This window comes from Marivita sp., assembly GCF_020055675.1.
In the GTDB taxonomy this organism is placed as follows: Bacteria; Pseudomonadota; Alphaproteobacteria; order Rhodobacterales; family Rhodobacteraceae; genus Marivita.
On sequence record NZ_JAIPUS010000011.1, the window covers coordinates 1 to 108,618 of the forward strand.

Genomic DNA, 108,618 nt, shown 5'->3' on the forward strand with positions numbered 1-108,618 from the left:
GATGACGCCGGCGTGCTCCTGGCACCCGAGGATATCCAGTTTCTGGCCGGGTGGCGCAATGGCCGGGCTGCCGCCTATCGCCGGGTCCGCCGGGCGGTGGCATATCCGGCCTATGAATTTGACGCCGAGCCAAGTTCGGAAAGGGTATTCGCGGATATCGCGCTGATCGAATTGCAGCACCCGGTGCGCAACACCACGATCATCCCGTTCGTAACGGGTGAACGGCCCTTGGTCGGGGACAACGTGGGCGTTGTGTCCTATGCCCATGACCGGTCCGAGGCGCCATCGATGCAAGACACCTGTGATGTGATGTCGGCCCAGCCATCCGTCTTGGTCATGTCCTGTTCGGTGGATTTCGGCAGTTCGGGTTCCCCGGTGTTTTCCTTCCACGACGATCAGCCCCGGATTGTCTCGGTTGTCTCGTCCAAGGCAAAAAGCGGTGGCCAGCCAGTGTCGCTTGGCGCACCGCTGGAGACGCAAATCGACACCATCCGCGCGCTGATGAACAATGGTGTCGGTTTTACCGAAGGGACGGTCTTTCGACCGTTTCGCGCCCAGAAGGATGCACGCAAGGAGACGGGAGCGAAATTTATTCGCCCACGGGAATGACTTTGCCCTCTTGAATCGCGGATCAAGCGCTCCCAGATTTCAGACTGTCGGGATGCCCAGGTGGGGCCCGGCACCTTAACCGAGCCTGTCCAAGCTGGAAGGCTTTCACATCTGGTATCGCTCAATGGAGGATGACCTATGCGAGGATATGATTTCGCACCGCTTTACCGTGCTACTGTCGGCTTTGACCAAATTGCCGACCTGATGGATCGGGTTATGACCAACGAGGTCAGCCAACCGACCTATCCCCCCTACAACATCGAAAAGACCGCAGATGATGCATACCGCATCTCGATCGCCGTTGCCGGGTTCTCCGATGACGACCTGAGTGTCGAGGTCAAGGACGGCGCGCTGAATGTGTCGGCCAGAAAAGTTGATGAAAACGAAGAGCGCACCTATCTGCACCGTGGCATTGCCACCCGCGCCTTCCAGCGCAGGTTCCCCTTGGCCGACCATGTTCGCGTGATCGGGGCGAGCCATGAGAACGGGATGCTCCACATCGACTTGCAGCGCGAAATCCCCGAAGCGCTGAAGCCGCGCCGGATCGAGATCGCGAAGGCCGATGCGGTCGAGACGGACAAGGACGTGGTTGACGCGCAATCTGTGAACTAAGCACAGGACGGGTCACCGACCCCCCAAACGCTTTGACGCATTTGAGCCTTGACACAAGCGGCCCGGCAGAAGACCTGCCGGGCCGTTTTTTGTCGCAGACCAAGACCGGCAATCGTGCTGGTCGTTGATTCCTGTCGTCCGCGTCGGGTTCACGCAGACGACAACGCCAGATCGCGGAGACTATCCCCGCCGCGCGTGTCGATGGCGTCTTTGACCTTCTCGACCCGGGGAAAGACACAAGCTCAGACGCTCATGCAAACGTATTTCATCTCGAGAAAATCATCGATGCCGTGATGGCTGCCTTCGCGGCCAAGTCCGGATTGCTTGACGCCGCCGAAGGGCGCCACCTCGGTCGAGATGATGCCGGTGTTCACACCGACGATGCCGTATTCCAGCGCCTCGGCCACCTTGTAGACGCGGCTCAGATCATTGGCGTAGAAATAGCTGGCGAGACCGAAGATCGTGTCATTGGCCAGTTCGATCACGTCGTCCTCGGTCTCGAACTTGAAGAGCGGGGCAAGCGGGCCAAAGGTCTCCTCGGTCGCGAATGCCATGTCCCTGGTCGCGCCGGTGACGATTGTCGGACCGAAGAAATTGCCCTCCTTGCGATGCTCTTGCTCGCCAAGGATGACATCGGCCCCCTTGGACTTGGCATCCGCGATGTGGTCCTGCACCTTGGTGAGCGCATCCGCATTGATGAGCGGGCCAAGGTCGGTCCCCTCTTCAAGCCCGTCGCCCACCTTCATGCCGGAGACCTTGTCTTTCAGCTTTTGGGCGAATTCGTCATACACCCCCGCCTGCACATAGATCCGGTTGGCACAGACGCAGGTCTGGCCGTTGTTGCGGAACTTGCACAGGATGGCACCGTCGACCGCCGCATCGATATCGGCATCGTCGAACACGATGAAGGGCGCGTTGCCGCCAAGCTCCATCGAGCATTTCATCACCTGGTCGGCGGCCTGGCGCAACAGGATACGGCCCACCTCGGTCGAGCCGGTGAAGGTCAGCTTGCGCACCGCCGGGTTCTCGCACATTTCCTTGCCCACGTCCGAAGACGAGGAGGACGGCACCACGTTGAACACGCCTGCCGGGAGACCGGCGCGTTCGGCCAGCACCCCCATGACGATAGCCGAAAGCGGGGTTTCCGCCGCCGGGCGCGCGACGAAACTGCACCCCGCCGCCAGGGCCGGACCGGCCTTGCGGGCGATCATCGCGTTTGGGAAATTCCACGGCGTGATCGACCCGACAACGCCAATGGGCTGTTTCATCACCATGATGCGCTTGTCGCGCTGGTGGCCGGGGATCGTCTCACCATAAACGCGCTTTGCCTCCTCGGCAAAGAACTCAATGAAAGACGCGCCGTAGCCGATTTCTCCCTTCGCCTCGGTCAGGGGCTTGCCCTGTTCGGCGGTCAGGATCGTGCCCAGATCCTCCTGATGTTCGATCATGAGGTCGAACCACTTGCGCAGAACGGCAGCCCGTTCCTTCCCAGTCCATTTTGCCCAGTCCTTCTGTGCCGTTTCAGCAGCGGCAATGGCCTGGGCCACTTGGGCACGGGACAGGTCGGCAACCTCGGCGATGGTGTCACCACGCGCCGGGTTGTCGACCGCGAACGTGCCATCGTCCCCGTCAATCCAGCTGCCGTTGACATAGGCACGGATCTCCAAAAGCGTTGGGTCCTTGAGCAAGCTGGCAAGGTCGGTTGTCTGGTCGAGCATGGGTCTCTCCGTTTTTGGTACTGACAAAGGCGGATCATTTGATAGATGCAATGGCAAGGATCAACACGGGGTGAACCAGTGGATTGGGACGATGCTTATGCCAATGCGGCGTATATTCCCGGCGCGGATATGTATCCGGACCGGTGGCGCTCCGATGCCGATGACTTTCGGACACGACTGGCGGTCCTGAACCGCGCACGTCTTGGTGTCATGTATGGGCACGGAACGCGCGAAATCGTCGATCTGTTCCAGCCCGACAAACCGGCGCAGGGGACAATGATCTTTGTGCATGGCGGATATTGGCGGCGCTTTGACGGTTCGCTGTGGTCTCATTTCTCGCAGGGCGCTTTGAACAGCGGCTGGACGGTTGCGATGCCCACCTATGACCTCGCCCCGCGCGTCCGAATCGCGGATATCACCCGTCAAATCGCACAGGCAGTCTGTGTCGTGGCGAATGAACATCCAGGGCCTTTGCGTCTTGTTGGGCATTCCGCGGGCGGGCACCTTGTCGCGCGGATGCTGGACCCGGAGGTGCTGCCCCCCGAGATTTCCACCCGCATCGAAAAAGTTGTGCCGATCTCGCCAGTCTCCGACCTGCGCCCGCTCTTGAACACGACCATGAATGATGACTTCAAGATGGACGAGGCCGCCGCCAAAGCCGAAAGCCCGGTGTTCATGGCCCCGCCCTCAACACCGGTGACCGTCTGGGTCGGGGCCGACGAAAGACCCGTATTCCTAGACCAGGCGCGCTGGCTGGCCGACGCATGGGGATGCGAGCGCATCGAAGTGCCCGGAAAGCACCATTTCGACGTGATCGATGGATTGAAGGACCCTGACAGCCCATTGATGCGGTCAATTCTCGCATCCACCGCTTGACACTCGGTCTTGATCGGCATGGCGTGCTGCCATGGCGATGTCTTTTTTGGACCCGGGTTTGACCAAAAAGGACAAGCCGTTTCGTTTTGAGCCGCGCAAGGTTCACGGTGAAGGAGGCGTTGAACATGCGATACTCAGGCTTTCGGGTCATCAAGGAGGCTCTGACCGGTCATCGCGGCTGGGGACCGGCATGGCGCGATCCCGAACCGCAGCCCCGGTATGACTACATCATCATCGGCGGCGGCGGCCACGGTCTGGCGACCGCGTATTATCTTGCCAAGCACTTCAAGCAATCGCGGATCGCGGTGCTCGAAAAGGGCTGGATCGGTGGCGGCAATGTCGGACGCAACACCACGATTGTGCGATCCAACTACATGCTCGATGGGAATGAGCCGTTCTACGAGTTTTCGCTCAAGCTCTGGGAAGGGTTGGAACAGGATCTGAATTACAACGCCATGATGAGCCAGCGCGGGGTTATCAACCTCATGCATTCAGACGCCCAGCGCGATGCGTATGTCCGGCGCGGCAACGCGATGATCCTGAACGGGGCGGATGCGGAATTGCTGGATCAAAAGCAGGTGGTTGCGAAATATCCTTTCCTGAACGTCAAAAACGCACGCTTCCCGGTGATGGGCGGCTTGCTGCAAGCGCGGGCTGGCACCGCCCGGCACGACGCGGTGGCCTGGGGCTTTGCCAGGGCTGCGGACCAATGCGGTATCGACATCATCCAGAACTGCGAGGTGACCGGGTTCAAGATCGAGAACGGCAAGGTTCAGGGAGTCGAGACATCACGCGGGTTCATCGGAACCAAAAAGGTCGGCGTCTGCGTGGCCGGATCATCCTCGCGCGTGATGGCGCAGGCCGGGATGCGCCTGCCCATCGAAAGCCATGTCCTGCAGGCCTTCGTGACGGAAGGGCTGAAGCCCGTCCTGCCGGGTGTGATCACCTTTGGCGCCGGTCATTTCTATTGCAGCCAGTCCGACAAGGGCGGGCTGGTCTTCGGCGGCAATATCGATGGCTACAATTCCTATGCATCACGCGGCAACCTGCCGGTGGTCGAGGATGTGATCGAGGAAGCCATCGCCATGTTCCCGATGCTGGGTCGCGCGCGTCTGTTGCGCATGTGGGGCGGCATCGTGGACATGTCGATGGACGGCTCTCCGATCATCGACAAGACATCTGTGGACGGGCTCTATTTCAACGGCGGCTGGTGTTACGGCGGGTTCAAGGCAACGCCGGCCTCGGGCTTTTGCTATGCGCACTTGCTGGCAACCGACACGCCACATGAAACCGCAACGGGATACAGGCTGAACCGTTTCGAGACGGGGCACATGATCGACGAAAAAGGAGTGGGCGCGCAGCCCAATCTGCACTGATGATTATCACCCACCCCATCCTAGGCCCGCGCGACAGCAGCGAATTCGTTTATCTGGGCGATGCGACGCTTCTGGATCGCCCGGATTGGCAGGCCGACGATGCCTTGCACCAATTCACCCGGTATCAGCACAGTCGCGACAACCCGGCCGGGCTGCACCGCGAGCTTTGGTTTCACGAACAGGGCGATCGGTCCTGGCTTGTCGTCACACGCGATACCGTCACGCATGAGATCATGCAGGTTGAATTCGCCAGTGACATGGCGCGGAAGGAGCGGTCGTGATGAGCCAGAAAAACCGTTTGGACGACGGGCTGATCGACCGGTCAGAGACCTTTTCCTTTCGCTTCGACAGTCAGTACTACAAGGGTCACAAGGGCGATACGCTGGCCTCGGCGCTGCTGGCCAACGGTGTGCGGCTGATGGGCCGCTCGTTCAAGTATCACCGTCCGCGCGGCGTGATGACTGCCGGCTCCGAGGAACCGAACGCCCTGGTCGAACTGCGCGACGGTGCACGGAAAGAACCGAACACGCGGGCGACCACGGCGGAGCTGTTCGACGGGTTGAGGGCAGAATCGCAGAACCGCTGGCCGTCACTGGCGTTTGACGCCATGGAAGTGAACGATCTTCTGTCGAGCTTCTTCGCCGCCGGGTTCTATTACAAGACCTTCATGTGGCCCGCCGCGTTCTGGGAAAAGATCTACGAGCCGATCATTCGCCGGGCAGCCGGTTTGGGGTCACTCAGCACGCGGGACGACCCGGATGAGTACGACAAAGGGTTCCTGCATTGCGATCTTCTGATCATCGGCGGGGGGCCAGCCGGGCTGGCCGCAGCCTTGACCGCCGGCGAAAGTGGCGCGCGGGTTATCCTCGCGGACGAGGATTTCCTTATCGGGGGTCGGCTGAACCTCGAAAGCCACGCCCTTGGCGGCATGTCCGGCCCCGCCTGGGCGGCAGAAATGGGTGCACGCCTTGGTGCCATGCCGAATGTACGGGTCATGCCACGCACCACGGTAATGGGCGCGTTCGATCACGGCGTTTACGGCGCTGTGGAACGGGTGAGCGACCACCTGAAAGTTCCGGAGGACGGCAAGCCGCTGCAAATCCTCTGGCGCATCACATCGAAGCGCGCGATCCTCTGCGCGGGGGCCACCGAACGACCCATCGTTTTTGAAAACAACGACCGCCCCGGCATCATGCAGGCCAGCGCCATACGCGCCTACGCAAACCGTTGGGCCGTGACACCGGCGCGGCAGGTGGCGATCTTTACCAACAACGATGACGGGCATCGCACTGCGTCCGATCTGGTGGCCAAGGGCGTGGACGACGTGTCGGTGATCGACACGCGCACCGATGCGCCCTCGTCGTCGGATTATAACGTGATCGCCGGGGGCGTGATCGACCAGACATGGGGGCGGCTTGGCCTGACACAGATCGAGGTGAAGATGCCCAGGGGCGGCATTCGCAGGATCAAATGTGGCGCTTTGGGTGTGTCTGGCGGGTGGAACCCGAACGTGCACCTGACATGCCACCAGCGGGGGCGCCCCGTCTGGAACGATGCGATTGCCGGCTTTGTGCCCGGCGAAGCGTTGCCAATGGGCATGACAGTCGCTGGCGCTGCAAATGGCGTGTTTTCCACCCATGGCGCGCTGAAAACCGGTGCCGATGCCGCGAAAGGGGTCCTGTCCGACTTGGGGCTGACGGCCAAGACGCTGCCCCTTCCCGAGACCGAGGATGCACCCGCCCGCGTCACCCCGTTCTGGCATGTCAAAACCGCAAAACGCGCATGGGTGGACCAGCAGAACGACGTGACCGCCAAGGACATCAAGCTGGCACATCAGGAAAACTTCCGATCCGTCGAGCACCTGAAGCGTTACACGACGCTGGGGATGGCGACGGACCAGGGCAAGACATCGAACATCGCCGGCTTGGCGATCATGGCCGAGGTGGCAGGCACATCCATCCCCGAGGTCGGCACGACCATGTTCCGCCCACCCTACACGCCCACCGCGATGGCTGTTTTCGCGGGGCGCGCCCGGGGCACCGAAACGCGCCCGACACGCCTGACGCCAAGCCACCGCTGGGCCGAAGAACAGGGCGCTGTCTTCACAGAAGCCGGGCTTTGGTTGCGCGCACAGTGGTTCCCCAAACCGAGCGAGACGCATTGGCGCGAAAGCTGTGATCGGGAAGTCCTGCAAACCCGCAAATCGGTCGGTATCTGTGACGTCACCTCACTGGGCAAGATCGACGTGCAGGGCTCTGATGCCGCGGCGTTCCTGAACCTGGTCTACTGCAACGGATTTGCCAAGCTGCCGGTCGGCAAGGTGCGCTATGGCCTGATGCTGCGCGAGGACGGGATCGTCATGGATGACGGCACTGCGGCGCGATTGGCCGAAGATCATTTCATCGTCACGACAACGACCGGCAACGCGCTCGGAGTCTACCGTCACATGGAATTCGTGCGGCAATGCCTTTGTCCCGACATGGACGTGCAACTGATCTCGACCACCGAGGCCTGGGCGCAATTCGCGGTCGCCGGTCCCAAATCCCGCGCACTTCTGCACAAGATCGTGGATGACGAGTTTGATCTGTCCAACGCGGCGTTCCCGTTCATGGCCTGCGCCGAGACAACAATTTGCGGCGGCCTGCGCGCGCGGCTGTTCCGGATTTCGTTCTCGGGCGAGCTCGCCTACGAGATTGCAGTGCCGACGCGGTACGGTGACGCCCTGATCCGGCGATTGATGGACGCAGGCAAGGAATTCGACGTCGTACCCTACGGGCTTGAGGCGCTGAATGTCATGCGCATCGAGAAGGGGCACGCGACGGCAAACGAATTGAACGGCACCACCACGGCGCTGAACCTCGGGATGGGGCGAATGGTCTCGAAGAAGAAGGACTCGATCGGATCCATTCTGTCAGAACGGCCGGGCCTGACTGAAGCCGACGCTCTGAAGCTGGTTGGCCTGAAGCCGGTCGATCCCGAGAACCCGGTGCCTGCCGGTGCCCACCTGATGACGAAAGATGCAAAGGCGACTGCATCCAACGATCAGGGCTACGTGACCTCAGCCTGTTATTCGCCCAACCTCGGACACCACATTGCGCTGGGGTTCCTGAAAGCGGGCGACGCACGGCTGGGCGAGGTGATCGGGCTGGTGAGTCCTTTGACGGGCATCAATCATGATGTTGAAGTCGTCAGCCCCCATTTTCTCGATCCAAAAGGAGAGCGTCTGCGTGCATGACCTGGCCCCCCTTTGCGCCCTTGGCGGCACTGACCCCGCGATTGAAACGCTTGCCGGCGTCACTTTGACCGAATTTCCGGACCTGGCGCTCGCATCGGTCTCTGCCCGAAGAGGCTCGGAAGCGGCCTGCAGGGCACACTTGAAAGGCCTACTGAACAGCGCAGTGCCAAAGCCCGGCAGAGCCGTGTTCAAGAACCCCGAGGCGGCTTTCTGGATCGGGCCAGATCAATGGATGGTCAGCGCGCCCCATGCCAGCCACGCGGACCTGACCGATCAGCTAAATTCCCGCTTCCTGAACACCGCGTCTATCACGGAGCAAACCGACGGCTGGGTCTGTTTCGACTTGCGCGGGGAGGGCGTTGAAGAGGTGATCCGTCTTTGCGCAAATATCGATATCGACCAGATGCAAACCGGCGATGCCGTGCGGACCGTTGTTCACCACATGGGCGTTTACATCCTGCGCCTCGATCCGGCGAACGCGCTGCGCATCTTCGGCCCTCGATCCTCGGCCAAATCGCTGCACTTGGCACTCAAGACGGCAATGGGTGCGGCGCTCTAGCGCAGCGGGTTCGGGTTTGGAACAACGCCATGGGTCGGGAGTTGTCCGGGCAGAAAGGAGGCACGTATGACAGCAGAATTCGCAGTCCCTCTCTTGGCCTTGATAACGATGCTGGCGGCAATCATTTTCGCCTTGGTCAGCAAGCAGCGCACTGACCAAAAGATGGCCGATCCAAACGCATCCAAATCACGATTGGCCGAGGACGCGCCGAACCACTGAAGGCGACCCGTTTACAAAATCAAAGCGCGCTTTGGATATCCAAGGCGCGCTTTTTTGCGCGCAAATCGTGGACCCTATTCCGGTTCAAACGACTGATATTCAAACGTCATGGTCACACCGCGCCGGTCGTCTTCGTCGATCTCGTTCAGGTTGGCATCGAGCTGGGCGGCGAAGGCAAGGATCAGGCGTTTGCCAAGGCCCGTACCATTTGTCCGTTTCATGGTTGGATCGACGCTGTTTTCGATCGTCAGACGCACGCTGGTCTGGTCTCCGTGCGTTTCTTCCTTCAGGTCGACTTTCAACCGGAACACACCATCGCGACCGGGACCGCCATATTTGAACGCATTGGACAGAGCCTCGGTCGTGACCATGGCAATCGGACTGGTCTGGTCGGGCAAGAGCGTTACCGGATCGAGATCAAGCGTCACCGTAGGAGCGTGCTCCTTGGCACCGCCGACAGCTTCCACTTGTTCTACCAGATCGCGCAACAGGACATCGCACCGAATATGCGTCAGCGACGGCTCCTGGTACAGCGCGCGGTGGACGGTCGCGAGACTGGTCACGCGGTCCTGAAATTGGCGCAAGGCCGAAACCGCTTCGGGATTGGCCACCTGTCGCACCTGCATGTTGATGATGGACGAGATGAGCTGAAGATTGTTCTTGACCCTGTGGTGCACTTCTTTCAGCAGCACCTCGCGTTCGAAGACGGCGTTTTCCAGATCGGCTTCTTCACGCAAGAGCTGGTCGGCCATCGATTCGAACGTGCCATTGATCATCTGGATCTCGCTTGGCGCATCCGCGATGTTGTTCGAGGTTTCAACATTGCGATAAGTCGCGAAATGCCGCATCCGACGCCCAAGATCGCGGATATGGTGCAGAACGAGACGGTTGAGCGAAATCACCGCAACGGCGATCCCGACCATCCACATAAGGAAGGGAAACAACAGCGTGGTTGCCGTGAACCACGGAGCGGTCGTGCGTTGCAGCGCGGTGCGCCCCCAACTGCCAAGCGCATAGACCTCGTCTTCAAGGACCGGCACGACTGAAATCAGACGTGTATCGCCCATCCGCGAGGTTGCGGTGAAGAAGGTGTCTCCCTGCGTGGCAAACCCTTCAAGCGACAAGCCCTCGGGCAGATATTCTTCGATCGGGCGATCGGGGGTCGCGCTGGACAGGACTTGCCCGAACTTGTTGAACGTCACCAAGGCAATATCCGGGTTGGACCCCAGGTCACTGTCTTTGCGCAAAAGCGGTTTTGTCTCGAAAGACAATGTCGTAAGGCCGAGAAGTGTTCCATCCGGGCGGAAGGCCGGATGTGCGATCATGATAACCGGGCGTTGGCTGACCTGCCCGCGCGGATTGAAGGCGATATAGGGTTCGGGATTGTCAAACAAACCCTCGGATTGCGGATCAGGTGAAAATTCGATCCGGTCTCCGGTGTTGTTGCATGTCGAGACAAACCCGTCGTCCACGACACCCGCAAAGCTCACGCGAGGGTTCGAGTCGAGAATGCGCCGCATGATGGCGATGCATTGGTCATTGGACAGATCGACCTCGCCCAGCGTGTCGGACAAGGTGCGAGAAACACCCAGCTTGGACAAAAGCTGGCGGCGTTCAGGTTCGACAAGCGTGCTGGTGCGCGCGTGGATGGATGCTTCGAGATAGGAATTGTTGGTGCTCAGCGCCCGCCAGCTTTGTCCCATGGCAACAAGGCCGATCGGCAGGAGCGCGAGCGACAACAGGAACGCGATACGCACGACAAGACTTCCGCTGGACGTTGCGGGGTACAAGTCTGCGTCGTCACGACCACCTTGACTGGGCTGCGATCCCGACATCTGCGCTTACGATGTTTGCATCGGCGCACCGCAGCGCACGGGCACGGGCAAGGACACGGGCACGGGCACGATTGATCTTGAACTCACTAACTCGCAGGTCGACATGGATTTGTTGCCTGTTTGTGTCGAAGATGGGTTGCTTCTTGAACGTGTCGGGACACGCATGGTTCCCTGTGGACAGTCCAGAACGAATGCCAGGCGCCCTTTCGGACCTGCACTATGCTCAAATGACAGGGCGCGCCACACCATGCTGGCTCCAACCGGGGTGTCGATTTGACAAGTTGCGTATCGTGCGCCGAAATTCCGGCCACACCGGCATGTCCGATACAGAACATGGCCGTGCGTGGTCTGTCAAAAGAATCGGACCCGACAAGAGTCCAGATCGAACGGAGATCGGACTTGTTGCACGTCAGACCCTCCGTAGCGCATACCCTGGATCGGCCTCGGCTCCGCGAAAGGCCGTCCTGTCCGGAGCCCAGTTGGATTATCGAAGAAACGCTTTGCTTGAAGAACCTGCGCCGATCCGCAACGATGCAATCAGGTGTTTCCGGCAGCGAGACACGAAGCGGAGGTGGACTATGCTCGCACTTGGACGGCTGTTGATCATCGGGTTCCTTGTCCTGAGCGTGGTCTATATCTGCCTGTCGCTCTATTCCCGCGCGGTGCGGCGTGACAAGCTGGAGCGCGAATGGGACGAAGAGATACAGCAAGGGGATCGCGCCGCCTTTGTCGAGGCGGGCCTGAGCGCATATGATGGCTCCCTTCGCCGCAAGCTGATTCTGGGGGTGTATATCGTGCCGCTGACAGTTATCTCTGCCATCATCTATTTTACGAATTTCCACTAGGAGACGACGCCGTGGGGTATATCAAGTGGACCGTTATCCTGACCTTCTGGGTCCTGTTTGCGTCGTTTCTGCATTACACGCTGCCGCAGCACGACGTGGCCCGGATTACCGACACCGAAGTGCGGCGCGTTGATCCGGGCGAGAACAGTTTGTTTTGGGCCCAGGCTGATGTCGGCAATGACGGGAGCGTGTCGAATCGCGATGTCTTCTTCATCTCGGCGGTGCGCGACAGCGGTGGTGTCATGGTCTACCGCAACGAGGATACGGGTTGGGGTTGGCCTCCGTATTTCAAGTTCGACACCTCCAACCTTCAGGCCGAGGCCGCCGATCTGCGCAGCACGTCGGCAAATCCGCAATGGGTGGTGATCAAGCATTACGGCTGGCGCAACGAATTCCTGACGATCTATCCGAATGCCATCAGCGTGCGCCCGGTGGATACGCCGGATGTGCAGATCATCCCGTGGATCAACATCATCATCCTGACGCTTCTCGCGGCGACGTTCTGGGCGATCTGGGTCCGTTGGCGGCGGTTTCGTCGAGCGCGGATCGATCCGGTGATCGAGGATGTCGGCGACGGATTCGAAGCGGTGGGGGACGATTTCGCTCGCCGGCGCAGCGGCATACGGCGCTGGTTCGACCGCTGGCGCTCCAGCTAAGATACCACGCTTGCCAAACCGGAGCTGATCCGCCACCGTCATGCGACCGCATGCACGAAGGGGTCATGGCCGGTGCGCATCCCGAACAGGCAGGTGTGCGCCGCGCCCCCGATCCAGTCAAGAGACCGGCAAGGCGCGGCTATACATCGGCCCGGTGGTCGTCAAACCCCGGCACGACGGGGATACTCAGCGCATTCCGTAGTACAGGCCGACCACGTGTTCCGCCTCGGCAAAGAAAAGCCAGCGCGACACCAGGACCCCGGCGACATGACTGAGAAGCGCCAACACAGCCCCGACGTGCGAGAAGGGCAAGAGAAGCAGAACCACAGGCAGAAGCAACATCAGGAACAGCGAAATCAGGCGCAGTTTGCGCGCGTGCCGGCGGGCCACGGTATACACCATTTCATTGAGAAGGTAGTTCGTCCCGGTATGCGGCGGCTCGAAAGCGCGCACCTCGCCGATCGTGCCAAGGCCGGTCGCGGACTTCATGTCCGTCCCGCTCTTGGCAAAACGCTTGTCGCCGATTTGCCACCAGACAAGCTGAATCAGCCCCGCGATCAGCAGCAGGACAAGCCCGATGGCAACCCGCCCGGACAAGAGCGCACCACCCGCCACTGACAGGGCCAGGAACAGGATGCTGGTCAGCACCGTGTTCCACCGCGGCACCGTCTTGAGCTGGGCATAGATCATCGAGGTGGTATAGACCGTCATGAGGCAGAAGAAGGCGCCAATCGCGCCAAGCAATCTGATCTGCGTGTCGAAGAACACCAGAAAGAGCCCGTAAACACCCATTGTCACAAGGGCGGCTACGGCGCACCATGCCTCGCGGCTGAGCCAGCTTGTCTGCCATTGGGTGAATGCCTTGAGCGCGCGTTCCGGGCGGCCAAGATGGAAGGTCGACGCCACCAGCCCCCCCACTGCCAGCAGATAGCCAATGGCGAAAAACGCGAAGGCGACCCAGCCGGTCGGTGCGGAAGAGGCGACGCCGAGCCAGAACAACAGCCCAAGCCCAAGGCCCGAGAACGTGCTGAAGGCGATAATAGAGGGAGCTGGATGCATCAGATCTTCTCCAGCGTCTTGTCCAGCCAGCCAAGAAAGCCCTTCGGCTCTTCCGCGACAGGCGCGAGCAAGGGGGCAAGCATGTCAACCTCCTCGTTCAACTGGTCCTTTGGACGGGGCGGCAGGTATTTGTTGACAGGCTTGGTTCCCTGCTCAGGCATCAGGTCCATGCCGCCGCGTTCGGCGACCAGTTGGCTGACCGCGCTGTCGGGGTCCCCCAGATCGCCGAAATGGCGCGCATTGGACGGACAGGTGCGCACGCAGGCTGGCTCGCGATCTTCCTCGGGCAGATTCTCGTTATAGATCCGATCCACGCAAAGAGTGCATTTTTTCATCACCCCTTCGGCCTTGTCCATTTCCCGCGCGCCATAGGGGCACGCCCAGGCACACAACCCGCAGCCAATGCAGTCTGTTTCGTTGACCAGAACGATCCCGTCCTCTGTGCGCTTGTAGCTGGCACCCGTCGGGCAAACGGTCACGCAAGGCGCATCTTCGCAATGCAGGCAGGACTTTGGAAAATGGATCAGTTGCGCCGGGCCCTCCTCGGGTTGCACCTCGTAGGAATGAATGCGGTTCAGGAAGGTGCCGGACGGATCGCCGCCATAGGGGTCTTGATCGGACAGGGGCGCGCCGTAATTTTCGGAATTCCAGCCTTTGCAGGAAATCACGCAGGCATGGCATCCGACGCAGGTATCAAGGTCGATGACCAAACCCAATTTGCGTTCTGTCTTTTCCGGTAGCTGCGTCATGCGACCTCCATCGTCTGTACCGCCTCGGGGGGTGTCTGCTTCACGATCGGCTCCTCCGCATCTCTGTCCCATGTCGCCACGAACCAGATGAAGGATACGGCCATGCCGCCAAGAACCAGACCGATCGCCAGAAGCGTCACCATCGTCGCGCGGTTCATGTTCCCACCTTCCAGCGCAATTCGTCCGGACCTTGACCCACGGGCGATGTGATATCGTCGTGCACCGGGTGGGCTTCGTCCGGGGCGGGCACTTTCTCAATTTTCACGCGCAGGTCGAACCATGCCGCCTGCCCGGTCACCGGATCGGAATTCGACCAGCGCAGACCATCGCCCTTAGGTGGCAGCAATTCGTGAATCAGGTGGTTCAGCAGAAAGCCCTTGGTCGCTTCCGGCGCAGTCTTGTCGAGCGCCCATGCCCCCTTGCGCTTTCCAATCGCGTTCCATGTCCAGATCGTGTTCTCGTTCAGCGCGGCCATATGCGCCACCGGGACGGTGATCTTGCCATGCGCCGAGGTGACCAAGGCCCAGTCGCCGTCCTTGAAGCCATGCTGCTCCCAGAGCTTGGTCGGCAGGTACATCGGGTTGCGCCCATGGATTTGCCGCAGCCACGCGTTCTGCGAGCCCCAAGAGTGATACATCGCCATCGGCCGTTGCGTCAGAGCGTGGACCGTGAATTCCTCGGGATCGACATGGCCATCCTCAAGCGGCGGGTACCAGATCGGAAGGGGATCGAGCGTCGCCTTCAATCGCGCGCGCAGATGCTCTGGCGGTTGGCGCTCACCATGCCCTTCGGCGGCAATCTGAAACTTGCGCATCGGCTCGACATAAAGCTGGAAAAGGAATGGCGCCGGCGCGTCATAGAGACCGATCTCGACCGCCCAGTCCTGATACGCTGTGTTCCACGGTTTGTAATACAGCCCTTCGTCCGGGACATGCGACGACCAGAAGCCGCCATTCGCGATGTAGCTGTCAAGCTGCGCTTCGTTCACGTCGCCGCGTCCGCCGGTCAGCCCATCCTCGCCCATACGCCAACCCGCCAACGGACCGATGCCCGGCCGGCGCTGGTGGTGGGTCATGTAGTCTGCATAATCCGCGTATTTCTGGCTGCCATCCTCGGTCACGAACCCCGGCAGATCGAGCTGCGCACCCAGGTCGCACAACACCGACTGGAAGCCCCGCACATCGCGATCTGGTTCCACCACCGGCCAGCGGATCGCATCCGCCGCCGCGTCCGCCTCGCAGATCGGACGGTCGAGCAATGAAATGCAATCGTGACGTTCCAGATAGGTCGTATCTGGCAGGATCAGGTCGGCATAGGCCACCATTTCCGAGGAATAGGCATCCGAATAGATGATCCGCGGGATCACGTATTCGCCGTTCTCGTCGGTGTCGGTCAGCATGTTCATCACGCCACCCGTGTTCATCGACGAGTTCCAAGACATGTTGGCCATGTACATGAACAGCGTATCGATCTTGTAAGGATCGCCGGCATGCGCGTTCGAGATGACCATGTGCATCATTCCGTGTGCGCTCATCGGGTTGTCCCAGGTGAACGCCTTGTCGATGCGTGCAGGCGTGCCATCCTCCTTGAGGCACAGGTCTTCCGGGCCCTGTACAAAGCCCAGATGCGGCCCGTCCAGTGGCTGGCCAGGGGTCACCTTGCAATGCGGCTTTGGATGCGCGGTCGCGGGTTTTGGATAGGGCGGTTTGAAACGGAAACCGCCGGGCGTCTCGACAGAGCCCAGGAGGATTTGCAACACATGCAGCGCGCGGCAGGTCTGGAAGCCGTTGGAATGGGCGCTGATCCCGCGCATCGCATGGAAGCTGACGGGGCGGCCGATCATCTTGTCGTGTTTTTCACCGCGGAAATCGGTCCAGGGCTGGTCTATCTCGATCGCTTCGTCAAAGGCCACTCGCGCGATCTCGACGGCGATGCGCTTGATCTTGGCAGCAGGCACGCCGCAGGTCTCGGCCACGTTTTCGGGGGCGTACTCCGGGTCGAGATAGCGTTCGGCCATGAGGTGCATCACCGGCTTGTGGGTGATCCCGGCATGGCGATAGCTGGCGGAAAGGTCTGGCTTGGTTCCCGGCTGATCGAACGGTGTCAACTTGCCCGTCACGCGGTCCATGACCAAAGGCTTGCCGTTATCATCCTTGAGGAACAACCCATGTTCGGGTGATTTCGGGTCGCCGTTCACCAGCACGGGCGCGTTGGTATAACGGGCGAGGTAATCAAGGTCGATCTTGCCGGCCTTCAGCAGTTCGTGAACCAGCGCGAGAATGAACAACCCATCGGTTCCGGGCGTGATGCCGACCCAATCGTCGGCGATCGCGTTGTAGCCGGTGCGGATCGGGTTCACCCCGATCACCTTGGCCCCGCGCTCCTTGATCTTGCCAAGGCCCATCTTGATGGGATTGCTGTCGTGATCCTCTGCCACGCCGAACAGCATGAACAGCTTGGTGTGATCCCAGTCGGGCTGGCCGAATTCCCAGAAGGCACCGCCCATCGTGTAGATACCGGCAGCCGCCATGTTGACGGAACAAAAGCCCCCGTGCGCGGCATAGTTCGGCGTGCCGAAATTCTGCGCCCAGAAAGAGGTAAAACTTTGGGACTGGTCACGCCCTGTGAAGAACGCGAGCTTCTCGGGCGCTTCGTCACGCAGAGGTTTCAACCACCCTGTCGCGATCTCCAGCGCCTCGTCCCAGGAAATTTCCTCGAATTCACCCGACCCGCGCGGGCCGACCCGCTTGAGCGGTGCGCGCAGACGGGATGGCGCGTTGTGCTGCATGATCCCGGCGCTGCCCTTGGCGCACAGAACACCCTTGTTCACCGGGTGATCGCGGTTGCCCTCGATATAGGCGACCTTGCCATCCTTTATGTGCACGTCGATCCCGCAACGACAGGCGCACATGTAGCAAGTGGTCTTGCGCACCTCGTCCGACACCTTGGGCGACAGATTCAGGTCTGGTTGGACATGACCCATGTGATTCCTCCCTCTCGCGATAGGATGGCCCCCTATCCGGTCTGGCGACAGTGTTCCCGTTTCCATCTCAATCGTAAAGGTGCAAACCGCAAGCGTTTTTCAGCAGGCTCCCCTGCCTGGTTGCGGCAGAGATCCGAACGGGCAGTCCAGATACGGCCCGCAAAAACGCGATGTCGGCCATTGCAAAAGCCGGTCTTTGCGAAACACGCCTTCCACTTGGATCACCACATCGCCGCCAAGGATCCGATCGCGGACAATCCCGCGTCAATGACCAAGGTCAGCCCATCAGGTGTTTGGCCCCTCATGTCAGGCAACAGTCTGCGGACGCATGTCCGCCGGATCGATTCCCGCAACAGCAACCGGCGCCTTCATGGCGTCGCGGCGGAACGGCTCACCCAGTTCCTGATTGATCATCGCTTCGATCAGCGTGGTGGTGCCGTTCTGCATCTGATCCGTGATCGCGGTATTCAACGCGTCTGTCAGGTCGGCCATCGTCCGGACCTGAATGCCCTTGAGGCCGCAAGCCGTTGCGACGCCCGCGTAGCTGACACCTTCGTCGAGTTCCGTGCCGACGAAATTGTCGTCATACCACAACGTCGAGTTACGCTTTTCGGCGCCCCATTGGTAGTTGCGGAAGACGATCATGGTGATCGCCGGCCATTCCGGGCGACCTATGGCGGTAAGTTCAGGCACGGCGATACCGAAGGCCCCGTCGCCCGCGAAACCGACAACTGGCACATCAGGGCAACCAATCTTCGCCCCGACGATGGACGGCAGCCCATAGCCACAGGGACCGAACAGGCCGGGCGCAAGGTATTTGCGCCCCTCCTCGAAGGACGGATAGGCGTTGCCGATGGCGCAGTTGTTCCCGATATCGGACGAGATGATCGCCTCTCTCGGCAATGCAGACTGGATCGCGCGCCAGGCCATGCGGGGACTCATCCAGGCCGGTTTTGCCGCGCGGGCGCGTTCGTTCCAGGTGGTGCCGGGATCGTCGTCTTCGTGATCCATGCTGGACAGTTGCTGCGCCCAGGTGGATTTCGTTTTCGCGATGGTGGCTTGCCGGTCGTCACGGCCCTCGTCGCCTGCCGTATCCGACAGGCGCGCCAGAATGCCCTCGGCCACCTTTTTCGCATCGCCGACAATGCCGACGCTGATGGTCTTGGTCAGGCCGATGCGATCGGGATTAATGTCGACCTGAATGATTTTCGCGTCCTTTGGCCAGTAGTCGATCCCGTAACCCGGCAAGGTCGAGAACGGGTTGAGCCGCGTCCCGAGACACAGCACCACGTCCGCCTTGGAAATCAGCTCCATCCCCGCCTTCGAGCCGTTATACCCCAACGGCCCTGCAAACAGCGGATGTGAGCCGGGAAAGGCGTCGTTGTGCTGATAGCCAACACAGACGGGTGCCGTCAGTCGTTCGGCAAGCTCTATCGAGGCCGGGATCGCCCCGGCAAGGACGACACCCGCGCCGTTGAGGATGACCGGGTTGCTGGCGTTCGACAGCAGGTCCGCCGCCTGTTGGATCGCGCCATCGCCGCCCGATGGACGTTCGAATTCCACCACTTCGGGCAGCTCGATGTCGATCACCTGGGTCCAGAAGTCGCGCGGCATGTTGATCTGCGCCGGCGCCGAGGCACGCTTGGCATTCAGGATCACGCGGTTGAGAACTTCGGCCACGCGGGAAGGATCGCGGACTTCTTCCTGATAAGCGACCATGTCTTCGAACAGTTTCATCTGCTCGACTTCCTGGAAGCCACCCATCCCGATTGTCTTGTTGGCCGCCTGCGGCGTCACCAACAGCAACGGGGTATGGTTCCAGTAAGCGGTTTTCACAGCCGTGACGAAATTGGTGATACCGGGGCCGTTCTGGGCGATCATCATCGACATCTTTCCCGATGCGCGGGTGTATCCATCCGCGATCATCCCGCCGGAGCCTTCATGCGCACAATCCCAGAAGGTGATCCCCGCCTTGGGAAAGATGTCCGAGATCGGCATGAAAGCCGATCCGATGATCCCGAACGCATGTTCGATACCGTGCATCTGGAGGACTTTGACAAAGGCTTCTTCGGTGGTCATTTTCATTGCGGCTCTCCCAACGATGCACGCCGACCATGCGGCCAGCACAATTCGCCACGATCCTAGCCGCCGCCACGGACACCAACTAGGACCAGTTTGGAAGGCCACCTATAGCCAAAATCGCGGGCTGACTCGCTGCAGTCTTCTTGTATTGCCCTGACCGGGATCACGTATTTGCTGCATTCCAGAGCCATTTATGCCGGATTTCAACTGCAGTATGTTGTAAGGCAGGGTTTGAGATATCCCGCTTGACGAGACGACGAGCCGGCCTCACGCACGTTAAACGCCCGGACAAGGGAACAAACAGGATCCTGAATGCCAAACGCATTGGCAACACTGGCACTGGCCCTCTGGCCAATCGTCACGGTGGCTTTCTTTCAGAAACTGCCGCCGGGCCGCGCCGTGATTGCGACATTGTTGATTGGCTACCTGTTCTTGCCGGAACCGCCTGCCGGATTCGATTTTCCATTGATTCCACCCCTGACCAAACACACCATCCCGGCGTTGAGCGCATTGGCCATGTGGGCGGTCCTGTATTCGCGAAACTTCAATCTCTTGCCGAAATCACCGGTCACGAATTTTCTCTTCGCGCTGTTCATATTCTCGCCTATCGTCACGGCGATTTTGAACCCCTATCCGGTCTTGTGGGGCGAATTCGTGATCCCGGCAATGTCCTTCAAGGACGGCATCGGGCTTGTCATTCAGCAGGCCTTGCTGATCATCCCGTTCCTTCTGGCACGCCGGTTCCTTTACCGGGCAGAGGACCAGCGCGATCTGCTTTTTGCCTTCGTGATCGGCGGCGTGGTTTATTCGGCCCCGATGATTGTCGAGGTTGTGCTGTCCCCACAATTGAACAGGTGGATCTACGGCTATTTCCAGCATGAGTTCGCCCAAACGATCCGCTTTGGCGGATATCGTCCGATGGTGTTCCTCTATCATGGGATCTGGGTGGCGTTTTTCATGTTGCTGGCCATCCTTTCGGCTTTCGCCCTTTGGAAAACGCGGCAGCTCGAAACGAACTGGCACCTTCTGTTGGTCGCGCTCTACCTGACCGGCATCCTCGTGCTCGCCAAATCTCTGGGGGCCTGGTTGTACGCCGGGGTTTTGATCCCGATGGTGGCACTGGCCGGGCAGCGATGGCAGATGCGGCTGGCCGTTGTCATCGCCGCCTTCACGATCGCCTACCCGGCGCTCAAGGGTGTGGACCTGATCCCACAGGGCAAGATCCTCTGGGCCGCAGAAAGCATAGATTCCGAACGCGCGGCATCACTGGCCTTTCGCTTCAACAACGAAAACCGGCTTCTGGAGCGTGCAAAGCAAAAACCATTGTTCGGCTGGGGCAGCTTCAACCGTAACCAGATCATCGACACGGCCACCGGCGAGGCCGAAACGGTAACCGACGGACGCTGGGTCATCCTGATCGGGCAATTCGGCTGGCTGGGCTTTCTTGCAGAATTTTCGCTGATCGTGCTTCCGGTCTTTTTCCTGTGGCGTGAAATCCGGCACCGGGATCCGAAAGACTATTCTCCCTTCATCGTACCGCTGTCCTTGATGCTCGCGGTGAACGCATTTGACATGCTGCCCAACGCGACACTGACACCCCTGACTTGGTTGATGGCGGGGGCGCTGACCGGCTATGCCGAAACCCTGCGCCACGGTCGCAACGCATATCTGTCCGCGGATCGGCTGCAATGGCGGCCTGTCCTGTAACACGTGAGGTACGGAATGACTGACCCCTCGAGCATCCGACCCCGCGTGCTCGCCATAGCCGAGGCCGCGAACCCAGAATGGGTGAGCGTGCCGCTTGTTGGCTGGTCCTTGGCGCAGGCGCTGCGCGAGGTCGCGGATGTGCACCTCGTTACGCAGATCCGGAATCGCGACGCGATCCTGCGGGCCGGGCTGGTCGAGGGTCGCGATTTCACAGCCATAGATTCCGAAGCAGTCGCCCGCCCTCTTTGGACCTTGGCCGAGAAATTGCGGATGGGCGAAGGAAAGGGCTGGACCACGCTTCAGGCATTCAATGCCCTGATCTACCCATGGTTCGAGCATCTGATCTGGAAGGAATTCGGAAACGCGATCAAGGCCGGAGAGTTCGATCTGGTCCACCGGATCACGCCGCTCAGCCCGACCATCACATCTCCGATCGCGAAGAAGGTCGTCAAGGCCGGTGTGCCCTTCGTGCTGGGCCCCCTGAATGGAGGCGTGCCATGGCCAAGCCAATTCGACGCAGAGCGGCGTGCCGAGAAGGAATGGCTGAGCTATCTCCGAAGTGCGTACAAACATCTTCCGGGGCGGGCCAGCACGCTCAAACATGCCGCCACCATCATCGTCGGATCGCGCCACACCCAGAGCGAGGTTCCCGCCAAGCACCAGGGCAAAACCGTTTATATGCCAGAAAACGGCATTGATCCGGCGCGATTCAACCTGGCGTCAGAGCCTGACGGCGGAGTCCTTCGGGCGACCTTCGTCGGGCGACTGGTGCCCTACAAAGGCGCGGACATGCTGATCGAAGCGGCCGCGGATTTGATCGGATCGGGACGCATGACGCTTGATATCATCGGCGACGGCCCGATGCTGGACCAGTTGACCGAACAAGCAAACTCACTGGGATGCGAAAAAGGGTTAACCTTTCACAAATGGATCCCGCATGAACAGGTCCAGTCAATTCTGAGCCGGTCGCATGTCCTGAGTTTCCCGTCGATCCGCGAATTCGGTGGCGGCGTGGTGCTCGAAGCCATGGCGTTGGGTGTGGTCCCGGTGGTCGTCGACTACGCTGGACCCGGGGAGCTTGTGACCCGGGAGACCGGCTTCAAGGTTCCCTGCGGCAGCCGCGACGAGATCATCGAGGGCTTCCGCTCCACCCTGTCGGACGTCGCGGAAAATCCAGCGCGTCTGGGTCCGGTGGCGGAAAACGCGAAACGCCTTGTGCAGTCGCAGTTCCTGTGGTCGCGCAAAGCCGAACAAGTCCGGCGCGTCTATGACCGGGCCTTGGCGAAGGACAGGCCGGATTAGGGCTTGCACCCTAACCCGACCTTTTTGTGGCGCGCAGGCGTCACCCGGCATAAAACCCCGTTTGACATATTGTTTCTGCATTGATCGTTGCCAGGGCTGCACCCCGGCTGTTATGCGTCATCCATGGCGTGGGGGCGCTTAAGATAGAATTGTGTCGCTTTGCCTGCCCGATCGCAATTAAAAGTTTGGAACCTGTTCCGGATCAGAGACACGGACTCTGCACGCTCTGAAATGCGGCAGTTCCTGTTCGCGATGGCGTGCCTCGCATTCCTGTTGTCGGCCCTCGGGTTTGGGAGCATCAGCGCGAACATCTTTGCTGCCGACATCGTACTCGTATTCTGCGGCGCATGGTGCGCCAATCAACTGATCCGTGGGCCGCAGATATTCAAAGCCCAGGCGATCTGTGTCCTGCAAGCCTATTTCATCGGCGTCTTTTGCATTTCGACCCTGCTCTACGTTGCGGGGTGGTTCTTGTTCCTGCCCGTCGAGTATCAGAACCTCGGTCACGCGCTCTTGCTGGCGGCCACGTTTTCAACCAACCTCGGATTGGTGTTTTTCCCGGTCGACAGCGGATTGCGCTTTGACGGGTTGTTCCATCACCTCTGGCTGCCTGCCTTGATCGCGCAATGCTGCGCCATTCTGTCGTTTATCTTCTGGCGCCTTTACCGCAACCAGATCCGGCTTCTGGTCGTTCTGGGGGTGATCGCCTGCCTGTCGCTGGTGTTGTCGCTGATTGAAACGCAGATGGTGAAGATGCTGCCAATCGGCGGCCTGTGGGCCTTCCTGTTCGGGGCGGTACCGTTCATTGCCACGCACCGGTTCCAGGTCCTGAAATACGCGTCGATGATCGGGGCTATCAACCTCATTGCCGGGATCATGGCGATCACCGCGACGGGCGATACGATCTTTGCGCGCGCCCTTGTCGCGCTCGGTCTGTCTTTCCTCTATGTCGGCAGTCGCCCTCGAGAGATGGACACCGACGCCACGATGCAACGCCGCCGCTGGTTCGGGATGATGTTGCACACGTTTCTCTGGGCGGTGCCGCTGGCACAGTTGAATGCCGGGCTCCACATCCTGACGCCGGGCCAGGCCGATGTGCTGCTGCTGATATTCCCTTGCCTCGTCTTTGCGATCTTTTCGTGGACCATCTGGCAACATGTCGAGCAAAAGGCAGGGCGGAACCGTTTCTTCATCAGCGCGTCTGTATCGATTGTTCTCGTCATCAACGGGCTGATCGGCGCAGCGACGCAGGGAGCCGCGTTCCGGTTTCCCGAGGTGTCACAAGCCTACCTGACGGCGCTGGATGCACCGGAACCGGCGTTCACCTGCCCGCTTGAAACCGAGGGGCCGCTTGACGGGCTGGCAGTGTGCCACCTTGGCCCCAAGGGCGCGCCAGAGGCTCTGATATGGGGCGATCACCAACTGGACGCCTTGCGCGCCGGCTATTCCGAGGCAGCCCGCCGCACTGATATCCCGACGCTCCTGATCGGGCGAACGGATTGTATACCGCTCGACCGCTTGCAAACGCGGTTCCCGGCGAGCGCCGAACAGTCGGGACGGCAATGCGACCGGCAATCCGCACAGATCCTCCAGGCGCTGCCACACCTGCCCGGCATAAGGCAGGTCACTCTCGTGGGCGATTGGCTCCATTACACGAATACCCGCTCCACCGAACTGTCGCCGCGCGTGCCGATCCGGATTGGGCCCAGTGATGGAACGCCGATCAATCTGGACCATCAAACCGCCTATATCGCCACCGCGGCCGAACACACCACCCGAATGCTGACAGAGCAGGGCATTCGTGTCTCAGTGCTGCGCCAGGTCCCGTCACAGCCCCGGTTCGACGCGGAGCTGGCCGCCCGCGCTGACGTTCCCGGGGCGCAGTTCTACGTCAACCTGCCTCGAATTTCCCTTGGCACTGACAAACAGGCAGCCGCGGCGCGCCACGCCGAAATTGACGGTCTGTTCAATGATCTGGCGGTGAAAGGGCTTCTCAGCTATGTGAATTCATGGCCCGCATTCTGCAGCGATCTGCGCTGTGACGTGCGCGGCGGGTTGTCCAGCGACTATCTCACCTCAACGCGTCTGACTCCCAGCGGTGCACTGTCGCTCAGCGATATCCTTGCCGAAGACCTGAAGCGGGTGAAAACGCACACACCGATCCGGCGCGGGATGGGAAGCTGATCAAGCGGCCTGTGTGGCCATCAACTCCTTCCAGCGGTGGCAGGACACGGCATGTCCCGCGCCGTCGATTTCCAATTGCGGCTCGACCTGTTTGCAATGGTCGATCGCATGCGGACAGCGCGTGTGGAATTTGCAGCCCGAGGGCTGGTTCGTGGGTGACGGGATTTCGCCTGTCAGCTTTTGCACCGCACCCCGATCATCGGGATCAAGCGACGGGATCGCCGAAAACAAGGCCCTCGTGTAGGGATGACGCGCTGCTTCGAAAAGCTTGCGCGTGGGCGCGGTTTCGACCAGCCGGCCCAGATACATGACCGCGACATGATCACAGGTATGGGCAACCACCGACAGATCATGACTGATGAACATGAATGTAACGCCCATGTCGGACTGGATCTGCTTCAAAAGATTCAGAACATCCGCCTGGATCGACACATCGAGCGCGGCGACGCTTTCATCGGCAACGATGAAGTTCGGAGCCGAGACAAGCGCGCGCGCGATCGAGATCCGCTGACGCTGGCCGCCAGAAAATGCATGCGGGAAACGACGCAGATGCTCTAGGTTGAGCCGGCATTTCGCCGCGATCTCGCGCACGCGCTTGTCGGTTTCCTGACGCGTTTTGGTCAGGCCCATCACTTCCAGCGGTTCGGCGATAATGTCGCGCACCGTCATGCGCGGGCTCAAGGCCGCGTATGGATCCTGAAAGATCAGCTGCGCCCGTTTGCGATAATCCTTGAGCTGGTTCTTGGTGATGTTTTCGAGGTCGTATTCCACCTCTCCATCGCTGTAATGCGCGCCGCCCCCTGTGATCGGAACTGCCTTGAGAAGCGCGCGCCCCAGCGTTGTCTTGCCCGACCCGCTTTCCCCGACAAGTCCAAAGACAGATCCCTTTTCGATGTCCAGCGACACGTCATCGACTGCCTTGAGGATCTGCTTGCTGAACAGGCCGGAGCCTATGGGAAACCCGACGGACAGGCTCTTCGCTCGGATCAGTATGTCGCTCACGCCATCTCCTCCGTGTAGATATGACATGCAACACGATGCGACCCGTCAAGATCGCGGTCTTTCGGGTCGACTTGCTTGCAGACATCGCCAACCACCTGGCGACAGCGGGTGTGAAACACACATCCTGATGGCCGTTCCAACGGAGACGGAATATCACCGGGCACAGGGGTCAGCGGCGCATCAATATCATCCAGTTTCGGCAGCGCGGCGATGAGTCCTTGTGTGTATGGATGCTTGGGCTGGCGGATCACATCACGCACCGGACCGGTTTCGATCATGCGTCCCAGATACATCACATTCACCTTGTCGGCAGTCTGGGCCACGACACCCAGGTCGTGCGTGATAAAGACGATCCCCATCTGGAATTCCGATACGAGATCTTTCATCAGGTCGATCACCTGCGCCTGGATCGTCACGTCCAGAGCGGTGGTCGGCTCATCCGCGATCAGAAGCTTGGGCTGTGTCGAAAGTGCCATGGCGATCATCGCGCGCTGCCGCATCCCGCCGGACAACTCGAACGCATATTGATTGAACCGCTTGCCAGCGTCCGAAATCCCGACACGGTCGAGCATCTCGATGGACCAGCGTTTTGCCTGTTCCTTGGTGTAGTCGCCATGCAGTTGCAGCTGTTCGACCATCTGGTTGCCGATGCTGATCGCGGGGGCGAAACTGGCCATCGGTTCCTGGAAAATCATCGAAACGGCGCCTCCGCGCACGATGTTCAACTCCTTCGGCGTCTTCAGCGACAAGACATCGACCGGGCCGGTCTCGGTGTGCAGAGTGATCTTGCTTTCAGGGCTGTAGACCGCGTTCCTGGCATTGAGATGCATCAGCGCCTTGGCGGTGACGGACTTGCCAGAGCCGCTTTCGCCGACCAGCCCCATGACCTCGCTCTTGTCGAGCGAGAAGCTCACATTGTCGACAGCCGTGATCAATCCCTCGTCGGTACGGAATTGCAGCGTCAGGTTTTCAACATCAAGCAAAGCCGTCATTTGTTGTTATCCGAATAGGGGTCGGCTGCGTCGCGCAGACCGTCGCCGACAAACACGAACGCCATCACCAGTGCGATGAAAAAGATCACGGGGATGAAGTACCATTGATAGTTGAGCAGCACATCCGCGCTGGTCACGTTCTGGAGCATGACCCCGAGACTGTTGACCGGATCCTTGAGGCCCAGCCCGATAAAGGACAGCGCGGTTTCCGACAGCACCATGTACGGAAACGAGATCACCAGATCCACGATAATGTAGCTGGTAAAACTGGGCAGCAAATGCCGCCGGATCACATGGCCCGAGGACGCGCCACACAACTGCGCCGCCAGCACGTATTCCTGATTGCGCTCGGTCAGAAGATGCGTCCGCACCCGCCGCGCCAAGGTGGGCCAGCCGATCAGCCCGAGGATCAGGGATATGTAGAAGAACCGTTCCTCTGCCGAAAGCTCTGGCGGCATGAAGGCAGCCACAGCCATGAACAGCGGGATCGCGGGCACCGTTCGGACGGCATCTGTGATCATCTGCAACACGGAATCGATCCAGCCGCCATAGTATCCCGACACACCCCCGATCACGAGCGCCAGGACAAAGGCGATAAAGACGCCGATGGTGCCCACCTGAAGCGAGGTCCAGATCGCGTGGAAGGTGCGCGAGAAGATGTCCTTGCCGCTCGCATCCGTGCCGAAGACATGCACAAAACCCTCTTGGGTGCCAAACAGATGCGTGTCCATCGGGATGAAGCCGAACAGCTTGTACTCCCAGCCCTCGACGAAGAAATAGACGTAGTTCCGCTCGTCCTCGTTCACCGTCGTCACCCAGCGGAAATTCGTTTCCAGGGACCGTTCCCGCTCCACGGCGTGCACGAAGGGGCGCAGGGAACAGCCAGTGTCATCACAGAACATCGGAACCTGCGGCGCGCCGTTGGTGTAATCGTCATTCTTGCCCGCTATGGTCGGATTGTACGGCGACAGGAACGGCGCAAAGAGGCCTGTCAGGATCAAGAAGGCCAGCACGCAGGCGGCGACCATCGCCGACCGTTGTTTCTTGAACCGTGCCCAGATCAGCTGGCCCTGCGAGGCGGTGAAATACGCCTCTTTCGACCTGCGCTGCACCGCGTCTTCTGTTTCGACCACCTGCACATGGGGGCCGGTGGTCTCTGCGAGGTTCGGCTGCAGGGGATCCGGTGTCGTCGTCATGGCGTCACCTCACAATGCTTTTGCGGACGCGCGGGTCCAGAACGGCCAGCATCACATCCGTCAGAAAGTTCAGCGACACGATGGACGCCGTCAGAAGGAAGATGATCGCGCCGGCAAGCTGTTGGTCATTCGACCGTGCCAGCGCCTCGATCAACAGCGCCCCCGCCTCGGTCAGCGTCAGGATGAGGGCCACGATGGGCAATTCGTTGAAGATGCGATTGAGATCGAACCCGAGGCTGTTGATGATCGGCCCGAGCGCATGACGCGCCGGGTAATTCCACAAAAGCCTGCGCCCATGCACACCGCGGGCCGACGCAGCCGTGACATAAAGCTTGCCAATCTCGTCGGACATGAGGGCGCGCACCGTCTGAAGCGCAAAGGCCGTGGCCGACCAACCAAGAATGAAGATGGGAAGCCAAGCATTGCTGAGCAGGTCTTTCATCCGCCCCCAACTCCAGTCCGCATCGCGATATTCGGCGGAAAAGAGGCCGGTCAGCGTGTCCCCGAAATACACGGTCGAGAACAGCATGATCATCAGCGCCAGCAGGAAATTCGGCAGCGCCAGGCCAAGATAGCTGAACAGGCGCAACGAATTGTTCAGAACCGCGTTTTGCGAGGCCGCCGCAATGATCCCGACGGGCAGGGCGATGGCATAGGCAAGCGCCAGAGACGCCAGACACAGGCCAAGCGAGATCCAGAACTTGTCACCCATCAATTGCGCGATATTCACCCGCAGGATGCAGCTTTCGCCGAATTCGCCCTGAAAGGCGTTGACGATCCACTTGCTCCACCGTTCAAGAAACGGGCGGTCAAGGCCCAGTCGCACGCGTTCGGCTTCGATATCGGCCACCGAAATGCCGGAGCCTTGTGTGTTCTTGAAGGCCAGATAGCGTTCGGCACAATCGCCGGGGACAAACTCCATCAGCGAAAACACGACAAGCGAGACGATCACCAATGTGAGCATCGCGAAAACAGCGCGTGTCGCAACAAAACGAGCAAAGTTCAGCATGAAGAACGTCCCTGCAAGATGTCCAAATCCCCGATTGTCACGGGCTGTTTTCCAGACAACACTCAGTCCCTAAACCGCTGCGGACACGCAAAGCCCGCCCGCAGCAGAGTCACACGGGCTTATTCGTCCAGCCACCATTGCGTGGCACGGTACGGATAGGTCCGGTAGTATTCGTAGGAATGCGTCTTGAAGTCGGCAAAGTTCTTCAGATCGTTGTTCTGATAAATCGGTGCCGGAGCATTCACAGTGCCGATGAACATCATGTTCTCGACCATCGCCTTGACCAGATCATTGCCAAGCTGCTCGAACTCCGCGGTGCCTTGGGCGGCGGACTGAAGCGCGTTGATGTCGTCGATCATGTCCTTGGCCCATTGCGGAGGCTCGACACCCTCGGCACCATCGGAATCGATCCACTCGGCCCAGAGCATCGCGTTGCGCACACCGAAGTAGTTTTCATACGGCGGCACCCACAATTCGTTGTTGCCCAGAACAATCGCCAGCGGCTGTGATTTGCGCCACATGGCCACGTCAAGCTGGTTCGAGGACTGCGCCGACCGGTACTCGTCCGGCGTCACTTCCTTGACCACGGACTGGATCCCCACATCGGCCCAGTTCTGTGCCACGAGTTCAACGGTCTGACCGGCCACGCCCTGGGTCGAGAAGTTGAGGTTCAGCACAAGCTTGTCGCCGTTCGGCAATTCGCGGAAGCCGTCACCGTCGGTGTCTTCCATGCCCAGCGCATCAAGCGCAGCATTGGCCGCATCTGGATCATACTCGGCCTTGTAGGTCAGCCAGTCCTGATCCACGAATTCCGGCAACGGCGAGAACCCCACATATTGCTGCGGTGTGCCCTGACCGAAGAAGCCAAGCTCGTTCAGATCTTCGCGGTTGATCGCAACCGACATCGCCTCGCGGAAGGACAGATCGCTGAACACTGCGCGCTTGGCCGGGTCCTCATGCGTGACGTTGAAACCGAACACGCTCTGCGTGATCTCGGAGCGCAGATGAATGGTGTAGTCGCTGCTTTCCTGGTTCTCCAGGAGGATCGGCGCAGAGGCGAGTTGCAGGGATTGAGACTTGTAATCCACCTCACCGTTCACGAGCTTGAGGATACGCACCTCGTTGTCGTTGATATAAAGCTCATCCTGCGTCGAGATATAGGGCAACTGCTGGCCCGTCGGATCGACCTGGAAGAAGTAGGGATTCGCCACCAACTGACGGCCCTCGGTCGTGTCGTTGATGTAGATGTGCGATTCCAGCGTCGGATAGGTCGCCTTGGGCAGATCGTCGACAATATCGGCACGCGACAACATCGGCGTCGGCGTGTCGGTCCAGTCGGAGTTGCCATAATACGCAAGAATGGCGTCATAACCGTCTTCGAACCCGAGGCTCTGCGCATAGCTGTCCGCATCCGGGTTCACATCCGGGTGGAACTGGCCAAGGAAATGCTTCGGCTGGAATGGCTGCGAATAATGCGTCGCAAAATGCGCGATCAAACCGGGCTTCGGTGCCGGCAGGTTGAAGATCACCGTGGTGTCGTCCGGTGCTTCGATGGTCATCGGCTCGCCCGCGACGGTGATGTAATCCTTGGGCGTTTCGGAGATGTTTTCGTCCAGCATCAGGTTGTCGTGGTAGAACACGATATCCGCACTGGTGAACGGCTCACCGTCGGACCACTTGTGGCCTTCGCGCAGCTTGATCGTCAGTTGGGTGAAATCGTCGTTCCAGTCCCATGACTTCGCCACGTTCGGCACGATGGTCTGAAGATCGTCTGAGTAGCGCATCAGGCTGACATGGCGCACCGACAGGAAATCGGACGTGCCCGCCTCGGTCGCGTTGGACAAGACGTTCAGTTCACCGCCATATTCGCCAACACTGTTATAGGGCACCATGACAAGAGGTTCGGCCGGGATCCGCTCGGAGAGCGGTGGAAGCTCCGGGTTGCCCTTGATCTGCGCGTTCAGCGCTTCAATCTCGGGGTTGGTGGAAAACTCCATCACGCAGCCAGCGGCGTCCTGAAAGGCACTGAGCTCGTATTGCTGGGGATATTCGCCGGGCGCGATGCCCTGCATGTCATCCAAGGTGACCGCCGGGCAATTGGCATAGGCCGCTGCCGGAAGGGCAAGCAGGGCAACGCCTGAAAGTAATAGTCGTTTCATGGTCTCTCCTGTTGGTTCCAAGTGTTCATCAGGGGCTGATCCCCCTGTTGTGTCCGGATCTGCCGAAACAGCCGGTCATTCCGGATCTTGATCCATCGCTTGAGTCATTTGTAAGATTCGTATTGGCGATAGAGGGCAGTCGGTCGAAACATCTCCTGTTTTGCATCCGCGCAGGTGCGGACAGCCGCGTTTTGTATCTCTGGCAACCATGACAGATCCATGACAGTCCAACGGGTCACGACGCCACCTTAACGCCGTCATCGGTAATCTTCGTGCGGGAAAACGTGCCATCGGCATGGATCATGCGATGGCGGAGCAAATCCTGCATCAAATCGAGCATTGTCTGCGAATGTGATGAATTTTTCGCCAGGTTTTGCGTCTCGGTCCCACCCGACACATCCATGAGAACAGGGGGCAAGCCCCCGGCAAACTGCACATAGCGCAGAGTGTCTTTGCGCAGCACGGCCAGCTTGGCCTCGTCGATGGACAGGCCATGCGCCGTTTGCCAAGCCGTTGGCGTGATCGGGTCAGCGAAATCAAGCTCGGACACCGAAACCTGTTTCCAGGCCTCCGGAACGGTCCGGTTCAGAAACGGTTTCAGGCTGCGCCCATCCATGGAATGGAGCACCGACAGGCCAAGGCAGTCGAGGATTGTCGGCGTCACATCTATCGACTCTGTCGGCGCCATCACGACATGACCGCGCGCTTGGGCCGCTGGATCGCGGATGATCAGCGGGACATGGAAAGCGGCGTCGTGGAACGTTGTCTTGCCCCAAATACCGTAATCACCCAACAAGTCGCCATGATCGGCAGTCAGGACGATCAGCGTGTCGTCATACTGGCCCGTCTCCCTGAGCCAGCCGATCAGCCGGCCGACATGATGATCGACCTCGGTCGCCAGCCCGAAATAGAGCTTGCGGATCATCTTGGTGGTTTCGTCTGTCGCGGGCAGATCGGGAAACCCGATGACAGTCGACGCGGCAGAGCTTTGCATCCGCGCGGTGGTCAGGAACGGGTGCCAATCCGGGTCCGCAGCCTGTCGCGGCGGGGGCATCCGCGCAGCATCATACATCGCGTTGTAAGGCGCCGGGGCGACAAACGGGGGATGCGGGCGAATATAGGTCAGCAGCGCGAACCAGCCGGAATCGCGCTGCGACAGGTCGGCAAGCGTCCGGTCGGTCAGGAAGGCGGTATCACTGTCGCCGGCTGCGTAAAGGGCCGGAGCGTCAGGCGCATCTCCCGCGGGTCGGTACAGGGCCGGATAGGGCGGGACATCATACCCCTTCTGGCCCAGGTCGGTCTCCCACGCGCGGGAATCGCCTTCCAGACGCATTCGCACCACTTCGGTGAAACCGGGCATCACCTCTTCATAGGAAAACAACCGCGGATCGTCCGGGGGCAGGAACCGGGGATCCTGCGATGTGTCGGTATACCCAAAGAGCAGCGGATCATGCCCCTGCGCGCGCATCACGCTGGCAAGGTTCGGCGTATCCCGCTTGAGCGGCGTCCCGTTGCGGGTCGCTCCGTGGTTCGACGCGTATTGCGCCGTGAGCAGCGACACCCGAGACGGCCCGCAGGGCGAGGTGACGGAATAATGCGACTGGAACGCGACCGAGTCATCGGCCAGCTTACGGATATTGGGCAGGTCAAGATGCTCTGACAGAGCGCCGAAAACGCAATCAGCGCGCAGCTGATCGATTACGATAAAAAGCGTATTCGTCTTGGTTTTTGTCACGGCACATCCCAGAACTGGACGGATGATGCCCTGAACAAATCATATGTAAAGAGAGGCGTTCGCTATACCTCCATAGGTCAAACTTATACTTTGGCCTGCGCAACCACCCGTTTCACAGACTTGAGAAACCCCCGGATCAACGGCACGTCGCACCGCGCGGACAGGGTGACAAGCGATTCCGACATGCCGATGTCCACATCTTCGAACGGTAACGTCAGCAGCCGCCTGTCGTGCCCGACCTCCGCCTCGCTGATAAACCCGATCCCGGCACCAGACGCCACGACTTCGCGCATTGCCTCACGCCCCTCAACCTCGATCGCGGGCATGAGGGACAACCCGAGGCGCATCGCTTCTTCTTCAACAATCGCGCGGGTCCGCGACCCCGCCTCGCGGAAAACAAGTGGATACCTGGCCAGATCCCTGAACCGCAGCGCCCGCGTTCCCTTGCGAAGATACCCCTTGCCCGCAAGGCCAAGGATCGGTGTACGGCCCAGATCGACCGCATCAAGATCGGGTGCCGTGACAGAGTTGCCGATCACGCCGATCTCGGCTTCGTAGTTGCGCAGGCGGCGCAACAAGTCTTCTGTATTGCCGGTCCGGATCGTGACGAACACATCCGGGTTCGAGGCACGAAACCGGCTGACCGCGGCCGTGATATGCATCGCGGAATCGGCCATGATCCGAAGATGCCCGGACAGCGCCGCGCGGTTCTCATCGAACAGCGCGGCGATCCGGTCCTCGACTTCGAACATCTCGCTTGTCAGGCGAAAAAGCGCTTCGCCGGCCTTGGTCATGCGCACCTGCCGCGCCTCGCGCGAAAACAGCAGCACGTCGTGTCGCTGTTCCAGTTGCCGGACCTGATCGGACACCGAGGGTTGCGATATGTTCAGCGCCCGCGCTGCGCTGGAAAAACCGCCATGCAAAGCAACGTGATGAAACGCCCGCAAATGACTGTATCGCATGGATCCCTCCGATTTGATACGAAGACATATAACCAAGGGTTATTGAAGAATAGCAAACAAAGATTTCAAATATGAATGCCCGCATTGCATATCGGACACAGGATCAAATTCGGAACCCCGCCATGTCGTCCAGCCCCCTGCCCATGCCAGCACTCGGCGAACCCTATCTTCTCACCCCCGGCCCGCTGACAACCGCCTGTTCCGTCAAACAGGCGATGCTGAAGGACTGGGGCAGTTGGGACGACGATTTCCGCGCCCTCACCCGCGACATGCGCCGTCGCCTGCTTGCGATGATCGGAGACACCGCGCCGGAGTATGACTGCGTGCCGATCCAGGGCTCGGGCAGCTATTGCGTCGAAGCGATGCTGGGTAGCTTTGTGCCACGCGACGGTAAGGTGCTTGTCCTGGCAAACGGCGCCTACGGCCTGCGCGCGGCGCAGACACTGGATTATCTGGGACGCGCATATCACGTGCTCGACAAGGGCGATTACCTGCCTCCGCGCGGCACGGAGGTGGCACAGATCCTCGCCGAGGACCCAATGATCACCCATGTGTTGGCGATCCATTGCGAAACCTCCAGCGGTATACTGAACCCGTTGGAAGAAATTGCCGAAGCAACGCAAGCCGCCGGGCGCAAGCTGCTGATCGATTCCATGTCGGCCTTTGGCGCGCTGCCGCTTGATCCCGGCGCTCTCAACTGCGCCGCCTTCGTATCCTCGGCCAATAAATGCATCGAAGGTGTGCCCGGGTTCGGCTTCGTCATCGCCCGCAAGGAGGAAATTGACGCCTCCAGGGGCAACTCGCATTCCCTGTCGCTGGACGTGCACGCGCAATGGGCAACGATGGAGAAAACCGGACAGTGGCGCTACACCCCGCCGACCCATGTGGTCGCAGCGTTCCTCAAGGCGCTCGATCTGCACGAGGCCGAAGGCGGCGTGCCCGCCCGTGGTGCGCGCTACACAAACAATCGGGACGTGGTCGTGCAGGGTTTGCGGGATCTCGGCTTTGAAACACTGCTCGAGGATCGCTGGCTCAGCCCGATCATCGTCACCTTTTTCTGCCCCGCCGATACAAACTTCACCTTCAAGGGATTCTATGACTCCATGAAAGCGCGGGGCTTCATCATCTACCCCGGCAAGCTGACCGTGGTGGAGTCTTTCCGCATCGGGGTGATCGGGCAAATGGATGAACACGTCATGCGCCGCGTGGTCGAAGCGGCCCGCGAGGCTCTGACTGACATGAACGTAAGCTGCGCGGCCCCACCCGCAGCCGCCCTCGAAGAACGCAAGAAACTCGCCGCCTGAAGGAAGAGACATGCCCCTCACGAACCCCGTGGTCGCCAATGACCGCACCTACCCCGTGCCCAGAACCTGCGCGATTGCGATCTGTCTGGATGGCTGCGAACCGGAATACCTTGAGGTCGCGATTGCCGAAGGTCTGATGCCGACACTCAAGCGCATCCGCGAAACCGGGACAGACCGTCTGGCCCATTCGGTGATCCCCTCCTTTACCAACCCCAACAACATGAGCATCGCCACCGGCCGCCCGCCTGCGGTGCATGGCATCTGCGGCAACTTCCTCTATGAGCCGGAAACCGGCCAGGAAGTGATGATGAACGACCTGCGCTTCCTGCGCGCCCCGACCGTTTTCTCGAAATTCTACGAGGCCGGTGCGCGTGTCGCTGTCATCACCGCCAAGGACAAGCTGCGCGCGCTTCTGGGCGCTGGGCTGAAGTTCGACGAAGACCGCGCGATTGCGTTTTCCTCGGAACGGTCGGGCGACACGACGAAAGCGGAACACGGGATCGACAAGGCGTCGGACTGGCTCGGCATGCCGGTGCCCGAGGTCTATTCCGCTGACCTGTCGGAATTCGTCTTCGCCGCGGGCGTAAAGTTGCTGAAGGAGTGGAAACCGGACGTGATGTACCTGTCCACGACCGACTACATCCAGCACAAGTTCGCCCCGGACGAACAAGGCGCCAAGGACTTCTACGCGATGTTCGACCGCTACCTGACCGAGCTTGACGCGATGGGTGCCGCCATCGTCGTGACCGCCGACCACGGCATGAAGCCCAAGCATGACGCCAATGGTGACCCGGCGGTGATCTACGTTCAGGATCTGCTCGACGAGTGGCTGGGCGAAGCCGCCGCCCGCGTGATCCTGCCGATCACCGACCCTTATGTCGTGCATCACGGTGCACTTGGGTCCTTTGCCACGGCCTACCTGCCCTCCGGCGCAGATCAGGCCGACATCATCGCCCGCCTGCGCGCTTTGCCGGAAATGCTCGAAGTTGTGGACAAGGCCACGGCTGTCCAGAAATACGACCTGCCCGCCGACCGGATCGGTGATATCGTGATGATCTCGACCGAGAACATGACCATCGGCACCAGCGCCCACCGTCACGACCTTGCCGCACTCAAGGAACCGCTCCGCAGCCATGGCGGCCTGACCGAACAAGAGGTCCCGTTCATCGTGAACCGCAAGATCGATTTGCCCGGCGCGCCCGTCTTGCGCAACTTCGATGCGTTCTTCTACGCCACCGCCGCCGCAGCCCTCGAAGAGGTGGAAGCATGACCGACATCCGCCACGACCAGATGCGCATCGGCGGCGAAAAGGTCGATACCGACGCGCGCATCGAGGTGCGGTATCCCTATACCGACGAGGTGATCGGGACGGTGCCCGCTGGCAACGCAGACCACGCCCGCCGCGCATTCGAGATTGCCGCGAACTACACGCCAAAACTCACCCGGTATGAACGCAGCCAGATCCTGCAACGGGCCGGGCAACTGATCGGCGAACGCCGCGATGACCTCGCCAAATGGCTGGTGCTGGAACTGGGCATCTGCCACCAGCACGCGATCTACGAGACCAAGCGCGCGCAGGATGTCTACCAATTCGCCGCCGCCGAAGCGCTCAAGGACGATAGCGAGGTGTTTTCCTGCGACCTCACCCACAACGGCAAGGCGCGCAAGATCTTCACCATGCGCGAACCGGTGCGCGCCATCAGCGCGATCACCCCGTTCAACCACCCGCTCAACATGGTCAGCCACAAGATCGCGCCATCGATTGCGACCAATAATTGCATGGTCTGCAAGCCGACGGAATTGACACCACTCACGGCGCTGACTTTGGCGGATATCCTCTACGAGGCGGGCCTGCCGCCCGAGATGTTCCAGGTGGTCACGGGGATGCCCGCCGACATCGGCGATGAGATGATCACCAACGAGAATATCGATATCATCACCTTCACCGGCGGTGTTCCCGTCGGCAAACTCATCGCGGGCAAAGCAGGCTACAAACGCACCGCTCTGGAACTGGGCGGGAACGATCCCCTGATCGTCTGCAACGACCTGAGCGATGCCGACCTCGACAAAGCCGCGACCATCGCCGTGGCAGGCGCCACCGGCAATTCCGGCCAGCGGTGTACCGCGATCAAACGCATCCTCGTGCAGGAAAGCGTGGCGGACCGCTTCGTCCCGCTGGTGGTCGAGAAGGCCAAGAAGATCAAATTCGGCGATCCGCAGGACCCGGAAACCGAACTTGGCTGCGTGATCCATGCGCAAGCCGCCGAGCTTTTCGAAAAGCGCGTCACCATGGCCGCAGATCAAGGCGCCAAGGTTCTCTACAATCCCGGTCGTCAAGGCGCGCTGCTGCCCCCCATCGTTGTCGATCACGTGCCCCATGAAAGCGAACTGGTGATGGAGGAAACCTTCGGCCCCATCATCCCCATCGTGCGCGTGCCCGACGATGACACCGAGGTGATGCGCATCTCGAACAGCACCGACTTCGGTCTGTCTTCGGGCGTGTGCACCAACGATCTGAACCGCGCGATCGCCTATATCAACGGCTTGAATGTCGGCACCTGCAACATCTGGGAACAGCCCGGCTACCGGATCGAGATGTCCCCGTTCGGCGGCATCAAGGACAGCGGCAACGGCGTGAAGGAGGGCGTCATCGAAGCGATGAAATTCTTCACCAACGTCAAAACCTACAGCCTGCCATGGCCATGAAGGAGTGACGCTGTCCATTCTCGGGATCGTCCTGACAGCGGCGTTCCTGCACGCGCTGTGGAACGCGCTCGTCAAGGCATCGGGTGACCGTGCGATCACCTTGGGGCTGGTGGCAGCGGGCCATTGCGTGCCTGCGATCCTGCTGCTGCCGATGGCGCCGGTCCCCGCGATGGCGGCGCTGCCCTATATCGTGGCCTCCACGGTGATACACTGGGGCTACTATTACTTCCTGAACATGGCTTACCGCTTTGGCGATCTGTCCCTGATCTATCCCATAGCCCGTGGCGCGGCCCCGGTGATGGTCGCACTGGGCGCGATGGTCTGGGCCGACGAGGGTCTGCCAGTCCTCGCGTGGATCGGGATAGTCACGGTATCCGCCGGGATCATGATCCTCGCAGCCATTCGCCATGCCGACACGCGGGGCATCGCGGCGGCCCTGTGCACCTCGGCTATCATCGCTGCGTATTCGATCATTGACGGCATCGGCATCCGCGTCTCCGGCGCGCCATTGGGATATGTGATCTGGCTCTTCGCCGCAGAGATCTTTGTGGTGTTCTTTGTCGGCGCCACGCGGGTCCAACGCCTTCGGGCGCTGCCGGGCAAGGCAGTGACCCTGGGCCTTTTGGGCGGTGCGATCTCGGGCCTGGCTTACGCCCTTGCGCTTTACGCCAAAACCCTCGCACCCATCGGCATCGTCTCGGCCATTCGCGAAACCTCGGTGATCTTCGCCGCCTTGATCGGTGTCTACTGGATGGGCGAAGGCCCGGCCCGACGCCGGCTCATTGCCGCGTCTGTCGTTGCGCTGGGTGTGATCCTGCTGACGTTCTCATGATGCACCACCGGATCACAGCTTGCGAAAGATTCGCGTCGACTGGAACATCTCCTCCAGCGCCTCGATCCGGTCCAGCGCGGTTTCGGACACACGCGTCTGCACCTCTGCGACAAGCGCCTCGATCACGAGGTTGATCGCCAGCGTCGAATCCCAGCTTGACGGCGCCTCGATCTGCGCATTCACCACATGATCCGCCTGTCGCGAAATCGGGGACCCCCATTGATCCGTGAACAGGATGATCTGCGCGTCGCGATCCTTGGCCAACTCCGCCAGTCGGTCCAGGTCACGCTCATACCGCCGGATGTCGAACAGGATCAGAACCGACATGCGATCCATATCAAGAATGTATTGCGGCCACACGTTGGGGGACGCGCCCAAAAGCGTGACCCCCGGCCGGATGATCTGAAGATGATTGTAGAAATAGTCCGCATTTGACCGGGTAATGCGCCCGCCGGACAGGAACAGCCGCCGCTCCCGATCGGCCAACACGGCGGCAATCGCGTCCACCGTCCCCGGCTCGAGCCGGTCGATGGTGCGGCTCAGATTGTCGAACACGGCTTCGGCAAACGCCTTGAACGCGGCAGAGACCGGCTTTGCGTCGCCCCACCCATCCCGCTTGGCGATGGGCGTCTTGAACTGCGCCGACGCTTCATCGCGCAGTGCGGCCTGCAAGTCCGGGAACCCGTCAAAGCCCAGCTTGCGCGCCAATCGGATCACCGTCGGCGTCGAGACCCCCGCCGCTTCGGCAATACGCGTGATCGATTGCAAGCCTCCCACGGGGTAGTCGCGCATCAAAACACCCGACAATTGCCGTTCTGCAGGCGTCAAGGCGCTTGCAGTGTCATGCAGCCGATCCTTCACTGAAAGTGCTTTTGCCATAAAATGATGCCGTTTGTAGCAATCGTTACATCGTTGCTTGGATTGGTACAAAAATCAACCAAATTTTCTTGACATGGCCCGAAACAGCACGACAAATGAAATAGTGATCCAGAACACCCCACATACGATTCTGACCGCGCAGGATAGCGCCGCCGAGGTGATCCACCCCGAGGGCGCCGCGCCGATCTGCCTTGTCTGCGAACACGCCAGCGCCCGGATTCCTGCGGTGCTGGACGATCTGGGTCTCGCGCCCGAGGACCGCTACAGCCACGCCGCATGGGACATCGGCGCGCGCGATCTGGCCGTTGCACTGGCGCAAAAGCTCGACGCACCGCTTGTCGCGGCGGGCGTGTCGCGGCTCGTCTATGACTGCAACCGCCCGCCAGAAGCACCGGATTCGATCCCGGCACGGAGCGAACTGGTAGAGGTGCCCGGCAATGCCGACCTGAGCAACGACGACCGACAGGCGCGCGTTGCCTCGGTCTACAGACCCTTCCGCGACATGCTGTGCCGCAAGCTCGATCAATTCGAGAAACCTCCGATCATGGTGACATTGCACAGCTTCACGCCTGAATGGTTCGGCGTTCCACGCAACGTTGAACTCGGCCTGCTGCACGACAACGACGACCGGTTGGCAAAGGCAATGCTCGCAGAGGCGCCGCACGACCTGGATACACGGCTCAACGCCCCTTACGATGCCAGCGATGGTGTAACGCACACGCTGCGCGAACACGCGGTCCCGCGGGGGCTTCACAATGTCATGGTCGAAATTCGCAACGACCTGATCTCCGACAGCACCGGGATTGCGCGATTTGCCGATATCCTTGGCGATATGCTGACACGGGCAATGGTCCGGGAGGTGGCGCGATGACGGCTGCCCTCAAGGCTTATGTGCGGGTCATCGACCCGGTCAACCGGATGATCGGGCGCATCGTGATGTACGGCATCTTCGTGATAATCGGCATCCTGCTCTGGTCCACCGTTTCCAAGGCGTTCCTGCTGCCCTCGCTCTGGACACTTGAAATGGCGCAATTCGCGATGGTCGCCTATTACATCCTTGGGGGTCCATATTCGATCCAGATGGGGTCCAACGTGAGGATGGACCTGATCTACGGCGAAATGAGCGACCGCCGCAAAGCCGCCATCGACGCTATGACGGTGGTGTTCCTGCTCGTCTACCTCGGTTTCCTGCTCTATGGCGGCATCGCCTCCACCGCCTATTCGCTGGGCTATTTCGGATCGGAACCGATCAGCTTTTTCGCGGGCCTTGCCACAGGCAGCGCCGAACTTGGCTTCCTCGAACGCAGCCCCACCTCGTGGCAGCCTTACCTTTGGCCGATCAAGACGATCATGGTGATCGGCATCTTCCTGATGCTGCTCCAGGTGCTCTGCGAACTGGCCAAGGACATCCTGCGCCTCAAGGGACATGAAATGGGAGCCAAGGTCTGATGCCTTACGAGGTGATAGCCGCCCTCATGTTCTCGACCATGATGCTGATGCTGCTCACCGGGCAGCGTGTATTCGGCGCCATCGGGTTTGTGGCCGTGATGGCGGCCTTTCTGCTCTGGGGGGACCGGGGCGGATACGACCTTGGCTTCTCGGCGGCGATGAAGCTGATGAAATGGTATCCGCTGCTGACTTTGCCGATGTTCATCTTCATGGGCTATGTCTTGTCCGAAAGCCGCATCGCCGACGACCTTTACCGCATGTTCCACGTCTGGATGGGCGGGCTGTCGGGGGGGCTGGCCGTGGGCACCATCGGCCTGATGGTCCTGATCTCTGCCATGAACGGGCTCAGCGTCGCGGGCATGGCCATCGGGGCCACCATCGCCCTGCCAGAACTCTTGCGGCGAGGATACGACAAACGCATGGTCACCGGGGTGATCCAGGCCGGATCATCCCTGGGCATCCTCGTGCCACCCTCGGTGGTGCTGGTGCTCTATGCGATGATCGCCCGGCAGCCCGTCGGCCAGCTCTGGCTGGCCGGGGTGATCCCCGGCCTGTTCATGGCAGCGATGTTCATCATCTATATCACCGTCCGCTGCAAACTGAACCCGGCGCTTGGCCCGGTCCTGCCTGCCGCCGAGCGCGACATTCCCCGCGCCGAAAAGCTGCGCTTGCTGCGCGCCGGTATCCTGCCGCTTGCGATCTTCTTCATCATGATGGTGCCTTTCGTGAACGGTTGGACCTCGCTCGTCGAAAGCTCGGCCATCGGCGCCATCGCCGCCTTCATGGCGGCTGTCCTCAAGGGACGCATGACACGCCAAGTGTTCGAAAACTCGGTCCGTCAGACCCTTGGCATCTCCTGCATGTTCATGTGGATCATCCTGGCCGCACTGGCCTTCGGCGCGGTGTTCGATGGGCTGGGCGCGGTCAAGGCGATCGAAAGCCTGTTCACCGAACAGCTTGGCCTGAACCCCTGGATGATCCTGATCCTGATGCAGCTCAGCTTCATCATCATGGGCACCTTCCTTGACGACACCGCAATGCTGGTGATCGTGGCCCCGCTCTACGTGCCGCTGGTGGGAGCGCTCGGCTTTGACCTGATCTGGTACGGCATCCTTTATACCATCACCACGCAGATCGCCTATATGACTCCGCCCTTCGGCTATAACCTGTTCCTGATGCGCGCGATGGCCCCGCCCGAGATAACCCTGCGCGACATCTATACATCCATCCTTCCCTTCGTGGCAGTGATGGTGGTCGCCCTTGCGACGATCATGATCTTCCCGGAAATCGCCCTGTGGCTCCCGGGATACGTATACGGAAATTAACCAAGAGACCCCGCAAACGGGGCGCATCAACCCAACCGAGAGGAAATGACATGACCACAAGACGAAAGTTTCTGAAAACCGCTGGCATCGCCGGTGTCGGCAGCCTCGCCGCTCCCGCTGTCGTCAAGGCGCAGGACGCAATCACATGGCGCTTCCAGACCTACGCAGGGGCTGCTTTGGGCGAGCATGTGACCAAGCCGGTGATCGACTACATCAACAACAACTCCAACGGCGAGCTTCAGGTCGAATTGTTCTACGCCGACCAGATCGTCCCCACGGGAGAGCTGTTCCAGGCGCTCCAGCGCGGCACCATCGATGGCGTGCATTCGGATGACGACTCCATGGCATCCCCCACCCCGCTGCGCCAATTCGGCGGCTATTTCCCGTTTGCGACCAAGCATATCCTCGACGTGCCGGTGCTCTTCAACCAGTACGGCCTGGCCGAGATCTGGGACGAGGAATATGCCAAGGTCGGTGTGAAGTGGCTGTCGGCCGCGGGCCAGGACCCGTGCAACTTCAATACCACCAAGGAAATCACCTCGGTCGCCGATCTCGACGGCCTGCGGCTCTACACTTTCCCGACTGCGGGGCGCTTCCTGTCGCAATTCGGCGTTGTCCCGGTCAGCATCCCCTACGAGGATGCCGAGGTTGCGGTGCAGACAGGCGAGCTTGACGGCATGGCCTGGTCCGGCATCACAGAAGATTACACTGTCGGCTGGGCGGACGTGACCGACTACTTCCTGACCAACAATATCTCGGGGGCGTGGATCGGATCTTGGTTCGTCAACCAGCAACGCTGGGCCGACCTGCCCGATCACCTCAAATCCGTCGTCATGGCCGCCACCGAGGCAGGCCATACCTATCGCAACCAATGGTACTGGGGCGGCGAAGCGGCGCTGCGCGCAAACGGTGAAAAGCTGGCGCTGCGCCAGGTCCCCGCAAGCGAATGGGCCGAGGTCGAGAACGCCGCCAAGGAGTTCTGGAACGAGATTGCGGAAGAAGGTGAAGTGCACCAAAAAGTCATCGACATCTTCCGCGAATATAACGGTGTCATCAATCAGGCGGGTGCCCCGTACACGTTCGAGTAAACACATCATGGCGTTCCCCGGCACCGGCCGGGGGGCGCCGACCGCACAGACACACCGCACCGCAGACGCGGTGCGCACCGACCATCCCCGGAGGCCCCGATGACCCTAGACGAGTTGCAAGCCAAAGCCGAGACCGGCGAGATCGACACCGTTCTGGTGTGCATGGTCGACATGCAGGGGCGCCTCATGGGCAAGCGTTTCCATGTCTCGAACTTCCTCGAAAGCGCCTGGAAAGAGACCCATTGCTGCAATTACCTGCTCGCCACCGATCTCGAAATGGACACGCCGGCTGGCTACAAATCCACCAGTTGGGCAGCGGGGTACGGCGATTACGTCATCCAGCCCGACCTTGGCACGCTGCGCAATGTTCCGTGGCTTGAAGGCACCGTCATGGTCCTGTGTGATGTGCTTGACCACCACACCCACAGCCCGGTTCCCCATTCGCCGCGCCAGATGCTCAAGAAACAGGTGGACCGCCTGTCCGAGATGGGCCTGACCCCGATGATGGCCACCGAGCTGGAATTCTTCCTGTTCGAACACAGCTTCGATGACATCCGCAAATCCGGGTTTCGCACCCTGACCCCGATCAGCGGGTATAACGAGGATTACAACATCCTCCAGACCACCCGTGAAGAACACGTCATGCGTCCGATCCGCAATCACCTGGTGGCCGCCGGCGTGCCTGTCGAAAACTCCAAGGGCGAGGCCGAGACCGGCCAGGAAGAGCTGAATATCCGTTACGCCGACGCATTGGCCTGCGCCGACAACCACACCATCGCCAAACACGCGGTCAAGGAAATCGCCCAGATGCAGGGCCACGCCGCGACCTTCATGCCAAAGTGGCGCGCCGACAAGGTGGGCAGCGCCGCGCATGTGCACCAGTCGCTGTTCAAGGGCGACACCAACGTTTTCCATGACGCGGGTGACACGCTCACCATGTCCGACACGATGAAAAGCTATGTCGCGGGCCTGATCAAATATGCCCCCGACATGACCATTTTCCTTGCACCCTACGTCAACAGCTACAAACGCTTCCTGCCAGGCACATTCGCCCCCACCAAGATCGCCTGGTCAGTTGACAACCGGACTGCGGGCTACCGGCTTGTCGGTGACGGGACCAAAGGCGTGCGGATCGAATGTCGCATCCCGGGCTCCGATATCAACCCGTATCTTGCCTGCGCGGCGCAGCTCGCGGCAGGGATTGCCGGCATGGAGGAGAGACTGTCGCTGGCCGATCCGGTGTCCGGCGATGTCTACGGCATGACCGACATCCCCGAGATTCCGAACACTTTGCTCAAGGCCACGGATGTCCTGCGCAACTCCACAATGCTGCGCGCCGCCATGGGCGACGACGTGATCGACCACTACACCCGCGCCGCCGAAGTCGAACAGGAAGCGTTCGACGCCGCTGTCACCGACTGGGAACTCCAGCGCGGATTTGAAAGAGCCTGAACCATGACCAAGACCCAAGACCTGATCTCCCCGATCGACGGATCGGTTTATCTCACACGCGATGTACTGCCCCGCGACGCCGCCTTTGCCGCCGCGAAACGCGCCCGCGACGCCCAGGCCGACTGGGCCGCGCGCCCGGTGGCCGAACGCATCGCGCTGGTCCGCAAGGCCGGCGAGATCATTGGCACGCAAACCGACCGCATGGCGACCGAACTGGCGCACCAGATGGGCCGCCCGATCCGCTACGGCGGCGAATATGGCGGCTTCGACGAACGCCTGACCTACATGGCGGACGTGGCCGAAGAGGGCCTCGCCCCGATGGAAATCGAGGACAGCGCCACCGCCCACCGCGTCATCAAGCGGGTTCCCTGGGGCACCGTTCTGGTGATCGCGCCCTGGAACTACCCCTATATGACCGCCATCAACACCGTCGCCCCGGCCCTGATCGCCGGCAACAGCGTGATCCTGAAGCACGCCGCCCAGACGCTCGCCGTCGGCGACCATCTGGCCGAGGCGTTTCATGCCGCAGGCGTGCCGGAAGACGTGTTCCAGAACCTCGTGCTCGACCACGATACCACCTCTGCCCTGATCACCGACCGCGCGGTCGATTTCGTGAACTTCACCGGATCGGTCGGTGGCGGTCAGGCGATGGAACGCGCAGCGGCGGGCACCTTCACGCCGGTCTCGACCGAACTTGGCGGCAAGGACCCCGGCTATGTCCGTGCCGATGCCAATGTCGACGCGGCAGTCGATGGGCTGATGGATGGCGCGATGTTCAACGCCGGGCAATGCTGCTGCGGAATCGAACGCATCTACGTGCACGAGAGCCTATATGACGCGTTTGTCGAAAAGGCGGTCGCCTGGGTCAACGCGCAGAAACTGGGCAACCCTCTGGACCCCGACACGATGATGGGCCCGATGGCCAACGTGCGCTTTGCCCGCGAGGTTCGCGCTCAGATAGACGAGGCGCTGGCCGATGGCGCCACGGCCCATATCGACACCATGCCTGCCGACGATGGCGGCGCGTATCTCACCCCGCAAGTCCTGACCAATGTCACCCACAAGATGCGCGTCATGCGCGACGAAAGCTTCGGCCCGGTGATCGGCATCATGCCGGTCAAGGACGACGAGGAGGCGGTCAAGCTTATGAATGACAGCCAATTCGGCCTGACCGCCGCGATCTTTTCCAAGGACGCCGATGCCGTCGAAGCCATCGCGGACCGGATCGAGACCGGCACCGTCTTCATGAACCGCTGCGACTACCTCGACCCCGCGCTCTGCTGGACCGGGTGCAAGGACACAGGTCGCGGGCAGGGTCTGTCGAAACTGGCGTATCAGGCTCTGACACGCCCCAAATCCTACCATCTCAAGAAAGCGTGACGACATGAGCCTCACCGGAAACTGGTCCTACCCCACCGCCATCCGCTTTGGCGCAGGCCGCATCTCGGAAATCGCCGAGGCCTGCCTCGCCGCCGGGATCACCAAGCCGCTTCTGGTCACCGACCGGGGTCTCGCGGACATGGAGATCACCACCAAGACCCTGAACCTGATCGAACAGGCCGGGCTGGGCCGTGCGATGTTTTCGGATGTCGATCCCAACCCGAACGAGAAAAACGTCGAAGAGGGTCTGCGCGTCTACCGCGAAGGCGGGTTCGACGGCGTCGTGGCCTTTGGCGGCGGGTCGGGTCTGGACCTTGCCAAGACGCTGGCCTTCATGGCCGGCCAGTCCCGCCCGCTGTGGGATTTCGAAGACATCGGCGACTGGTGGACCCGCGCGGATCCCGCCGGCATTCACCCCATCGTCGCCGTGCCCACAACTGCGGGCACCGGCTCCGAAGTGGGCCGCGCCAGCGTCATCACAAATTCGGAAACCCACGAGAAAAAGATCATCTTCCACCCCAAGATGCTCCCCGCCGTGGTGATCTGCGACCCCGAACTGACCGTGGGCATGCCCAAATTCATCACCGCAGGCACCGGGCTTGATGCCTTTGCCCATTGCGTCGAGGCCTATTCCAGCCCGCATTACCATCCGATGAGCCAGGGCATGGCGCTGGAAGGCATGAAGCTGGTCGTGGAAAACCTGCCCCTTGCCTATAAGGACGGGTCACATATCGACGCGCGCGCCAACATGATGAGCGCCGCCGCCATGGGGGCCACCGCCTTCCAAAAGGGGCTGGGTGCGATCCATGCGCTGTCGCACCCCATCGGCGCGCATCACCAAACGCATCATGGAACAACGAATGCGGTCTGCATGCCCGCCGTGCTCAAGTTCAATGCAGACGCCATCCGCGACCGCTTCGACCGCGCGGCGGGGTATCTGGGTATCGACGGCGGCTTCGACGGGTTCTGCGCCTTTGTCGATCAGTTCAACGACAGTTTCGCGATCCCGAAAACGCTGACCGATCTGGGCGTCACGGACCCGGATCTCGACGTGCTGGTGCGCGACGCGCTCAACGACCCGTCCACAGGCGGCAACCCGGTCACCATGACCGAAGCCAATACCCGCGCCCTATTCGAATCCGTCTTCTAAGGGCGCGCAATTCTTCGAAGAATTGCGGGAGACTTTTCGAAAAGTCTCCCGCCCTCACTCCACCGCCTGATACCACGCCACGATCTGCGCCCGCGCGTCCGCATCCATCTGGATCGCGTTCGGCGGCGGCATCGCGTGGGACCGTCCCGCCTGCAGGTAAATCTCTTCCGCATGCTGCGCCACGTCGCTTTCGGTCTCAAGGTACACGCCCTTGGGGGCCCAGCGGATGCCGTCCCACAAAGGCTCGCGGGCATGGCACATCGAACAATTTCCCTGCACCGCGTTATAGGCGTCGTCGAACCCCTCGGCCGAGGCAAAGCGCATCTCGAAATCGGTCAACGGGCGCTCCGCTGCCTCGTCATAGGTCTCTGTTCCACCCAGCGTCGACAGCCAGGCGATCGAAACAAAGATCACCGCGGTCGCCGCCCAGGTCCAGTTCGGCTGGCCCTTGCCCGCGTGCATGGAGTTGAAATAATGCCGGATCGTCACCCCCATCAGGAAGACCAATGAGGCGATCAGCCACGCGAACTCCGTGCCAAAGGCCAGCGGGTAATGGTTCGACAGCATCAGGAAGATCACCGGCAGCGTCAGGTAGTTGTTATGCGTTGACCGCAGCTTCGCGATCTTGCCGTATTTCGGGTCCGGCGTGCGCCCGTTCTTGAGGTCATCCACGACAATCCGCTGGTTCGGCATGATGATGAAGAACACGTTGGCCGTCATGATCGTCGCCGTGAATGCCCCCAGGTGCAGCAGCGCCGCACGCCCGGTGAACACCTGGTCATAGCCCCAGGCCATCACCACGAGAATGCCGAACAGGATCAGCATCAGCACCGTCGGTTGATCCCCAAGCGAAGATTTGCACAGGGCGTCATAGAGCAGCCAGCCAATGGTCAGCGACAAGGCCGAAATCGCGATCCCCTGCCACAGCGCCAGTTCGGCCTTGGTCGGATCGAGCAGGTACAGCTCTCCGCCCACCCAGTAGACGATCATCAAGAGCGCCGCACCTGACACCCAGGTGATATAGCTCTGCCATTTATGCCAGATCAGATGTTCGGGCATGTGTTCGGGTGCGACCATGTATTTCTGGATATGGTAAAACCCGCCGCCATGGACCTGCCATTCCTCACCAGAGACACCCGCCGGCGCATGGGCGACCTTTTTCAGACCCAGATCAAGCGCGATGAAAAAGAACGACGCCCCGATCCACGCCATCGCGGTGATGACATGCAACCAGCGCACCGCGAAGGCGATCCAGTCCCACAGAACGGCGAAATCATACATGGCTAAGGCTCCGGCTTTGGGGGTTTGCACCAGACTAGCGGCAGGTGCATTCTTCTGCTATTCCAATCAAACTCCAAGCTGTATCAAAAAACTGCGAAGAATGTCCTATCTCGACAACATCAGAACCTTTGTTCGTGTCTACGAATTGGGCAGCATGTCCGCCGCCGGTCGGGATTTGCGCATTTCACCCGCCGTCACATCGACACGTATTGCGCAGCTTGAGGACCACCTGTCGGTCCGCCTGTTCCAGCGCACCACCCGCAACCTGACGCCCACCGAACAGGGGCGACTGTTCTATACCGGTGCGGTCGAGGTTCTGGAAGCGGTGGACGTGGCCGAAGCGCAGGTCGTCGATATTACCGACAACCCGCGCGGATCGATCTACGTGGCCGCCCCCCTGGGCGTGGGCCGCCGGCTGATCGCACCGCAGGTGTCTGCCTTTCTGGACCAATACCCCGAGGTGTCCGTCCGGTTGCGCCTGACGGATCGCAAGGTTGACCTGACCACAGAAGGGCTGGATCTGGCCTTCTTTCTGGGGGAGCCCGAGGACAGCACCTTGCGGATCCGCAAGATTGCCGATGTCGATCGGCTGCTCTGCGCGGCCCCGGACTATATCGCGGCCAATGGCATGCCCGCGTCCGGCGCGGACCTGATTACACAGAACCACGAATGCCTGAACCTGCGTTTTCCCGGCGCAACCGAATTCCAGTGGCGCCTGCAAACCCGTGACGGTCCGAAACGCTTCAAGGTGCGCGGGCGCTTCGAATCCGATGATGGCGATGTGCTCACCGATTGGGCGCTTGCCGGGCATGGCATCGTGCTCAAACCAAAGTTCGAAGTGGCCGACCACCTGCGCACGGGCCGGCTGATCCCTGTGGCCACGACCACGCCACCGATGCCGGTACAGATGGCGTGCCTGTTCACGCATCGGCGCAAACAGGATCCCAAGACCCGGCTGTTCATGGATTTCGTGATCGGGCAGATCGGCAACGTGATCAAGAACGCCTGAGGCCGCGCGCAGATGCGCCACCGCGCCTGACGGGTTCCGTTGACGGAAACGCGCGCCTAGCTGCCCCGATAGGTCGAATACCCAAACGGCGACAGCAGCAGTGGCACGTGGTAATGCGCCTCTGCGTCAGACATGCCAAAGCGGATCGGCACCTCGTCAAGAAACAGCGGTTCGTCCGCCGCCTGCCCCATGGCACGCAGGTAATCGCCCGCGAAGAACACCAGTTCATAAGTCCCAATTTGAAACGCATCCGCGGGCAGGATCGGACTGTCGGTGCGACCGTCCGCGTTGGTCACGGTCTCGGCGATCTGTGCGGTGCCCGCTTGCGTCACGCGGGACAGCGTAATCCTGAGACCTGCTGCCGGGCATCCCTTCGCCGTATCGAGAACATGGGTCGTCAAATAACCGGACATTGCGCGCTCCTCGTAATGCGATGCCTCTTTATGCAGCCAGACCGGGCCAAACCGCAAATGGAACGCGTTTGAGACACCTTTCGGGATTTCTTGAAAAACGGAATGTATTATTCGGAATACAACGACGACCACTCAGGAGGATTCACACGTGCAACGCTACCCCCGCGATATGACAGGATACGGCGCAACTCCCCCCAAGGCCAATTGGCCGGGCGGTGCGAAAATCGCCGTTCAGATCGTTCTCAACTACGAAGAGGGCGGCGAGAACAACATCCTGCATGGCGATGCCGCCTCCGAGGCGTTCCTGTCCGAAATCACCGGTGCGCAGCCCTGGCCGGGGATGCGGCACTGGAACATGGAATCGATCTACGAATACGGCAGCCGCGCCGGGTTCTGGCGTCTGCACCGGATGATGCAGGACCTGCCCATCACGATCTACGGCGTCGCAACCGCGCTGGCCCGCGCCCCCGAACAGGTGGCCGCGATGAAGGACGCCGGCTGGGAAATCGCCTCGCACGGCCTCAAGTGGGTCGAACACAAGGACATGCCCGAGGACGAGGAACGCGCCCAGATCATCGAGGCGATCCGCCTGCACACCGAGGTCGTGGGCGCGCCACCCAAGGGCTGGTACACGGGTCGCTGTTCGAACAACACCTTAAGGCTGGTGGCGGAACACGGCGGGTTCGACTACGTCGCCGACAGCTATGCCGACGACCTGCCCTATTGGTCGCGCTTTGACGACACGCACCAGCTCATCATGCCCTACACCATGGATTGCAACGACATGCGCTTCGGCATCCAGGCGGGGTTCACTACTGGCGACCAGTTCGAAAGCTACCTGAAAGACAGCTTCGACACCCTCTATGCCGAAGGTGCCCAAGGGGCGCCCAAGATGCTGTCGATCGGGTTGCATTGCCGCATCATGGGACGCCCCGGCCGCGCTGCCGCCTTGAAGCGCGCGCTCGACTACATGGCAGGCCATGCCGACGTCTGGTTCGCCACCCGCCAGCAGATCGCGCGGCACTGGGCCAACGAGCATCCCGCGCCGACCGGGCAACGCCCCTCTGACATGACGCGCGAGGACTTCGTGGCGGCCTTTGGCGACATCTTCGAACATTCGCCCTGGATTGCCGACCGCGCCTGCGATTTCGAAACCGGCCCGACCCACGACACGGCCCGCGGGGTGCACAGCCTGCTCTGTCGTGCGTTCCGCAGTGCGTCTGACGAAGACCGGCTCGGCGTGCTGAACGCTCACCCGGATCTCGCCGGAAAGCTTGCCTCTGCCGGTCGGCTGACAGCCGATTCCACATCCGAACAGGCGGGCGCCGGGCTCGACATGCTGACCGACGAAGAACGCGCGACCTTTCAAAAGCTCAACGCCGATTATGTCGCGCGCCACGGCTTTCCCTTCATCATCGCGGTCAAGGACAACACCAGGGCAACGATCCTCGACGCCTTTCACCGCCGTATTCAAAATGATCGCGACACCGAATTCGCCGAGGCCTGCCGACAGGTCGAACGCATTGCCGAGTTGCGCCTGATCGAAAAGCTGGGCGCATGACGATGCAGATCACCACAGACCCGCTGACCGCCGACGCCTTCGCCCCCTTCGGCGATCTGCTGGATTGCGCAGGCGACCCGGACAAGCTGATCAATCAAGGGCTGTGCGGCCGCTATCACGACCGCGCAACGCTCGATTTCGCCGAAGGTCACGCCGGGATCAGCCTGTTCAAGGCCGAATTGCGCAGCCTGCCCTACAGGCTGGACATGATGGAACGGCACCCGCTGGGCAGCCAGGCCTTTGTCCCGATGAGCCACGATCCCTTCCTGGTGATCGTCGCGCCGGATGACGGCGGCCGACCCGGCACGCCCCGCGCCTTCCTGACCCAGGCGGGACAGGCGATCAACATCCACCGCAACACCTGGCACGGCGTTCTGACGCCCCTGTCCGGGACCGGCCTGTTCGCCGTGATCGACCGCATTGGCGCGGGCGACAACCTGCAGGAACACTGGCTCGACACACCCTGCGAGGTGATCGACGGCAGATAACGAACCGGACGCCTTTGAGGAGGGGCCCCGGCAAAACCACTGGTTACGAGGGAGAGAGAACCATGTCAGACGCATCCATCGGCACGCCGGAGCAGCTCCGCGATCCGAATTACACACCCCCGCTTGTCAAGGCGGTCCCACTGGGCATCCAGCATGTGCTGGCCATGTTCGTCTCCAATGTCACCCCGGCCATCATCGTCTGCGGTGCTGCGGGCTTCGGGTTCGGCTCGGACAGCGCCGATTTCCCGCAGATGATCTACATGATCCAGATGTCGATGTTCTTTGCCGGCATCGCCACCTTGATCCAGACCATCGGCATCGGTCCCGTCGGTTCACGCCTGCCCATCGTGCAGGGCACCAGCTTTGCCTTCATCCCCATCATGATCCCGCTGGTGGCGGGCAAGGGCGTTGACGCCATAGCGGTGCTGATGGGCGGCATTGTCGCCGGTGGTCTCTTCCACGCGGTGCTCGGCCTTTTCATCGGCAAACTGCGCTTTGCCCTGCCGCCTCTGGTGACTGGGCTCGTGGTCACGATGATCGGCCTCGCGCTGGTCCAGGTGGGCATCCAGTACGCGGCAGGCGGTGTTCCAGCGATGGATCAACCGGAATACGGCTCGCTGCGCAATTGGACGATGGCGGGGATCGTGATCCTTGTCACGCTTGGCCTCAAGTTCTTCACCAAAGGCATGCTCTCGGTCTCTGCTGTCCTGATCGGCCTGCTCGTCGGCTACGCGGCCGCCTTCCTCATGGGAGAGGTCAGCCTCGGCAACGTCGCCACCGCCGCTCCCTTTGCCCTGCCCAACCCGCTGCATTTCGGACTCGAATTCACCGTGGCCGCGGTCATCGGCTTTTGCCTGATGTCCTTCGTCTCGGCCGTCGAAACCGTGGGTGACGTCAGCGGCATCACCAAGGGCGGCGCGGGACGCGAGGCGACCGACACGGAAATCCAGGGCGCGACCTATGCAGACGGGATCGGAACAGCCGTGTCGGGCCTCTTCGGGGCCTTGCCGAACACGTCGTTCAGCCAGAATGTCGGCCTGATCGCCATGACCGGTGTGATGAGCCGGGGTGTCGTCACCATCGGTGCCGTCTTCCTGATCCTCTGCGGGCTTGTGCCCAAGGTCGGCGCGGTGATCTCGTCGGTCCCCATCGAAGTGCTGGGCGGCGGCGTGATCGTCATGTTCGGCATGGTCGTCGCGGCTGGCATCTCGATGCTGTCCGATGTGAACTGGAACCGCCGCAACATGGTGATCTTCGCGATCTCCCTGTCGCTGGGTCTTGGGCTTCAGCTTGAACCGAACGCGCTGCAATACCTGCCGCAGACGCTCCGGGTGCTCGCCACCAGCGGCATCCTGCCCGCCGCCCTGATCGCCATCGTGCTGAACCTCGTCCTGCCACAAGAGCTTGCCGGAGAATCCACAGAGGAAGTCTCGGGCGGCATGGCCGGCCATGGCACGGGCCTGAAAGGCAAGACAGACGCGTCCGCCGCCAACGTCTGATCCGGTCAGGGGAAATCCACCCGAAAGACCCCCGGCGCCCCGCGCCGGGGGTCTTGTTCGTGGACCCCGCCCAGCTTGCGCGGGACCCGTGGTGCCGGAACGAAACAGGTCCGGCGGCGTTTCTCCGCCGTGAGTGAGATTGAATCACGAACGGCAAAGGAGACCAACATGACCTATTTCACGACCGCAGCCCGCACGGCCACCGCGATCACCCTCGTGGCCGCCATCCCAGCTTTTGCACAGGACAGCGAAAACCAGGACTCCGACGGCGACTCCGTTCAGGTCCTGGCGACCTGGACCTACGCCCCCCTCTATGAAGACGGCTGGAGCGTTGAGAACATGTTCAACGTGACCGATGTCACGGGCCCCGGAGACGAGGTTATCGGCGACGTCGAAAACGTGATCTTCCGCAATAACGGCGAGGTGCTTGGCATTGTCGCGCAGGTCGGGGGGTTCTGGGATATCGGCGACACGCATGTCTTTGTTCCATGGGACGACGTCTCGGTCGGGGACGATCTCTCGCAGGCACAGGTCCCGGTGACGGAAGAGGAGGTCGACGATTTCGATATCTTCGGCGCCACGGAAGGCGATGCCATGGTCGCCGAGAGCGACGCGTCTGATACCAATGTCGTCGATGACGATCTTGTAGCCGGTGAAAGCGTCTTCAAGGCCACCGATCTGATCGGGGATTACGCCTATCTCTCGGATGGGGTGCAATACGGCTATGTCGCGGATCTCATCGTGCAGGATGGCAGGATCTCTGCCGTTGTTTCGGACGCGGCCAGCTACGGACGCAGCGGCTATTACGCCTATCCCTATCAATACGGCCGTGGATCGCCGCGCATGGGGCCGCGCTACCAGATGCCATATGATCAGTCCGAGATCGATACGATCGAGAGCTTCGATTACACACAACTTCAGTCGCGCGCTGAATAACCCCTGGAATCCGCGTCCACAGTCCGGCCGGGATCGGCACGACCGATCAAACGGCCGCTCCGACAAAAGGCCCCCGCACCATCCGGTCCGGGGGCCTTTTTTCGTGTTCATGTCGCGTGCGGGACAGGGTCAATCATCCAGAACAAAGGTCACGGAGAGGTTCACCTTGAATTCGGTGACCTTGCCGTTTTCGATCATCACGTTCTGATCCTTGATCCAAGCACTCTTGAGCCCGCGCAAGGTCTTCGATGCGCGCTCGATCCCCAGCTTGGTGGCGTCGTCAAAACTGTTGGGCGATGTCGCTGAAATTTCAGTTACACGTGCGACCGACATGATATCCTCCTTTTGGTTTCATGTAGCGTGTCAACACACAGACCGGGAACACGTTCCGTAATTCGCCCGGCGCAGTCCGGACGGCCGCCTAAGATGGAGGAACCGGCGGGGGGTCAAATTCAGAAATCCACCTCGATCGCGACGCCACGCTCAATCGCCAATCCAACAACCTTCGACGCAACGGCCAGGTCCTGCAGCCCCACGCCGGTGCCATCGAACAGCGTGATATCGCTGTCCGACAGGCGACCGGGGTGCGCCTCGTTTATCACCGCCCCGATCTCGGTCACATCCGACTCCGCGATCAGCCCGGTCGCCACCGCGTGCTGCGCCTCGCCGATGGAGACCGACTGCGCCACCTCGTCGGTGAAGACACTGGCCCGCGCCAGAAGCGCCGCCTCGACCTCCTGCTTGCCCTTGGTATCGGTGCCCATGCAGGCCAGATGCGTGCCCGGGCTGACATGATCCGCCATCAGCGACGGCGCGAAAGCCGAGGTGATCGAGATGATCACATCTGCTTGCCTCAACCCCGGCAGGTCCACCGCCTCGAAGGGCACACCGGCCTCATTCGCGACCGTCTCGATATTGGGCAGCATCTCGGGGTGGTAATTCCAGCCGATCACCTTCTCGAAGGACCGCTGCTCCAATGCTGCACGCAGCTGGAACGTCGCCTGATGGCCCGCACCAACCATGCCCATGACCTTGGCATCCGGCCGCGCCAGGTGCTTGATCGACACCGATGAGGCCGCCGCCGTGCGCAGCGCGGTCAACAGGTTACCACCCACCATCGCATGCACGCGGCCCGTGTCCGGATCGAACAGGAACACCGTCGACTGGTGGTTGATCAACCCGCGCTTCTCAAGGTTGTGCGGCCAGTAGCCGCCGGCTTTCAGGCCCAGCGATCCGCCCGCGCGGTCGAACCCGCCCTTGAAGCCATAAAGCGCATCCTCGTGGCCAACCGCTTCGCGCACCACGGGAAAATTGTACGCATCGCCGGATGCCATCGCGGCAAATACCTGTTCGACCGCCTCGAACGCGGCCTCGCGCGACACCAGATCGGCAATCCGGTCTTCCGGAACAATATACATGGTCTCTCCCTCGCGAAAACGGCGCGCCATCCCCGTAACGCGCCGCATAATGCTTCTTTGTTTCAAAAATATCCCGGGGGTCTGGGGGCAGAGCCCCCAGCCAGTCGACGCGCGTCAGCGCGGCGAAATCAGTATGCGCGCCCCCGGGCCGACACCGGCCAGACGGTTTCCACCACGCCATCGCGCACACCGACATACCAGTCGTGCACGTTGCAGGTCGGGTCGCAATGGCCGGGAACCAGCTTGAGCTTGTCATTGACCTTGAGCACCCCCTGCGGGTCCGCAACGACGCCATGCTCGTCCGAGCATTTGACATATTCCACGTCGTCCCGGCCAAAGATCACCGGCAGGCCGCTGTCCACGGATTGCGCCTTGAGACCGGCATCCACGATGGCCTTGTCCGCCTTCGCGTGGCTCATCACCGAGGTCAGGATGAACAGCGCGTTTTCCCATTCACCCTGGTCGATGCGCTTGCCGTCCTTGTCAAGGATACGCCCGTAATCCGCATCCATGAACGCGTAGGACCCGCACTGAAGCTCGTTATAGACACCCGAGTTCGACTCGAAATAATACGACCCCGTACCGCCACCGCCGACGATGTCGCATGCGATGCCATCGGCCTTCAGCGTATCGACCGCATCTTTCACCTGCGCCACCGCAACCGCGATCTTGGCCTTGCGCTCGTCATAGCTGTCCATGTGCTGCATCGCGCCCTGATAGGCCTGGATGCCCGCGAACTTGAGCCCCTCTGCCGCGTCGATCGCCTTGGCAAGCTCGACCACCGCAGGCGTTGTCGTCACACCGCACCGCCCAGCGCCGCAGTCGATTTCGACCAGGCATTCGATCTGGGTGCCATGCTTGACGGCAGCAGCCGACAGGTCGGCCACATTGGCCAGGTCATCCACACAACAGATCGTCCGCGCGCCCAGCTTGGGCATCCGCGCCAGGCGGTCGATCTTGGCGGGATCGCGCACCTGGTTCGACACCAGCACATCGGTGATACCGCCACGGGCGAACACCTCGGCCTCGGACACTTTCTGACAGCAGACACCACAGGCACCGCCCCGCTCGACCTGCAAAAGCGCCACGTCCACCGACTTGTGCATCTTGCCGTGTACGCGGTGACGCATGCCATGCGCCTTGGCATAATCGCCCATCTTCTTGATATTGCGCTCCAGCGCGTCAAGATCGAGCACCAGCGCCGGTGTCTGCACATCCGCCTCGGCCATGCCCGGCTTGGCCGGGATGTCGAAGCCCACTTCGTAATCGTCGAAAACGGTCATGTCTTTCATTGGGTCTCTCCTGTTGCGCGGGCGGTGCGTGCAAGCACACACCCTAAGATGTCTGCGGTAGGCCGGGTGATCTCAGGCACCTGTCATCCACGGCAATTTGTCCAGATCCACGTTGCCCCCAGTCACGATGACGCCCACGCGCTTGCCCGCGAACGCGTCCTTGTTCTTGAGCATCACCGCCAGCGGCACGGCGCAGGACGGCTCCATCACGATGCGCAGGTATTTCCAGGTCATCTTCATAGCGTCGATGATCTCTTGCTCCGACGCGGTGTAGATCTCGGATACGTGGTTCGACACGAAATGCCAGGTCAGGTCCTTGAGAGGCACCTTGAGCCCGTCTGCAATGGTCTCCGGCGCGTCATCAGCGATGATGTGCCCCGCCTTGAAGCTGCGATAGGCGTCATCCGCCTGTTCGGGTTCCGCCGCGATGATCTTCACCTCGGGGGCCAATGTCGACAACGTCAGGCAAGTGCCCGAGATCATGCCGCCGCCGCCGATCGGTGCCAGCATCATGTCCAGACCGTCGGTCTGTTCCATGAATTCCTTGGAACAGGTGCCCTGACCGGCAATCACGCGCGGATCGTTGTAGGGGTGGACGAACTCTCCCCCGGTCTCGGCCTGCACTTTCGCGAACACCTCTTCGCGCGACGTGGTCGACGGCTCGGATTCGGTGATCGTCCCGCCATAGCGGCGCACCGCGTCCTTCTTGGCCTGGGGGGCCGTGCGCGGCATGACGACGTTGCACGGGATGCCCCGGCGACCGGCGGCATAGGACAGGCACAAGGCGTGGTTGCCGGACGAATGGGTGCAGACACCCTTGCCCGCCAACTCCTCGCTCAGCCCGAACACGGCGTTCGAGCCGCCACGTACCTTGAAGGCCCCCGGCTCTTGGAAGTTCTCGCATTTGAAGAAGATCTGCGCACCGGTGAGGTCGTTGAGATAGGCCGACTGCATCACGGGCGTGCGGTTGATATGCGGCTTGATCCGCTCATGCGCAACCAGCATGTCCTCGTAGGTGGGGATAATCATGCCCAAGTCCTTCATTGTGCCGCCACCTTCTGTTCGATCGTCGACCCGTGGCGGTAGAATTCCTGCGCCGCCGCAACGCCTGACCCCAGCTTGATGTCCAGGCCAAGATCGACCATGCACATCTCGGCAGTTGCGATCCCCGACAGCGCCATCACGTCGGTGAGGCTGCCCAGGTGGCCAATCCGGAACACCTTGCCCGCAACCTCGCCCAGACCAACACCAAAGGCCACGCCATAGGTTTCGGCGGCATGGGTGACGATGTCTGTGGCGTTGACGCCTTCGGGTGTGCGGATCGCCGACACCGTGTCGGAATAGAGATCCGGCGTTTCGGCGCACAACGTCAGCCCCCAGGCATCGACAGCCGCACGGACACCCGACGCGATCCGGCTGTGGCGGGCAAACACGTTTTCCAGCCCCTCGGCCTGCAACATCCGGCAGGCTTCGTTCAGGCCATTCATCAGGCCGACTGGCGGCGTGTAGGGATAGGCGTTGTTGGCATAGCCTTTCACCATGTCCTGCACGTCAAAAAAGGTGCGGTGCAGTCCGGCAGTTTGGGTTGCCGCCATTGCCTTGTCGCTGAAGCCGACAATGGCCAGCCCTGAAGGCAGCATGAAGCCTTTCTGCGACCCGGTCACGGCGACATCAACACCCCAGTCATCGAACCGAAAGTCCATGGAGGCAATCGATGACACCCCGTCGACAAAGAGCAGAGCAGGGTGGGTCGCCGCGTCCATGGCACGACGCACGGCCGCGATGTCGGATTTCACGCCCGTGGCCGTTTCGTTATGCGTGGCCAGAACCGCCTTGATCCTGTGTGCCGTGTCGGCAGTCAGGATCTCTTCATAGCGGTCCGCCGGAATGCCCTGCCCCCAGGGCACATCGACAATCTGCACGTCAAGGCCAAAGCGCTGGCACATGTCGATCCAGCGATGCGAGAACATGCCGTTGCGCGCCACCAGCACGCTGTCCCCTGCGCAAAGTGTATTGGTCAGCGCCGTTTCCCAGCCGCCCGTGCCCGAGGCCGGGAAGATGAAGACCTCGGCGCTGGTGCTTTTCAGGATCGTCTGAACCGCCTTGCGGGCGGGGTGCAGGATCTGACCGAACAGCGGCGACCGGTGATCGATGGTCGGCATGTCACATGCCTTACGCAGTGACTCCGGGATGTTGGTCGGGCCGGGTATGAACACGGGGTTCTGGAAACTCATGGCGTTTCTCCTCCAATTATTGGCAGATTACGCGCAGCTTGTTTGCGTTACAATTTTTTCGAAAATATTTTTCACAATCTGGAATTTCAAAAAATTAATATAATTCAATGGTTTGTATTTTTCACATTGCACAAATATATTTCTAAAACTGGCAAGGTGCAAAGGCGTGCCTTCCTCACCGACCCGTGCCGCCTGAAAGAATGCAACCGCGCAGGACGGCCTGCCTGCCTGAAAACCTGGCGCTCCCGCCCGCCCCCTGCGCGGTCAGCCGGGCCGGCCCAGGCCAAGCGGCATGTGCCGGTTCACATCCTTGTAAAGCAGGTAACGGAATGGTCCCGGCCCACCGGCATAGCAGGCTTGCGGGCAAAAGGCGCGCAGCCACATGTAATCACCTGCCTCTACCTCGACCCAATCCTGGTTCAGCCTGTAGACGCCCTTGCCTTCAAGGACGTACAGACCGTGTTCCATCACATGGGTCTCCATGAACGGCAGAACCGCACCGGATTCCAGCGTCACGATGGTCACATGCATGTCGTGGCGCAGGTCCGATGGATCGACAAAGCGCGTGGTCGCCCATTTGCCCTCGGTCTCCGGCATTGGCACCGGCGCGACATCAGCCTCGTTCGCCACGATCACCTCGGGCTGGGACAGCCCCTCGACCGCTTGATAGGCCTTGCGAATCCAGTGAAAGCGCACAGGCTCGGACCCCGTATTGCGCAACGTCCAGCCAGATCGCGGCGGCAGGTAGGCATATCCCCCCGGCCCCATCTCATGTGCCTCGCCATCCACGGTCACGCTCAGGGATCCCTCGACCACGAACAGAACACCCTGCGCGCCGGGGTCGGTCTCGGGCCGCTCCGACCCGCCGCCGGGCATGACCTCCATGATGTAATGCGAAAACGTCTCGGCAAAACCGGAGAGCGGACGCGCGATCACCCACAGACGTGTTCTGTCCCAGAAGGGCAGGAAGCTTGTCGTGATGTCCCGCATCGTTCCCTTGGGGATCACCGCGTAAGCCTCGGTGAACATGGCACGATCCGTCAAAAGCTGGTCTTGCCCCGGAAGCCCGCCCTTGGGCGCGTAATAGGATCTGGTCATCATGCGGTCCTCGACACTGCGTTGCCTGTAGTATCACCCGCAATCACGCATCGCACCACCCGGAAGACCAAGCAGCACCCTTCGGCTTTCTTTGATAATCCGGCCGGGGTCCCGGTTCAGCCCGGATACAGCGTCACACGCCGTAATAATCCCGGTACCACGCCACGAACCGGTTCATCCCGTCGCGCACATCGGTCTGCGGGGCATATCCGGTCAGCCGGTGCAGCAACCCGGCATCGGCCCAGGTAGCGAACACGTCACCTTTTTGCATGTCCATGTAGTTGCGCTTTGCGCTGAGCCCGGTCGCGGCCTCGATCGCCTCGATGAAATCCATCAGGCGCACCTTGTCGGAATTGCCGATATTGACGATCCGATACGGCGCTGCCGCGGTCAGCGTGTCTCCCTCCACCGCTGTCTCCGGCCCCCCCGGCACCGCGTCCATCAACAAGCGGATCGCGCGAACCAGATCCTCCACATATGTGAAATCGCGGTACATGTCGCCGTGATTGTAAATGTCGATGGGCGTGCCGCTCAGAATGCCTTTGGTAAACTTGTAGGGCGCCATATCCGGCCGGCCCCAAGGCCCGTAAACGGTAAAGAAGCGAAACATCGTCGTCGGGATCTGCCACAGATGCGCATAGGAATGGGCCATGCTTTCATTGGCCTTCTTGGTGGCGGCATAAAAGGTAAGCTGGGTGTCGGCCTTGTCGGTTTCCTTGAACGGCATGTCCTCATTCGCGCCGTATACCGACGAGGTCGAGGCCATCAACAGATGCCCGACCTCTATCTGCCGCGCCGCTTCCATCACGTTGAAGGTGCCGACGATGTTGCTTTCAAGATAGGCGCGCGGGTTTTCCAGCGAATACCGCACCCCCGCCTGCCCGGCGAGATGCACAATCACATCCGGCGCAAACTCGGCTGCGACCCGCTCGAACACACCCGGCGTCTCCAGCGCGTCATGGGTAAAGCTATAGCCAGCGGATTGCAGCAGCATCTGGTTGCGCCGCGCCTTGAGCGTGACATCATAGTAATCGGTGATCGCGTCATAGCCATGCACGATGTCGCCATCCTCCAGCAACAACCGCACCAGATGATAGCCGATAAACCCGGCTGTTCCCGTCACAAGAACGCGTGTCATCAGAGTGCCCCGCCTGTGCTGTCCCGTCCAATCGCCAACGCACCTAGCATGAACCGCTGGCAAGCGCCAACGCGCAGGGCCTGCCCATGTTGCCCTGCAAACCGTTGCGGCAATGTATACCACAGTACACTGTTTACGACTCGCTTGGTTTGCCCTAAGGCAGGGGCAAACTTCGAAAGGTGTGACCCATGGCTGACAACACGACTCCCGATATCATCTATACCAAGGTCGACGAAGCGCCGGAACTGGCCTCGGCGTCCTTCCTGCCGATCATCCAGACCTTCGCCAAGGCCGCAGGCGTCAGCGTCGGCAGCAAGGACATCTCTCTTGCCGGGCGCATCCTTGCCACCTTCCCCGAAGTCCTGACCGAGGATCAACGCCAGCCGGACCATCTCGCAGAGCTGGGCAAATTGGTCAAAACGCCCGAAGCGAACGTGATCAAGCTGCCCAATATCTCGGCCTCGGTGCCGCAGCTCGTCGCGGCGATCAAGGAACTTCAAAGCCAAGGCTACGCGCTCCCCGACTATGTGGAGACGCCGCAGACCGACGCCGAAAAAGCGATCCGCGCCAAGTACGACACGATCAAGGGCTCCGCCGTGAACCCGGTCCTGCGCGAAGGCAATTCCGACCGCCGCGCGGCCAAGCCGGTCAAAGCCTATGCCCAGAGCAACCCGCACCGCATGGGCGACTGGAGCAAGGACAGCAAGACCCGCGTCGCGTCCATGTCTGCCGGTGATTTCTACTCGAACGAAACCTCCGCGACCCTCGGTTCGGACAGCGACGCCAGGATCGTCCTCACCGCCAGGGATGGCACGGAAACCGTGCTCAAGGACGGGCTCAGCTACCCGGCCGGCACCGTGGTCGATGCCACCTTCATGTCCGCCAGCGCACTCGATGCGTTCCTCGAAGAGGAAATCGCCAGGACCCACAAAGAGGGCACGCTTTTCTCGTTGCACATGAAAGCCACGATGATGAAGGTCTCCGACCCCATCATCTTCGGCCATGCGGTCAAATGCTATCTCAAGCCGGTTTTCGATCAATACGGCGACGCGCTCGAAAAGGCCGGCGTCACCCCCAATTCCGGGCTGGGCGATCTGCTCGAACGGGTCAAGGACAAGCCCGAGATCACCGCCGCAATCGACCGCGTCATGGCCGATCGTCCGCCGATGTACATGGTCGACAGCGACAAGGGCATCAGCAACCTGCACGTGCCCTCGGACGTGATCATCGACGCTTCCATGCCCGCGCTCATCAAGGCCGGCGGCAAGGGATGGGGCCCCGATAACAAGGAACACGACACCAACTGCGTGATCCCCGACAGCAGCTATGCCCCCGTCTATGACGAAACGATCAACTATTTCAAGGAAACCGGAAAGCTCGATCCGGCCACCGCCGGCACGGTGCAGAATATCGGCCTGATGGCCCAGAAGGCCGAGGAATACGGGTCCCACCCCACCACCTTCGAAATCCCGCATGCGGGCACCGTCAAGATGGTGCTGGCCGATGGCACCGTGTTGCACAGCCACGAGGTCGAGCAGGGCGACATCTGGCGCTCCGCCTCCACCCGCAAGGCCCCGATCAAGGATTGGGTCCAACTCGCCATCGACCGCCAGAAGGCGGAGGGCTGCGAAGCGATCTTCTGGCTCGACGAAACCCGTGCGCATGACGCGGAACTGATCGCCTATGTCAAACCGATCCTCGAAGCCAAGGGCCTGACCGACACCTTCAGGATCATGGCCCCGCGCGAGGCGACCCGCGCCACGCTGGAAACGATCCGCGAGGGCAAAACCTCCATCGCGATCACCGGCAACGTGCTGCGCGACTACCTCACGGACCTGTTCCCGATCCTCGAACTGGCGACCAGCGCCAAGATGCTGTCCATCGTCAAGCTGATGAACGGCGGCGGGTTGTTCGAAACCGGCGCGGGCGGCTCAGCCCCCAAGCACGTGCAACAGCTCATGGAACAGAACCACCTGCGCTGGGACAGCCTGGGCGAATTCTGCGCGCTGGGCGAAAGCCTGCAATTCCTCGCGGATGCGCGGAACAATGAAAAGGCGCGCGTGCTGGGCAAGGCGGTGGATGCCGCAACACAGGGCATCCTTGACAACAGCCGCTCACCGTCGCGCAAGGTCGGAGAACCGGACAACCGCGACAGCCATTACTGGTTCGCCCGCTACTGGGCCGAAGCCTTGGCCGCCCAAACCGAGGACACCGAAATCGCAGCCCATTTCGCCCCCATCGCGAAAGCCCTGACCGACCAGGAAGACGCCATCACCAAAGAGCTTGCCACGGCACAGGGCACGGAGGTGGATCTGGGCGGCTATTACCACACCGATCCGGCCAAAACCGAGTCGGTGATGCGCCCCTCCGCCACGCTCAACGCGATCATCGGCTGACATGAGACAGGGTCGGGCGACCACGCCCGACCCGCACCCCGCAGGTTTGCAATCGCCAAAACCGCGTCGAGTGCCCAACTGCACGCATCGATACGCCAACAGGGTCGCATCATGGCTGTCTTGGCTGCCATCACGTCGCCGGGCGCGTATCATTGGCCGGGTGGCTAGATTGCGCCGGATACGAAATCTGCCGCCCCAAAGTGCTGGGCCGCATGGGTCCAAACCTTAACACGCGGTGAATCCGCCTCCATAACCCCTTGAAATATATACAGGCCAAAGCCGTCCCAGCCATGGGACGCTCTCAATGCGCGGTCTCGTCCACCGCGTCCACGGTAAAGAACCACTCCGCATCGGGGTCCCTCTCGACGACCTCGTCCGGCACCACCCCCGGCCCCGCCAGGAAAACGTTCGCTCCGAAATGGGTGTGCAGCCGGGACAGCTTTTCCAGCCGCGGCCCGGTCAGATCGGCGTAGAACGCGGCATAGTTTTCCGTCGCCCGCAGCGCGTCGATCTTGGCCCGATGCGCCGCCACCGCGGCCTCATGCGCCGCCCTGATTTCCGGATCCGCCATCATCCGCGCCAGCTCGGCCTGCATCATCGGAAGCCGTTTCTGGATCGACAGGTCCTCCTCGAAATTGTTGTTCATCCGGAACCAGTACGCCAGCCCTTGATCCCGATCCACGTGGTTCACCCGCCCCCGGTCGCGCTTGACCAGGAAACTCTCCGCCGACCGGACCGCATAGTGATTGAGCTGGACCAGATCATAACCATAGGTCTCGGCCGTGGACCGCCACCCGTTGCGATACATCTCGCGCGGCAGCGGCTTGCCCGATCCATTGACCCAGTTGATCTCTTCCCAAAGCTGCGGATTCAGCCCCTTGGGCCGGTGCACGCCAAGTTTCTTGAACAGCCCGACATTCTGGAACAGCGTCTTGAATCCCCATGCCTGGTGCGGCTTGCGGGCAAATTCGGGCGCGCAGCGCTGAAACTGTCCGGTGATCGGGCGATCCTCGTAGACCCTCACATCCCCATTCCCGAACAGCCGCCACGTCATCGCGATCATGTTGGCGTCGGGCACCGCCTCGAACAGCGCATCAAGGGTGCCATCCCCCACCTTTATGTTCACGAACTCGTCCACGTCGATACAGGTCACCCACGCGGCATTCTGGATGACGGGTTCGGTCTCGGAGGCCTGCAAGGCGCCATGTTGAGGTTTCAGACCGGTTTCGCGAAACGGGTTCTCCCGATGCTGCACGTAGCCCTTCCGCTCCAGCAGTTGGAGCATCGAGTCAGTCCCGTCGGTGCAATCATTGGTATAGACGAGAATATCGTCGAACCCGATCGCCCGGTGAAAGGCCAGCCATTCGAGGATGAACGGCCCTTCATTCTTCATCGTGGTGACAATCGCCCGGCGCCCCTTTCCCCTTGGCAGGCTGTCGGGCGCAAGCTCGGGCATCCGCACGGGTTTATGGGACCAATACTCTTGTGCCATTTCCAGCAGAGGTGGGTGCTCGATCAGCGACGTTTTCGGCACAATCTTCGAAATCGACTTCGTCGGATGCCGCAGCGCCATGTAGCGATAGAAAACCTGTGTGCGCGTCCGGTCAGGATCTGCGTTGCCAATCCGGACCAAGCGCCAGACCGCTGCGTCGGGTGCCTTGGCAGGTGCGATGCACCATCGCGCGCGACCGCCCTTGGCGTCGAATTGCACGCAGATATGGTCAGCAAAACGCGCCGGCTCGTTTTTGCGCACACGCCACGGGTAGCAGTGCCGCCCAATCAGGGCGATGACGCCGCGCTCTGCTGCGACGGCGCTGTCGAAGATATTGGGCGCGCCGACCGCAAGCAGGTCGTGCACATCAAGGTTCGCGACAGCGCGGGCCTCACGAAGAAACCGCATGCGCAGAACCTCGTAGATGGACATCGCCCCAAGCGGCGCATCCCAAGGCGAGGCTTGCGGAATTTCCATCCGGTCTTTGCCGGGGGCCTCGGGCACCGAAAACGGATGTGCTTCGGCCGGGCTGTCCGCTTTCCCCAGGGGCAAATCACTGGTCAGAACAACGACCGGGATGTCCGGAGCAGCCTCTTCTAGCGCGCTGCGCAGATTGGGCACGAAGTCCACGTCCACACCCGGTTTCGCGCGATCAAGGATGACAGCGCCCTGCACGTCTTGCGTTTCAATGTGATAGCGCAACCACGCGGCAACAGTCTCGGCACTTTCACCATTTCGCACGGATGCAAGCGTGTTTTTCCCCTCGAAGAGATGGGTCTCGGCTTTCGCAGGCTCGAACACGATGGATCGTTCGTTCACGGAAACCGTCAAGGCACCGTCGCTTGCGACCAGAGCGCTCAAACATGACGCGCCACCGACGATCTTGTGTGACACGATTTCGTGGTGGTCGCCAATCTTGACAGTCGTTGGTTCGACCGGCCCTGCGAAGAAAACCGTGACAACTCGCGTCTCACCGTCGTGCGACGCGACGACATCCAACACGTCATTGGCTACGTAACTTCGTCCTGTCAACTTGCGCTCTGTCACGCTTGCCATGTCTCTATCCTGCGTTCACCCTGGAAGATATATGTCGCAAACCCACCGCCCTTTGTTCCAGCCGCCAAGGACACGACCGGTTGCTTCGAACACCTTGAGGATTGGGGTCGGAAATGTCACGCAGCCGGTCATGCCAGCACAGGGCAAGCTGGCAAATGAGTCACAGAAAATCGCATCGCCAAAAGCAAAAATGCCCCCTACCCAGAGCGTCCGCACATAGAGTAGCCTTTCGGCAAATGGCGCCAAAGGTCCGCTACAAAAGGAAAAACAACATATGGCATTGCCTGACACCCTCGCAGCTCGTTTGATCGAGACCGTGAAAGAAAACGAACTTTCCGGCAGGATAGCAATGCTGGGTCGCCAGCGATGGATCGGCAAAAGGCGCAAAAGGTCCGCTGCTCTTCTGGAAAATGTTCTTGAAAAATACCTTCACGGCATATCGGAAAGTGAGCTCGCCAACCCCAGCGACCAATATTCTGAAATATTCTTTGAAAAGATTGGTTTCTCAAAAGTAGATTCAATTGATGCTAGCGAGTTTGAAAACGCTTCAATTGTCCAGGATCTCTCATGCGACATCCCTGAAGAGCTCGAAGAAAAATTCGACGTGATTTATGATGGTGGAACCTGTGAACATATTTTCGACATTTCAACTGCCTATCGCAATATTGACAAGATGCTGAAACCTCATGGCGTTCTTATAGGTCACTCGCCATGTAATAACTGGATTAACCATTCTTTCTATCAAATAAATCCAGAGTTGGTATATGCGTTCTGGGAAAGATCAATGGGCTATGAAGTTTTACGCTGTCAATTGCAGCCAATTCTTCCAATGTATGCAAAACGTGTTGTGAAAATGACCAACCCAAATATCACTGGGAAACGGCCACGATTGTCCGATCGCGTTCCGGACGGTGGTATTATACTGGATTACGCAGTTCGAAAACCAAGAGTTTCAGGCAAAACCCCAAAAGCCGTGTATCAAACCGACTACGAAAACCGGTGGGAATCGATCTCAGATGGAGAAGAATAAGTCTTGGCAGCGCACCGGCTATCTTGAATTGAAATAATTGTCATAAACCTCGTGGAATTCTGGAAATCAGGCAAGCGCCCACGTGCATCATGATGTGTTGTGTCAGCGGACGAAACCTGCCGTTCACCAAACCAGCCGCCTGAATGAGCCGGGCAAACATCTTTCTGGCATACATGAGACAACAGGCTGCTGTGAGCAGCTTGCGTGGCAAAGGTCATTTTTCCCAGTTTTGAGACCGCAGCGCGGTCGGCTTTCAGATTGAAAGTTTCAATCCATCAATCAACGCGTCCATGTCTGGATCCATCTTCAAAGATGCGGCCTTGCGTTTATGCCAATCCACTGCGCGGTCGTGCAGGTCCTTGAGGACCGGATCGGACTTCAACTCCCGCGCCAGTTTGCCCGCCCTGGTTTTATAGCGGTCAATCGACGTATCCTTTTCGTCGTTCAGGTTGAACCGCTCCCAGTATTCCCGGCCAAGCACATGGTGCGAATGGTTCGCCCGGCCGCGTGCGCGTTTGACGAGAAAACTATCCATCGACCGCAAAGCGTAATGGTTTACCTGTGCGTGTGTGAAGAGAGGCGGGTTGTCGGTCCGTTCACCGTTCACAATGTACTCTGCGCCGCCTGGCAGAACGCGCAAAGTGTCGTTCACATGCGCGTCAAGAGACACTGGCGCATGCAGGCCCATCCGCTGAAATTTATGCTGGTTCGTATAGATGGATTTAACGAACTTTCCCGTCTGCGGACGTTCTTTCGCGTCCCACTCGAACTCACCCATCTTGAATTGTTGGCTGACGGGTTTGTCTGCAAATTTTTCAACCCCGTTCGGACCGAAGACGCGCCAAGGGACCGAGACAACGTCGGCCTTGTCACCCGACCCGTCCACCAGGGCCTGAACAGAGCCGTCATCCATGTGGATGTTCAGATACTCATCCACATCACAGACAAACACCCATTTGGCATCCATGACGATGTCGTAGCGACGGCTTGCCTGCCGCAGGGCACTGCGGTGAATGCCCGCCTTGCGCACGATGGTGTTGTGCTGGGTGACCAGTCCCATCTCCTGCAGCCGCAGCAGTATTTCGACTGTCGGATCGGTGCAGTCATTGGTGCAGACAAGAATGTGGTCGAACCCGAGGGTTTTGTAGTGAGCGACCCAATCGATGATGTACGGGCCCTCGTTCTTCATGGTCGAGACTACCGTGTAGGTGTCTTTGCTCATCTTTGCCTCTTGTCGGCGGTTCACTGCTCGACCGCCATTACTTCTGCACCAAAAGAATTACCGCACAGCCGCCACAGCGTGCAAGCGGCATGGCGTCATCGCCACGGATCGCGGAAAAACTGACGCAAAAGTCACGCAGCCTATCCACACGTCATTTCATTTCGTAGTCTAACCTTGATCGACGCGGCCCAAGAAGAAGCCGCGCGCCATTGAGGACTTGCAGATGCCACGCACACGCGAGGTCGGAACGCTCTGGATCGGGGGGCCGCTCAGCTGGCTGGAACAGCTGTGCCTGAAGTCCTTTGTCGACAAGGGGCAGAAGATCACCCTGTTCAGTTACGAGGATATCCCAAACGTGCCCGATGGTGTCATCCGGCGCGACGGGCGCGACATCATCGATACAGACGATTTCATCAAGTACGAACAGAAAAACAGCTATGCCCTGTTCGCGGACTGGTTCCGCCTGCACATGATCCACCAATGCCCCGGCATGATCTGGGTGGATACCGATGTGTATTGCTATCGTCCCATGGATTACGACAGCGATTACGTCTTCGGCTATGAACTGCCCGGCGAACACCGGGTGAACAACGCGGTTCTGGGTCTGCCCGCCAGCAGCGAGGTATTGCGCCAGATGCTGAGGTTTACCGACGACCGGTATTCCATTGCACCCTTCTTGCCCAAGAAGCGACAGGCCGAGATGCGCAGGAAGGCCGACAAAGGCAAGCCCCTGCATATCACGGAACAGCCTTGGGGTGTCTGGGGACCCATGATGGTCACGCACTACGTTCACGAACTGGGGCTGGAGGAACATGTCCAACCGCTCAACGCGTTTTATCCCATCACCTTCCGCGAACGGCACAAGTTCATGCGCCGGGCCGAGCTGGCCGAGGGGCTTGTAACCGACCAGACAACCGCGCTGCATCTCTGGGCGTCGAACAAGCGCCAATTGGGCGCCAACCACAATGGCTTGCCGCCCAAAGACTCTTTTCTCGAACGGCTGGTACAGAGCCATGACATTGCCCCCGCGCGCGCGCCGATAAAGAGCCGCGGCCGCACGACGTTTGACGCAGCGCTTGTCGACGAGTTGGACCTGACAGAGGTGAACAGCGTGGCTGATCTGGCCGGGACATCGCGCGGCTTTGTCCTTTCACTGCATCACAAGTTCGACTGCGACATTCATTTGGTGAACACGAACCGCCGGGCCAAGTTCAAGGATGAGGATCAACCGTGGCTGGAGGGCTATATCACCTTCCTGACTGAAAACGACGTCGATCCAGAGCGGATCAAGGTCATCCGGTCGGACAAGGACCTGCGCCCGGTGGATGTGCTTTGCAATCTGCAAGGGTTCGGCGATCGCTGGAAGGTGCCATTCCTCAAGACATTCATGGAGCGCTGTCTGCACTCCGACACGCGCGTGTTCATGGATGTGCGGCGCGGATCGGGGGCGTTCCCCTTCCTCAAGGCCTTTGGCACAAACACGCCGCTATCGACCCGAGAAGACGATGGCATCACCGTCACCCGCATCCGCCTGACGCCAAACCCGCCTGCCGCGGACCCGGATCAGGATTGGGCGGACATTGCGCTGCACCTTGCGGGCACGGACGGCTGGTATCGCCCCGGCACCAACGGGCACAGCGCTCTCTATATACCGCGCGACCCCGACACGCTGGTCGTAACATTCGACAACCTCGACATCGCGATGACAAAGCGCGAGGATCGACGGCCCTGGGGGTTCAGCTTCATCAAGGAACAGGGATGGTCCATGCTGGGCGTTCTGGCCGGCGGTTGGACGTGGTATCGTGAACCTTGGGTCTATGAACAGTTTGACGACCTGCAGAGCAGCGGCTTTTTCAAACAGTTCAAACGCGTGGTATTCTATGGCGCCTCCATGGGTGGCTACGCGGCTTGCGCGTTCTCGCCCGCTGCGCCGGGCTGTGACGTGGTGGCGATCTCTCCGCAGTCCACGGTCGACACATCCGTTGTCCCTTGGGAGACGCGCTACAAGGTGGTCTGGGACCGGGACTTTGACGGAAAATATGGCGATGCGGCCAAGGTGAGCGAGGCCGCCAACCGAATATCGATTCTTTATGACCCCTATGAGCCGCTCGACGCGCAACACGCCGCGCGGTTCAATGGTGCGAACGTGCAGCACCTCCGTGCGCCGCTGTTGGGTCACCGGCTTGGCAGTTCGCTGAACCAGATGGGTATCCTGTCCCCGATCATCCTGGGTGCGCTCAATGGCACGCTGACCTCGGAAGCCTATTACCGCATGCTTCGCACCCGCCGTGAATTTCCGCGGTACCAGCGCGAACTGTTCAAACGGGCGGTGGACAAGGGCCATACAGAGCTCGCCAAATCGCTGGGAACACACATACTGGAGAAAAATCCGAACCGCGCCGTCCGGGTGGGGCTGAAAGAGCTCGGATAGCCGAGGGCGCCTTGCCCCGGACAACCGGTCGTTTTGGCCGGGGTGTTTGCACCGGTGGCCCGACCCCCGGACGCGCTGTTGCAAGCATTGAAAAACCGCGCAGGCCGCCTAGGGCCTAGACCCTAACTATATCGCACAGAAGTCGAGCATATCGCCACATATCGCCAAAAATTAGGGCAATTCCATCGCCGTGTTGCCGAATGACGGCACAGGATGTTCCTGCCACGAAAATCGGCGGCCTAGATGGCATCGGCTGATGAGACCCGTCAGCAAATAGCGTGCGATGCGGACGGCCCTTTGCAGCCAAATCCAAGCGCACACAGCAATTGAATTGCGCAGGTGGCCTGTTGCGTCCGACGCTGCAGTTGGCCGCTCCACTGCGCGAAATGAATAGAGGACGTTTGCAAAATGTCGATGAAATTTCTCAGCACCACGGCGGCTGCCGCGCTTGTTGCCTCGACCCTGCCCGCACTTACCCAGGAGGCAGATTGCCCGATCAAGGTGGGTGTGCTGCATTCGCTTTCCGGCACGATGGCGATTTCGGAAACCACCCTGAAGGACACGATGGAGATGCTGGTCGAACAGCAGAATGAAGACGGCGGTCTTCTGGGCTGTGACATCGAAGCGGTTGTCGTCGACCCTGCATCCGACTGGCCCCTTTTTGCGGAAAAGGCCCGTGAATTGCTGACGGTTCAGGACGTTGATGTGATCTTCGGCGCCTGGACATCGGTCAGCCGCAAATCCGCGCTGCCGGTTCTGGAAGAACTGAACGGCCTGATGTTCTACCCGGTTCAGTACGAAGGTGAGGAAAGCTCCAGGAACGTGTTCTACACCGGGGCGGCGCCGAACCAGCAGGCGATCCCGGCCACCGATTACTTTCTCGAAGAGCTGGGCGTCGAGAAATTCGCGCTGTTGGGCACAGATTACGTCTATCCGCGCACGACGAACAACATCCTCGAATCCTACCTTCAGGACAAAGGCATTCCGGACGAGGATATCTTTGTGAATTACACGCCGTTTGGCCATTCCGACTGGTCAAAAATCGTGTCCGACGTTGTTGCGCTGGGCGCTGACGGCAAGAAGGTCGGCGTCATCTCGACCATCAACGGCGATGCCAATGTCGGCTTCTACAAGGAACTTGCCGCCTCGGGCATCGATTCGGCCGACATCCCCGTCGTCGCCTTCTCGGTGGGGGAGGAAGAGCTTTCGGGCTTCGATACCTCCAACCTCGTCGGCCACCTTGCTGCGTGGAATTACTTCCAATCGGCAGACACGGAAACCAATGAAGACTGGGTCGACGCCTGGAAAGAGCGCATGGGCGAAGAGCGTGTGACCAATGACCCGATGGAAGCCCATTACATCGGCTTCAACATGTGGGTGAATGCCGTCGAAGATGCGGGTACCACGGATGTCGATGCGGTCCGCAGCGCGATGTACGGCCAGGAGTTTCCGAACCTGACAGGCGGAACGGCTGTCATGCTGCCGAACCATCACCTCGCCAAGCCGGTTCTGATCGGTGAGATTACCGAGGATGGGCAGTTCGACATCATCAGCCAGACCGAAGAAGTTCCGGGCGATGCCTGGACGGATTTCCTGCCGGAATCCGCAGTCCTGAAGTCTGATTGGCAAGAGCTTGGGTGCGGCATGTACAACACCGAAACCGAGAGCTGCGTTCAGATCGAATCGAACTACTGACCCGAGCGGTGCGTGGGAAACCACGCACCTCCCCCTTCTGCATCGGGTGTGTCACGCTCCAACTGTCCCGGATATCTTCATGCTGCGCTTTGTCGCCATTTTCCTCGCTTGTCTGACGGTCTCGCTTCCGGTTCCTGCTCAACAGGCTGACGCGCCCATACAGCAGGTATTGCAGTCCCATCGCGACATTCTTCTGGAAAGCTCGCGCCGGACGATCGGGCCAGCGATTGATACGCTTGCCAATTCCGGCCTGCCAGCCGCGCAGGACGTTCTGGAACGCTGGCAGACCAAGGACATGTGGTTCAACGAAGACAGCGGCCTGTTCGTATATGCAGAAGAGATTGACCGTGACACGCTGCGCATTTTCGATTTTGCCAACGGATCCGAGATTGGCATCGTGCCCGATGATGACTTTGATCAGCTGAAACCAAACTCCGGGATTCGCAGCATGATCGGCACCGCGTTGGTGCAGTTCCAGCTCAGTGATCCGGACCGCGACACCCGTGTCGCCGCTTTGAACGCAATCGAACGCGGGGCCGAGAAAAGCCATTTGGCAGCCTTGCGCGACAGTATCCCGACCGAAAGTGACGAAGCGCTGTTGCAGCGCAAGATGCGGCTTGAACGTCTGCTTACCATCAGGTTCGGTGAAACCGACGCGGCCCGGATCGAGGCCATCAAGAGCTTTGCCGGCGATCTGGGCGTTGATGTCCGCGCGGCCCTGAACCCTCTGGTGGCGGTCCGTCTTGAGGCTGCCGCGGCCCTGCCGGACGCACCTGATATCGGCCGGACCCTGGTGCCGGGGTCGGAGGCGCTCAGCCGCCATGACGCATATGCGCTGCTGGTCGATGACGGCCTCGCCAAACCCCGCATCAGCCGGGACAATCAACGCACTGCTTTGATCGAGAACATCGAGGACGGTCAGGTCGCCGGCATTCGGGTCGCCACATTGGACAGCCAATCCGCCCGCGACCTGGCCTATGCCGCCCTCGCGGAGCAGGGAACCGTCGACGCCGTCGCGACAGCGGCCGAAGTTGAAGAGCGGCTTGCCAACCACGTCTTCTACGAGCGTTACATCGGCGCCCCGCCCGAAGTTGTCGCCGCTGCGCAACTGGCTCTTGGCGCGATCGAGAACAAGGTCGCGGTAAACCGGGCCTTCGACCTTGGACTGGATGCCCTGTCGCTTGCTTCCATCTACTTCCTAGCGGCCATCGGGCTTGCCATCACCTTTGGCGTGATGGGTGTCATCAACATGGCGCATGGCGAGTTCATCATGATGGGGGCCTATACCGGCTATGTCGTGCAGCTTTTCATTCCCGATTACACGCTGTCGATCATGGTTGCGATCCCGCTGGCCTTTGCGGTTACCTTCGGCGCGGGTGTTGCGATGGAACGACTGGTGATCCGCTGGCTCTATCACCGCCCTTTGGAGACATTGCTGGCCACTTTCGGCATTTCGATCGCGCTGCAACAAATCGCCAAGAACATCTTCGGCACGCAGGCCCGGCCTCTCACCGCCCCGGGCTGGCTGGACGGGTCATGGGTGATCAACGACATCGTCTCGATCAGCTATATCCGGATCGCGATTTTCGGCCTTGCCTTGTTGTTCCTTGCGCTGATCCTGTTCGTGATGAACCGCACACGGCTCGGCCTTGAAGTGCGCGCTGTCACGCAGAACCCCCGCATGGCGGCCTCGATGGGCATCAACCCCGACAAGATCAACATGCTGACCTTCGGGTTCGGATCGGGCATTGCCGGGATCGCCGGGGTCGCGATCGGGCTTTATGCCAAGGTCACCTCGGAAATGGGGAGCGACTACATCGTGCAGTCCTTCATGACCGTGGTGGTCGGCGGCGTTGGCAATATCTGGGGCACGCTTCTGGGGGCCACGATGGTCGGGACACTGCAAAAGGGGATCGAATGGCTCAACCCGTCCAATACATTGGCGGCGCAGACATACATGATCCTCTTCGTCATCCTGTTTATCCAGTTCCGGCCCCGGGGCATCATCGCCCTCAAGGGCCGTGCAGCGGAGGCATGATACATGACTGACGCAGCCTTTCCCCGCCGCCAGCCCATCGCCCTTCGTTTCCCGTCGGTGATGATCTTTCTGGCCATCCTCGCGCTATTCACCGTCGGCGTGACGATCCTTTCCGAAGGCTTTGGCATCGGCGTGATCTCGACCAGTTTTGTCAAGACGTTGGGCAAGACTCTCTGCCTTTGCCTCGTGGCCCTGGCGATGGATCTCGTCTGGGGATATTGCGGTATCCTGAGCCTGGGTCACATGGCCTTCTTCGGACTTGGCGGTTACGCCATTGGCATGTGGCTGATGTATGCGCGGACAGAGATTATCGTACTGGAAAGCCTTGCCGCAGCGCCCCTACCCCCGACGCCGCAAGAGGTATCGGACGGGATTGCCAGCCAAATCTTTGGCGTTGTCGGCGCAGCGGAATTCCCGCCGATCTGGGCCTTTGCCCATTCCCTGCCGCTGCAACTTGCGGCGGTGGTACTGGTGCCCGGACTTCTGGCGCTGGTTTTCGGATGGCTCGCGTTCCGCAGCCGTGTCACCGGTGTCTACCTGTCGATCCTGACCCAGGCGATGACGCTGGCGCTGTCATTGCACCTTTTCCAGAACGATAGCGGGTTGCGTGGCAACAACGGTCTTTCGGGTCTGCAAAACCTGCCCGGTCAATCGGACATATCACAGGATATCGTGTCGCTCTGGTTCTTCTGGGCCTCGGCTGTCGCCCTTGGTCTTGGGTATCTGCTTTGCGCCTGGGTCGTGTCCGGCAAGTTCGGATCGGTGATCCGCGCCATCCGCGACGACGAGGCGCGCGTGCGCTTCCTTGGCTACCCGGTCGAAGCATTCAAACTGGCGGTCTTTACCCTGACCGCCGTCATTGCCGGCATTGCGGGCGCGCTGTATTATCCGCAGGCCGGGATCATCAACCCGGCCGAGGTGGCACCAATCGCTTCGATCTACCTGGCGGTCTGGGTCGCCATCGGCGGGCGCGGGCGCCTTTATGGTGCGGTGATCGGCGCGGCCTTTGTCTCGTTGCTGTCCACCTGGTTCACCGGGGGACAGGCGCCCGACATCGGACTTGGGTTTTACACCATCAACTGGGTTGATTGGTGGACCGTCCTTCTGGGTCTGTCCTTTGTGTGTGTCACTCTCTTCGCGCCAAAAGGCATCGGCGGTCTCGTTGATCTCTTGGTCGATCGGCATTCCCTGGATCGTCATGGTGCAGATCTTGGCCCTGACCAGGGCGCGCTGCGCGAACAGGAGGCCGAGAAATGAGCACATTGCTCGAAGTGTCCGGCGTTTCGGTTTCGTTTGACGGGTTCAAGGCAATCAACAACCTGTCTTTCCAGATTGCCGACGCCGAACTGCGCGCGGTGATCGGGCCGAACGGAGCGGGCAAGACCACGTTCATGGATATCGTCACCGGCAAGACCAAACCCGACGAGGGCCGCATCGTCTATGGGGACCGTGGTGATAGTCTGCTTGGCATGTCGGAAAGCCGGATCGCGCAAATCGGGGTGGGGCGGAAATTTCAGCGGCCCACCGTGTTCGAAGACCAAAGCGTGTTCGCCAACCTGATGATGGCCCTGCGCAAGAGCCGGTCGCCGTTCTCGGTCCTGTTCTTCAAACCGTCGCAGGAAGACGACGACAAGGTTGCCGAACTGGCAGGAGAAATCGGCCTTTCCGCAGCCTTGCACCGAAAGTCGGGCGAACTGAGCCATGGGCAAAAGCAATGGCTGGAAATCGGAATGCTGCTGGCGCAGGAACCCCGCCTTTTGCTTGTCGATGAACCCGCCGCCGGCATGACACCTGCAGAACGTGAGCACACGACCGATATTCTGCGCGAGGCGGCAAAGACCCGAGCGGTGGTCGTCGTGGAACATGACATGGAATTTGTACGCCGCTTGAACTGCAAAGTGACGGTTTTGCACGAAGGGTCGGTTCTGGCCGAGGGGTCACTCGACCATGTGACCAACAACGAACAGGTGATCGAGGTGTATCTTGGGCGATAATGTTCTGAAAACCGAAGGCTTGACCCTGCATTACGGCGGCAGCCAAATCCTGAACGGTATCGACATGACCGCCGCCAAAGGCGAGATCACCTGCGTGATGGGCACAAATGGCGTTGGCAAAACGTCCTTGCTCAAAGCTATCTCCGGAACGCACGCGTTTTCGGCCGGCGCGATGACAATGAACGGTGAAGCCATCAAATCGGCCTCTGCTCATGCAATGGCACAAAAAGGGGTCGGATACGTGCCGCAGGGACGGGATATCTTTCCGCTGCTGACCGTCAGGGAAAACATGGAAACCGCCTTCGCCTGCCTGCCAAGGTCCGAGCATTTCATCCCCGACCACATCTTCGGCCTGTTTCCGATCCTCAAGGAGTTCCTCAACCGGCGTGGCGGCGACCTGTCGGGGGGGCAGCAACAACAGCTCGCCATCGCGCGCGCGCTGATCACCAAGCCAAGGCTCCTCCTGCTGGACGAGCCGACAGAGGGAATCCAGCCCAATATCATCCAGCAGATCGGTCGTGTCATTGCGCTATTGCGCGAACAGGCCGATATGGCGATCATTCTGGTCGAACAGTATTTCAGCTTCGCATACGATCTCGGTGATCGTTTTTACATTCTCGAACGCGGCGCGGTAAAGATCAGCGGCCCGAAGGCACAGCTTGATCGACAAGACCTGCTTGCGGGCATGTCCGTCTGACCCCGCACGACAATCCCGAAATAGCCACCCGCCGCGCACGCGACACACGCCGGGATGTCTTTACGTTTGATCGGCTCTCTTGAATGCACCCTGCACGATGCGGTCCATGACCATGGCCAGGAACAGGATGGCGAAGCCACCCAAAAGACCCGGCCCTTTGGCCGCGAATTGCAACGCTTCCAGGATTTCCTGACCCAGGCCACCGCCGCCGATAAGCGAGATGATCACAACCATGGACAGGCACATCAGGATCGTCTGGTTCACACCTGTCATGATCGAGGGCAGTGCCAAGGGCAGCTCCACATCCTTGAGCAATTGCCACTTGGATGCACCAAAGGCGACCGCCGCTTCCTTGATGCTCTCGGGCACACCCCGCATGCCAAGTGCTGTCAGCCGGATCACCGGAGGCATTCCGAAGATGATCGTGGCGAGGATGCCCGGCGGATTGCCAGTTCCGAAAAATGCGATGATCGGGATGAGGTAAACGAAGGCGGGCAAGGTTTGCATCAGGTCCAGCACCGGTTCGGCCATGCGATAGGCGCGGTTCGATTTGCCGAACCAGATGCCAAGCGGGATGCCGATGATCACGCAAAGCAGCACCGCCGAACCCACGAGCGCGACCGTCTCCATCGCGAGCGCCCAGTAGCCCAGCAGCGCGGTATAGGCCATCGCCGCCACGGTAAAGATGGCGACGCGTGGACCTGCGGCACGGTACGCCGTCACCGCGACAACCAGCATCACCACGGGCCAGGGCGAACCGTTCAAGGCCAGCGTCAGGCCGTCCAGCACGGTGCGGACACCGCTCACAATCCCGTCGAACACGTCACTGCCGGCGGTTGCCGCAGCGTCGATCCTGTCCTCCATCCATGAGGCCACTGCCCCGAACAAGGTGCCACCACCTTCGCCCAGGAAGATCTCCGATACGCGCCGTTCAGGGAACTCGTTCAACAGCGAAAGCGAATTGCTGACCGTGAACTTGTAGATGATGAGCGGCGCAATCGCCGCTGTCAGACCACAGCCCAGCACTAGGTTGGGAGTGTAGCGCCCGCTTTCTACATGGTCCGGATCGATCCGCCAGTGCGAATACTGCTTTTCATAGAGGATGTTGGCATAGACACCCTGCATCAGCTTGAACGCCACCAGAAGGATCACACCGGTGATCAGGATACCCGCAGCCTCGGCCTGCGCCGCCTCGGCGCGTTCGATGTTTTGTTCGATGGCGCGCTGCATGTTGCCCGCAAGCGTTTCGAACCTTTGGCGTGTCTCTTCATCGGCCGCCGCGGCCGCCTGATCCAAGCGCTCCTGCATCCTTTCGCGCTGTTGCGCGGCACGGTCCAGAAAATCGGCCCCAAGATCGCCCCAGAGCCCGCGGCCGATCTGCACCCAGGCGATGATCTCAAGGATCAGAAACGCCCAGAACATGCCCCAGATCGCACGCGACGCGGCCCATATCGGGCCCAGAAGCGCGGCAGCAATGTTGAATGTCCAGGGAAAAGCGCCGGTGGCATCGTGGATCTTATGAAAGACCCGGACATAATAATCGCCGTTTGGCCCGGCGAAATCCTTGATCGATTTGTCCAGCGCGGCGCGATCGACCTCGACATCCGAAGCGGCCGTGACCTGCATGTCACTGGTTGCGTCGCTCATCTTTGCCTCCCTGGAGTCCCCGCAGCAGGCGCGGCTTGCTGACGATGCCGATATCGGCCCCGTCCTGGGTGATGACGACCGGCAGATCGGTGCCCACCGCAAGATCGATCAGCGCATCGAGATCGGCGCTTTCATCGGCACGCGGCGCACCGTCCAGGGAGCCGGGGTAACTGTCCATGGACTCGATGATGGAATGGGCTTTCACCAGCTTGAGCTTGGAAATGCCCTGGACGAAGTCACGCACATATTCGTCCGCCGGGTTCATCACGATGTCTTCGGGTGTGCCGATCTGCACGATGACACCGTCCTTCATGATCGCGATGCGATGACCGATGCGGATCGCTTCATCCAGATCGTGCGTGATGAATAGCGTCGTCTTCCTGAGCTGCGCCACAAGCGCCTTGAACTGGTCCTGCAATTGCAGCCGGATCAGCGGATCGAGGGCGGAAAACGGCTCGTCCATCAAAAGAATTTCCGGGTCCGAGGCAAGCGCCCGCGCGATACCGACCCGCTGCTGCATCCCGCCTGACAATTCGCGGGGCAGCCGGTCTTCGTATCCCGTCAGGTCAACCAGCCCCAGCACGTGATCGGAAACCGCCCAGCGCTTGGATTTCGGCATTTTGCGGATTTCCAGCGGATAGGCCACGTTGTCCCGCACCGACCTGTGCGGCAACAGCGCCATGTGCTGGAACACCATGCCGATCTGTTGCGCGCGAATGCGGCGCAAATCACGATCCGAAAGCGACGAGACATCCTGGCCAAGGATTTCGATCTTGCCCGCAGTCGGTTCGATCAGGCGGTTCACATGCCGCACAAGCGTGGATTTGCCGGACCCGGACAGGCCCATGATGCAAAAAATCTCGCCGCGAGCCACTTCAAAGCTCGCACCCTGAACACCGACGACACACTTGTATTTCTCAAGAACCTCAGGCTTGGTCAGCCCATCGTCCAGCACCGCCTGCATGGCCTCGCTGCTGCGGTCACCGAAGATCTTCCAGACGTTTTCGAGTTTTACTACCGGATCGTTCATTGGCCTCTCCCTCGGAGCGCGCATCTCCGGCCAGCGCGGACACGCCGGACATGTGAAGATCAGGCCACCACGCTTGGCAGTGGCCCAGCCGCAAGAGGCTCAGTTGGTCAGCCAGTTGATCACGGTGTCCTGGTTCTCGGACACCCACTGGCTGGCAAAATCGGCCGCTTCCTCGCCATCGACGGCCAAGGCTTTGCCCATTGCGCCCAGGTCGTCACCGGTCATCTGATAGTTCTCGAACAGCGATGCGACCTCGGGATAGGCGTCTTCGATTTCCTTGGCATAGTGCAAGTGCAACGTGGCGCCATTCCACGCGGTCGAGGCCTTGGATTTTTCCAACCAGTCGGGATCATCTGTCGGCTGCACGATTTCCCACGTGTCGGTATCATGCGCCGGTTCTTCAAGAACGTAGAGATCTTGCGTCACAAAGATGTAATGCGGGCTGTAGCAGAAACCGAGCCACGGCTCATTTGCCGTTGTCGCATTGGCGAGGTTCGCATAGGCGATGGTCTCTTCGTACTCTGTCAGCTCGAACATCTGGTCATAGCCATAGGACTTGGCCCGGACCTTTTCGACAACAGTCGACGCCCAGCCCGGCGCGCCGACCCAGACTTCAGGCGTGCCGTTGCCATCCGTGTCGAAGATCCCGATCTTGTCCGGATCGCTCAGATCGTCGATATGGGTGATGTCGTATTCCTCGGCGATATAGCTTGGCACGCACATGCCCTGCTCCGCCTGCACCGGGTTCTCGTTCATCACAACGGTCCCGTTGTCCTTGACATAGGTGTCGTGCAGATTCTGCTGGTTGGGCATCCAGACTTCGGGGTGCACATGCATGGACCCCTTGTCCATCGCTTCGAATACGATCGGATTGGTGCCGTTCTGCAATTCGACATCAAGACCAAGATTGTCTTCGATCACCACTTCGAGGACATGCGCGGTCGCGTTCACCGAGGCCCAGTTTGGCACGCCGATCACGATATCGGCAGCCTGCGCCGCACCGGCCGCCGCAACACCGATAATGGCCGAAGTCGTCAACGTTCTTGTTTTGGTTGATTGCATGTGGTCGTCCCTTCCCTGTTGATTGATCTGTCAGGACGTTGCCCGTTTCGCAGCGCCCCAAGTGTTCACGCCGGATGAGGACACACCCGACTGCGAATATTCTACTGTTCTGTTCACCAGCACTTGAAGCGCATCATATATTGGTATTTTGACAACAATATCTGTCGCCAAAAGCGAAAATTCGGTGCAGCAGACGCATATGACATCCGCACCATCCGCCGCCAGTCCTTCGCAGATGTCAGTCAGCGTCCAGGCCGAACGCGCCGACGGCCCCTCCGATTTGATGGCGCGGATCGTGGCCAGGGCCCGCTCCGGGTCGCGTGTATATACCGGCGACAGACCCTCTTTGGCCAAGGCGGCCTCGAACACAGCAACCTGTTGAAGCGCCGGAGACCCCAAAAGCCCGACCTTTCCGCCCGGCGCGAGGGACGCGGCCTCGGCGCAGGCAAGATCGACCATGTTCAAAAACGGTGCGTTGGTCGCGGCCGCGACCTGATCAGCATAATAATGCGCGGTGTTGCAGGGCATGACCAATGCCTCGGCGCCGATTGACACCAATCCCTTCGCCATCTGCGACAGCACCGGACCGGGATCCGCGCTGTGGCCTTCAAGGATCGCGGCAATGCGCGACGGTACCTGCGTGTTGTTGTCCACCAGAAGCGGGACATGATCTGAATCATCCTGCGCGGCCACGGCTGCCACGACCTGTTGCATGAAATAGATCGTCGCTTCGGGACCCATGCCACCCAGCACGCCGATTTTACGCATCAGGCTGCTCCTTTTTGCAGGGCCTGTTCCACCACATGTGCAATGATGTCCGCGACATTGGCGCAATCTTCAAGACTGAATGTCAAGGGGATACGCATATCCAGCAAACCGGCAAGGATTGCATCCGTATTGGGCAGGTCTTGGGCTTCGACGTACCGCCAGCTTTGATGGTTCGACGTGAAGCCAACCGGAATGTTCGCGCCAAACCACTTGAGTTCGACGCCCAGCGCCTTGGCCTGCTTCACCACCTGCTGCATCCTGTCGGCATTGGCCTCCGGCATGAGGAACTGGAATGACGATCCGACATAGCTTTCCTGTTCCGGGCGATCCGGCACGTCTATGCCGTCCACGCGCCGCAACCGATCCGCCACGAGGTCATGCCGCGCGTTCCAGCGGTCGATATTCGTCTCTAATGCTTGCAATTGTGGCAAAAGGAGCGAGGCCCTCAGGTTGTCCATCCGACCCGACATATTCGGTGTGTCCAGCCTTATATCCTCGAAAACTTCGGGCGATGGCGCCGCGCCATGGCGGTCATACAGCATATAGGACCCCGACAGCATGATCGCGCGGGCCATGAAGACCGGATCGTCCGAGGTGATCAGCCCGCCTTCACCACTGTTCATGTGTTTGTAAGTCTGGGTCGAGAAACAGCCCGCAACGCCGAAACTGCCCGATTTCCGCCCGTTCCAAGCCGCACCCATCGTGTGTGCGCAATCCTCGATCAGCGGCACGCCATTGCGGTCCAGAAGCGCCATGAGCGCCTCCATGTCGCACAGGTGCCCGCGCATGTTCGACAAGAGCAGGCACTTCGGATCGGTCGCTTTGATCTTGGCTTCCAGATCGTCCAGATCGAGAACCAGATTTCTGGTAATCTCGACCAGCAGCGCCTCGGCCCCGACGGCGGCAATCGCGCCGGGCACGGGTGCCAGCGTAAAGCCGTTGGTCAGAACCGTGTCGCCAACGCCGACACCCAGCGCGCGCAAGGCGGTGGCCATCGCGTACCCGCCCGAGGTGCAGGCAAGGCAATATTCAGAGCCTTGATAGGCGGCATAGGCCTTCTCAAGTTCGGCCACCGGACCAAGTTCGCCTTGCACGGTGTTGTATCGGTGCAGCCGTCCACTGCGCATCACATCGACAGCCGCCTCGATCGCATCCTCGGGAACGGGTTCCTGCTGCGTGAAGCTGCCGGTGAACGGCTGCATCGCGCCTTACTCCGCCGCCATCTTGGGCGCGTCGTATTCGAACGCTGCCGTATACCCAAAGAGCGCAACACCACCGCCGGTGTGAAGGAAAACGATGTTCTCATCGCCTGTGAAGGTCCCTTTGCGCACCAGGTCTACCAATCCGGCAGCCCCTTTACCGGAATAGACCGGGTCGAGCAGAATCCCTTCAAGCCGGGCAAACATTTCGATCGCGGCCAGCCCGTCCTTGGTGGGGATGCCATAGCCATCACCGACGTAATCGGTGTTCGCCTCGACATCCGCACGCGCCACTACGCCGGGGCATCCCAGCTTCTCGGCCGTCTTCACGGCCAGGTTGAAGACATTCTCTTCCTGTTTCGGCTTGGGCGCCCGCACCCCAATGCCCAGAAGCGGGATATTCGCATTGATGGCCTTGAGACCGACGATAAGGCCCGCCTGGGTCCCGGCGCTGCCAGTGGCGTGCACGATGCGGTCGATCCGAAGATCCATGGCGTTTGCCTGTGTCACCAATTCCATTGCCGCGTTGGCATACCCCAAGGCACCGGTCGGGTTGGACCCGCCACCCGGAATGGTGTAGACAGTCCGCCCCTCGGCGCGGAACTTCTCTGCCACCGCTTCCATTTCGGCATTCATGTCGAGTCCGGACCCAGGGCGCTTTTCCGCCGTCGCACCATGCAGGAAATCGAGGAAGACATTGCCGTTTTCGTTGTAATTGGGATCGTTTGAACCGGTCCGGTCTTCCAGCAGGATATGGCAATCAATGCCCAATCTTGCCGCGCAGGCCGCCGTTTGCCGGGCATGATTGGATTGCGTCGCGCCTTGGGTGATGACCAGATCCGCCCCCTGTTCTTGCGCCTCCGCCATCAGGAATTCCAGCTTTCGGGTCTTGTTCCCACCTGTGGACATGCCCGTGCAATCATCGCGCTTGATCCAGATGCGTGGCCCTCCAAGCTCTTTTGACAGACGGTCCATCGGCTCCAACGCGGTGGGCAGATGTGCGAGGTGAACTCGGGGGAAACGGGAGAAATGCATCTGGGATCCTTTCAAACTGATTGGTGCGACACTTCTGCATGGAATACGACTCGTCAAATAGAATTACCGGCGACATTATGCAGGTTACGCATAAAGAGGCCAAAAATGCGAATAGACTGGATCGATGACCTTGTTGCGCTTCTCGACACGGGCGGCGTCGCTGATGCCGCCCGCCTGCGCAATATAACACAGCCCGCATTTTCCCGTCGCATCAAAGTTCTGGAAGACGTGCTGGGAATCGAGATCATCGATCGAAGCGTGAAACCCAGCGGCCCGTCCCCGCTGCTGCGCGACCGCGAAGGAGCGCTGCGCAAACTGGCCACCGAGCAGCGCCAGCTGTTGTCGGACATGCGTCAGGAACACAGCACCGGCCTTCGCCAGATGGTGATCGCCAGTCAGCACGCGATCACCACCTCGATGGGCACGCGGATCATCAACACGGTGGCCGATCCGAGCAGCACGCATATCCGCCTGCGATCCGCCGATCAGCATGAATGCGAGACTCTTTTGATCCGACGGCAGGTCGCGATCTCGCTCACGTACCGGATCAAGTCAGAACCGGTGGCCGACGTGCCCACCTTCCTGACCGAAGCGGTCATCGGCGCGGACACCCTCATCCCTGTCTGTGGCGCGGACGAGTCCAGTGCTCTGATGGCCCAATATGAAAACGGCGCGCTGCGCATCATTGGTTACCCGTCGGATGTGTTCTTGGGCTCCGCGATCACCCGGCATATTTTGCCGCCGCTTCACGCCCAGTGCGTCATTCGTGTCGTCACCGAAACCGGCCTGACAACTGCGGCGATGCAATTGTCGCAATCCGGGCTTGGCATCGCGTGGGTTCCACAGGCACTCGCCCAACCCGCCCTGGACCGCGGCGAACTGCATGACCTCACGGATCGGCTGGGCGGGATCAGCCTGACACTGGTTGCGCAACGATGGGCGACAACCACCAATAGCACCACCCTGGATGCCTGGGAACGGCTGACCACCGCGCTGTAGCCGGATATGCGACCCTGACACGGGTTGAAAACGCGCGTCACAGTCAGGCATCATCGCCAAGCAAACTGTCCAGCCCGGCGTCAAGACCCTCGAACGCACTGCCAAGGCGATGCTCGATCTCGGCCTGATACGCCTTCGCCAGCGGCAGCAACTCTGCCATCAGGGACTGGCCCTCCCGGGTCAAGGCAAGCTGCACGAGCCGTCGGTCGGATCCATGGGCGGCCTTCGCGATCAACCCTTTTTCGGCCAGCCGCTTGGCGGTCCGGCTCACCTCGTATTTCTCAAAATGCAACTACGGCCTGTATGACGAACAGCTCTACGGCACCGCCTTCACCGCCAAACCTCCAAGCGGACATGGACATACCGGATCAGGCCCTCCGTAAAACATTCGGCCCGCTACAGCCCGATGCACCTGCCTTACTGGAAATCCGCGCCGCATGTCTTGGACGATATCACCTCGCTGGGCCTGTATCGTTGGGATCCCATGCCCCACTCGGACGCGCCACTGACATGGCGGGAGACGTGAACACCCAGATGGGCATGGCAACCCATGTTTATCTTGTCACAGAGTCGATGCAGGATGCCTATTTCTACTCGGCCGACAGTGAGCTTCTGATTGTTCCGCAAGTGGGCCGGCTGCGCTTTTGCCGCTGGACATCTTTGATGCGACAACCGTCATGCCTTGCGCTGGGCGCGGACGCACGTCACCTTATCGAAGAACTTTCGGAATGAGGACCTGCCCGCGATGATCGACCTTTACACTTGGACAACCCCGAATGGCCGGAAGGTCTCGATCCTGCTGGAAGAGCTGGGACTGCCCTATACCGTACATGCCATCGACATCGGCAACGACGCGCAATTCGCCCCCGACTTTCTCAAGATTTCGCCCAACAACAGGATCCCGGCAATCGTTGATCGGAAAACCGGGATGTCGCTCATGGAGAGCGGGGCGATCATGCTTTACCTCGCCGGGGAACACAAAAGATTCACTGTCGAGGGCCCGGAATACTGGCGCATGGTTGAATGGCTGATGTGGCAGATGGGTGGGCTTGGCCCGATGCTGGGACAGGCGCATCACTTCCTCAAGTTCAACAAAGGCACATCCGAATATGCCGAAACCCGCTATGGCACCGAAGCGCGGCGCCTCTATTCCGTTCTGGAGACGCGGCTGGATGGTCGAGACTTTGTTGTCGGCCCTGGTGCCGGCACGTATACGATTGCGGACATGGCAATCTTCCCATGGATCGCACGTTTCGAATGGCATCAGGTTGATCTGAACGCCTACCCGAATGTGCGGGACTGGTATCTGCGTCTGGCAGTGCGGCCCGCCGTGCAAAAAGGGTATCACGTACCCAAATTCGTCACAGACATCCCGATGCCCTGAGACGGGCATCGGAGAGGGCAGAAGCTGTCACGCGACGTTTGACAGCCGGATCGGGGTGTTTTCGATCAGTTCCCCATGCAGCGCCTTGATGACTGGCTCCATCGAATCGCGATCCAGGACGAATTGTACGTCCACGTTGCGCGGTCCCTGGGTTGCGCCAATCGCTTCGCAGCCCGCATCGGCGATCGCCTGCAGGCCACGCGTCAGAACCGACAAGCCGGAGAGGTCGCGGCCAATGACCGACACCATCGCGAGACGACGGGTCGAAAGTTCGGCGGCCGGAAACATCTTTGCGACGTCACGCTCCACCCGGCGCATCGTCTTGAGAGACGCATCAAGGTAGTGCGTGATCGTGTTCGCGTTCGACACCTTGGAGACGATGCGGACATCGTGCCGCTTGAGCACTTCGAGAATGCCGGAATCGTAGCCTTTGACGCCGACCATGTCCTGTTCGAACACTTCGAACGTCACGATATCGAGGCCCGTCACGATCTCCGCCGCGGCTTCCTCGGACGGCTGATCGTCGATCAGCGTACCGGGATCGCCCGGATCGAACGCGTTGGTAACGCGAAGCGGGACACCTGCCTGACGCAGAGTTTTGGCTGCCTTTGGATGAATTGCTTCCATCCCCATGTTCGACAACTGATCGGCCACGTCGTAATTTGTCCGGCCAAGTTTGCGTACCGCATCTTCGCCAACCAGCTTGGGATCGGCAGAGGACAGGTGGAATTCCTTGTGAATGATCGCTTCGCGCGCGCCCGTGAGGGCAGCCAGATGCGAGAACGTCACTTCGGAGTAGCCCCGGTCGAATTCGTTCATCAAACCTTCGACGCATTGCGCATAGCCGGTGACGATCGGCATTTCGGTGGCTGGATCGATGCTCTCGAATGCGTCGGTGATGCGCTGTTCAAGCGAGACATCCCCTTCGTCGCGCCAGCCGGACAGATCCACGAAGCGGGCTTCAACACCACTGCGTTGCAACATGATGGCTGTGACAATAGCGGCATGCGCCTCACCCAGCCCGGAAAGTAGCTCGCGGATATGACCCATGTGTTCGGGCAGACGGAAATGGCCGTAGGAACACAGGCGTTGCAGGTCGATCAGGCAGTTGCGCGCGCCGAGAACACGTTCTTCAACGAACATATCCGCCTGCTGGACGTCCCCGTTATGGGTCAGGATCTCGGCATGGGCCGCTTTCATCGCGTCCTGAACCTTGTCCAGCGCATCCTGCCATTTGTGATTGCTGTCATCATTGGCAAACAGCGCATAGACGCCCGGTTCACCGGATTTCTTGTGTTCCAGCAGCAGGTTCGTGATCCCTGCAAAGGCAGAGACCACAAAGGCCCGATTGTAGAGGTCACCGCCTTCGCGGTCACCCACGAAGAGCGTTTCGCGCAATTCGGTCAGGCGGGACATCGAGGTCCCACCAATTTTTTCAACTGTATGCGTCATTTCAGGCGTCCTCTTGGACTGCATATGATCCGTCTTCCCGATGCACCTCATTGCCCGTCACGGGCGGGTTGAAGCAGCACGCCATGACAAGTTCTTCGTCGGCGCGCAGCACGTGACGGTCATGTTTGTCGAGCGCGTACATGACGCCCGGTACGATCTCGTGCGTTTCGCCTGTCGCGAGGTCCGTGATCGTGCCCTTGCCCTTCATGCAGTACACGCTTTCAAAGTGGTTCTTGTATTCGAAGGTGTGTTCCGACCCTTCTTCGAGAAAGGTGATGTGGAACGAAAACCCCATGTTGTCGTCGGCCAGCAGCATCCGGACACTTGTCCAGTTTGCGTCCGAAACGACACGGTCTTTTTCCTGTTCGACGATCTTGTTGAAATCTCTGACGATCATATCGGTTACTCCGCGGCAATTTTGTTGGGGCCTGTCAGAACATCATCTGCTGCACCGAGAAGGATCTTGAACCCCTTGCGCAGCGTGTCTTTCGGCGTTGTCAGCGGTGCGAGCACCTTGATCACCTGGTCTTCGCTGCCCGAGGTTTCGATGATGAGACCGTTTTCATAGCACCGCGCGCAAATCGCGCCAGCAAGGTCGCCCGAACCCACATCGACACCCTGCATCAGGCCACGACCCTTGAGGAAGGCATCGGGTACCATTGCCGCGAGATCGGCAAGCGCGTCGTGAATCATCTGGGATTTTTCGGCCAGCTCCTTCTGGAAGCTGTCGTCCGACCAGAATTTCTCGATCGCCACCTTGGCAGTGATGAACGCGTGCGTGTTGCCGCGGAACGTGCCGTTGTGCTCGGCCGGGCCAAAGATGTCGTATTCGGGACGGACCAGCAGCATTGCCATCGGCAGGCCGAAACCGGAGATCGATTTCGCCATCGTGACGATATCAGGTGTGACACCCATGGTCTCGAACGAGAAGAACGTGCCACAGCGCCCGCAGCCCGCCTGAACATCGTCAACGATCAGCAGCGCACCGTGATCCTTGGCCAGTTTCGCTATCCGCTGGACCCATTCGGGGCTCGCAGCGTTCAGGCCACCCTCGCCCTGGACCGTCTCCAGCAGGATCGCGGCGGGCGCATCAACTCCGCCGGATTGGTCTTTCAGCATGGCATCGAGGAAGTCCACCGTGTCGGCTTCACCGAAATAGTTGTCAAACGGCATCCGGGTCACGCCATTGAGCGACATCCCCGCGCCACCACGGTGATACCCGTTGCCTGTCGCCGACAGCGCGCCGGCGGTCACGCCGTGAAACCCGTTTGTGAAGGCGATGATGTTCGTGCGGCCCGTGACCTTGCGGGCGATCTTCATCGCCGCTTCGACGGCGTTCGCGCCGGTCGGGCCGGTGAACATCGCGCGATGATCCATGCCGCGCGGTTCGAGGATGTGCGTTTCGAAGGTTTCGAGAAACGCCGCCTTGGAGTTGGTATGCAGATCCAAACCGTGCGCGATCCCATCGGTCGAGATGTGATCGATCAGTGCAGCCTTCATGTCCGGGTCGTTGTGACCGTAGTTCAAGGACGAACAGCCGGCGAGGAAATCAATCCATGTTCGTCCGGTATCGTCAGAAATTTCGGAGCCGCTGGCCGTTGTGAAGACGGCGGGCATACCGCGGCAATAGGAGCGTGCTTCGCTCTCGCGACGATCGAAAATCGAGGCAGTATCGTTCATGTCCTTGGGCATATGATGTCCTTTCAAGGCAATGGAATTTGATTTTTGGGAAGGCGAGCGCTGGCCTCAGGCCGCGCGGTCCAGATCTTCCGCAACAGGAAGTGTGATCGACACCATGAATTCGGTGTCATGACGTCCTTCAAAGTGGACATCCCGCTCGAAATGCGGCTCGTCCGTCAGCTTTCCGCCGATCGCGCGCGCAAATCCACGGAACAGGGCCCATGACGCATCATTGTCACGGGTGATCGTGGTCTTGAGATGCATGGCGTCATCGCAGGCATCGCGCTCAACAAGGTCGAGCAGCATTTTCTTGCCAAGACCCATGCCGCGCGCTTTCGAGCTGACAGCGACCTGCCAGACAAAAAGGGCGTTCTGATCGGGAATCATATGGCCGGAAATCCAGCCAACAATGTCGCCATCAAGCTCGGCAACAATGCAGGTGTCGCGGAAATGTTCCGCCTGAACAAGGTTACAGTACATCGAATTCTCGTCGAGAGGCTTGCACTCTTTTACAAGCTCCCAGATGGCCGCCCCGTCCGTCGCTTCTGGCTTGCGCAGACGAGGCGTACGCGTTCGAGGCTTGTCACTTTTCATCGGCATTTTTTCTGACCCTTTGTAGTTCGGTTGCCTAAATAGTACATCGCGGGGAAAATTTCAACATAGGACATCGAGACGCGAAAATTTGCGCCATAGAGGGCATATTTCCCGGATGTCGCTGTGGATGCCGCCCGGTCCGGAAATCGTGTTGATCCATGAATACTTAGCAAAGCAAATTGTATCGCGATAAAGGCAGATTGCGGCGGAATTATTTTTCATGCGATGCTCATCCGCATGACCAGTGTTGCCAACAGCCGCATGGATGACAGCCTGATTGCGCTTCGACGGATTCTGCGTGCGACAGAACTTTATGCGCGGGATCTGGCCTATGCCGTTGGCCTGACACCGGCGCAGCTCCGGGTACTGCAGATTGTCGATGAACGCGACAGCATCACGCCCAAATCACTGGCCAACCAGATGGGCGTAAGCCAGGCCACCGTATCCGCATTGGTGGACAAGCTGGTGGCGCAGCGGCTTGTCGAGCGTGTGCCCTCCGAACATGATCGGCGGCAAATCAACGTCACTGTGACGACCGAAGGACGTGCCAGGTTGGAAAATGCGCCGGACGCATTGCAGCAGCGATATGTGCGCGCCTTCCTGGATCTTGCGGATTGGGAGCAGGCGCAGCTTGTTGCAACCTTGGAACGCGTCGCGGATATGCTCGATGCGCGCGGCCTCGATGCGTCGCCGGTCCTCACAACCGGCGAGATCAGGGCCCCGAAGCGGCCGTACTGACCTGTCAGTCTTGTGTTATGGCTTGGGCGGGTCTTCGTACAGGGCCCAACCCTTGCGGCTCTGGCTCTTTGGCAGGTCCGATGCGCGCAGGTTCCGGGCCATGTAGGTCTTGGCGATAAAATTCGCGATGATCGGCGCCGTCAAAAGCAGGAAGACGGCGATCAGCATTTCATGCACCGAAATATGCCCCGTGGATGCGTAGAAATACAGCATCGACGCCACAAGAACCCCCCCCACTCCGAGGGTTGTTGCCTTGGTGGGCGCATGTAACCGTTGAAGCGTACTCTTGAGCTTGACCAACCCGTAAGATCCAACGAATCCGAATATCCCGCTGACGACCAACGCGCCCGAGATGAAAATTTCAAAGATCAGGTTCATATCGGCACCTCATTCGATGATATCGCCCCGCAGAAGGAAACGGCAATATGCGACCGTTGACACGAAGCCAACCATTGCGACCAGCATGGCTGCCTCGAAGTAGATGGCAGTGCCGCGCCAGACACCATACAGAACCAGAAGCGCAATCACGTTGATCACCATCGTATCAAGCGCAAGAATGCGGTCCGCCGCGTGCGGGCCCAGAACGATCCGCCATAAATCCAAAAGCAGGGCAAGACCATAGCAGGCCGCTGTAAATGCAAGCGCAGCTTCGATCATTGGAATATCTCCTTCAGCCGCCGTTCGTAACGTGTCTTTATCTCATCCCGGACAGCATCGGGGTCGTCGGTGTGCAGACAATGAACCAGGATACTGCCACCGTCTGCCGCAAGAGTGGCCGATACGGTACCTGGTGTCATTGTGATGGTCCCCGCCAGAACCGTTATCGCCTCTGCCGAGGTCAACTCAAGCGGGACCACGACCCATTGCGACCGGATGTTCGGGTTGCTGCGGAACAGAATGATCAGAGCCACCTGGACATTGGCAACGACAATGTCCCAAAGCACGATCAGGACATAACCCAGAACGTTCATCGGCTTTCTCAGCTTTGGTCTGCCGGGCCAGTAAGGGGCTGTCAGCATCGGGATCACAAGCCCGAAAAAGCCGCCGAGGATCAGGTTGCCAAGCGTCAGCTTGTTGACAAGGCCCAGCCAGACAAACACCAGCAAAAGGCTCAGCAGCGGGTGCGGGATCAGACGTGTCAGCATGACTAGCTCCCCCCCGCTGCCGGCAGCACAGCCGCGATGTAGCCGGCACGGTCAAAAAGTTGATTGGCAGTCTGTTCAAGGTACTCCGCCACGGGTCCTGCAAACACAGCAAGCCCCGCCAGCATAGCGAGCGCCAGCACCGCCGGAGCGACCTCAGCGGGTGTGGCGTTCCGGGACAAGACCCCATCCGGCCCGGTCCCGTCCGCCGGACCAGGGGCTGGCGGATCAATCGCGGTGGATTTCCAGAAAAGCGCACTGCCCGCGCGGGCAAATCCGACGATGGTGATAAGCGATCCGGCAAGGATCGCGGTCCATGCCCAGACCATGACATCCGGCTGCCTGAGCGAATTGAGCACCAGGAGTTTGCCGAGAAACCCGCTCAGCGGGGGCATTCCCGCCATCGCGATCACAGCGCCGAAGAACAAAGCCGCGAAAAGACCGTTTTGCACCGTTTTCTGGCGCGGACGCAGGGAATCCCCGTCCCGTCGCGTCACAACCAGGTCCGCCACGAGAAACAGGCAGGCTGCGGCAAATGTGGAATGCACCATGTAATACAGCGCAGCCGTCGTCGCAGCCGGGGTAAAGACGGCCACCGCGACAAGCAATGTGCCCATGGATCCGATGACAGAAAAGCTGATCAGCGGCATCAATCGGCGCGCGCCCAGAACGCCGAAGGCGCCAAGTGCGATGGTGACAATCGCCGCAGGGAACAGCCATGCGTCGATCATGCCCTCGGTCCCCGGAACCCCGGGTCCGAAGACAACCGTGTGAACCCGCAGAATTGCGTAGGCGCCCACCTTGGTCATGATGGCGAACAGGGCCGCCACGGGCGCGGGCGCGTTGGCATAGGTCGCCGGCAACCAGAATTGCACAGGAAACAAGGCCGCCTTTACCGCGAACACGATCATCAGCAACATCGCCGCGACGCGAACCAGCGCCGCCTCCTCTGCGGGAATCGCCGGTATTTTCGCCGCGAGATCGGCAATGTTGAGCGTGCCTGTGCTGGCATAGAGCGTGCCCAGCGCGAACAGGAACAAGGTGGAACCCGCGAGGTTCATGACCACGTATTGCAACCCCGCGCGCATCCTTTCTCGACCGCCCGAATGGATCATAAGGCCATAGGATGCGATCAGAAGCACCTCGAAGAAGACGAACAGGTTGAACACGTCGCCGGTCAGGAACGCGCCGCAAATGCCCATGAGCTGAAACTGGAACAGCGCATGGAAATGGCGGCCCTTCTCGTCCCAGCCCGTGGCAATCGCGTGCAGCAACACGAGGAAGGCAAGGCTCGAGGTGAGTAGGACCATAACGGCAGACAGCCTGTCCAGCACCAGGCCAATGCCAAACGGCGCAGGCCAGTCACCAAGACGGTAGATATGCGTGGTGCCGTCCGCGGCCATGAAGACCAGCCCGACCGACACGGCCAGAAGCAGGGCTGTCGCGAAGACAGAGGTCACGCGGGCCAGCACGATATCGTGCCGCATCACGAACCCGAGCAACGGTGCGAATAACGCTGGCAGGATAACGGGGAGGATGATCCAATGGCTCATGTCGCGGAATCCTCGTCGGTTATTTCCGGTTCGATGTCGATCTCGTCGTTATCCGCCTCAAGATACGCGCCGAGCGATATCATCACCAAAACCGCCGTCATGCCGAAGGATATCACGATCGCCGTCAGGACCAACGCCTGTGGCAGTGGGTCGGAATAGCTCGTATCGCTGTATTTGGATAGGATCGGTGACATGTCGATAGACAGCCGACCGCTCGAGAACAGGAAGACGTTGACCGCGTAGGACAACAGCGCGAGTCCCAGGATCACCGGAAACGTCCGCAGCCGTAACATGAGGTAAACCCCGCCCGCCGTCATCGTTCCGATTGCACTTGCGACCAGTAGTTCCATGTTACCTCGCCTCCGGGCCGTTATCGACCCTGCTCGCCGGGTCGTAGTCCATCGGCTCCTCGTTCACGGTTTCACCGGCAAAGCGGGCGATTCTCGACAGGCTGTAGAGCATGAGCATCACCGCGCCCAGGACCGTCAGGAAGACGCCTAGATCAAAGAGCATGGCCGTTGCCAGTTCGAATTCCTCGATCGGCGGCAGGTGCACATAGGTAAAGGCGCTGGTCAGGAAGGGTTTGCCAAACACCCATGACCCGACGCCCGTCAACCCGGCAATCAAAACGCCAAAGCCGATCATCGTATGGTATTCGATCCGCTTGCGCGCCTGTGTCCAGGCAAAGCCGGAGGCCATGTATTGCATGAGCAGGGCAATCGCCACGACGAGCCCCGCCACGAACCCGCCACCCGGTTGGTTGTGCCCGCGCAGGAAAATGAACGTGCCCACGAGCAACGCAATCGGCATCAAAACGCGTGTTGCGACCACCATCATCAACGGGTGACGGTCTTTCGACCGGTCCTGCGAATAGTCGGTATTGCGCAACCGCTGCGCCGAAGGCCCGTCCAGCAGCGCTTGCATCAGCGCGTAGATCAACATTCCCGCGATCCCCAGAACGATAATCTCGCCAAACGTGTCATACCCCCGGAAATCCACGAGGATCACATTGACCACATTCGTCCCGCCACCGCCTTCGTAGCTATTGGCAAGGTGGTAAGACGAGATGGTCGAAATGTCCCGCTGCATGAAGGCGAAAGAAAGCGCGCCCACACCCAGACCGGCCGCAGCGGCGATAACGCCGTCCCTGAGCTTTACCCCGGTGCTGGAGACCCTTGGGGTCGTCTTTGGCAAAAAATGCAGCGCCAGAAGCAGCAACATGATTGTCACCGTCTCGACCGAGATCTGCGTCAGCGCAAGATCGGGAGCGGACAGATAGACAAAGCCGGAGGAAATGCTCAGCCCGATGATGCCGATCAGAACAAGTGCCCGGAAACGGTGATGGTGCATGACAACGACACAGCCCGTTGCAACGACAAGCATCAGCCACCCAACGGCAATCACTGGGGGAATCGGCAATAGCTCGCGGGTCGGCTCCACGAGTCCGCCGCCCATGAACGCGGCAACTCCGAGCAAGACGGACGCGGCGGTAAAGATCGCCAGATACCGGCTGATCGCGCCATTATGCGTGGCCTCTATGATCCGGCGCGTCAGCGACACGCAGCCCGCGACAAGGCTGTCGAAAATTGCTTTTGCCTCGGGCCGGGGCGCCGCGCGCCATACCCGGTCCAATGGGCGGTGCAACATGAGCAGGAGCGCACCGCCGGCGACCGCGGCGACCGACATGAACAAGGCAGGCGTGACGCCGTGCCAAATCTTGAGATGCGGGTCCAGATCGGTCCCGGTGACTGCACTTGCCGCCGCCGCGACAACCGTGTCGGCGATGAACGGCATCACCCCGATCAGGACAACCAGCACCACCAACAGCGCGGGCGCGGCCCAAAGACCGAAGGGAGGGTCATGCGGTTTTGCCGGATAATCGTCTCGGACAGGGCCGAAGAAAACGTGAAAGATAAACCGGAACGAATAGGCCACGGACAAAAGCGCGCCTATCGTGGCCAGAACCGGAACGGCATATTGGCTGCCGGCCCAGCCGGTGTGCGAGGCTTCCTCGAGCATCATTTCCTTGGACAGGAACCCGTTGAAGAGGGGTATCCCTGCCATGGACAGCGCGGCGATTGTCCCGATCAGGAACGTGATCGGCATCAGATGCCTGAGCCCGCCAAGACGCTTGATGTCCCGCGTATGGGTTTCGTGATCGATAATCCCGGCGGTCATGAAGAGCGCCGCCTTGAACGTCAGGTGATTGATGATGTGAAACACGGCCGCGACTGCTGCGGCTTGCGTACCAAAGCCCAGAAGCATCGTTAGCAGGCCAAGGTGGCTGACTGTTGAAAACGCCAGAAGCGCTTTGAGATCGTCCTTGAACAGTGCGATCAACGCGCCCATCACCATCGTGATCAGTCCGGTGGTCGCAACGATATAAAACCATGCGTCCGTTCCCGAAAGCACGGGCCACATGCGCGCCATCAGGAACACGCCTGCCTTTACCATCGTGGCAGAATGCAGATAGGCGGACACGGGTGTCGGCGCGGCCATTGCGTGCGGCAGCCAGAAGTGGAACGGGAACTGTGCCGATTTGGTGAATGCGCCCAGCAGGATCAGGATCAGCGCCGGCATGTACCACTCGGACGCGCGGATCGCATCGCCCGCTTGAAGGATATCGGTCAGGTTATAGCTTCCGGCGATATTCCCGAGGATCAGCATGCCGCCGATCATCGCGAGACCGCCAGCCCCGGTCACCGCGAGCGCCATGCGCGCGCCTTGCCGTCCTTCGGGCAGATGCTTCCAATATCCGATCAGCAGGAACGAAGACAGAGACGTCAGTTCCCAGAAAACGAGAAGCAGGAGAATGTTGTCGGAAATGACGATGCCCAGCATCGCCCCCTGAAACAGCAACAGATAGGTGTAGAATTGTCCAACCGGGTCTTCGCCCGACAGGTAGTACCGGGCATACAACGTGATCAGCAGCCCAACCCCTAGGATCATGCAGGCAAAGAGCAGGCCCAGACCGTCGAGGAAGAACGACACGGACAGGCCAAGCTGCGGCAGCCAGGCAACCTCGGCCTGGATCACCTCTCCACGCAGCACCGCCGGCGCGTAGGTCATCAGCAGAATCAGGGCAACAGCTGTGGGCATGGCAGTGAACGCGGCTGTCGCGTTGCGCCCAGCCCGGATCATTAGCCCCGGTATCAACGCACCGATGAACGGCAGCAGTGCGATGATAAAAAGAAAATTGCCAGTTGTTTCCATGTTATCCGCTAATCCAACCCGATTTGCCTTGAACTGCAATATCCATAAACAAAGCGATTGTAAAAAGCTTCCGGTCAAAAACGGCGCGACCCCGGAAGACCCTGTCATAACATCAAAAAATCGCGCGCGGGTGTCAGGTCTGCCCCTCCCGCGCGCGTGTCGATTTTATGGGATATGTTCGAAATCTGAGGCCAGGCAGGTCAGCCTGCCCGGCACAGTCAGATCAGGCGACCAGATCGAAGCGATCCGCGTTCATCACCTTGGTCCAAGCTTCAACGAAGTCACGCGCGAATTTTTCGGCGTTGTCGTCTTGAGCATAGACCTCGGAATAGGCGCGGAGGATCGAATTGGAACCAAGGACAAGGTCCATCCCGGTCGCGGTCCATTTCACCTCGCCGGTGGCGCGGTCACGTACCTCGTAGGTGCCGTCTTCCAGCGGATGCCAGCTATAATGCATGTCCGTCAGATTGACGAAGAAGTCATTGGTCAGCTGCCCTTCGCGCTCTGTGAACACACCATGCTTGGTGCCGCCGTGATTGGTGCCCAACATGCGCAGGCCACCAACAAGGACGGTCATTTCCCGTGCGGTCAGGCCCATAAGCTGGGTCCTGTCCAGGGTCAGTTCCTCCAGCGATACCGCGTATTGATCTTTCTGGAAGTTGCGGAACCCGTCGGCCAGCGGTTCGAGAACCTCGAAGCTCTCGGCATCGGTCATCTCGTCGGTGGCATCACCACGGCCCGGTGCAAACGGAACCTCAACGGAATGATCCGCAGCTTTCAGGGCCTGTTCCACGCCGACATTGCCCGCCAGGACGATGACATCCGCCACCGATGCACCTGTGTCCGCGGCGATCGGCTCCAGGATGCCAAGAACCTTGGCCAGACGCTCGGGTTCGTTCGCAACCCAGTCCTTTTGCGGGGCCAGGCGAATGCGGGCACCATTGGCGCCGCCGCGATTGTCAGAGCCGCGGAAGGTGCGGGCACTATCCCAAGCGGTTGCAATCATCTCGGAACCAGTAAGACCACTTTCGGCAATCTTGGTTTTCACCGCGTCCACATCGTAGCTGGTCGATCCGGCCGGGATCGGGTCCTGCCAGATGAGATCCTCTGCCGGAACGTCAGGACCATAGTAATTCGCCTTCGGTCCCATGTCACGGTGGGTCAGCTTGAACCACGCGCGGGCAAAGGTATCGGCGAAATACTCGGGATCCGCGCGGAACTTCTGGCAAATCTCGTTGTAGATCGGGTCAACCTTCATCGCCATGTCGGCATCGGTCATGATCGGGTTGCGGTGCACAGTGGGGTCAGACGCATCTACCGGCTTCTTGTCCTCCGGCATATCGACCGGTTCCCATTGCCAGGCGCCGGCGGGCGACTTGGCAAGCTTCCACTCATAGCCGAACAGGTAATCGAAATAGCCCATATCCCACTGTGTCGGATGTTGGGTCCAAGCACCCTCGATGCCCGAGGTGAACGCATTTGTCGCCTTGCCCTCCTGGCCGGGGTTGTCCCAGCCGAAGCCCTGGCTGTGCATCGGGGACGCTTCGGGCGCGTCACCGATGGCATCGACGGCACCACGTCCGTGCGCCTTGCCCACGGTGTGACCGCCGCAGGTCAGCGCTGCGGTTTCCTCGTCGTTCATGGCCATGCGCTTGAATGTTTCGCGCACATGCTCCGCCGTTTTCGCCGGATCAGGCTGACCGTTCACGCCTTCGGGATTTACATAGATCAGACCCATGTGCACAGCGGCCAGGGGGTTATACATGGTCGCGGGTTCGTCCAGATCGCCGTACCGCTCTTCGGACGGGGCAAGCCATTCTTCTTCGACCCCCCAGTTCACATCCTCTTCCGGCGCCCAGACGTCTTCGCGGCCGTAGCCGAAGCCAAAGGTCTCCAGACCCATATCTTCATAGGCCATGGTCCCGGCGAGAATGATCAGGTCAGCCCAGCTAAGTGCGTTGCCGTATTTTTTCTTGACTGGCCAAAGCAGACGACGCGCCTTGTCGAGGCTGGCATTGTCCGGCCAGGAATTCAGTGGCGCAAACCGAATGTTGCCGGTACCCGCGCCACCGCGACCGTCGCCCATGCGATAGGACCCGGCAGAGTGCCATGCAAGGCGGATCATCAGGCCACCATAGTGTCCCCAGTCCGCAGGCCACCAATCCTGATCTTCTTTCAACAGGGCTTTGACATCCTGCTTGACGGCGTCAAAGTCGAGTGCCTTGACGGCCTCTCGGTGGTTGTAGTCCAGATCCATTGGATTGGTCCGAGCGCCATGCTGGTGCAGTATGCCGAGGTTCAGCGCACTGGGCCACCATTTTGTAACGCTGTTGCCGGTGCCGGTGTTGCCACCGTGCATGACCGGGCAAGCGCCGGATTTATCAAGATTGTTACCGTCCATGATTGTCTCCCGTGAGTGTGAATCATCCGGGTCTCGCCCGGTTCTGGACTTGGTCTAACCGGTCACTTCAATAAAATCCAATTGGATATTTAAAAGGTTCTGATAAGCTGCGCATATGATAAGCCCGACACTCAAACAGCTCAGATACTTCGACGCCCTGGCCCGGTTTCAGCATTTTGGCCGCGCCGCCGAGGCGTCTTCGATCTCGCAACCAGCGCTCTCCCTGCAAATCAAGGAGTTGGAACAGATGGTTCAAACCCCGCTGGTCGAACGCAGCGCGCGCAAGGTGCGCCTGACCGCGATGGGGGAGGACTTTGTCCGCAAGGCGCGCGAGGTCTTGCGCGCGATGGACGAACTGGAAGATCTCATGCGGGCCTCCAAGGGTCCGCTCGCAGGACGCTTTCGGCTTGGCGTGATTCCGACCGTTGCGCCCTATCTCTTGCCCGCGACAATCAACACCCTGTCAGAAAGGTTCCCGGAAATTGATCTCGAGATCCGCGAATCCGTGACGCGGTCGCTGGTTGACGACTTGTTGGAATCGCGGCTCGATGCGGCCATCGTCGCGCTGCCGATTTCCGAGCCAAGCCTGCGCGAATTTTCCCTGTTTCAGGAAAATTTCGTTCTTGTCCGCCCCACCTCGGATGCGAACAAGCCGATCCCCGGCCCTGACACACTGCGAACGATGCGTCTCCTTCTGCTCGAAGAAGGCCATTGCTTCCGAGATCAGGCATTGTCCTTTTGCGAAATCACGAAAACGCAACCACGCCAAATGATGGAGGGCAGTTCCCTGTCCACGTTGGTCCAGATGGTCAGTGCGGGCATGGGTCTGACTCTCATCCCCGAAATCGCTGTGTTCCTCGAAACGCGCGCTGCCGACGTCTCCGTCGCCCGCTTCCCCACCCCGTCTCCGTCGCGGACAATCGGGATGATCTGGAGAAAATCCAACCCGCTGGCCGACCAACTGATGCAAGTCGGCGCGATTGTCCGAGGCGTCGGCCAAACAGCGCGTCAGCACGACCCGATGCAAGCAATATCGGTCTAGGGATTGGTGCCGGTGATAGGACTCGAACCTACGACCCCATCATTACGAATGACGTGCTCTACCAGCTGAGCTACACCGGCCAACCCTTGATCCGCGTGGTATCAGACAACGGCTGGCGCGGCTGTTAGCACCGGATTCTGGGCGAGGAAAGACCTATTTCGTCTTTTCTGGTTCCACAGTTTCATCTGTCGCATCGGACGTGTCCGAGTTTTCCGGTTCCGTCTCTGACGCCTCGATATCTGGTTGTGCCGGGTCGGGGTCGATCACCTCTGCCGCAGCTGCCGCGTCCGGTGCATCCGACTTGTCCTCGATCGCGCCCACGATCAGCGGCAGCATCTCGGCCCCGGCGGGCAGGACGGAGTCGCTTTGTGGCGGGGTGGTCCAGCTCAGGGTGTCAAAGCTGTTACAGTTGGGACATACAGCCATCCATTCGGTGTGAATCGAATTGCAGTTATCGCAAACCCATTGCGGACCACGGGGCGCTGTCAGGGCGCGGGCCAACCAGCCGCGCACGACCGCGTCCGATGCGCCTTCGCCCCGTTCGATTGCTGCAGTGATGGCAAGGACACGGGTGTCCGGCTCGGTCTCTGCAAGGGGACCAAGCGCGCGGCGTGCCTCGGGAAAATCCTCCGCCGCGAGGTTGAGTTCGGCCAGAAGAAGCCTGGTTTCACGATGGTCCGGGTTCATCGAGGTCAGCTGACGGAACCGCTTGAGCCGCGCCTGCGCGGTTTCCTCTGGTTCGATCTCGGCAAAGGCCGACGCCAAATCGGGATGCGGCTGGGCCTGCCATGCTTTTTTCAGAATACGTACCGCGTATTTCTTGCGGCCTTTCGCAACATGGCTGCGCGCGGCCATTGCGGCGGCGGGTATCAGGTCCGGCGACGCCTTGTTGGCTGAAATGGCTGCTTCCTGCGCTTCGATGGTCTTGCCCTCGTCCAGCACATCCTTGGCTTCAGACAGGGCCAGTACCGCATCACGGCGCTTGTGCACATCGCGCGGCAAGGCACCATGCTTGAGTTTTGCGTTCAGCGTCTTGCGCGCACCGGACCAGTCCGCCGTTTGCGCCTGCAACCGGAGCAACGTGTCCTGAACCTCTTCGTGCTTGGGTTTGATCGCGAAAGCGCGTTCAGCCAGCTTGAGAGCGGTCGTCGTATCACCGGCGTCCAGCTTTTGCTTCATCAAGCCCCGCACACCCACAAAACGGGTTGTCTCGTTCTTGACCATCCGTTTGTAGACCTGCTCTGCTTTTTTCCGGTCACCCGTCATTTCTGCAGCCTGCGCAGTGATCAGGTCCGTCAGCTCGGGCTTGTGCAGGTACTTTTCGGCTTTCGTCGCCTTGGCCATGGCAAGGCGCCCTTCGCCTGAGGCCAAGGCCATGAGACCTTCGCTCAGAGCCTGGAAGCCCTTGCGTTCCCGGTTGCGGTCGAAATACCGCGAAATCGCGGTTTCATCACCATTGATGAACTTGAGCGTCGCGATCAGCAGCTTGATGAGCTTGAGGAGAACCCACACAAGGACGACCGCCACCAAAGCGGCAATGACCGACTGCAACGGCCCCAGCGTGAATTCGGTACCACCGGCAGTAATCTGGATACCCCCGGTGCTTTCCATCAGGAAGCCGGCTCCAAGAGTCAGCCCGGCGACGATGGCAACAAAAAGAACGATCTTGAAAAGAGACCAAAGCATCGGACGCCCCCTTATTCCTGAAGGAGCCGCTGGACGAGATCGTCCGCAGCCGTTTTCGCCTCAAGGCGTGTTTCTGCGCGGGCTTGCCAATCGGTGAGCGCGGCTTGCGCGACATCCGGCAAGCCGGCCAATTCATCGAGCGCCTCGGCGATGTCGCCAGAGCGCACCAATGCCTCGGCACGGGACAGGATAGCATCCGGGTCATCGCCTTCCCGCGGCGCGACAGAGCGCGCACCCAACTGGTCGGCAAAGAACGATGCAACCCGTCCGACACCGTCGGTGTCATCCATGGCAGTGCTGCGCGCTGCGGACAATGCCGCGCGCGACGCTTCGGGGAAACTCTCGATGAGGCTGCCCTCGGTCGGAACGCCGTTATTGGCGTTGTCGACAAGTGCGGCTGGCACGTCGACACCGTTCGACGACAAAACGCTAACCGCGTCGGAATAACCCTCCCCCGACTGCATCGCCGATGTAATCTCTGCCATGGCAGACCGGGCGGCGGCCAGCGCGGCTTGCTCCTCGGCGTTTTCCTCCGCCGTGAAGGCCTCCTGGGCCATTTGCGCCACTTCGGCGCGCTGCGCCTCGACCTCGGCTCGAAGCTCGTCCAGGGCGCGCTCGTAGGCGGCAATCGCCTCTGGCGACACGGCCTGCTCCATCGGTTGCCTTTCCAGCGTCTCAACGCGGCCCGACAGATCGTCGATCCGGCCACCAAACTCCTCCAGACGCGTCGACACATCGGATATCGACGACTGGGCCGTCGCGATCTGGTCTTCGATCGGAGACAAATCCACAGTCGGTGGTTCTGCCTCTTCGAGCGACTGGACACGCGATCCCAGGTCGGAAAGCGTCCCGCTCAATTCCGAAAGCTGGCCGCGCACGTCCTCCTCGAATGTGGAATCGGCCGCCGTATCAAAGGGCCAAAGGTCCTGCGACAGATAAGCGGCGACACCATACCCCAGCCCGGCAGCGACAACGCCACCCAGGAACATCGGATAAAACCCGCCTTTCCGTTCGACCGTTGTCTCGCGGATCACTTGCGGTTCTATCGGTCGCGGGTCTGCTTCGAAGCCAGGCTCCGCATTGGGGACCGATCCGTCGGTGTTCTCAACATCTTCGATCAGGCGCTCGGCCTCTTCTTCGGACAAGTGGTCGTCACCGCGCGCGGCATCGACCACATCCGTTGTTTCGGTCGTGTCGATTGCGTCGGGGTTGGGCGCTTCGCGTTCACTTGCGTCATCTTGGGGACGCTCTGTGTCGTCATTGGAAACAGTGTCCAGGTCCACATCGCTCGGGGTATCAGCGGTTTCGTCCGCAGCCCTATCTGGCGATTCGGGTGCACCATCCACCGGGGCATACTCGTCGACCATATCGGTGTCGCGCGAGGCGCTGTCGGTTGTGTCCCCAGAGTCCGACGTGGACTCGGTTTCTACCTTGTCTTCGGTGTCTGCCTGGTTTGAGGTCTTGTCCGTGCTTTTGCGTTTCGCCACCGGCTGTTCCTTCGAATCCATCAAGTCTGTTCAACCAGACTTTCAATCATACCTTACGTCCGTCACATCCGCCGCTCAAGCGTCGCAGCTTCTGCAACCATCTCAACCACCAAATCCACCATACCGTCCCGGTTTGGCTTGCTTGCGATACGTGTCCGCTTTGCGGCTTCATCCGGCAGGGCATCTGCCACAGATCGGCTTATTGCTGCAAACCTGATGTGGGGCAGCCCTCGTGCTTCGCGCCCCAATTGCCCGGCGGTCCGGGCAGAAAATACCGGCGCCAGGACAGGTCTGTCTTGCGACAGGGCCTCCCGCGTGCTCGGGGCGAACGGCTCAAGTTGCTGACGATAGACAACAGCCTCGGATGCTTTCACACCTGCGTCGTTCAAGCGTTGCGCCACATCACCGATAGCGACTTCCCCCCTCAGGTGCATCAACGGACCGGCATAGCCCCGTTCCACGATATGCCGAACCAGATGTTCGGCCGTGCCGCCGGCAATGTCCACATCAAACCCGCACTTTCGGGCCGCGTCTGCGGTGGCCTCGCCAACGGTGATCGCCGGAACCTCAAGACCGGACCCATCTAACGATCTATACGCATCTAGAGCGTTCGCCGAGGTGAAAATCAACCCGCTGATCCCCGTCAATGGGGGCAACGGCCCTGTGACATGGATCGACAACAAGGGATTGATCAAAAAATCGACAGTCTTTCGCACCTCTTCCGGCAAGGCCGCCGCGAATGCCTCCGACGCGGCTCCCGGCCGGGTCAAAAGCAAGAGGGGGCGTTGGCCTGCCATGCGGTCCCGCGTTGTTGTGAGCAGCATTCAACGGTGGTAACTGCTTGACCTCATGGGTGCAACGGAAAGTCTGATGGGCCAGGACATTACGGTTTTAGGGATCGAAAGCAGCTGTGATGACACCGCAGCAGCGATCTTGCGGGGGCGCAGTATCCTGTCCTCGGTTGTCGCAGACCAAACTGCGCTGCACGCCTCCTACGGCGGAGTTGTTCCGGAAATCGCCGCCCGCGCCCATGCCGAGAAGCTGGATCTCTGTATCGAAAGCGCTCTGGACGGGGCGCAGCTGCCTCTTGGTGCGATCGATGCCATAGCCGTGACCGCGGGTCCCGGCCTGATCGGCGGGGTGTTGTCCGGCGTGATGATGGCCAAGGGTCTGAGCGTCTCCACCGGCAAGCCAATGATCGGGGTGAATCACCTTGCAGGCCATGCGCTGACACCGCGCCTGACGGATGGCATGGAGTATCCTTATCTCATTCTCCTGGTGTCCGGAGGCCATTGCCAATTCTTGCGAGTCGAGAGTCCCACTGCCTTTACGCGACTGGGAAGCACCATCGACGATGCCCCGGGCGAAGCCTTTGATAAAACCGCCCGCCTGCTGGGGCTGCTGCAACCGGGCGGTCCATCCGTTGAACGGCGCGCGGAAGACGGGGATGAGACACGCTTTGCCTTCCCGCGGCCGCTGCTGGACCGACCGGGATGTGACCTGTCTTTTTCAGGGCTGAAAACCGCGCTGCTGCGACAACGCGATCAACTGGTTTCAGATCAGGGCGGCCTGCGCGCGCAGGATGTCAACGACCTTTGCGCGGGGTTCCAAGCCGCAGTGCGCGACGTGCTGAAAGAAAAATCGCGCCGCGCCCTGGCCGCGAGCCAAGAGATCACCGGGTTTGCCGTCGCCGGCGGGGTTGCCGCAAACACCACGCTTCGGGCCGCCCTGGAGACATTGTCGCGCGAACATGGTCTGCCCTTCGTCGCCCCGCCGCTCGCGCTATGCACCGACAACGCCGCCATGATCGCTTTTGCCGGGGCAGAATCCCTGGCCCTGACGGGGGCAGACGACCTGACCCTGTCGGCGCGCCCACGCTGGCCCTTGGACACGCGGACTCCCTTCACCGTCGGCGGCGGCAAGAAAGGGGCAAAGGCATGATTGGCGTCATCGGCGCGGGCGCGTTCGGCACAGCACTGGGCATTGCCCTTGCCAAGGCGCAACAACCCGTCACGCTCTGGGCGCGGCGTCCGGACCAGGCGCAGGATATGGCCAGGTCGCGCCAGAACAGAGCCTATCTGGCTGGCACCCGCTTCCCCGATCCGCTGACCGTGACGACCGATAGTGACGCATTGTCCGGCAGCACCGCGATCCTGATTGCTGTGCCGCTGCAAAATCTGCGAAACACCCTGGACAACCGCAGCCTTCCCGATGTGCCATTGGTCGCCTGCTGCAAGGGCATAGAACTATCCACCGGGCTCGGCCCCACCGGCGTCATCCAAGAGTGCAAGCCGGCCTCCTCGGTCGCGATCCTAACGGGCCCAAGCTTTGCCGCCGACATCGCGATCGGACGACCGACCGCGCTCACCCTTGCCTGCGCGGACCCTGATACGGGACGTCACCTGCAATCGCTTCTGACGACGCCCACGCTGCGTCTTTATCGCACAACCGATACGGTCGGGGCCGAACTGGGCGGCGCGCTCAAGAACGTCATTGCCATCGCCTGTGGCGCGGTGATCGGGGCCGGTCTGGGCGATAGTGCAAGGGCCGCCACAATGACGCGGGGTTTTGCGGAAATGCAAAGGATCGGATCGGCACTTGGCGCCCACACCGATACGCTTTCAGGACTGTCAGGGCTTGGTGACCTTACCCTGACCTGCACCTCGGACCTGTCGCGCAACTACCGCCTTGGCCTGTCGCTTGGCCGTGGAGACATCTTTGACCCGTCCATCACCGTCGAAGGCGCCGCCACCGCGCATGCCATGACCGAAAGCGCCAAGGACAGGGGACTCGACCTCCCGATAACGCGAACCGTCACGCATCTTCTTGACGGGTCCCTGACGATTTCGGATGCAATAGATACACTTATGACCCGCCCATTGAAGGAAGAATGAATGCTCATAGCCCTGATGGCCCGTGACAAAACGGGCGCCCTCGAGACGCGAAAAGCCAACCGCGACGCCCACCTTGCCTACATCGACGCGACCGGTGTTGTTGAACAGGCCGGGCCACTTCTGGATGACGACGGTCAGATGATCGGATCTCTTGTCATCCTGGACGTCAAGGACATGAGCGCGGCCCGGGATTGGGCCGACAATGATCCCTACGCCAAGGCAGGGCTGTTCGAAAACGTCAATCTGGTCGCCTGGAAGCGGGTGATCGAGCCTTGAAGTACTGGTTGTTCAAATCGGAACCCTCGACATGGTCGTGGGACGATCAAGTCGCCAAGGGTTACGCCGGAGAAGAATGGGACGGCGTCCGCAATTACCAGGCCCGCAATTTCATGCGCGAGATGTCGATGGGCGATCGCGGATTCTTCTACCACTCGCAGAAAGAGAAATCCATTGTCGGTACTGTCGAGATCATTGCCGAGTCGCATCCTGACAGCACGACCGACGATGCGCGCTGGGACTGCGTGGATATCAAGGCCATTGCCCCGGCTAGGACGCCCGTAACGCTTGATGCAATCAAGCTGGAGCCGCGGTTGCAGGACATGGTGCTAGTCAAAAATTCGCGCCTGTCCGTGCAGCCGGTAACGGAAGACGAATGGCAGATCGTCTGCGAAATGGCCGGGTTGGATTCCTGATGTCGGGGCTCGGTGCAATTGTCGCCGCGGCGTTTGCTGGCTGGCTGTCTGGAGCGCTTTGGTACAGCATTTTCGCGAAAGCCTGGATTGGAGCCTCGGGCGTTAAGACCGACGCGGCGGGCAGACCCGTCACCAGGGCACGCCCGGCACCTTACCTTGTCAGCTTCCTTTCAGCGATCATCGTCGCGGCAACGATGTATTATGCCTTCGACATGCTGGGAATCGTGACCGTCGGGAAAGGCTTTACCTCGGGGCTTGGCATCGGAGTCTGTTTCGCCGCGCCCTGGATCGCCACGAGCTATGGTTTTGCCGGACAGCCTGTCGCGCTGGCGCTGCTCGACGCGGGGTATGCAGCGATCGGGTCTGCCGTGATCGGGGCGGTTGTCACGCTGTTTTGAATTTAACGGAGGGCTCCGGTCAACGCCGAAACCCTCCGTCCCCGCGCTCCCAAGTCACCACGCGCGTCAACTGAATATGGTTTCGGTCATCCTGACCGTCTCGCTCTGTCTACAGCAATCTTGCCGGTCCGCCAAATGGCAAGTCCTGCGGATTTGAAGCAACCCCGAAGAAAAGGACGCTTCCTGGCAAAGCGCCCTTGTTGGCAGGGTCCAGACCCTGCATCCGCCAACGCGTCTCAGGCGTAAACGGCGTCTTTGCCGAAATGCTTGGTCAGCATGTAATAGACCACGGCCCGGTACTTGTTGCGCTCGGACTTGCCGTAGGTTTCGATCACCGAATTGATCGCATCCATCAGTTCGGGCCCATCTTGCAGACCCAGTTTTTTTATCAGGAAGTTCTTTTTGACCGTTTCGAGCTCGGACGGCTGCGAGCCTGCCACGGTGGACGCATCCGCGTTGTAAATCGCGGGACCGCACCCGATCGTTACCTTGGTCAAAAGGTCCATGTCCGGCGTCATGCCGCATTTGTTTTTCAGGTCGTCCGCATACTGCGCGATCAATTCGTCTCTCTTACCCATCACTGTCTCCCTGTGACATTCCTGGCCCCGGATGACCGGGCCGCCAACGCGGGCAAACGTGGCAAAAACACCCGCACGGAGCAATAAAAAAGACGGTTTTGGACCCGGCCGGCGAAATTTCCCCCGGGGCGGAGGCGCGCAAGCCACGCGACACGCGGATCAGTCGGGTATGACAGGCAACATTTCGCGTCCGGCCCCAATCGGCTTGCAGTTACCCATATGTCTCCGCTGGCGGTGTTTCTGCGATGCGCGCGCCTTCGACAAGGTCGGCGAGGCGAGAGAGGCCGCGCCATATGACGG

General features: G+C 60.3%; 94 protein-coding genes, 1 tRNA gene and 1 pseudogene. 47 read left to right on the forward strand and 49 right to left on the reverse strand.

The genetic code is table 11. The features are described from left to right. Positions 1-12 precede the first annotated feature (12 nt). Positions 13-609 (forward strand): serine protease, encoded by a 597-nt coding sequence (locus LCF59_RS09210; RefSeq protein ID WP_367273378.1) that lies wholly within the window; start codon positions 13-15, stop codon positions 607-609. 138 nt (positions 610-747) lie between these two features. Then, positions 748-1,221 carry an Hsp20 family protein gene (locus tag LCF59_RS09215; protein WP_292287173.1) on the forward strand — a complete coding sequence of 158 codons (474 nt, stop codon included), beginning with the start codon at positions 748-750 and terminating at the stop codon, positions 1,219-1,221. A 242-nt stretch (positions 1,222-1,463) separates the two neighbouring features. Here LCF59_RS09215 and LCF59_RS09220 read toward each other — a convergent pair whose 3' ends face one another. Continuing rightward, on the reverse strand, positions 1,464-2,939 hold the full coding sequence (locus LCF59_RS09220) for an NAD-dependent succinate-semialdehyde dehydrogenase (RefSeq protein ID WP_292287174.1): 1,476 nt from the start codon (positions 2,937-2,939) through the stop codon (positions 1,464-1,466). A gap of 78 nt (positions 2,940-3,017) precedes the next feature. Between LCF59_RS09220 and LCF59_RS09225 the strand changes: the two genes are divergently transcribed. The 6 genes from LCF59_RS09225 to LCF59_RS09250 all read left to right on the forward strand — a co-directional run bounded on the left by LCF59_RS09225 (position 3,018) and on the right by LCF59_RS09250 (position 9,204). Continuing rightward, a complete protein-coding gene (locus tag LCF59_RS09225) occupies positions 3,018-3,815 on the forward strand; it encodes an alpha/beta hydrolase (RefSeq protein ID WP_292287175.1) in 798 nt (265 codons plus the stop codon). Positions 3,816-3,940: 125 nt separating this feature from the next. Then, positions 3,941-5,191, forward strand: a complete 1,251-nt coding sequence (locus LCF59_RS09230) for a sarcosine oxidase subunit beta family protein (RefSeq protein WP_292287176.1) — start codon at positions 3,941-3,943, stop codon at positions 5,189-5,191. Continuing rightward, positions 5,191-5,472, forward strand: a complete 282-nt coding sequence (locus LCF59_RS09235) for a sarcosine oxidase subunit delta (RefSeq protein ID WP_292287177.1) — start codon at positions 5,191-5,193, stop codon at positions 5,470-5,472. Before LCF59_RS09230 ends, LCF59_RS09235 begins: the two co-directional genes overlap by 1 nt. Beyond that, positions 5,472-8,426 carry a sarcosine oxidase subunit alpha family protein gene (locus tag LCF59_RS09240; protein ID WP_292287178.1) on the forward strand — a complete coding sequence of 985 codons (2,955 nt, stop codon included), beginning with the start codon at positions 5,472-5,474 and terminating at the stop codon, positions 8,424-8,426. Before LCF59_RS09235 ends, LCF59_RS09240 begins: the two co-directional genes overlap by 1 nt. A 139-nt stretch (positions 8,427-8,565) precedes the next feature. Continuing rightward, positions 8,566-8,985: a sarcosine oxidase subunit gamma gene (locus tag LCF59_RS09245; protein WP_292287179.1), complete on the forward strand. Its 420-nt coding sequence runs from the start codon at positions 8,566-8,568 to the stop codon at positions 8,983-8,985. A 66-nt stretch (positions 8,986-9,051) separates the two neighbouring features. Further along, the gene (locus tag LCF59_RS09250; RefSeq protein WP_292287180.1) at positions 9,052-9,204 is read left to right on the forward strand and encodes a hypothetical protein; all 153 of its coding nucleotides are present in this window, start codon (positions 9,052-9,054) and stop codon (positions 9,202-9,204) included. A gap of 74 nt (positions 9,205-9,278) precedes the next feature. Here the strand turns inward: LCF59_RS09250 and LCF59_RS09255 are convergent, their stop codons facing one another. Continuing rightward, positions 9,279-10,961: a histidine kinase dimerization/phosphoacceptor domain -containing protein gene (locus LCF59_RS09255; protein WP_292287181.1), complete on the reverse strand. Its 1,683-nt coding sequence runs from the start codon at positions 10,959-10,961 to the stop codon at positions 9,279-9,281. Between the two features lie 656 nt (positions 10,962-11,617). On the opposite strand from LCF59_RS09255, the gene LCF59_RS09260 reads away from it, so the two are divergent. After that, positions 11,618-11,884, forward strand: a complete 267-nt coding sequence (locus LCF59_RS09260; RefSeq protein ID WP_292287182.1) for a hypothetical protein — start codon at positions 11,618-11,620, stop codon at positions 11,882-11,884. A gap of 11 nt (positions 11,885-11,895) precedes the next feature. Next, positions 11,896-12,540: a DUF1523 family protein gene (locus LCF59_RS09265; protein ID WP_292287183.1), complete on the forward strand. Its 645-nt coding sequence runs from the start codon at positions 11,896-11,898 to the stop codon at positions 12,538-12,540. 186 nt (positions 12,541-12,726) lie between these two features. Here LCF59_RS09265 and LCF59_RS09270 read toward each other — a convergent pair whose 3' ends face one another. The 5 genes from LCF59_RS09270 to xsc all read right to left on the reverse strand — a co-directional run bounded on the left by LCF59_RS09270 (position 12,727) and on the right by xsc (position 19,416). Next, positions 12,727-13,599, reverse strand: a complete 873-nt coding sequence (locus LCF59_RS09270) for a DmsC/YnfH family molybdoenzyme membrane anchor subunit (protein WP_292287184.1) — start codon at positions 13,597-13,599, stop codon at positions 12,727-12,729. Then, positions 13,599-14,348, reverse strand: a complete 750-nt coding sequence (locus LCF59_RS09275) for a 4Fe-4S dicluster domain-containing protein (protein WP_292287185.1) — start codon at positions 14,346-14,348, stop codon at positions 13,599-13,601. Before LCF59_RS09275 ends, LCF59_RS09270 begins: the two co-directional genes overlap by 1 nt. After that, entirely contained in the window at positions 14,345-14,506 is a 162-nt protein-coding gene (locus LCF59_RS09280; protein WP_292287186.1) for a hypothetical protein, read from the reverse strand. The genes LCF59_RS09275 and LCF59_RS09280 overlap by 4 nt, the downstream gene beginning before the upstream one ends. After that, positions 14,503-17,331, reverse strand: a complete 2,829-nt coding sequence (locus LCF59_RS09285; protein ID WP_292287187.1) for a molybdopterin oxidoreductase family protein — start codon at positions 17,329-17,331, stop codon at positions 14,503-14,505. The genes LCF59_RS09280 and LCF59_RS09285 overlap by 4 nt, the downstream gene beginning before the upstream one ends. Positions 17,332-17,637: 306 nt before the next feature. Continuing rightward, the gene (xsc, locus tag LCF59_RS09290) at positions 17,638-19,416 is read right to left on the reverse strand and encodes a sulfoacetaldehyde acetyltransferase (protein WP_292287188.1); all 1,779 of its coding nucleotides are present in this window, start codon (positions 19,414-19,416) and stop codon (positions 17,638-17,640) included. A gap of 309 nt (positions 19,417-19,725) precedes the next feature. Between xsc and LCF59_RS09295 the strand changes: the two genes are divergently transcribed. The 3 genes from LCF59_RS09295 (at position 19,726) to LCF59_RS09305 (ending at position 24,606) form a co-directional block, all read left to right on the forward strand. Further along, a complete protein-coding gene (locus tag LCF59_RS09295; protein WP_292287189.1) occupies positions 19,726-21,120 on the forward strand; it encodes a hypothetical protein in 1,395 nt (464 codons plus the stop codon). Between the two features lie 15 nt (positions 21,121-21,135). Then, the gene (locus tag LCF59_RS09300) at positions 21,136-22,422 is read left to right on the forward strand and encodes a glycosyltransferase family 4 protein (RefSeq protein ID WP_292287190.1); all 1,287 of its coding nucleotides are present in this window, start codon (positions 21,136-21,138) and stop codon (positions 22,420-22,422) included. A 231-nt stretch (positions 22,423-22,653) separates the two neighbouring features. Next, positions 22,654-24,606, forward strand: a complete 1,953-nt coding sequence (locus LCF59_RS09305) for an SGNH hydrolase domain-containing protein (RefSeq protein ID WP_292287191.1) — start codon at positions 22,654-22,656, stop codon at positions 24,604-24,606. Here LCF59_RS09305 and LCF59_RS09310 read toward each other — a convergent pair whose 3' ends face one another. From LCF59_RS09310 to LCF59_RS09340, 7 genes are all read right to left on the reverse strand, one after another. After that, a complete protein-coding gene (locus LCF59_RS09310; protein ID WP_292287192.1) occupies positions 24,607-25,608 on the reverse strand; it encodes an ABC transporter ATP-binding protein in 1,002 nt (333 codons plus the stop codon). Beyond that, positions 25,605-26,600, reverse strand: coding sequence for an ABC transporter ATP-binding protein (locus tag LCF59_RS09315; protein ID WP_292287193.1), 996 nt, complete (start codon positions 26,598-26,600; stop codon positions 25,605-25,607). The genes LCF59_RS09310 and LCF59_RS09315 overlap by 4 nt, the downstream gene beginning before the upstream one ends. After that, a complete protein-coding gene (locus LCF59_RS09320) occupies positions 26,597-27,796 on the reverse strand; it encodes an ABC transporter permease (RefSeq protein WP_292287194.1) in 1,200 nt (399 codons plus the stop codon). Before LCF59_RS09320 ends, LCF59_RS09315 begins: the two co-directional genes overlap by 4 nt. Before the next feature lie 4 nt (positions 27,797-27,800). Beyond that, positions 27,801-28,805, reverse strand: a complete 1,005-nt coding sequence (locus LCF59_RS09325; RefSeq protein ID WP_292287195.1) for an ABC transporter permease — start codon at positions 28,803-28,805, stop codon at positions 27,801-27,803. Between the two features lie 119 nt (positions 28,806-28,924). Further along, a complete protein-coding gene (locus tag LCF59_RS09330) occupies positions 28,925-30,964 on the reverse strand; it encodes an ABC transporter substrate-binding protein (RefSeq protein WP_292287196.1) in 2,040 nt (679 codons plus the stop codon). Between the two features lie 235 nt (positions 30,965-31,199). Next, complete coding sequence (locus tag LCF59_RS09335; RefSeq protein WP_292287197.1) at positions 31,200-32,699, reverse strand: sulfatase-like hydrolase/transferase; 1,500 nt, start codon at positions 32,697-32,699, stop codon at positions 31,200-31,202. 83 nt (positions 32,700-32,782) lie between these two features. Continuing rightward, positions 32,783-33,661: a LysR substrate-binding domain-containing protein gene (locus LCF59_RS09340; protein WP_292287198.1), complete on the reverse strand. Its 879-nt coding sequence runs from the start codon at positions 33,659-33,661 to the stop codon at positions 32,783-32,785. Positions 33,662-33,783: 122 nt separating this feature from the next. Between LCF59_RS09340 and LCF59_RS09345 the strand changes: the two genes are divergently transcribed. The 4 genes from LCF59_RS09345 to LCF59_RS09360 are packed head-to-tail and all read left to right on the forward strand — an operon-like array spanning position 33,784 to position 38,503. Next, the gene (locus tag LCF59_RS09345) at positions 33,784-34,965 is read left to right on the forward strand and encodes a 2-aminoethylphosphonate--pyruvate transaminase (protein WP_292287199.1); all 1,182 of its coding nucleotides are present in this window, start codon (positions 33,784-33,786) and stop codon (positions 34,963-34,965) included. Between the two features lie 10 nt (positions 34,966-34,975). Beyond that, a complete protein-coding gene (gene phnA, locus LCF59_RS09350) occupies positions 34,976-36,235 on the forward strand; it encodes a phosphonoacetate hydrolase (protein WP_292287200.1) in 1,260 nt (419 codons plus the stop codon). Then, positions 36,232-37,671, forward strand: a complete 1,440-nt coding sequence (gene phnY, locus LCF59_RS09355; protein ID WP_292287201.1) for a phosphonoacetaldehyde dehydrogenase — start codon at positions 36,232-36,234, stop codon at positions 37,669-37,671. Before phnA ends, phnY begins: the two co-directional genes overlap by 4 nt. A 4-nt stretch (positions 37,672-37,675) precedes the next feature. Then, the gene (locus LCF59_RS09360) at positions 37,676-38,503 is read left to right on the forward strand and encodes a DMT family transporter (protein WP_292287202.1); all 828 of its coding nucleotides are present in this window, start codon (positions 37,676-37,678) and stop codon (positions 38,501-38,503) included. A gap of 12 nt (positions 38,504-38,515) precedes the next feature. On the opposite strand, the gene LCF59_RS09365 is transcribed toward LCF59_RS09360, so the two are convergent. Further along, complete coding sequence (locus tag LCF59_RS09365) at positions 38,516-39,382, reverse strand: MurR/RpiR family transcriptional regulator (protein ID WP_292287203.1); 867 nt, start codon at positions 39,380-39,382, stop codon at positions 38,516-38,518. A 103-nt stretch (positions 39,383-39,485) separates the two neighbouring features. On the opposite strand from LCF59_RS09365, the gene LCF59_RS09370 reads away from it, so the two are divergent. From LCF59_RS09370 to LCF59_RS09400, 7 genes are all read left to right on the forward strand, one after another. Next, positions 39,486-40,253: an N-formylglutamate amidohydrolase gene (locus LCF59_RS09370; RefSeq protein WP_292287204.1), complete on the forward strand. Its 768-nt coding sequence runs from the start codon at positions 39,486-39,488 to the stop codon at positions 40,251-40,253. Continuing rightward, entirely contained in the window at positions 40,250-40,831 is a 582-nt protein-coding gene (locus tag LCF59_RS09375) for a TRAP transporter small permease subunit (protein WP_292287205.1), read from the forward strand. Before LCF59_RS09370 ends, LCF59_RS09375 begins: the two co-directional genes overlap by 4 nt. Beyond that, positions 40,831-42,156: a TRAP transporter large permease subunit gene (locus LCF59_RS09380; protein WP_292287206.1), complete on the forward strand. Its 1,326-nt coding sequence runs from the start codon at positions 40,831-40,833 to the stop codon at positions 42,154-42,156. The genes LCF59_RS09375 and LCF59_RS09380 overlap by 1 nt, the downstream gene beginning before the upstream one ends. Before the next feature lie 50 nt (positions 42,157-42,206). Further along, positions 42,207-43,244: a TRAP transporter substrate-binding protein gene (locus LCF59_RS09385; RefSeq protein ID WP_292287207.1), complete on the forward strand. Its 1,038-nt coding sequence runs from the start codon at positions 42,207-42,209 to the stop codon at positions 43,242-43,244. A 99-nt stretch (positions 43,245-43,343) separates the two neighbouring features. Next, complete coding sequence (locus tag LCF59_RS09390) at positions 43,344-44,696, forward strand: glutamine synthetase family protein (RefSeq protein ID WP_292287208.1); 1,353 nt, start codon at positions 43,344-43,346, stop codon at positions 44,694-44,696. A gap of 3 nt (positions 44,697-44,699) precedes the next feature. Beyond that, positions 44,700-46,076 carry an aldehyde dehydrogenase family protein gene (locus tag LCF59_RS09395; protein WP_292287209.1) on the forward strand — a complete coding sequence of 459 codons (1,377 nt, stop codon included), beginning with the start codon at positions 44,700-44,702 and terminating at the stop codon, positions 46,074-46,076. A gap of 4 nt (positions 46,077-46,080) precedes the next feature. Continuing rightward, on the forward strand, positions 46,081-47,226 hold the full coding sequence (locus tag LCF59_RS09400; protein WP_292287210.1) for an iron-containing alcohol dehydrogenase: 1,146 nt from the start codon (positions 46,081-46,083) through the stop codon (positions 47,224-47,226). 54 nt (positions 47,227-47,280) lie between these two features. Here the strand turns inward: LCF59_RS09400 and LCF59_RS09405 are convergent, their stop codons facing one another. Continuing rightward, positions 47,281-48,507, reverse strand: a complete 1,227-nt coding sequence (locus tag LCF59_RS09405; protein WP_292287211.1) for a urate hydroxylase PuuD — start codon at positions 48,505-48,507, stop codon at positions 47,281-47,283. Positions 48,508-48,607: 100 nt separating this feature from the next. Here LCF59_RS09405 and LCF59_RS09410 point away from each other — a divergent pair, with 100 nt between their 5' ends. Next, entirely contained in the window at positions 48,608-49,516 is a 909-nt protein-coding gene (locus LCF59_RS09410; protein WP_292287212.1) for a LysR family transcriptional regulator, read from the forward strand. Positions 49,517-49,572: 56 nt separating this feature from the next. Here the strand turns inward: LCF59_RS09410 and uraH are convergent, their stop codons facing one another. Next, positions 49,573-49,929, reverse strand: a complete 357-nt coding sequence (uraH, locus tag LCF59_RS09415) for a hydroxyisourate hydrolase (protein WP_292287213.1) — start codon at positions 49,927-49,929, stop codon at positions 49,573-49,575. A gap of 148 nt (positions 49,930-50,077) precedes the next feature. On the opposite strand from uraH, the gene puuE reads away from it, so the two are divergent. The 4 genes from puuE to LCF59_RS09435 all read left to right on the forward strand — a co-directional run bounded on the left by puuE (position 50,078) and on the right by LCF59_RS09435 (position 54,413). Beyond that, positions 50,078-51,490 carry an allantoinase PuuE gene (gene puuE / locus LCF59_RS09420; RefSeq protein ID WP_292287214.1) on the forward strand — a complete coding sequence of 471 codons (1,413 nt, stop codon included), beginning with the start codon at positions 50,078-50,080 and terminating at the stop codon, positions 51,488-51,490. Continuing rightward, a complete protein-coding gene (locus tag LCF59_RS09425; RefSeq protein WP_292287215.1) occupies positions 51,487-51,978 on the forward strand; it encodes an ureidoglycolate lyase in 492 nt (163 codons plus the stop codon). Before puuE ends, LCF59_RS09425 begins: the two co-directional genes overlap by 4 nt. Before the next feature lie 62 nt (positions 51,979-52,040). After that, a complete protein-coding gene (locus LCF59_RS09430) occupies positions 52,041-53,477 on the forward strand; it encodes a nucleobase:cation symporter-2 family protein (protein WP_292287216.1) in 1,437 nt (478 codons plus the stop codon). 168 nt (positions 53,478-53,645) lie between these two features. Beyond that, positions 53,646-54,413: a PRC-barrel domain-containing protein gene (locus tag LCF59_RS09435; protein ID WP_292287217.1), complete on the forward strand. Its 768-nt coding sequence runs from the start codon at positions 53,646-53,648 to the stop codon at positions 54,411-54,413. A gap of 129 nt (positions 54,414-54,542) precedes the next feature. Here the strand turns inward: LCF59_RS09435 and LCF59_RS09440 are convergent, their stop codons facing one another. The 7 genes from LCF59_RS09440 to LCF59_RS09470 form a co-directional block, all read right to left on the reverse strand. After that, the gene (locus tag LCF59_RS09440) at positions 54,543-54,746 is read right to left on the reverse strand and encodes a dodecin family protein (RefSeq protein WP_292287218.1); all 204 of its coding nucleotides are present in this window, start codon (positions 54,744-54,746) and stop codon (positions 54,543-54,545) included. 119 nt (positions 54,747-54,865) lie between these two features. Then, positions 54,866-55,831, reverse strand: coding sequence for an iminosuccinate reductase BhcD (gene bhcD, locus LCF59_RS09445; protein ID WP_292287219.1), 966 nt, complete (start codon positions 55,829-55,831; stop codon positions 54,866-54,868). 128 nt (positions 55,832-55,959) lie between these two features. Further along, entirely contained in the window at positions 55,960-57,123 is a 1,164-nt protein-coding gene (gene bhcC / locus LCF59_RS09450) for a 3-hydroxy-D-aspartate aldolase BhcC (protein WP_292287220.1), read from the reverse strand. A gap of 72 nt (positions 57,124-57,195) precedes the next feature. Next, positions 57,196-58,167 carry a beta-hydroxyaspartate dehydratase BhcB gene (bhcB, locus tag LCF59_RS09455; protein ID WP_292287221.1) on the reverse strand — a complete coding sequence of 324 codons (972 nt, stop codon included), beginning with the start codon at positions 58,165-58,167 and terminating at the stop codon, positions 57,196-57,198. Then, positions 58,164-59,357, reverse strand: a complete 1,194-nt coding sequence (gene bhcA, locus LCF59_RS09460; protein ID WP_292287222.1) for an L-aspartate--glyoxylate aminotransferase BhcA — start codon at positions 59,355-59,357, stop codon at positions 58,164-58,166. Before bhcA ends, bhcB begins: the two co-directional genes overlap by 4 nt. A gap of 264 nt (positions 59,358-59,621) precedes the next feature. Beyond that, entirely contained in the window at positions 59,622-60,458 is an 837-nt protein-coding gene (locus tag LCF59_RS09465; RefSeq protein ID WP_292287223.1) for a bifunctional allantoicase/(S)-ureidoglycine aminohydrolase, read from the reverse strand. Positions 60,459-60,588: 130 nt separating this feature from the next. Further along, positions 60,589-61,593: an NAD-dependent epimerase/dehydratase family protein gene (locus LCF59_RS09470; RefSeq protein ID WP_292287224.1), complete on the reverse strand. Its 1,005-nt coding sequence runs from the start codon at positions 61,591-61,593 to the stop codon at positions 60,589-60,591. A gap of 188 nt (positions 61,594-61,781) precedes the next feature. Between LCF59_RS09470 and LCF59_RS09475 the strand changes: the two genes are divergently transcribed. Then, on the forward strand, positions 61,782-63,989 hold the full coding sequence (locus tag LCF59_RS09475; RefSeq protein WP_292287225.1) for an NADP-dependent isocitrate dehydrogenase: 2,208 nt from the start codon (positions 61,782-61,784) through the stop codon (positions 63,987-63,989). A 301-nt stretch (positions 63,990-64,290) separates the two neighbouring features. Here the strand turns inward: LCF59_RS09475 and LCF59_RS09480 are convergent, their stop codons facing one another. Then, positions 64,291-66,537 (reverse strand): glycosyltransferase family 2 protein, encoded by a 2,247-nt coding sequence (locus LCF59_RS09480; protein ID WP_292287226.1) that lies wholly within the window; start codon positions 66,535-66,537, stop codon positions 64,291-64,293. Positions 66,538-66,811: 274 nt separating this feature from the next. Between LCF59_RS09480 and LCF59_RS09485 the strand changes: the two genes are divergently transcribed. Next, on the forward strand, positions 66,812-67,567 hold the full coding sequence (locus LCF59_RS09485; RefSeq protein WP_292287227.1) for a class I SAM-dependent methyltransferase: 756 nt from the start codon (positions 66,812-66,814) through the stop codon (positions 67,565-67,567). A 253-nt stretch (positions 67,568-67,820) separates the two neighbouring features. Here LCF59_RS09485 and LCF59_RS09490 read toward each other — a convergent pair whose 3' ends face one another. Further along, a complete protein-coding gene (locus LCF59_RS09490) occupies positions 67,821-68,789 on the reverse strand; it encodes a glycosyltransferase family 2 protein (RefSeq protein WP_292287228.1) in 969 nt (322 codons plus the stop codon). A gap of 223 nt (positions 68,790-69,012) precedes the next feature. Here LCF59_RS09490 and LCF59_RS09495 point away from each other — a divergent pair, with 223 nt between their 5' ends. The 6 genes from LCF59_RS09495 (at position 69,013) to urtE (ending at position 77,644) form a co-directional block, all read left to right on the forward strand. Further along, positions 69,013-71,220: a hypothetical protein gene (locus LCF59_RS09495; protein WP_292287229.1), complete on the forward strand. Its 2,208-nt coding sequence runs from the start codon at positions 69,013-69,015 to the stop codon at positions 71,218-71,220. Positions 71,221-71,628: 408 nt separating this feature from the next. Continuing rightward, positions 71,629-72,915, forward strand: a complete 1,287-nt coding sequence (gene urtA / locus LCF59_RS09500; protein ID WP_292287230.1) for an urea ABC transporter substrate-binding protein — start codon at positions 71,629-71,631, stop codon at positions 72,913-72,915. 79 nt (positions 72,916-72,994) lie between these two features. Further along, complete coding sequence (gene urtB / locus LCF59_RS09505) at positions 72,995-74,953, forward strand: urea ABC transporter permease subunit UrtB (protein ID WP_292287231.1); 1,959 nt, start codon at positions 72,995-72,997, stop codon at positions 74,951-74,953. 3 nt (positions 74,954-74,956) lie between these two features. Then, positions 74,957-76,210 carry an urea ABC transporter permease subunit UrtC gene (urtC, locus tag LCF59_RS09510; protein ID WP_292287232.1) on the forward strand — a complete coding sequence of 418 codons (1,254 nt, stop codon included), beginning with the start codon at positions 74,957-74,959 and terminating at the stop codon, positions 76,208-76,210. Next, a complete protein-coding gene (urtD, locus tag LCF59_RS09515; protein WP_292287233.1) occupies positions 76,207-76,947 on the forward strand; it encodes an urea ABC transporter ATP-binding protein UrtD in 741 nt (246 codons plus the stop codon). Before urtC ends, urtD begins: the two co-directional genes overlap by 4 nt. Further along, positions 76,937-77,644, forward strand: a complete 708-nt coding sequence (urtE, locus tag LCF59_RS09520) for an urea ABC transporter ATP-binding subunit UrtE (RefSeq protein ID WP_292287234.1) — start codon at positions 76,937-76,939, stop codon at positions 77,642-77,644. The genes urtD and urtE overlap by 11 nt, the downstream gene beginning before the upstream one ends. A gap of 60 nt (positions 77,645-77,704) precedes the next feature. Here the strand turns inward: urtE and LCF59_RS09525 are convergent, their stop codons facing one another. The 6 genes from LCF59_RS09525 to LCF59_RS09550 form a co-directional block, all read right to left on the reverse strand. Continuing rightward, positions 77,705-79,291 carry a proline/glycine betaine ABC transporter permease gene (locus LCF59_RS09525; RefSeq protein WP_292287235.1) on the reverse strand — a complete coding sequence of 529 codons (1,587 nt, stop codon included), beginning with the start codon at positions 79,289-79,291 and terminating at the stop codon, positions 77,705-77,707. Next, complete coding sequence (locus LCF59_RS09530) at positions 79,272-80,321, reverse strand: glycine betaine/L-proline ABC transporter ATP-binding protein (RefSeq protein ID WP_292287236.1); 1,050 nt, start codon at positions 80,319-80,321, stop codon at positions 79,272-79,274. Before LCF59_RS09530 ends, LCF59_RS09525 begins: the two co-directional genes overlap by 20 nt. 99 nt (positions 80,322-80,420) lie before the next feature. Then, complete coding sequence (locus tag LCF59_RS09535; RefSeq protein WP_292287237.1) at positions 80,421-81,383, reverse strand: glycine betaine ABC transporter substrate-binding protein; 963 nt, start codon at positions 81,381-81,383, stop codon at positions 80,421-80,423. A 30-nt stretch (positions 81,384-81,413) separates the two neighbouring features. Further along, complete coding sequence (locus LCF59_RS09540; protein WP_292287238.1) at positions 81,414-82,151, reverse strand: aspartate/glutamate racemase family protein; 738 nt, start codon at positions 82,149-82,151, stop codon at positions 81,414-81,416. Further along, positions 82,151-83,353, reverse strand: a complete 1,203-nt coding sequence (locus LCF59_RS09545) for a DegT/DnrJ/EryC1/StrS aminotransferase family protein (RefSeq protein WP_292287239.1) — start codon at positions 83,351-83,353, stop codon at positions 82,151-82,153. Before LCF59_RS09545 ends, LCF59_RS09540 begins: the two co-directional genes overlap by 1 nt. Before the next feature lie 6 nt (positions 83,354-83,359). After that, positions 83,360-84,385: a D-cysteine desulfhydrase gene (locus LCF59_RS09550; protein WP_292287240.1), complete on the reverse strand. Its 1,026-nt coding sequence runs from the start codon at positions 84,383-84,385 to the stop codon at positions 83,360-83,362. Between the two features lie 105 nt (positions 84,386-84,490). Here LCF59_RS09550 and LCF59_RS09555 point away from each other — a divergent pair, with 105 nt between their 5' ends. Beyond that, on the forward strand, positions 84,491-85,384 hold the full coding sequence (locus LCF59_RS09555) for a LysR family transcriptional regulator (RefSeq protein ID WP_292287241.1): 894 nt from the start codon (positions 84,491-84,493) through the stop codon (positions 85,382-85,384). A gap of 43 nt (positions 85,385-85,427) precedes the next feature. On the opposite strand, the gene LCF59_RS09560 is transcribed toward LCF59_RS09555, so the two are convergent. Then, a complete protein-coding gene (locus tag LCF59_RS09560; protein WP_292287265.1) occupies positions 85,428-85,676 on the reverse strand; it encodes a hypothetical protein in 249 nt (82 codons plus the stop codon). On the opposite strand from LCF59_RS09560, the pseudogene LCF59_RS09565 reads away from it, so the two are divergent. After that, positions 85,669-86,029, forward strand: a pseudogene (locus LCF59_RS09565) (homogentisate 1,2-dioxygenase); the annotation flags it as partial. The gene LCF59_RS09560 and the pseudogene LCF59_RS09565 sit on opposite strands and share 8 nt — an antisense overlap. 100 nt (positions 86,030-86,129) lie before the next feature. Further along, positions 86,130-86,768, forward strand: a complete 639-nt coding sequence (locus LCF59_RS09570; RefSeq protein ID WP_292287242.1) for a glutathione S-transferase family protein — start codon at positions 86,130-86,132, stop codon at positions 86,766-86,768. A gap of 27 nt (positions 86,769-86,795) precedes the next feature. Here the strand turns inward: LCF59_RS09570 and LCF59_RS09575 are convergent, their stop codons facing one another. Genes LCF59_RS09575 through ectA form a run of 4 tightly spaced genes read right to left on the reverse strand, consistent with a single transcriptional unit; the run spans position 86,796 to position 90,500 of the window. Further along, positions 86,796-88,220, reverse strand: a complete 1,425-nt coding sequence (locus tag LCF59_RS09575; RefSeq protein ID WP_292287243.1) for an aspartate kinase — start codon at positions 88,218-88,220, stop codon at positions 86,796-86,798. A gap of 1 nt (position 88,221) precedes the next feature. Further along, positions 88,222-88,617, reverse strand: coding sequence for an ectoine synthase (locus LCF59_RS09580; protein ID WP_292287244.1), 396 nt, complete (start codon positions 88,615-88,617; stop codon positions 88,222-88,224). Between the two features lie 5 nt (positions 88,618-88,622). Continuing rightward, positions 88,623-89,912 (reverse strand): diaminobutyrate--2-oxoglutarate transaminase, encoded by a 1,290-nt coding sequence (ectB, locus tag LCF59_RS09585; RefSeq protein WP_292287245.1) that lies wholly within the window; start codon positions 89,910-89,912, stop codon positions 88,623-88,625. Between the two features lie 54 nt (positions 89,913-89,966). After that, positions 89,967-90,500: a diaminobutyrate acetyltransferase gene (gene ectA, locus LCF59_RS09590; RefSeq protein ID WP_292287246.1), complete on the reverse strand. Its 534-nt coding sequence runs from the start codon at positions 90,498-90,500 to the stop codon at positions 89,967-89,969. A 231-nt stretch (positions 90,501-90,731) separates the two neighbouring features. Between ectA and LCF59_RS09595 the strand changes: the two genes are divergently transcribed. After that, positions 90,732-91,232, forward strand: a complete 501-nt coding sequence (locus LCF59_RS09595) for a MarR family winged helix-turn-helix transcriptional regulator (protein ID WP_292287247.1) — start codon at positions 90,732-90,734, stop codon at positions 91,230-91,232. A gap of 15 nt (positions 91,233-91,247) precedes the next feature. Here LCF59_RS09595 and LCF59_RS09600 read toward each other — a convergent pair whose 3' ends face one another. From LCF59_RS09600 to katG, 7 genes are all read right to left on the reverse strand, one after another. Continuing rightward, entirely contained in the window at positions 91,248-91,610 is a 363-nt protein-coding gene (locus LCF59_RS09600) for a Na+/H+ antiporter subunit G (protein WP_292287248.1), read from the reverse strand. Positions 91,611-91,619: 9 nt separating this feature from the next. Beyond that, positions 91,620-91,889, reverse strand: a complete 270-nt coding sequence (locus LCF59_RS09605) for a K+/H+ antiporter subunit F (protein ID WP_292287249.1) — start codon at positions 91,887-91,889, stop codon at positions 91,620-91,622. Further along, the gene (locus tag LCF59_RS09610; protein ID WP_292287250.1) at positions 91,886-92,377 is read right to left on the reverse strand and encodes a Na+/H+ antiporter subunit E; all 492 of its coding nucleotides are present in this window, start codon (positions 92,375-92,377) and stop codon (positions 91,886-91,888) included. The genes LCF59_RS09605 and LCF59_RS09610 overlap by 4 nt, the downstream gene beginning before the upstream one ends. A gap of 2 nt (positions 92,378-92,379) precedes the next feature. After that, a complete protein-coding gene (locus tag LCF59_RS09615) occupies positions 92,380-93,927 on the reverse strand; it encodes a monovalent cation/H+ antiporter subunit D (protein ID WP_292287251.1) in 1,548 nt (515 codons plus the stop codon). Then, on the reverse strand, positions 93,924-94,277 hold the full coding sequence (locus LCF59_RS09620; protein WP_292287252.1) for a Na+/H+ antiporter subunit C: 354 nt from the start codon (positions 94,275-94,277) through the stop codon (positions 93,924-93,926). Before LCF59_RS09620 ends, LCF59_RS09615 begins: the two co-directional genes overlap by 4 nt. Position 94,278: 1 nt before the next feature. Beyond that, a complete protein-coding gene (locus LCF59_RS09625) occupies positions 94,279-97,140 on the reverse strand; it encodes a monovalent cation/H+ antiporter subunit A (protein ID WP_292287253.1) in 2,862 nt (953 codons plus the stop codon). Between the two features lie 223 nt (positions 97,141-97,363). Next, the gene (gene katG / locus LCF59_RS09630; RefSeq protein WP_292287254.1) at positions 97,364-99,541 is read right to left on the reverse strand and encodes a catalase/peroxidase HPI; all 2,178 of its coding nucleotides are present in this window, start codon (positions 99,539-99,541) and stop codon (positions 97,364-97,366) included. Positions 99,542-99,656: 115 nt separating this feature from the next. Here katG and LCF59_RS09635 point away from each other — a divergent pair, with 115 nt between their 5' ends. Further along, a complete protein-coding gene (locus LCF59_RS09635) occupies positions 99,657-100,583 on the forward strand; it encodes a hydrogen peroxide-inducible genes activator (protein ID WP_292287255.1) in 927 nt (308 codons plus the stop codon). Positions 100,584-100,587: 4 nt separating this feature from the next. On the opposite strand, the gene LCF59_RS09640 is transcribed toward LCF59_RS09635, so the two are convergent. The 4 genes from LCF59_RS09640 to LCF59_RS09655 form a co-directional block, all read right to left on the reverse strand. Continuing rightward, positions 100,588-100,663, reverse strand: a tRNA-Thr gene (locus LCF59_RS09640). Between the two features lie 73 nt (positions 100,664-100,736). Then, positions 100,737-102,269, reverse strand: a complete 1,533-nt coding sequence (locus LCF59_RS09645; RefSeq protein ID WP_292287256.1) for a heme biosynthesis HemY N-terminal domain-containing protein — start codon at positions 102,267-102,269, stop codon at positions 100,737-100,739. Positions 102,270-102,280: 11 nt separating this feature from the next. Continuing rightward, positions 102,281-103,756 carry a hypothetical protein gene (locus tag LCF59_RS09650; protein ID WP_292287257.1) on the reverse strand — a complete coding sequence of 492 codons (1,476 nt, stop codon included), beginning with the start codon at positions 103,754-103,756 and terminating at the stop codon, positions 102,281-102,283. Between the two features lie 62 nt (positions 103,757-103,818). Continuing rightward, positions 103,819-104,580: a uroporphyrinogen-III synthase gene (locus tag LCF59_RS09655; RefSeq protein ID WP_292287258.1), complete on the reverse strand. Its 762-nt coding sequence runs from the start codon at positions 104,578-104,580 to the stop codon at positions 103,819-103,821. 46 nt (positions 104,581-104,626) lie between these two features. Between LCF59_RS09655 and tsaD the strand changes: the two genes are divergently transcribed. The 5 genes from tsaD to LCF59_RS09680 are packed head-to-tail and all read left to right on the forward strand — an operon-like array spanning position 104,627 to position 107,740. Further along, a complete protein-coding gene (gene tsaD / locus LCF59_RS09660; protein WP_292287259.1) occupies positions 104,627-105,697 on the forward strand; it encodes a tRNA (adenosine(37)-N6)-threonylcarbamoyltransferase complex transferase subunit TsaD in 1,071 nt (356 codons plus the stop codon). Then, complete coding sequence (locus LCF59_RS09665) at positions 105,694-106,650, forward strand: NAD(P)H-dependent glycerol-3-phosphate dehydrogenase (RefSeq protein ID WP_292287260.1); 957 nt, start codon at positions 105,694-105,696, stop codon at positions 106,648-106,650. Before tsaD ends, LCF59_RS09665 begins: the two co-directional genes overlap by 4 nt. Further along, positions 106,651-106,926 carry a YciI family protein gene (locus LCF59_RS09670; protein ID WP_292287261.1) on the forward strand — a complete coding sequence of 92 codons (276 nt, stop codon included), beginning with the start codon at positions 106,651-106,653 and terminating at the stop codon, positions 106,924-106,926. Further along, a complete protein-coding gene (locus LCF59_RS09675) occupies positions 106,923-107,342 on the forward strand; it encodes an EVE domain-containing protein (RefSeq protein ID WP_292287262.1) in 420 nt (139 codons plus the stop codon). Before LCF59_RS09670 ends, LCF59_RS09675 begins: the two co-directional genes overlap by 4 nt. Further along, positions 107,303-107,740, forward strand: a complete 438-nt coding sequence (locus tag LCF59_RS09680) for a DUF1761 domain-containing protein (RefSeq protein ID WP_292287263.1) — start codon at positions 107,303-107,305, stop codon at positions 107,738-107,740. Before LCF59_RS09675 ends, LCF59_RS09680 begins: the two co-directional genes overlap by 40 nt. Positions 107,741-107,976: 236 nt before the next feature. Here LCF59_RS09680 and LCF59_RS09685 read toward each other — a convergent pair whose 3' ends face one another. Then, positions 107,977-108,318 carry a DUF2853 family protein gene (locus LCF59_RS09685; protein WP_292287264.1) on the reverse strand — a complete coding sequence of 114 codons (342 nt, stop codon included), beginning with the start codon at positions 108,316-108,318 and terminating at the stop codon, positions 107,977-107,979. Positions 108,319-108,618: the final 300 nt, after the last annotated feature.

What these genes read in the sequence shown, in the direction of transcription:
- LCF59_RS09220 (WP_292287174.1), bottom strand. Translation starts at nt 2,939, where the DNA reads ATGCTCGACCAGACAACCGACCTTGCCAGCTTGCTCAAGGACCCAACG.
- LCF59_RS09610 (WP_292287250.1), bottom strand. Translation starts at nt 92,377, where the DNA reads ATGCTGACACGTCTGATCCCGCACCCGCTGCTGAGCCTTTTGCTGGTG.
- LCF59_RS09400 (WP_292287210.1), top strand. Translation starts at nt 46,081, where the DNA reads ATGAGCCTCACCGGAAACTGGTCCTACCCCACCGCCATCCGCTTTGGC.
- bhcA (WP_292287222.1), bottom strand. Translation starts at nt 59,357, where the DNA reads ATGAGTTTCCAGAACCCCGTGTTCATACCCGGCCCGACCAACATCCCG.
- xsc (WP_292287188.1), bottom strand. Translation starts at nt 19,416, where the DNA reads ATGAAAATGACCACCGAAGAAGCCTTTGTCAAAGTCCTCCAGATGCAC.
- LCF59_RS09535 (WP_292287237.1), bottom strand. Translation starts at nt 81,383, where the DNA reads ATGCAATCAACCAAAACAAGAACGTTGACGACTTCGGCCATTATCGGT.
- LCF59_RS09465 (WP_292287223.1), bottom strand. Translation starts at nt 60,458, where the DNA reads ATGATGACCAGATCCTATTACGCGCCCAAGGGCGGGCTTCCGGGGCAA.
- LCF59_RS09685 (WP_292287264.1), bottom strand. Translation starts at nt 108,318, where the DNA reads ATGGGTAAGAGAGACGAATTGATCGCGCAGTATGCGGACGACCTGAAA.
- LCF59_RS09340 (WP_292287198.1), bottom strand. Translation starts at nt 33,661, where the DNA reads ATGCGATACAGTCATTTGCGGGCGTTTCATCACGTTGCTTTGCATGGC.
- LCF59_RS09470 (WP_292287224.1), bottom strand. Translation starts at nt 61,593, where the DNA reads ATGACACGCGTTCTTGTGACGGGAACAGCCGGGTTTATCGGCTATCAT.
- LCF59_RS09270 (WP_292287184.1), bottom strand. Translation starts at nt 13,599, where the DNA reads ATGCATCCAGCTCCCTCTATTATCGCCTTCAGCACGTTCTCGGGCCTT.
- tsaD (WP_292287259.1), top strand. Translation starts at nt 104,627, where the DNA reads ATGGGCCAGGACATTACGGTTTTAGGGATCGAAAGCAGCTGTGATGAC.
- LCF59_RS09260 (WP_292287182.1), top strand. Translation starts at nt 11,618, where the DNA reads ATGCTCGCACTTGGACGGCTGTTGATCATCGGGTTCCTTGTCCTGAGC.
- LCF59_RS09555 (WP_292287241.1), top strand. Translation starts at nt 84,491, where the DNA reads ATGCGAATAGACTGGATCGATGACCTTGTTGCGCTTCTCGACACGGGC.
- LCF59_RS09490 (WP_292287228.1), bottom strand. Translation starts at nt 68,789, where the DNA reads ATGAGCAAAGACACCTACACGGTAGTCTCGACCATGAAGAACGAGGGC.
- LCF59_RS09485 (WP_292287227.1), top strand. Translation starts at nt 66,812, where the DNA reads ATGGCATTGCCTGACACCCTCGCAGCTCGTTTGATCGAGACCGTGAAA.
- uraH (WP_292287213.1), bottom strand. Translation starts at nt 49,929, where the DNA reads ATGTCCGGTTATTTGACGACCCATGTTCTCGATACGGCGAAGGGATGC.
- LCF59_RS09240 (WP_292287178.1), top strand. Translation starts at nt 5,472, where the DNA reads ATGAGCCAGAAAAACCGTTTGGACGACGGGCTGATCGACCGGTCAGAG.
- LCF59_RS09305 (WP_292287191.1), top strand. Translation starts at nt 22,654, where the DNA reads ATGCGGCAGTTCCTGTTCGCGATGGCGTGCCTCGCATTCCTGTTGTCG.
- LCF59_RS09315 (WP_292287193.1), bottom strand. Translation starts at nt 26,600, where the DNA reads ATGACGGCTTTGCTTGATGTTGAAAACCTGACGCTGCAATTCCGTACC.
- LCF59_RS09440 (WP_292287218.1), bottom strand. Translation starts at nt 54,746, where the DNA reads ATGTCGGTCGCACGTGTAACTGAAATTTCAGCGACATCGCCCAACAGT.
- LCF59_RS09680 (WP_292287263.1), top strand. Translation starts at nt 107,303, where the DNA reads ATGGCAGATCGTCTGCGAAATGGCCGGGTTGGATTCCTGATGTCGGGG.
- katG (WP_292287254.1), bottom strand. Translation starts at nt 99,541, where the DNA reads ATGGACGGTAACAATCTTGATAAATCCGGCGCTTGCCCGGTCATGCAC.
- LCF59_RS09435 (WP_292287217.1), top strand. Translation starts at nt 53,646, where the DNA reads ATGACCTATTTCACGACCGCAGCCCGCACGGCCACCGCGATCACCCTC.
- LCF59_RS09380 (WP_292287206.1), top strand. Translation starts at nt 40,831, where the DNA reads ATGCCTTACGAGGTGATAGCCGCCCTCATGTTCTCGACCATGATGCTG.
- LCF59_RS09230 (WP_292287176.1), top strand. Translation starts at nt 3,941, where the DNA reads ATGCGATACTCAGGCTTTCGGGTCATCAAGGAGGCTCTGACCGGTCAT.
- LCF59_RS09550 (WP_292287240.1), bottom strand. Translation starts at nt 84,385, where the DNA reads ATGCATTTCTCCCGTTTCCCCCGAGTTCACCTCGCACATCTGCCCACC.
- bhcB (WP_292287221.1), bottom strand. Translation starts at nt 58,167, where the DNA reads ATGAAGGACTTGGGCATGATTATCCCCACCTACGAGGACATGCTGGTT.
- LCF59_RS09645 (WP_292287256.1), bottom strand. Translation starts at nt 102,269, where the DNA reads ATGCTTTGGTCTCTTTTCAAGATCGTTCTTTTTGTTGCCATCGTCGCC.
- LCF59_RS09575 (WP_292287243.1), bottom strand. Translation starts at nt 88,220, where the DNA reads ATGACGCATACAGTTGAAAAAATTGGTGGGACCTCGATGTCCCGCCTG.
- LCF59_RS09325 (WP_292287195.1), bottom strand. Translation starts at nt 28,805, where the DNA reads ATGCTGAACTTTGCTCGTTTTGTTGCGACACGCGCTGTTTTCGCGATG.
- LCF59_RS09570 (WP_292287242.1), top strand. Translation starts at nt 86,130, where the DNA reads ATGATCGACCTTTACACTTGGACAACCCCGAATGGCCGGAAGGTCTCG.
- phnY (WP_292287201.1), top strand. Translation starts at nt 36,232, where the DNA reads ATGACCGACATCCGCCACGACCAGATGCGCATCGGCGGCGAAAAGGTC.
- LCF59_RS09250 (WP_292287180.1), top strand. Translation starts at nt 9,052, where the DNA reads ATGACAGCAGAATTCGCAGTCCCTCTCTTGGCCTTGATAACGATGCTG.
- LCF59_RS09665 (WP_292287260.1), top strand. Translation starts at nt 105,694, where the DNA reads ATGATTGGCGTCATCGGCGCGGGCGCGTTCGGCACAGCACTGGGCATT.
- LCF59_RS09540 (WP_292287238.1), bottom strand. Translation starts at nt 82,151, where the DNA reads ATGCGTAAAATCGGCGTGCTGGGTGGCATGGGTCCCGAAGCGACGATC.
- LCF59_RS09620 (WP_292287252.1), bottom strand. Translation starts at nt 94,277, where the DNA reads ATGGAACTACTGGTCGCAAGTGCAATCGGAACGATGACGGCGGGCGGG.
- LCF59_RS09405 (WP_292287211.1), bottom strand. Translation starts at nt 48,507, where the DNA reads ATGTATGATTTCGCCGTTCTGTGGGACTGGATCGCCTTCGCGGTGCGC.
- LCF59_RS09285 (WP_292287187.1), bottom strand. Translation starts at nt 17,331, where the DNA reads ATGGGTCATGTCCAACCAGACCTGAATCTGTCGCCCAAGGTGTCGGAC.
- urtC (WP_292287232.1), top strand. Translation starts at nt 74,957, where the DNA reads ATGACTGACGCAGCCTTTCCCCGCCGCCAGCCCATCGCCCTTCGTTTC.
- LCF59_RS09275 (WP_292287185.1), bottom strand. Translation starts at nt 14,348, where the DNA reads ATGACGCAGCTACCGGAAAAGACAGAACGCAAATTGGGTTTGGTCATC.
- bhcD (WP_292287219.1), bottom strand. Translation starts at nt 55,831, where the DNA reads ATGTATATTGTTCCGGAAGACCGGATTGCCGATCTGGTGTCGCGCGAG.
- ectA (WP_292287246.1), bottom strand. Translation starts at nt 90,500, where the DNA reads ATGCCGATGAAAAGTGACAAGCCTCGAACGCGTACGCCTCGTCTGCGC.
- LCF59_RS09530 (WP_292287236.1), bottom strand. Translation starts at nt 80,321, where the DNA reads ATGAACGATCCGGTAGTAAAACTCGAAAACGTCTGGAAGATCTTCGGT.
- LCF59_RS09320 (WP_292287194.1), bottom strand. Translation starts at nt 27,796, where the DNA reads ATGACGACGACACCGGATCCCCTGCAGCCGAACCTCGCAGAGACCACC.
- LCF59_RS09545 (WP_292287239.1), bottom strand. Translation starts at nt 83,353, where the DNA reads ATGCAGCCGTTCACCGGCAGCTTCACGCAGCAGGAACCCGTTCCCGAG.
- LCF59_RS09655 (WP_292287258.1), bottom strand. Translation starts at nt 104,580, where the DNA reads ATGCTGCTCACAACAACGCGGGACCGCATGGCAGGCCAACGCCCCCTC.
- LCF59_RS09235 (WP_292287177.1), top strand. Translation starts at nt 5,191, where the DNA reads ATGATTATCACCCACCCCATCCTAGGCCCGCGCGACAGCAGCGAATTC.
- LCF59_RS09495 (WP_292287229.1), top strand. Translation starts at nt 69,013, where the DNA reads ATGCCACGCACACGCGAGGTCGGAACGCTCTGGATCGGGGGGCCGCTC.
- LCF59_RS09605 (WP_292287249.1), bottom strand. Translation starts at nt 91,889, where the DNA reads ATGATCGAAGCTGCGCTTGCATTTACAGCGGCCTGCTATGGTCTTGCC.
- urtD (WP_292287233.1), top strand. Translation starts at nt 76,207, where the DNA reads ATGAGCACATTGCTCGAAGTGTCCGGCGTTTCGGTTTCGTTTGACGGG.
- bhcC (WP_292287220.1), bottom strand. Translation starts at nt 57,123, where the DNA reads ATGAAAGACATGACCGTTTTCGACGATTACGAAGTGGGCTTCGACATC.
- LCF59_RS09625 (WP_292287253.1), bottom strand. Translation starts at nt 97,140, where the DNA reads ATGGAAACAACTGGCAATTTTCTTTTTATCATCGCACTGCTGCCGTTC.
- ectB (WP_292287245.1), bottom strand. Translation starts at nt 89,912, where the DNA reads ATGCCCAAGGACATGAACGATACTGCCTCGATTTTCGATCGTCGCGAG.
- urtB (WP_292287231.1), top strand. Translation starts at nt 72,995, where the DNA reads ATGCTGCGCTTTGTCGCCATTTTCCTCGCTTGTCTGACGGTCTCGCTT.
- LCF59_RS09615 (WP_292287251.1), bottom strand. Translation starts at nt 93,927, where the DNA reads ATGAGCCATTGGATCATCCTCCCCGTTATCCTGCCAGCGTTATTCGCA.
- LCF59_RS09425 (WP_292287215.1), top strand. Translation starts at nt 51,487, where the DNA reads ATGACGATGCAGATCACCACAGACCCGCTGACCGCCGACGCCTTCGCC.
- LCF59_RS09280 (WP_292287186.1), bottom strand. Translation starts at nt 14,506, where the DNA reads ATGAACCGCGCGACGATGGTGACGCTTCTGGCGATCGGTCTGGTTCTT.
- LCF59_RS09300 (WP_292287190.1), top strand. Translation starts at nt 21,136, where the DNA reads ATGACTGACCCCTCGAGCATCCGACCCCGCGTGCTCGCCATAGCCGAG.
- LCF59_RS09670 (WP_292287261.1), top strand. Translation starts at nt 106,651, where the DNA reads ATGCTCATAGCCCTGATGGCCCGTGACAAAACGGGCGCCCTCGAGACG.
- LCF59_RS09475 (WP_292287225.1), top strand. Translation starts at nt 61,782, where the DNA reads ATGGCTGACAACACGACTCCCGATATCATCTATACCAAGGTCGACGAA.
- LCF59_RS09430 (WP_292287216.1), top strand. Translation starts at nt 52,041, where the DNA reads ATGTCAGACGCATCCATCGGCACGCCGGAGCAGCTCCGCGATCCGAAT.
- LCF59_RS09580 (WP_292287244.1), bottom strand. Translation starts at nt 88,617, where the DNA reads ATGATCGTCAGAGATTTCAACAAGATCGTCGAACAGGAAAAAGACCGT.
- LCF59_RS09345 (WP_292287199.1), top strand. Translation starts at nt 33,784, where the DNA reads ATGTCGTCCAGCCCCCTGCCCATGCCAGCACTCGGCGAACCCTATCTT.
- LCF59_RS09410 (WP_292287212.1), top strand. Translation starts at nt 48,608, where the DNA reads ATGTCCTATCTCGACAACATCAGAACCTTTGTTCGTGTCTACGAATTG.
- LCF59_RS09395 (WP_292287209.1), top strand. Translation starts at nt 44,700, where the DNA reads ATGACCAAGACCCAAGACCTGATCTCCCCGATCGACGGATCGGTTTAT.
- LCF59_RS09295 (WP_292287189.1), top strand. Translation starts at nt 19,726, where the DNA reads ATGCCAAACGCATTGGCAACACTGGCACTGGCCCTCTGGCCAATCGTC.
- LCF59_RS09595 (WP_292287247.1), top strand. Translation starts at nt 90,732, where the DNA reads ATGACCAGTGTTGCCAACAGCCGCATGGATGACAGCCTGATTGCGCTT.
- LCF59_RS09375 (WP_292287205.1), top strand. Translation starts at nt 40,250, where the DNA reads ATGACGGCTGCCCTCAAGGCTTATGTGCGGGTCATCGACCCGGTCAAC.
- LCF59_RS09600 (WP_292287248.1), bottom strand. Translation starts at nt 91,610, where the DNA reads ATGAACCTGATCTTTGAAATTTTCATCTCGGGCGCGTTGGTCGTCAGC.
- LCF59_RS09365 (WP_292287203.1), bottom strand. Translation starts at nt 39,382, where the DNA reads ATGGCAAAAGCACTTTCAGTGAAGGATCGGCTGCATGACACTGCAAGC.
- LCF59_RS09215 (WP_292287173.1), top strand. Translation starts at nt 748, where the DNA reads ATGCGAGGATATGATTTCGCACCGCTTTACCGTGCTACTGTCGGCTTT.
- LCF59_RS09480 (WP_292287226.1), bottom strand. Translation starts at nt 66,537, where the DNA reads ATGGCAAGCGTGACAGAGCGCAAGTTGACAGGACGAAGTTACGTAGCC.
- LCF59_RS09635 (WP_292287255.1), top strand. Translation starts at nt 99,657, where the DNA reads ATGATAAGCCCGACACTCAAACAGCTCAGATACTTCGACGCCCTGGCC.
- LCF59_RS09525 (WP_292287235.1), bottom strand. Translation starts at nt 79,291, where the DNA reads ATGAGCGACGCAACCAGTGACATGCAGGTCACGGCCGCTTCGGATGTC.
- urtA (WP_292287230.1), top strand. Translation starts at nt 71,629, where the DNA reads ATGTCGATGAAATTTCTCAGCACCACGGCGGCTGCCGCGCTTGTTGCC.
- phnA (WP_292287200.1), top strand. Translation starts at nt 34,976, where the DNA reads ATGCCCCTCACGAACCCCGTGGTCGCCAATGACCGCACCTACCCCGTG.
- LCF59_RS09330 (WP_292287196.1), bottom strand. Translation starts at nt 30,964, where the DNA reads ATGAAACGACTATTACTTTCAGGCGTTGCCCTGCTTGCCCTTCCGGCA.
- LCF59_RS09385 (WP_292287207.1), top strand. Translation starts at nt 42,207, where the DNA reads ATGACCACAAGACGAAAGTTTCTGAAAACCGCTGGCATCGCCGGTGTC.
- LCF59_RS09390 (WP_292287208.1), top strand. Translation starts at nt 43,344, where the DNA reads ATGACCCTAGACGAGTTGCAAGCCAAAGCCGAGACCGGCGAGATCGAC.